The sequence below is a fragment of the Synechocystis sp. FACHB-383 genome (genome assembly GCF_014698605.1).
GTDB lineage: Bacteria > Cyanobacteriota > Cyanobacteriia > Cyanobacteriales > Microcystaceae > Synechocystis > Synechocystis salina.
Genome location: NZ_JACJTJ010000040.1, coordinates 1 through 115343 on the forward strand (window position 1 = coordinate 1; position 115343 = coordinate 115343).

General features: G+C 48.7%; 113 protein-coding genes, 1 tRNA gene and 3 pseudogenes (1 of these 117 running past the window's edge). 57 read left to right on the forward strand and 60 right to left on the reverse strand.

Annotation, left to right across the window (positions count from 1 at the left end; genetic code table 11):
• Positions 1-210: 210 nt before the first annotated feature.
• The 3 genes from H6G45_RS11015 to leuS all read right to left on the reverse strand — a co-directional run bounded on the left by H6G45_RS11015 (position 211) and on the right by leuS (position 5942).
• Positions 211-2943 (reverse strand): PD-(D/E)XK nuclease family protein, encoded by a 2733-nt coding sequence (locus H6G45_RS11015; protein ID WP_190598488.1) that lies wholly within the window; start codon positions 2941-2943, stop codon positions 211-213.
• A gap of 150 nt (positions 2944-3093) precedes the next feature.
• Positions 3094-3330: a hypothetical protein gene (locus H6G45_RS11020; protein ID WP_190598489.1), complete on the reverse strand. Its 237-nt coding sequence runs from the start codon at positions 3328-3330 to the stop codon at positions 3094-3096.
• 26 nt (positions 3331-3356) lie between these two features.
• On the reverse strand, positions 3357-5942 hold the full coding sequence (gene leuS, locus H6G45_RS11025; RefSeq protein ID WP_190598490.1) for a leucine--tRNA ligase: 2586 nt from the start codon (positions 5940-5942) through the stop codon (positions 3357-3359).
• Between the two features lie 124 nt (positions 5943-6066).
• Between leuS and gltS the strand changes: the two genes are divergently transcribed.
• Complete coding sequence (gene gltS / locus H6G45_RS11030; RefSeq protein WP_190598491.1) at positions 6067-7272, forward strand: sodium/glutamate symporter; 1206 nt, start codon at positions 6067-6069, stop codon at positions 7270-7272.
• Between the two features lie 275 nt (positions 7273-7547).
• On the opposite strand, the gene H6G45_RS11035 is transcribed toward gltS, so the two are convergent.
• Positions 7548-7871 (reverse strand): DUF3155 domain-containing protein, encoded by a 324-nt coding sequence (locus tag H6G45_RS11035; RefSeq protein ID WP_190598492.1) that lies wholly within the window; start codon positions 7869-7871, stop codon positions 7548-7550.
• 245 nt (positions 7872-8116) lie between these two features.
• On the opposite strand from H6G45_RS11035, the gene hik2 reads away from it, so the two are divergent.
• The gene (gene hik2, locus H6G45_RS11040) at positions 8117-9424 is read left to right on the forward strand and encodes a two-component system sensor histidine kinase Hik2 (protein WP_190598493.1); all 1308 of its coding nucleotides are present in this window, start codon (positions 8117-8119) and stop codon (positions 9422-9424) included.
• Positions 9425-9452: 28 nt separating this feature from the next.
• Here hik2 and H6G45_RS11045 read toward each other — a convergent pair whose 3' ends face one another.
• Complete coding sequence (locus H6G45_RS11045; RefSeq protein WP_190598494.1) at positions 9453-9908, reverse strand: DUF29 domain-containing protein; 456 nt, start codon at positions 9906-9908, stop codon at positions 9453-9455.
• 365 nt (positions 9909-10273) lie between these two features.
• Between H6G45_RS11045 and larE the strand changes: the two genes are divergently transcribed.
• Positions 10274-11098, forward strand: coding sequence for an ATP-dependent sacrificial sulfur transferase LarE (larE, locus tag H6G45_RS11050; RefSeq protein WP_190598495.1), 825 nt, complete (start codon positions 10274-10276; stop codon positions 11096-11098).
• Between the two features lie 40 nt (positions 11099-11138).
• On the opposite strand, the gene H6G45_RS11055 is transcribed toward larE, so the two are convergent.
• Both H6G45_RS11055 and fabZ read right to left on the reverse strand, forming a co-directional pair.
• The gene (locus tag H6G45_RS11055) at positions 11139-11927 is read right to left on the reverse strand and encodes a YdcF family protein (protein WP_242018139.1); all 789 of its coding nucleotides are present in this window, start codon (positions 11925-11927) and stop codon (positions 11139-11141) included.
• A gap of 39 nt (positions 11928-11966) precedes the next feature.
• Positions 11967-12467, reverse strand: a complete 501-nt coding sequence (gene fabZ / locus H6G45_RS11060) for a 3-hydroxyacyl-ACP dehydratase FabZ (protein ID WP_199309713.1) — start codon at positions 12465-12467, stop codon at positions 11967-11969.
• A gap of 263 nt (positions 12468-12730) precedes the next feature.
• Between fabZ and H6G45_RS11065 the strand changes: the two genes are divergently transcribed.
• The 12 genes from H6G45_RS11065 to H6G45_RS11120 all read left to right on the forward strand — a co-directional run bounded on the left by H6G45_RS11065 (position 12731) and on the right by H6G45_RS11120 (position 24938).
• The gene (locus H6G45_RS11065; RefSeq protein WP_190598496.1) at positions 12731-13456 is read left to right on the forward strand and encodes a 2-phosphosulfolactate phosphatase family protein; all 726 of its coding nucleotides are present in this window, start codon (positions 12731-12733) and stop codon (positions 13454-13456) included.
• A gap of 73 nt (positions 13457-13529) precedes the next feature.
• Positions 13530-14135, forward strand: coding sequence for a nitroreductase family protein (locus H6G45_RS11070; protein ID WP_190598497.1), 606 nt, complete (start codon positions 13530-13532; stop codon positions 14133-14135).
• A gap of 105 nt (positions 14136-14240) precedes the next feature.
• The gene (gene aspS / locus H6G45_RS11075; RefSeq protein ID WP_190598498.1) at positions 14241-16040 is read left to right on the forward strand and encodes an aspartate--tRNA ligase; all 1800 of its coding nucleotides are present in this window, start codon (positions 14241-14243) and stop codon (positions 16038-16040) included.
• A 25-nt stretch (positions 16041-16065) separates the two neighbouring features.
• A complete protein-coding gene (locus tag H6G45_RS11080; protein ID WP_190598499.1) occupies positions 16066-17544 on the forward strand; it encodes a hypothetical protein in 1479 nt (492 codons plus the stop codon).
• A 102-nt stretch (positions 17545-17646) separates the two neighbouring features.
• Positions 17647-18810, forward strand: coding sequence for a GuaB3 family IMP dehydrogenase-related protein (locus H6G45_RS11085; RefSeq protein ID WP_190598500.1), 1164 nt, complete (start codon positions 17647-17649; stop codon positions 18808-18810).
• A gap of 131 nt (positions 18811-18941) precedes the next feature.
• Positions 18942-19754 carry a carbohydrate ABC transporter permease gene (locus H6G45_RS11090; RefSeq protein ID WP_190598501.1) on the forward strand — a complete coding sequence of 271 codons (813 nt, stop codon included), beginning with the start codon at positions 18942-18944 and terminating at the stop codon, positions 19752-19754.
• A gap of 76 nt (positions 19755-19830) precedes the next feature.
• A complete protein-coding gene (locus H6G45_RS11095; RefSeq protein WP_190598502.1) occupies positions 19831-19998 on the forward strand; it encodes a hypothetical protein in 168 nt (55 codons plus the stop codon).
• Positions 19999-20228: 230 nt separating this feature from the next.
• On the forward strand, positions 20229-20768 hold the full coding sequence (locus H6G45_RS11100) for a type IV pilin-like G/H family protein (RefSeq protein ID WP_242018140.1): 540 nt from the start codon (positions 20229-20231) through the stop codon (positions 20766-20768).
• A 248-nt stretch (positions 20769-21016) separates the two neighbouring features.
• Positions 21017-21718, forward strand: coding sequence for a DUF2092 domain-containing protein (locus H6G45_RS11105; RefSeq protein WP_242018141.1), 702 nt, complete (start codon positions 21017-21019; stop codon positions 21716-21718).
• Between the two features lie 45 nt (positions 21719-21763).
• Entirely contained in the window at positions 21764-22477 is a 714-nt protein-coding gene (locus H6G45_RS11110; RefSeq protein WP_190598504.1) for an RNA-binding protein, read from the forward strand.
• A 415-nt stretch (positions 22478-22892) separates the two neighbouring features.
• Positions 22893-23291 carry an ion channel gene (locus H6G45_RS19285; RefSeq protein WP_199309714.1) on the forward strand — a complete coding sequence of 133 codons (399 nt, stop codon included), beginning with the start codon at positions 22893-22895 and terminating at the stop codon, positions 23289-23291.
• A 171-nt stretch (positions 23292-23462) separates the two neighbouring features.
• Positions 23463-24938, forward strand: coding sequence for a DUF1254 domain-containing protein (locus tag H6G45_RS11120; protein WP_190598505.1), 1476 nt, complete (start codon positions 23463-23465; stop codon positions 24936-24938).
• 40 nt (positions 24939-24978) lie between these two features.
• On the opposite strand, the gene H6G45_RS11125 is transcribed toward H6G45_RS11120, so the two are convergent.
• Complete coding sequence (locus H6G45_RS11125) at positions 24979-26220, reverse strand: trans-acting enoyl reductase family protein (RefSeq protein ID WP_190598506.1); 1242 nt, start codon at positions 26218-26220, stop codon at positions 24979-24981.
• Positions 26221-26393: 173 nt separating this feature from the next.
• Complete coding sequence (locus H6G45_RS11130; protein ID WP_190598507.1) at positions 26394-27041, reverse strand: SH3 domain-containing protein; 648 nt, start codon at positions 27039-27041, stop codon at positions 26394-26396.
• A 138-nt stretch (positions 27042-27179) separates the two neighbouring features.
• Between H6G45_RS11130 and H6G45_RS11135 the strand changes: the two genes are divergently transcribed.
• A complete protein-coding gene (locus tag H6G45_RS11135) occupies positions 27180-27974 on the forward strand; it encodes a DUF3153 domain-containing protein (protein ID WP_190598508.1) in 795 nt (264 codons plus the stop codon).
• A 35-nt stretch (positions 27975-28009) separates the two neighbouring features.
• On the opposite strand, the gene H6G45_RS11140 is transcribed toward H6G45_RS11135, so the two are convergent.
• The 5 genes from H6G45_RS11140 to H6G45_RS11160 form a co-directional block, all read right to left on the reverse strand.
• Complete coding sequence (locus tag H6G45_RS11140; protein WP_190598509.1) at positions 28010-29128, reverse strand: branched-chain amino acid ABC transporter permease; 1119 nt, start codon at positions 29126-29128, stop codon at positions 28010-28012.
• Positions 29129-29209: 81 nt separating this feature from the next.
• Complete coding sequence (frr, locus tag H6G45_RS11145) at positions 29210-29758, reverse strand: ribosome recycling factor (protein WP_190598510.1); 549 nt, start codon at positions 29756-29758, stop codon at positions 29210-29212.
• Complete coding sequence (pyrH, locus tag H6G45_RS11150; RefSeq protein WP_190598511.1) at positions 29745-30467, reverse strand: UMP kinase; 723 nt, start codon at positions 30465-30467, stop codon at positions 29745-29747. The genes frr and pyrH overlap by 14 nt, the downstream gene beginning before the upstream one ends.
• Positions 30468-30669: 202 nt before the next feature.
• Entirely contained in the window at positions 30670-30891 is a 222-nt protein-coding gene (locus H6G45_RS11155) for a type II toxin-antitoxin system HicB family antitoxin (protein WP_190598512.1), read from the reverse strand.
• A complete protein-coding gene (locus H6G45_RS11160) occupies positions 30892-31119 on the reverse strand; it encodes a type II toxin-antitoxin system HicA family toxin (RefSeq protein WP_190598513.1) in 228 nt (75 codons plus the stop codon).
• 375 nt (positions 31120-31494) lie between these two features.
• Here H6G45_RS11160 and clpB point away from each other — a divergent pair, with 375 nt between their 5' ends.
• Complete coding sequence (gene clpB / locus H6G45_RS11165) at positions 31495-34191, forward strand: ATP-dependent chaperone ClpB (protein ID WP_190598514.1); 2697 nt, start codon at positions 31495-31497, stop codon at positions 34189-34191.
• Positions 34192-34533: 342 nt separating this feature from the next.
• Here clpB and H6G45_RS11170 read toward each other — a convergent pair whose 3' ends face one another.
• From H6G45_RS11170 to H6G45_RS11185, 4 genes are all read right to left on the reverse strand, one after another.
• The gene (locus H6G45_RS11170) at positions 34534-34806 is read right to left on the reverse strand and encodes a hypothetical protein (RefSeq protein ID WP_199309715.1); all 273 of its coding nucleotides are present in this window, start codon (positions 34804-34806) and stop codon (positions 34534-34536) included.
• Complete coding sequence (locus H6G45_RS11175) at positions 34799-35035, reverse strand: hypothetical protein (protein WP_190598515.1); 237 nt, start codon at positions 35033-35035, stop codon at positions 34799-34801. The genes H6G45_RS11170 and H6G45_RS11175 overlap by 8 nt, the downstream gene beginning before the upstream one ends.
• Before the next feature lie 220 nt (positions 35036-35255).
• Positions 35256-38480 carry an efflux RND transporter permease subunit gene (locus H6G45_RS11180; RefSeq protein ID WP_190598516.1) on the reverse strand — a complete coding sequence of 1075 codons (3225 nt, stop codon included), beginning with the start codon at positions 38478-38480 and terminating at the stop codon, positions 35256-35258.
• A gap of 130 nt (positions 38481-38610) precedes the next feature.
• A complete protein-coding gene (locus H6G45_RS11185) occupies positions 38611-40014 on the reverse strand; it encodes an efflux RND transporter periplasmic adaptor subunit (protein ID WP_190598517.1) in 1404 nt (467 codons plus the stop codon).
• A 376-nt stretch (positions 40015-40390) separates the two neighbouring features.
• Between H6G45_RS11185 and H6G45_RS11190 the strand changes: the two genes are divergently transcribed.
• From H6G45_RS11190 to H6G45_RS11210, 5 genes are all read left to right on the forward strand, one after another.
• Positions 40391-41500 carry a type IV pilus twitching motility protein PilT gene (locus H6G45_RS11190; protein WP_190598518.1) on the forward strand — a complete coding sequence of 370 codons (1110 nt, stop codon included), beginning with the start codon at positions 40391-40393 and terminating at the stop codon, positions 41498-41500.
• Between the two features lie 123 nt (positions 41501-41623).
• Positions 41624-42838 carry a type II secretion system F family protein gene (locus H6G45_RS11195; RefSeq protein WP_190598519.1) on the forward strand — a complete coding sequence of 405 codons (1215 nt, stop codon included), beginning with the start codon at positions 41624-41626 and terminating at the stop codon, positions 42836-42838.
• Positions 42839-42854: 16 nt separating this feature from the next.
• Positions 42855-43025 carry a hypothetical protein gene (locus H6G45_RS11200; RefSeq protein ID WP_190598520.1) on the forward strand — a complete coding sequence of 57 codons (171 nt, stop codon included), beginning with the start codon at positions 42855-42857 and terminating at the stop codon, positions 43023-43025.
• Between the two features lie 221 nt (positions 43026-43246).
• Positions 43247-43924, forward strand: a complete 678-nt coding sequence (locus H6G45_RS11205; protein WP_190598521.1) for an ATP-dependent Clp protease proteolytic subunit — start codon at positions 43247-43249, stop codon at positions 43922-43924.
• 125 nt (positions 43925-44049) lie between these two features.
• Positions 44050-44658, forward strand: coding sequence for an ATP-dependent Clp protease proteolytic subunit (locus H6G45_RS11210; protein WP_190598522.1), 609 nt, complete (start codon positions 44050-44052; stop codon positions 44656-44658).
• 212 nt (positions 44659-44870) lie between these two features.
• Here H6G45_RS11210 and H6G45_RS11215 read toward each other — a convergent pair whose 3' ends face one another.
• From H6G45_RS11215 to H6G45_RS11230, 4 genes are all read right to left on the reverse strand, one after another.
• Positions 44871-46196 carry an aminopeptidase P N-terminal domain-containing protein gene (locus tag H6G45_RS11215; RefSeq protein ID WP_190598523.1) on the reverse strand — a complete coding sequence of 442 codons (1326 nt, stop codon included), beginning with the start codon at positions 46194-46196 and terminating at the stop codon, positions 44871-44873.
• Between the two features lie 144 nt (positions 46197-46340).
• Complete coding sequence (locus tag H6G45_RS11220) at positions 46341-47225, reverse strand: S-methyl-5'-thioadenosine phosphorylase (protein ID WP_190598524.1); 885 nt, start codon at positions 47223-47225, stop codon at positions 46341-46343.
• Positions 47226-47480: 255 nt separating this feature from the next.
• Positions 47481-47717 carry a DUF3134 domain-containing protein gene (locus H6G45_RS11225; RefSeq protein WP_190598525.1) on the reverse strand — a complete coding sequence of 79 codons (237 nt, stop codon included), beginning with the start codon at positions 47715-47717 and terminating at the stop codon, positions 47481-47483.
• A 66-nt stretch (positions 47718-47783) separates the two neighbouring features.
• Entirely contained in the window at positions 47784-47939 is a 156-nt protein-coding gene (locus H6G45_RS11230; RefSeq protein ID WP_228016907.1) for a ribbon-helix-helix protein, CopG family, read from the reverse strand.
• A 223-nt stretch (positions 47940-48162) separates the two neighbouring features.
• On the opposite strand from H6G45_RS11230, the gene H6G45_RS11235 reads away from it, so the two are divergent.
• Together H6G45_RS11235 and H6G45_RS11240 are read left to right on the forward strand one after the other, a co-directional pair.
• Positions 48163-48543 (forward strand): hypothetical protein, encoded by a 381-nt coding sequence (locus tag H6G45_RS11235; protein WP_228023949.1) that lies wholly within the window; start codon positions 48163-48165, stop codon positions 48541-48543.
• Between the two features lie 169 nt (positions 48544-48712).
• Positions 48713-49021, forward strand: coding sequence for a hypothetical protein (locus H6G45_RS11240; RefSeq protein ID WP_190598527.1), 309 nt, complete (start codon positions 48713-48715; stop codon positions 49019-49021).
• 219 nt (positions 49022-49240) lie between these two features.
• Here the strand turns inward: H6G45_RS11240 and H6G45_RS11245 are convergent, their stop codons facing one another.
• The 7 genes from H6G45_RS11245 to H6G45_RS11280 form a co-directional block, all read right to left on the reverse strand.
• Entirely contained in the window at positions 49241-50164 is a 924-nt protein-coding gene (locus H6G45_RS11245) for a hypothetical protein (RefSeq protein WP_190598528.1), read from the reverse strand.
• Between the two features lie 11 nt (positions 50165-50175).
• Positions 50176-50574 (reverse strand): hypothetical protein, encoded by a 399-nt coding sequence (locus tag H6G45_RS11250; RefSeq protein ID WP_228016911.1) that lies wholly within the window; start codon positions 50572-50574, stop codon positions 50176-50178.
• Between the two features lie 877 nt (positions 50575-51451).
• Complete coding sequence (locus H6G45_RS11260; RefSeq protein WP_242018142.1) at positions 51452-52027, reverse strand: prepilin-type N-terminal cleavage/methylation domain-containing protein; 576 nt, start codon at positions 52025-52027, stop codon at positions 51452-51454.
• A 117-nt stretch (positions 52028-52144) separates the two neighbouring features.
• Entirely contained in the window at positions 52145-53323 is a 1179-nt protein-coding gene (locus H6G45_RS11265; protein ID WP_190598532.1) for a DUF58 domain-containing protein, read from the reverse strand.
• A 28-nt stretch (positions 53324-53351) separates the two neighbouring features.
• Positions 53352-53561, reverse strand: coding sequence for a hypothetical protein (locus H6G45_RS11270; protein ID WP_190598533.1), 210 nt, complete (start codon positions 53559-53561; stop codon positions 53352-53354).
• Positions 53561-53998 (reverse strand): PIN domain-containing protein, encoded by a 438-nt coding sequence (locus tag H6G45_RS11275; protein ID WP_199309716.1) that lies wholly within the window; start codon positions 53996-53998, stop codon positions 53561-53563. Before H6G45_RS11275 ends, H6G45_RS11270 begins: the two co-directional genes overlap by 1 nt.
• 20 nt (positions 53999-54018) lie before the next feature.
• Positions 54019-54522 (reverse strand): DNA recombination-mediator protein A, encoded by a 504-nt coding sequence (locus tag H6G45_RS11280; protein WP_190598534.1) that lies wholly within the window; start codon positions 54520-54522, stop codon positions 54019-54021.
• Between the two features lie 111 nt (positions 54523-54633).
• Between H6G45_RS11280 and H6G45_RS11285 the strand changes: the two genes are divergently transcribed.
• Positions 54634-57321, forward strand: a complete 2688-nt coding sequence (locus H6G45_RS11285) for a chloride channel protein (RefSeq protein WP_190598535.1) — start codon at positions 54634-54636, stop codon at positions 57319-57321.
• On the opposite strand, the gene H6G45_RS11290 is transcribed toward H6G45_RS11285, so the two are convergent.
• Entirely contained in the window at positions 57322-57567 is a 246-nt protein-coding gene (locus H6G45_RS11290; protein ID WP_190598536.1) for a hypothetical protein, read from the reverse strand. It lies immediately after the preceding gene.
• Positions 57568-57922: 355 nt separating this feature from the next.
• Between H6G45_RS11290 and prfB the strand changes: the two genes are divergently transcribed.
• A protein-coding gene (prfB, locus tag H6G45_RS11295) for a peptide chain release factor 2 (RefSeq protein ID WP_190598537.1) occupies positions 57923-59042 on the forward strand; the annotation gives its coding sequence in 2 pieces (ribosomal slippage) (positions 57923-58000 and positions 58002-59042; 1119 coding nt in all).
• On the opposite strand, the gene cbiB is transcribed toward prfB, so the two are convergent.
• The 6 genes and pseudogenes from cbiB to H6G45_RS19855 all read right to left on the reverse strand — a co-directional run bounded on the left by cbiB (position 59013) and on the right by H6G45_RS19855 (position 64798).
• The gene (gene cbiB / locus H6G45_RS11300; protein ID WP_190598629.1) at positions 59013-60020 is read right to left on the reverse strand and encodes an adenosylcobinamide-phosphate synthase CbiB; all 1008 of its coding nucleotides are present in this window, start codon (positions 60018-60020) and stop codon (positions 59013-59015) included. The two genes, prfB and cbiB, sit on opposite strands and share 30 nt — an antisense overlap.
• Positions 60020-61222, reverse strand: a complete 1203-nt coding sequence (locus H6G45_RS11305) for a serine hydrolase domain-containing protein (RefSeq protein WP_190598538.1) — start codon at positions 61220-61222, stop codon at positions 60020-60022. Before H6G45_RS11305 ends, cbiB begins: the two co-directional genes overlap by 1 nt.
• A 25-nt stretch (positions 61223-61247) precedes the next feature.
• The gene (locus tag H6G45_RS11310; protein ID WP_190598539.1) at positions 61248-62444 is read right to left on the reverse strand and encodes a Coenzyme F420 hydrogenase/dehydrogenase, beta subunit C-terminal domain; all 1197 of its coding nucleotides are present in this window, start codon (positions 62442-62444) and stop codon (positions 61248-61250) included.
• 168 nt (positions 62445-62612) lie between these two features.
• Positions 62613-63434 carry a thiazole synthase gene (locus tag H6G45_RS19560; protein ID WP_347338263.1) on the reverse strand — a complete coding sequence of 274 codons (822 nt, stop codon included), beginning with the start codon at positions 63432-63434 and terminating at the stop codon, positions 62613-62615.
• Between the two features lie 126 nt (positions 63435-63560).
• A pseudogene (gene thiO / locus H6G45_RS19565) lies at positions 63561-64586 on the reverse strand (glycine oxidase ThiO); the annotation flags it as partial.
• A gap of 80 nt (positions 64587-64666) precedes the next feature.
• Complete coding sequence (locus tag H6G45_RS19855; RefSeq protein ID WP_277922720.1) at positions 64667-64798, reverse strand: hypothetical protein; 132 nt, start codon at positions 64796-64798, stop codon at positions 64667-64669.
• Between H6G45_RS19855 and ruvB the strand changes: the two genes are divergently transcribed.
• From ruvB to secA, 3 genes are all read left to right on the forward strand, one after another.
• Positions 64772-65848, forward strand: a complete 1077-nt coding sequence (gene ruvB / locus H6G45_RS11320; protein WP_190598541.1) for a Holliday junction branch migration DNA helicase RuvB — start codon at positions 64772-64774, stop codon at positions 65846-65848. The two genes, H6G45_RS19855 and ruvB, sit on opposite strands and share 27 nt — an antisense overlap.
• 36 nt (positions 65849-65884) lie before the next feature.
• Positions 65885-66283: a DUF4253 domain-containing protein gene (locus tag H6G45_RS11325; protein WP_190598542.1), complete on the forward strand. Its 399-nt coding sequence runs from the start codon at positions 65885-65887 to the stop codon at positions 66281-66283.
• 162 nt (positions 66284-66445) lie between these two features.
• Entirely contained in the window at positions 66446-69244 is a 2799-nt protein-coding gene (gene secA / locus H6G45_RS11330) for a preprotein translocase subunit SecA (protein WP_190598543.1), read from the forward strand.
• 93 nt (positions 69245-69337) lie between these two features.
• Here the strand turns inward: secA and H6G45_RS11335 are convergent, their stop codons facing one another.
• Positions 69338-69997 (reverse strand): MBL fold metallo-hydrolase, encoded by a 660-nt coding sequence (locus H6G45_RS11335; RefSeq protein WP_190598544.1) that lies wholly within the window; start codon positions 69995-69997, stop codon positions 69338-69340.
• 100 nt (positions 69998-70097) lie between these two features.
• Positions 70098-70319, reverse strand: coding sequence for a hypothetical protein (locus H6G45_RS11340; protein ID WP_190598545.1), 222 nt, complete (start codon positions 70317-70319; stop codon positions 70098-70100).
• A gap of 225 nt (positions 70320-70544) precedes the next feature.
• Here H6G45_RS11340 and H6G45_RS11345 point away from each other — a divergent pair, with 225 nt between their 5' ends.
• Positions 70545-71348: a PspA/IM30 family protein gene (locus tag H6G45_RS11345; RefSeq protein WP_190598546.1), complete on the forward strand. Its 804-nt coding sequence runs from the start codon at positions 70545-70547 to the stop codon at positions 71346-71348.
• Positions 71349-71746: 398 nt separating this feature from the next.
• Here H6G45_RS11345 and rpsN read toward each other — a convergent pair whose 3' ends face one another.
• From rpsN to H6G45_RS11360, 3 genes are all read right to left on the reverse strand, one after another.
• Positions 71747-72049, reverse strand: a complete 303-nt coding sequence (gene rpsN / locus H6G45_RS11350) for a 30S ribosomal protein S14 (protein WP_190598547.1) — start codon at positions 72047-72049, stop codon at positions 71747-71749.
• 98 nt (positions 72050-72147) lie between these two features.
• A tRNA-Arg gene (locus tag H6G45_RS11355) sits at positions 72148-72220 on the reverse strand.
• Between the two features lie 54 nt (positions 72221-72274).
• Entirely contained in the window at positions 72275-73366 is a 1092-nt protein-coding gene (locus H6G45_RS11360; protein ID WP_242018143.1) for a pentapeptide repeat-containing protein, read from the reverse strand.
• 228 nt (positions 73367-73594) lie between these two features.
• Between H6G45_RS11360 and H6G45_RS11365 the strand changes: the two genes are divergently transcribed.
• The 14 genes from H6G45_RS11365 to H6G45_RS11430 all read left to right on the forward strand — a co-directional run bounded on the left by H6G45_RS11365 (position 73595) and on the right by H6G45_RS11430 (position 86168).
• Entirely contained in the window at positions 73595-74605 is a 1011-nt protein-coding gene (locus H6G45_RS11365; protein ID WP_190598548.1) for a PstS family phosphate ABC transporter substrate-binding protein, read from the forward strand.
• A gap of 162 nt (positions 74606-74767) precedes the next feature.
• On the forward strand, positions 74768-75907 hold the full coding sequence (gene pstS / locus H6G45_RS11370) for a phosphate ABC transporter substrate-binding protein PstS (RefSeq protein ID WP_190598549.1): 1140 nt from the start codon (positions 74768-74770) through the stop codon (positions 75905-75907).
• Between the two features lie 89 nt (positions 75908-75996).
• A complete protein-coding gene (pstC, locus tag H6G45_RS11375) occupies positions 75997-76950 on the forward strand; it encodes a phosphate ABC transporter permease subunit PstC (RefSeq protein WP_190598550.1) in 954 nt (317 codons plus the stop codon).
• Positions 76951-77020: 70 nt separating this feature from the next.
• The gene (pstA, locus tag H6G45_RS11380) at positions 77021-77884 is read left to right on the forward strand and encodes a phosphate ABC transporter permease PstA (RefSeq protein ID WP_190598551.1); all 864 of its coding nucleotides are present in this window, start codon (positions 77021-77023) and stop codon (positions 77882-77884) included.
• Positions 77885-77909: 25 nt separating this feature from the next.
• Positions 77910-78719: a phosphate ABC transporter ATP-binding protein PstB gene (pstB, locus tag H6G45_RS11385; protein ID WP_190598552.1), complete on the forward strand. Its 810-nt coding sequence runs from the start codon at positions 77910-77912 to the stop codon at positions 78717-78719.
• 152 nt (positions 78720-78871) lie between these two features.
• Positions 78872-79672, forward strand: a complete 801-nt coding sequence (gene pstB / locus H6G45_RS11390; RefSeq protein ID WP_190598553.1) for a phosphate ABC transporter ATP-binding protein PstB — start codon at positions 78872-78874, stop codon at positions 79670-79672.
• A 93-nt stretch (positions 79673-79765) separates the two neighbouring features.
• Positions 79766-80254 (forward strand): thioredoxin family protein, encoded by a 489-nt coding sequence (locus H6G45_RS11395; protein WP_190598554.1) that lies wholly within the window; start codon positions 79766-79768, stop codon positions 80252-80254.
• 190 nt (positions 80255-80444) lie between these two features.
• Complete coding sequence (locus tag H6G45_RS11400) at positions 80445-81272, forward strand: cytochrome c biogenesis protein CcdA (RefSeq protein ID WP_190598555.1); 828 nt, start codon at positions 80445-80447, stop codon at positions 81270-81272.
• A gap of 1 nt (position 81273) precedes the next feature.
• Positions 81274-81831 (forward strand): sigma-70 family RNA polymerase sigma factor, encoded by a 558-nt coding sequence (locus H6G45_RS11405; RefSeq protein ID WP_190598556.1) that lies wholly within the window; start codon positions 81274-81276, stop codon positions 81829-81831.
• Between the two features lie 4 nt (positions 81832-81835).
• Positions 81836-82639 (forward strand): anti-sigma factor, encoded by an 804-nt coding sequence (locus tag H6G45_RS11410; protein ID WP_190598557.1) that lies wholly within the window; start codon positions 81836-81838, stop codon positions 82637-82639.
• A 343-nt stretch (positions 82640-82982) separates the two neighbouring features.
• Positions 82983-84368, forward strand: a complete 1386-nt coding sequence (locus H6G45_RS11415) for a cation:proton antiporter (protein WP_190598558.1) — start codon at positions 82983-82985, stop codon at positions 84366-84368.
• Between the two features lie 309 nt (positions 84369-84677).
• Entirely contained in the window at positions 84678-84860 is a 183-nt protein-coding gene (locus H6G45_RS11420; RefSeq protein ID WP_199309717.1) for a hypothetical protein, read from the forward strand.
• Positions 84844-85083, forward strand: coding sequence for a PIN domain-containing protein (locus H6G45_RS19570; RefSeq protein WP_242018144.1), 240 nt, complete (start codon positions 84844-84846; stop codon positions 85081-85083). The genes H6G45_RS11420 and H6G45_RS19570 overlap by 17 nt, the downstream gene beginning before the upstream one ends.
• A gap of 482 nt (positions 85084-85565) precedes the next feature.
• On the forward strand, positions 85566-86168 hold the full coding sequence (locus tag H6G45_RS11430; protein ID WP_190598559.1) for a low-complexity tail membrane protein: 603 nt from the start codon (positions 85566-85568) through the stop codon (positions 86166-86168).
• Between the two features lie 59 nt (positions 86169-86227).
• Here the strand turns inward: H6G45_RS11430 and H6G45_RS11435 are convergent, their stop codons facing one another.
• On the reverse strand, positions 86228-86371 hold the full coding sequence (locus H6G45_RS11435) for a hypothetical protein (protein WP_190598560.1): 144 nt from the start codon (positions 86369-86371) through the stop codon (positions 86228-86230).
• Between H6G45_RS11435 and pheS the strand changes: the two genes are divergently transcribed.
• A complete protein-coding gene (pheS, locus tag H6G45_RS11440) occupies positions 86370-87365 on the forward strand; it encodes a phenylalanine--tRNA ligase subunit alpha (RefSeq protein WP_190598561.1) in 996 nt (331 codons plus the stop codon). The two genes, H6G45_RS11435 and pheS, sit on opposite strands and share 2 nt — an antisense overlap.
• A 13-nt stretch (positions 87366-87378) precedes the next feature.
• Here pheS and H6G45_RS11445 read toward each other — a convergent pair whose 3' ends face one another.
• Positions 87379-87708 (reverse strand): hypothetical protein, encoded by a 330-nt coding sequence (locus tag H6G45_RS11445; RefSeq protein WP_190598562.1) that lies wholly within the window; start codon positions 87706-87708, stop codon positions 87379-87381.
• Positions 87709-87796: 88 nt separating this feature from the next.
• Between H6G45_RS11445 and H6G45_RS11450 the strand changes: the two genes are divergently transcribed.
• Entirely contained in the window at positions 87797-88501 is a 705-nt protein-coding gene (locus tag H6G45_RS11450; RefSeq protein WP_190598563.1) for a hypothetical protein, read from the forward strand.
• A 168-nt stretch (positions 88502-88669) separates the two neighbouring features.
• Positions 88670-89413, forward strand: coding sequence for a hypothetical protein (locus H6G45_RS11455; RefSeq protein ID WP_190598636.1), 744 nt, complete (start codon positions 88670-88672; stop codon positions 89411-89413).
• Between the two features lie 40 nt (positions 89414-89453).
• Here H6G45_RS11455 and H6G45_RS11460 read toward each other — a convergent pair.
• Positions 89454-90120 (reverse strand): annotated as a pseudogene (locus H6G45_RS11460) (4'-phosphopantetheinyl transferase superfamily protein); the annotation flags it as partial.
• A gap of 127 nt (positions 90121-90247) precedes the next feature.
• Between H6G45_RS11460 and H6G45_RS11465 the strand changes: the two are divergent.
• Entirely contained in the window at positions 90248-91549 is a 1302-nt protein-coding gene (locus H6G45_RS11465; protein WP_190598564.1) for a homoserine dehydrogenase, read from the forward strand.
• 164 nt (positions 91550-91713) lie between these two features.
• Positions 91714-92715 carry an NAD(P)-dependent oxidoreductase gene (locus tag H6G45_RS11470; protein WP_190598565.1) on the forward strand — a complete coding sequence of 334 codons (1002 nt, stop codon included), beginning with the start codon at positions 91714-91716 and terminating at the stop codon, positions 92713-92715.
• Here H6G45_RS11470 and H6G45_RS11475 read toward each other — a convergent pair.
• The 12 genes and pseudogenes from H6G45_RS11475 to purN all read right to left on the reverse strand — a co-directional run bounded on the left by H6G45_RS11475 (position 92712) and on the right by purN (position 104532).
• Positions 92712-93113: a phosphomannose isomerase type II C-terminal cupin domain gene (locus H6G45_RS11475; RefSeq protein ID WP_190598566.1), complete on the reverse strand. Its 402-nt coding sequence runs from the start codon at positions 93111-93113 to the stop codon at positions 92712-92714. The genes H6G45_RS11470 and H6G45_RS11475 overlap by 4 nt on opposite strands.
• Positions 93114-93300: 187 nt before the next feature.
• Positions 93301-94779, reverse strand: coding sequence for an AMP-binding protein (locus H6G45_RS11480; RefSeq protein ID WP_190598567.1), 1479 nt, complete (start codon positions 94777-94779; stop codon positions 93301-93303).
• A gap of 6 nt (positions 94780-94785) precedes the next feature.
• Positions 94786-95232 (reverse strand): gamma-glutamylcyclotransferase, encoded by a 447-nt coding sequence (locus H6G45_RS11485; RefSeq protein ID WP_190598568.1) that lies wholly within the window; start codon positions 95230-95232, stop codon positions 94786-94788.
• Positions 95219-95716, reverse strand: a pseudogene (locus H6G45_RS11490) (hypothetical protein). The gene H6G45_RS11485 and the pseudogene H6G45_RS11490 overlap by 14 nt, the downstream one beginning before the upstream one ends.
• A gap of 126 nt (positions 95717-95842) precedes the next feature.
• On the reverse strand, positions 95843-97444 hold the full coding sequence (murJ, locus tag H6G45_RS11495; RefSeq protein WP_190598569.1) for a murein biosynthesis integral membrane protein MurJ: 1602 nt from the start codon (positions 97442-97444) through the stop codon (positions 95843-95845).
• A 102-nt stretch (positions 97445-97546) separates the two neighbouring features.
• The gene (locus H6G45_RS11500) at positions 97547-98050 is read right to left on the reverse strand and encodes a PAS domain-containing protein (RefSeq protein WP_190598570.1); all 504 of its coding nucleotides are present in this window, start codon (positions 98048-98050) and stop codon (positions 97547-97549) included.
• A 100-nt stretch (positions 98051-98150) separates the two neighbouring features.
• Positions 98151-100166 carry a DICT sensory domain-containing protein gene (locus H6G45_RS11505; protein ID WP_190598571.1) on the reverse strand — a complete coding sequence of 672 codons (2016 nt, stop codon included), beginning with the start codon at positions 100164-100166 and terminating at the stop codon, positions 98151-98153.
• A 195-nt stretch (positions 100167-100361) separates the two neighbouring features.
• A complete protein-coding gene (locus H6G45_RS11510) occupies positions 100362-100766 on the reverse strand; it encodes a CAAD domain-containing protein (protein ID WP_199309718.1) in 405 nt (134 codons plus the stop codon).
• 102 nt (positions 100767-100868) lie between these two features.
• A complete protein-coding gene (locus H6G45_RS11515; RefSeq protein ID WP_242018145.1) occupies positions 100869-101540 on the reverse strand; it encodes a class I SAM-dependent methyltransferase in 672 nt (223 codons plus the stop codon).
• Between the two features lie 109 nt (positions 101541-101649).
• On the reverse strand, positions 101650-103149 hold the full coding sequence (locus tag H6G45_RS11520; RefSeq protein ID WP_190598573.1) for an AAA family ATPase: 1500 nt from the start codon (positions 103147-103149) through the stop codon (positions 101650-101652).
• A 10-nt stretch (positions 103150-103159) separates the two neighbouring features.
• On the reverse strand, positions 103160-103882 hold the full coding sequence (locus H6G45_RS11525) for a PD-(D/E)XK nuclease family protein (RefSeq protein ID WP_190598574.1): 723 nt from the start codon (positions 103880-103882) through the stop codon (positions 103160-103162).
• A complete protein-coding gene (gene purN, locus H6G45_RS11530; RefSeq protein WP_190598575.1) occupies positions 103879-104532 on the reverse strand; it encodes a phosphoribosylglycinamide formyltransferase in 654 nt (217 codons plus the stop codon). Before purN ends, H6G45_RS11525 begins: the two co-directional genes overlap by 4 nt.
• A gap of 116 nt (positions 104533-104648) precedes the next feature.
• Here purN and H6G45_RS11535 point away from each other — a divergent pair, with 116 nt between their 5' ends.
• Positions 104649-104768, forward strand: a complete 120-nt coding sequence (locus H6G45_RS11535; RefSeq protein WP_190598576.1) for a photosystem II reaction center X protein — start codon at positions 104649-104651, stop codon at positions 104766-104768.
• 163 nt (positions 104769-104931) lie between these two features.
• Here H6G45_RS11535 and H6G45_RS11540 read toward each other — a convergent pair whose 3' ends face one another.
• Positions 104932-105342: a hypothetical protein gene (locus H6G45_RS11540; RefSeq protein WP_190598577.1), complete on the reverse strand. Its 411-nt coding sequence runs from the start codon at positions 105340-105342 to the stop codon at positions 104932-104934.
• Between the two features lie 191 nt (positions 105343-105533).
• Between H6G45_RS11540 and uvrB the strand changes: the two genes are divergently transcribed.
• The 3 genes from uvrB (at position 105534) to H6G45_RS11555 (ending at position 108290) form a co-directional block, all read left to right on the forward strand.
• Complete coding sequence (gene uvrB, locus H6G45_RS11545) at positions 105534-107543, forward strand: excinuclease ABC subunit UvrB (protein ID WP_190598578.1); 2010 nt, start codon at positions 105534-105536, stop codon at positions 107541-107543.
• 149 nt (positions 107544-107692) lie between these two features.
• Complete coding sequence (locus H6G45_RS11550) at positions 107693-107905, forward strand: type II toxin-antitoxin system VapB family antitoxin (RefSeq protein WP_190598579.1); 213 nt, start codon at positions 107693-107695, stop codon at positions 107903-107905.
• On the forward strand, positions 107892-108290 hold the full coding sequence (locus H6G45_RS11555) for a PIN domain nuclease (RefSeq protein ID WP_190598580.1): 399 nt from the start codon (positions 107892-107894) through the stop codon (positions 108288-108290). Before H6G45_RS11550 ends, H6G45_RS11555 begins: the two co-directional genes overlap by 14 nt.
• A gap of 60 nt (positions 108291-108350) precedes the next feature.
• On the opposite strand, the gene folK is transcribed toward H6G45_RS11555, so the two are convergent.
• Entirely contained in the window at positions 108351-108938 is a 588-nt protein-coding gene (gene folK / locus H6G45_RS11560) for a 2-amino-4-hydroxy-6-hydroxymethyldihydropteridine diphosphokinase (RefSeq protein WP_190598581.1), read from the reverse strand.
• A gap of 235 nt (positions 108939-109173) precedes the next feature.
• On the opposite strand from folK, the gene H6G45_RS11565 reads away from it, so the two are divergent.
• The 4 genes from H6G45_RS11565 (at position 109174) to H6G45_RS11580 (ending at position 114126) form a co-directional block, all read left to right on the forward strand.
• Positions 109174-111465, forward strand: coding sequence for a mechanosensitive ion channel family protein (locus tag H6G45_RS11565; RefSeq protein WP_242018146.1), 2292 nt, complete (start codon positions 109174-109176; stop codon positions 111463-111465).
• Between the two features lie 47 nt (positions 111466-111512).
• Complete coding sequence (locus tag H6G45_RS11570) at positions 111513-112295, forward strand: ABC transporter ATP-binding protein (protein ID WP_190598583.1); 783 nt, start codon at positions 111513-111515, stop codon at positions 112293-112295.
• 129 nt (positions 112296-112424) lie between these two features.
• Positions 112425-113093: an HAS-barrel domain-containing protein gene (locus H6G45_RS11575; protein WP_190598584.1), complete on the forward strand. Its 669-nt coding sequence runs from the start codon at positions 112425-112427 to the stop codon at positions 113091-113093.
• A 43-nt stretch (positions 113094-113136) separates the two neighbouring features.
• Complete coding sequence (locus H6G45_RS11580; protein WP_190598585.1) at positions 113137-114126, forward strand: DMT family transporter; 990 nt, start codon at positions 113137-113139, stop codon at positions 114124-114126.
• Positions 114127-114211: 85 nt separating this feature from the next.
• Here H6G45_RS11580 and H6G45_RS11585 read toward each other — a convergent pair whose 3' ends face one another.
• On the reverse strand, positions 114212-114568 hold the full coding sequence (locus tag H6G45_RS11585; RefSeq protein ID WP_010871376.1) for an iron-sulfur cluster assembly accessory protein: 357 nt from the start codon (positions 114566-114568) through the stop codon (positions 114212-114214).
• Positions 114569-114993: 425 nt separating this feature from the next.
• Positions 114994-115343 carry the end of a MoxR family ATPase gene (locus H6G45_RS11590; protein ID WP_190598586.1) on the reverse strand. The gene runs 595 nt beyond the window's last position, so only the last 350 of its 945 coding nucleotides appear in the window; its start codon lies beyond the right edge, outside the window — the gene reads right to left on this strand; the stop codon is at positions 114994-114996.

A 115343-nucleotide genomic window follows, 5' to 3' on the forward strand; every position in this document is an offset into this window, starting at 1 on the left:
CCATCTTTTGAGAGAGTTGGCTACGCTTTTTAACAGGGTTAATGAGCTTGACAGATTAAAATATCTGGTAAATTTATGGGATACTTTTTATTATTCATCTGCCTAGAATGATGGAAGAGGGATATTAGCGGTGATGACGATCTGTTGGTACTCAATCCATTTCGTAATATTCTAATTGTAACGCCAAGAATATTTATTAGACCGCTTCACTTAAACCTCCTTCCTTTGTAGGCGATCGCCCTGACGGCAAACTAATTCATTTGTGCAATATCGGCAAGCCTCCCGGTCTCGATCTGGGGCAACGGGGTAAGTTCCTGTCTGAAAGTGTTGCTTGAACCCTTCAAGAATTTCCCGGAGTTCTGTTTCGGAAATAACCTGTCTGGGAGAAATATCTTTAGCTTTACTGAGGGAGTAATACAGCGTTTTGGCAACGTGTTCACCTGGATATAAGAATGCTCCCCCTACGACTTTGTAGAGCAGTAATTGCAAATCTATTTTGGCTTTGTCTTCTTGATCTTTGATGCCTTTAGGTAGTGTCCCCCCAGATTTGTAATCAATCAGAACAAGACCCTCCTCACGGCGATCAATTCGGTCAATATAGCCCTTTACTTTTAACGCTTCAATTTCACCAGCAAATTCTTGCTCTAGGGCTAATATTTCCACTGGTTCAGGTAAAAAGTCTGGCTGCAACATTGCCCGTTTGAGAATTTTGATTAATTCCTGACGTTGATGATCCCAAGCGCGAAAGTTCGTCACCTCTATTTTTTTCTCCTCGGCAATATATTTTTCTGCCTGCTGAAACCATTCCATAAGCTTGTCATCATCAATCAGGTTAATCGTCGAATCTTTTTGATAATCACTTAGGGCAATTTCAAGTACTTTGTGATAAAGCGATCCTTTTAAAGCGGAATCAAGCTCTGAGTCCGCCTCTTCAATTTCCCCTAACTTGAGCAATTTATTGGCAAACCATTTAAAGGGACATTGGCCCAATTGGGTTAATTGGGAGGCACTAAACCAATGATCTTCATAATTAAAGGGCATTCCCACCACGCCGTCATATTCATTCGGTGGCTCACTACTTTCCCGCTGTTGTTCAACTTGCCAAGCATGAATGGCTTTGGTTAAAACGTCATCTGTCCCAAGCGGATCTCCGTGAGATCGCCGGAGGTAAACCTGTCGAGCAATTTCGGGACTCGGGATAATTGGTAAGGACATTGGCTCAGGGATAAGACCCAAGCGTTGAAAGTAGGAAGACGGCTCAGATTGTTCGTAGGAACCATGACGGGGAAAGGTTTTGGCGTAGGAAAAAATGAAGGATTTTTTAGGGGTTTGGAGCAGGGTATAAAAATCAAACGTTTCGCTTTGAGCCGATTCCATTGCGCTGGCTAAATGAATACCCTGGCTTTGTAACTGCTGACGTTCATAAAAATCTAGGACTGCATCGTTAACAATCGGCTTGGGTAAATTGCCTTCCCGGCCATCAATGACAAAAACATAGTCGTACTGGGCCCCGACAATCGAACGGGGATTATGGAGTTCGATGCCTTCCCGTCCCGGCCCCGCAACGGTCTGCAGCAAATTCAAATGGGTTAACATTTCTTCCCGAAATTGGGCCCAGGTAATCGTCTCCGTTCCCAGTTCGGGCAATTCCTGTAACCCTTCAGTCCAATTTTTATAAGCCAGACTTTCCTTGGCCCAGCGCCTTGCCTGTTGCCGAACCTGAAACAGATCGAAGATGGCTTGAAAATGGGTTAACCACTCAGGGCGGGAAGCCTCCAAAGGCAACTGCATCGGGAAAATATCAATGTCATGTTCAGCTAGAATCAGCGATCGCCAAGTTTCAAAATCCGTGGGTTGAGATTGTTGGAATTGTGCCCACAGATTACTCCCCAAAGTGCGGCTTAACGGATGCTGAAAAAAGCGGGCGGTTAGCTCAAATGTCCATTGCTGATCCAAGACCTCTAACAGTAACTTGACCCAAGCCCCCACTCGGGTTTCCGCAATGGGAATGGTGTAGGGCAACCGCAAGGCAATGCCGTATTCCCAGGCAATATCCATCAGGCGATCGCCCCATTCTGTGTCATTGGCGGCCACAATCACCATGTCTCGGCTTAATACTCCTTGGTGTAGAAGCTGTTTAACTTGAGCTAAAACTCCCCGAGCTTCTGCCTCTTGGTTAGGATAAACCTGAGCTGATATTTGTGGTTTCTGGTCTGGCTCCGGGGAAATAGCAGACTCTCCGAGAAATACCTGGGAAAGAAATCTGCAAGGTGTGGATAGGTTTTCTTGATCAGTTAACTTTCTTTCTGCCCAACCATTTTGTTTCAGGTGTTGCCTAAACTTTTTCTGGGGCGCAAAAAAGTGTGATTCTCCATCCAGCAGATACAAAACACTATTTTCATCGGCGATCGCCTCGATAAACGCCAATTCATCGAGACGGAGATTAAAGTAACCATAGATCACTAAACGTCGCCGCTGAGATTGTTGTTTAATCGCCTCCCAGAAAAGTTGATTTTGATCAATCCAACCTTCACCACGTAAAAGTTTCTGATAAATCTGGGCAACGTTGAATACTTTCTGTGCTCGTTCAGACCAGTCAGATACTGGGCAAAAATCAGGTTGACTCCGCAGAATAGCTTCAATCGTTGGTTGCCAAGTTCTTGCCATTCCATCTAGATCCTGCAGCTCGAGGGTCTGTTGTAACGCTTCCCGTAAATAATGTTGGACAACTAGGCGCGAGGCGACCTTAGCTTGAACTTGTCTAATTTTGAGAATATCCCGGGCCAATTGCTGCAGGGAAAAGGCTGGAACTTCTAAAGTATCGGCAGCATTGCGGTTAGGAGTAACAATTTGCCAGCCGCTATCATCGGTCAAATCCTGACTCAATTCCCAAGCGGCATAAAGCAGTGATTCAACGCTGTAACTGACATAAAGAGTCGACATTGGTTACAAAGACGATCAGGGAAAATTATTTTGGTAAATATGGCTAATGAAAAATGTAACCCATATTCACATTGCCGATGTCTGCATCAACATCGAAAAAAGACCATCTCGACTAGTATTCAGACAGTCGCCGGGGGAATTATCCTCAGTTCAAGGCAATGGTCCAATGCGGGATAGGAGCGATCGCCTGTGCAGACGGAGACTGATCAACTCATCTATCCCCAAACCACCGATGATGAAGGCAGCAAACCAGGAGCCCATTCTATTGGCCGGTGTGGATAACACCAGGATGGCGATCGCCAGAGCTACGAAAAACAAGCCAAAAAAAGATCTGATTACCAACTCTTGCTTTGACCTAGTAACTTGCCGGCCAGTACTTTTTTTCATGGTGCAATTCCTCCCCAAAATCAGGTCTAGGTGATAACAAAATTGACCAATTTCCCCGGCACCACAATCACCTTTTTGATGGTTTTGCCGGCCAAATAACGTTGGGCTAAATCGGAATTACGGGCCAATTCCTCCAACTGGGTTTTGTCGGCTCCAGCGGGAACGGTGATGGTACCACGGGTTTTGCCTAGCACCTGGATCACCAAAGTAATTTCGTCCAACACTAGGGCGGTGGGGTCGGCCTGCAACCAGGACTGTTGGTGAATGGAGTCAGTACGGCCTAAACGATGCCACAATTCCTCGGTCAAATGGGGCGCAAAGGGAGCAAGGAGTAACAGCAGGGTTTCAATGCCCTCTTGATAAACGGGGGAAGGGGTTAAGTCCGTGGCCGCTATCAGGGCATTACTGAGTTTCATCATTTCAGAAATGGCGGTGTTGAACTGATAATCGTCGTTCAAATCCTCCGCCACTTCTTTGATGGCCCCATGGATAGCTCGCCGTAGATCTTTCTCCGCTTTAGTTAAAGGGTCATTGCTAGTCAATGTTTCTGGGCGATCGCCAATGTAGTCGGTCACTAAGCGCCAAACCCGATTGAGAAAACGGAATTGCCCTTCCACGTCCGCATCGTCCCATTCCAAATCCTTTTCTGGAGGGGCTTTAAAGAGGATAAACATCCTGGCCGTATCCGCTCCATACTTGGCCAGCACTTCCTGGGGATCAACACCATTAAATTTGGACTTGGACATCTTTTCGTAGAAAACTTGTAATGGTTCACCACTATCGGGATCTTTGGGATCCTTGGCATCAATTACCTGTCGCCCCGTTTGCAAATCCTTGGCCGGTACGTATTTGCCTGTGGTGGGATTTTTGTAGGTAATGCCCTGCACCATGCCCTGGGTTAATAATTTTTGGAACGGTTCTTTGACCGCAATTAATTGGCGATCGGCCAAAACTTTGGTGAAAAAGCGGGAGTAAAGCAAATGCAAAATGGCATGTTCAATGCCCCCCACATATTGGTCCACCGGCAACCAGTGGGCAACTTTTTCCCCATCAAAAGGCAACTCGGTATTTTGGGCATCGGCATAACGCAGGAAATACCAGGAAGAATCAATGAAGGTATCCATGGTGTCCGTTTCCCGCCGGGCTGGTTTCCCGCATTTTGGACACGGCACATTCAACCAATCCGTCAACTTCGCTAGGGGAGAAGGGCCCCGCCCAGAAAATTTCACATTATCCGGTAACTCCACCGGCAAATCTTGGCTTGGTACAGGCACCGCTCCACAGTCATCGCAGTGAATAATGGGAATGGGACAGCCCCAATACCGTTGTCGAGAAATCAACCAATCTCGCAGACGATATTGCACCTTGGCGCGGCCATAATCATGATCTTCTGCGAACTTAATAATGGCTTCTTTTGCTTTGGGGGAAGCCATGCCGGTGAAGTGGGCCGAGTTAACCATTACCCCTGTTTCCGTGTAGGCTGCCCCTAGTTCTACATCATTGTTATCAGCATCGTCGGGAACAATCACCACTTGGATGGGGAGATGGTTATCCTGGGCAAATTTAAAGTCCCGTTGGTCATGGGCTGGCACCCCCATCACTGCCCCGGTGCCGTATTCATATAAAACATAATCGGCAATGAGAATGGGAATTTCTTTACCGTTAAAGGGATTAATGGCTACTCCGCCGGTTCTAACGCCCCGTTTTGGTTTATCTTCCGCTGTCCGTTCAATTTCACTTTCCTTGGCCATCAAAGCTACAAAATCTGCCACTGTTTGCTTTTGAGCCGCTGTGGTCACTACTTCAGTTAAAGGGTGTTCTGGCGCTAAAACCACATAGGTGACGCCGTACACCGTATCGGGGCGGGTGGTAAAAACGGCAATTTTTTCATCACCGTCTTTGAGGGGAAATTCCAGATAGGCGCCCACCGATTTACCAATCCAATGGGATTGCATCAGTTTGACCCGTTCCGGCCAGCCATCAAGCTTATCTAAATCATTTAACAGGGCTTCAGCGTAATCGGTAATTTTTAAAAACCATTGCCGTAGTAATTTGCGCTCCACCATGGCTCCCGATCGCCAGGATCGCCCTTCCCCATCAACCTGTTCGTTGGCCAACACGGTTTGATCAATGGGGTCCCAATTGACGGTGGCTTCTTTTTGGTAAGCCAGACCAGCCTGGAAAAATTGCAGAAATAACCATTGGGTCCAACGGTAATAGTCCGGGGCACAGGTGGCCACTTCCCGTTCCCAATCGATGGAAAGCCCCAACTGTTGCAATTGGGCCCGCATCTGGGCAATATTTTTTTCCGTCCACTGCTTGGGGGGAATCCCCCGCTCAATGGCAGCATTTTCCGCCGGCAAACCAAAGGCATCCCAACCCATGGGGTGGAGCACCTGATAACCCTGCATCCTTTTCAGCCGGGCAATGACATCGGTGATGGTGTAATTACGCACATGGCCCATGTGGAGATTCCCGGAAGGATAGGGAAACATGGAGAGGGCATAAAATTTGGGCAAATCGGAGGCGACAGGGGTTTTGTCCAGTCCCCATTCAGCCCAGCTTTGTTGCCATTTTTGCTCGATTTCACCAGCGTTGTATGGGGATGCCACGACGACCAAGATCTCCTAAGCCCAGTTGATTACAGGCTTGTTAGTATACCATTCTGTCCTGGGCCTAGGTTTGGGCCTTTACCCTCCTAGACCAATGGCTTTGTAGAGGTTAAGATGCGCGATTATGGAAACCATTCAACTCAACGTACGCCAAACAATTATTGTCGCAATTTTAGTGCTTTACGTTGGCAAATATCTCACTAAAAAAATCAAATTTTTGCAGAGCTTTAACATCCCCGATGCCGTTTCCGGTGGGGTATTGGCTTCTCTCTTTTTCGGGCTAATTTATGGAATTTTTCGTACAGAAATAGCCTTTGATTTTCCCATTCGGGATGCTTTTTTAATTATTTTCTTTACCTGTATTGGTCTCTCTTCTAAACTCAAAACTTTGCTCCAGGGTGGAAAACCCCTGTTAATTCTGTTGGGGCTGGCGGTGGGCTTTTTAGTGGTGCAGAATTTAGTCGGGCTCGCCATGGCTTCGTTGTTGGGACAGGCGTTACCGGTGGGCTTACTCTCCGGCTCCATCTCCCTCAGTGGCGGCCATGGTACGGCGATCGCCTGGTCTCCCCTTTTTTACCAGAGCGGCATTACCAACGCACCGGAAATTGCCATAGCCTGCGCCACTTTTGGTTTGGTGTTTGGGGGCATTGTGGGAGGGCCCATCGCCAAATTTTTAATCATTCGTAACCAATTACAACCGGATGCCAACGGCGAAGATTTAACCATTAGCATCCGGCGGGACCAGGAGAATGTGCAAATTGACTACAACACCATGCTCCAGTCCATTTTGGTCATTGGTCTAACCATCGGCTTAGGCTTTGAAATCAACGTGGCGATCGCCGGTCTGGGACTGATGTTGCCGGCCTTTGTCTCCTGTTTGCTGGCAGGTATTATTCTCACCAATACCATTCCCCTCGTATTCAAACAATTTCCTTGGCCAGCGGAAACCCCTTCCCTAGCGTTAATTTCCGACGTTAGTTTGGGACTATTCCTGGCCATTTCCCTGATGAGCTTACAACTCTGGACTTTGGCTGGCATTGGTGGAGTGATTGCCATTATCCTCCTAGTCCAATTCATAGCCACAGTAATTTACACCGTTGTCGTTGTTTTCCCCCTCATGGGCCAGGACTACAACGCGGCGGTGATCTCCTCCGGCTATTCCGGTTTAACCCTGGGGGCTACCCCCACGGCGATCGCCAATATGACCGCAGTGACAGAAAAGTTCGGTGCTGCCCCCCAGGCCTTCATCGTTGTGCCCCTGGTGGGAGCTTTCTTCATTGACATTGCCAACGCCTTTGTCATCCAGCAATTTCTCAATTTCCTTGGCTAGGCCGAACTGTGGCGGCAAGGATGATCAGGATTATTAATGCCCAGCAACAGCCACCCCAACCCGGAGGCTAGAGTGGACTCAGTTGCCAAAACATGACAGGATCTGATCGAGACAGAGCTTTTCGGGTAAGAATGGAAATGAAAACTAACCACTCCTTCCTCCGAATTTAGGCAGAGTTTGTACCCAAAACCTACTTCGGATCTAACCTGCTAAGGAAAGTCAGCCCCAGTAAAACCGATTTAGTCTGTTTTTGCCATTGCTTAGAAACCGTTCAGTTAACGGCTCCCAGCACCCACAGGGGTTTTAGTGCTAGGGGTGGGAAGTTGATACTCCCGCAGACTGGGGAACAGAAAATGATTCTCTTCCACATACTGGGCCCCAAACAATCCCTTCTCGGCCCAAAAATATCGATCAGTGGTGTGCTCGTTTCGTTTTACAATGAGCAAGGCCGGGGGCTGAATTTCGTTAGCTTGGATGTAGCGACGAGCGGCCGTGACGGGCTTATCCTCGCCGCTTTCAATATTAAACTGAGGAACAAGCTCCAAAATCTTACGACCTTCTTGACGACGACGACTCTTCCGTTTGCGTTTGCGTGCCAACCCAGTTACCTCCTATTTCAGCGATATGCTGTAATGATAGTTACAAAAGCCGTGTCGATTATATCCGGTCTAATTCTAAATATCAAGCCTCTCCAGCCCTTGCGGTGCTAAGGGGATCGCTGATTCTAAACACCATTTAGGTAGGGTTTCACCCCCAAAACTGCCCCCCAGGGCCATAAATAGACCAATTTAAATCTTAATATTTCTTAACATTTCCTCCGGGGCCTGGCCCCACCATAAGCTCCATGGCTGGTTCCATTTCATCAATGTATTCCCCCAGTGCCGGGTTGATTGCCCTTTGTCAGTCGCAGGTTCGGCTTTTGCAACAGGGATTGCAGGTGGACTGGTGTGGCGTTTATCTAAACCAAGAAGAAACGGAGCAGGGGTTGGTACCGTTGGTGGTTTCCCATAGTCCAACAGTAGCTGAATCGCAAAGTTATGGGTTAATTAGTCTACCACAAGGGGAATCGTCTCCCCCGACAGACGATTTGTCTTTGCCGGCGGTTCCCGTGGGGGTGGGTCAGTTAAGTCGCCGCAGTCGCTTGGAGCCTCCCCCCTTCGATGCGGACAAACGCTTGGTTTTACCTCTGGTTTACGGGGAAGAAATGGTGGGACTGTTGGTAATTCACCGTAGCCAAGGCCAGTGGCATGGGGAGGAAATGGTGCAGTTGGAGGCGATCGCCAAATCTTTAGCGGTGGCCTGCCTATTGGATCAACAACAGGATTGGTACCGCCAGGCCTGGGAGGAGCAAAATCAACAATACCAGTGGGAGCGACAACATTGGGCTGACCTCTTGCACCAACTCCGCAATCCCCTCACTGCCCTAAAAACGTTTAGTAAGCTACTGCTCAAACGTTGGCAGGGGGACGACAAAAGTCAACAGGTGGTGGAAGGCATTGTGCGCCAGGGGGAACATCTCCAGGAGTTGTTACAAAGTTTTGAAGCGAGCCAACATCAAGGCCCTGAGACAGTGCCCCTTTTGCCAAGCGATCCAGCGGCCACAATCCAGGTTTTGCCTCCGGCGGATCATGACGAAACTATGCCCCTGGCCAGTTTTTCCCTAACGGAAGTTTTGCCCCCTATTTTGCTGGCCCACCAGGCGATCGCCGCCGAGAGAAATATTACTTTAACGGCCCAAATTGCTTTGATTGATGCCCTGGTGATTGCTAACCGTTTAGCTTTGCGGGAAGTGGTTAATAATCTTTTAGACAATGCCATTAAATACACTCCCAACGGTGGCCGGGTAGAAGTTAATCTTGCCTTAGAAAGCGGCCGATCTTCTGGCACGGATTGGGTCACATTGGCGATCGCCGACACGGGTTATGGCATTCCCCAGGAGGATCAAGAAAGGATTTTTGAGCGCAATTATCGGGGAACCCAAGCCCAGGGGCCCATTGGCGGCACAGGTTTAGGTTTGGCGATCGTGGCGGATCTAGTAGCCCAAATGGGGGGCAAAATTACTGTCACTAGCCCCAATGGTTTATCTGCCAACAGGAATCGCCCAGGCTCCACTTTCACTCTCTGGCTAACCCCTGGGGAAAAGCCAGGTTGACATCGAACCCAGTTTTCTTGCCCTCACCCTAGCCCCAGTCCTGACTGGTATCACAAAGGAAATTTTCTTGTAAAACCCTTGCTAATGGATAGGGACAGACTTCAGGAAAAACACGAATAGGCAGGTTGGTCTCCCGTAAAGCTAGATCCACCCCCGCTTCAAAGCCATCCTCCAATGCTTGGGGTAAACGGGACTTTAAGCTAGGGTTCTGGAGTAGATGGCGGCGAATGGCCCGGCGTTGCTCCCGAATAGTAAGAAACCAACTACGGGAACGCTGTTCCGGCTGTAATTCCCACTTCAATAAATGACCCAGTAAAACGGCCAAACGGCTGACTAATTCACGATATTGTTGCCTTCCTAAAGCTTCTATCTCCTCTTTGAGATGTTGCCAATCCAGTAATGACGGCTGTTGATTGTTCAAAGCTTGGGCTTGGCTCTGGGTCCAGGCATAAAAGTCCTGCTCGTACAAACCAGAATGTTCCATAACACATATCAATTCTGTGGTTTTCGGTCTAACACTTTGTCAATCCTACTTGTTCTCTCCAGTAACCCAAGCTCCACTTTCACTCCGTAGTTACCACCTGACAACTACTTCTATCATTTTTCTCAGGTGAGAATAATATTTTCTGATTTACAAACGGACTGGGCATGGCGCAGGGCCGTTTTAGTGATAGCTCCAAACAAGTGAATTTTGGGCGTTGCATCCTAGTTAAAAACTGTCTTTCCTGGCAATTTTTGACCGCATATCTCTACCCGTCACAGATTCGATTATTTTGTTACGGTGAGAAGTGGGTTAATAAAGCACCGTAAAATCAACTTCGACGACAATAATGGCGATCGCCAAGGCCCATGTTAGAAAGCAAACTCGAAAATCTGCGGCAATTCTTTCAGGAGTTAGACCGGGCTTTAATTGCCTATTCCGGTGGAGTGGATAGCACCCTAGTGGCGAAAGTAGCCTACGACGTATTGGGGCCCAATGCCGTGGCCATCACCGCCGTTTCCCCTTCCCTATTGCCAGAAGAATTGGAAGATGCCCAGGCCCAGGCCGAATGGATTGGCATTACCCACGAATTGGTGCAAACCAATGAAATGGCCAACCCCAACTACACGGCCAACCCCGAAAACCGTTGTTATTTTTGCAAAAGTGAACTCCACGACACCCTCAAACCCTTAGCTTTGGCCCGGGGTTATAGCTACGTTATTGATGGGGTAAATGGGGATGATCTACGGGATTATCGCCCCGGCATCCAAGCAGCTAAGGAACGGGGGGGGCGATCGCCATTGGCCGAATTGCAAATCAGTAAGTTAGAAGTGCGGCAACTTTCCCAATTATTGGGCTTGCCCTGGTGGGATAAACCAGCCCAGCCTTGCTTGAGTTCCCGTTTTCCCTACGGCGAAGAAATTACAGTGGAAAAACTACAGCGGGTCGGCCGGGCGGAAATTTATCTCCGTCGTCTCGGTTATCCCCAGGTCAGGGTACGCTCAGAGCAAAATTTGGCCCGCATTGAATTGCCCCCGGAACAGATCCAACAGTTTGTGCAAGCTGTGTACCTGGGAGAATTAGTGCAAACCTTTCAAAACTTAGGCTTTCTGTACGTCACCCTGGACTTGGAAGGCTACCAGAGCGGCAAACTCAATCGAGTTTTAACTAAAACTGATGGAATTCCAGCTTAGTTTTTGGGGGGAGAGCAAAAACCCAAAGCCCATGCTAAACTCAACCCTGCAGTTTATAAATGACCAACCCTAGGTATTCCTTCAGAGCCATGGTGGTCAGTTGCAAACTTTTGGCATCGGGCATAAAACCAAGGATAACGTTGGCAAGGTTGAAATTATTTCTGCCCAACGGTTGACTCAAAAAGTCAGTGGCGGCCGGGATGACATTGATACCCAACTTTTCAAACACTCTTTTGGCCCTGGGCATGTGGTAACCAGAGGTGACTAGTATAATGGTGTTTATGCCCATTTGCTGGAGAATTTCCTGGGTAAAAACCACATTTTGCCTGGTATTGAGGGATTTCTCTTCTTTAATAATGGCTTCCCTGGGTACCCCCAGCCGTTGCAGCAGTAGGGCCATATCCTCCGCTTCTGAGCTGGCCACTGTAGCCAGCCAAGGAATTCTGCCTCCGGTGGCAATAATGTAGGGTGCTTTGCCCTCTTGGTAAATTTGGGCGCCGTAAATAACCCGATCGCCAGCTTCGGCCACTTCCGGAAATTGGCGGGGATAGGTGGCTTGGTAAAGTCCTCCCCCCAAAACCACAATGACTGGAGCCTCGGGTAAATCCTCCGTCGGTAAATATCGGTACTCCAGGGTTCGTAGGAGGGCATCACTGACCCAGCTATTGGCGCTGACCAGCAAAATTGCCAATGCTATCAAGGCAAGCCATTGCATCCCCGACTGTTGTCGCCAACTCCAAAAACCGATCCCCAACAGTAGCAACGAAACCAACCCCAGGGGATAGAGGAATAGGGGCAAAAGTTTAGAGAGAAAAACGAACATAAACATTGAGGAGGAGGTTTAAATGCCCATTTTTGCCGGTTTTGCTCAATCAATCAGGGAAAAGAGCATTTCACCGCCACAGACCAGTTGTCCATCCACCCGGGCTTCCCCCTGCATTTTGGCAATGCGTTGCATTTTGAAGGATTGTAACTCCACCGTCATGATCAGTTGATCCCCCGGTACTACTGGTCGCCGGAACCGCACCCCGTCAATGCCAGCAAAGGCAAAAAATTTCCCCCGCATCCCCGGCAGTTGGGTTAAAATCACCCCCCCCACCTGGGCCATGGACTCCACAATCAATACCCCAGGCATAATTGGGCGATCGGGAATATGCCCCGGAAAAAACGGTTCGTTAATGGTGACATTTTTCAGACCGACGGCGGATTTACCTGGCTGAAAATCAATGATGCGGTCCACCAGGGCGAAGGGATAGCGGTGGGGCAATAGGTCACTAATTTCTTGGATGGTGAATTGGGTTTGGGCACTGGCTTCATTGCCATTGCTGTCGCTTAAATTGGGAGTCACCTCCGGAGTTGAAATTGCCATGGGAAAATTTTTGCTAAAAATCTAGGACAAACAGAAGTTGTTGGAAAGTTGGGGGAAATCTAGGGTCTGCCCAGCAAAGCCTGGTTAATCTCCAGCATTCTGGCCGGGTTTTGCCCTCGATCGCCACCGAACACCAGTTTAAAGCCCATTGGACTCTCCCCTGGGCCCCGACCCCAGAAAAATCGGCCAATTCTTCTGCGGGGTTGGCCTACTACCGATAAGATGGGAAGGTTGTTCATTCCCCAAACAGTCCGCTGAATCCTGTGGAAATTTTTGTTTATCACACGCCGGAATTAACACCAGATCAGCCATTGCCCGATTGTGCAGTGGTTATTGATGTCCTGCGGGCCACCACCACCATTGCCACGGCACTCAAAGTTGGAGCGGAGGCGGTACAGGTTTTCAGTTCCCTGAATGATTTGTTGGCCACCAGTGCGGCTTGGCCAGAGGAAAAACGCCTCAGGGCCGGGGAAAGGGGCGGGGCCATGGTAGAAGGCTATGACCTGGGTAATTCCCCCCTTGATTGTACGCCAGAACTGATGATGGGGAAAAGATTGTTTCTATCCACCACCAATGGCACCCGAGCTTTACAACGGGTGGAAAATTGCCCCCAACTCATCACAGCTTCTTTGGTTAATCGGGGTGCAGCGGCAGATTATCTGGTCAAAAACCAGCCCAAAACCGTGTGGCTGCTAGGTTCCGGTTGGGAAGGGGGTTACTCCCTAGAGGATACAGTTTGTGCCGGGGCGATCGCCGCCTACCTCACAGAAAAGGGGGTGGAATTCACCAAAGGCAACGATGAAGTAACGGCAGCTTTAAGTCTTTACCGCCAATGGCAGGACAATCTGTTGGGACTGTTTGAATTGGCTAGCCATGGCCAGCGGTTGCTGAAGCTCGATCGCCTGGATGATTTGCGCTACTGTGCCACGGAGGATTTAATTGATATTCTGCCCAAGCAGGTATCCCCAGGGGTATTGACCGCCGCTTAAATCGACAATTGTATTTATATTGAATTTAGTTTTTCCAATTATTTCCCCGCTAAAATTCCATTTCCCAACCACTATGGATACATTTGACGCTATTTACCAACGGCGATCGATTAAGCATTTTGACCCTGACCATCGACTGACCCCAGAAGAAGAAAGAAAATTGCTCGAAGCGGCCATCCAAGCCCCCACTAGTTATAACATCCAACATTGGCGGTTCCTGATTATCCGGGACCCCCAACTACGGCAAACCATTCGGGACAAGTATGGCAACCAAGCCCAAATGACCGATGCCTCCCTGCTAATTTTGGTGGTGGCGGATGTCAATGCCTGGGATAAGGATCCCGCCCGTTACTGGCGCAATGCTCCCCCAGAGGTGGCGGATTATTTAGTCGGGGCGATCAGCTCTTTCTATGGTGGTAAACCACAGTTGCAAAGGGATGAAGCCCAACGGTCCATCGGCATGGCTATGCAAAATTTGATGTTAGCGGCCAAGGCCATGGGCTATGATAGCTGTCCCATGATCGGTTTTGACCTGGAAAAGGTGGCCGAATTGGTCAAGTTACCCGCTGACTACGCCATTGGCCCCATGGTGGCGATCGGTAAGCGCACCGAAGATGCCCGTGCCAAAGGGGGACAACTGCCCCTGGAGGAAGTGGTCAAAGAAAATTCCTTTGCCTAGGCCGATTGCCCGGTAAATGATTAGGAATTTGAGCGGCATCTTCCCTGCACCCAGCTAATCCCTTGATTTTCCCGTTTAACGAAATTTTGCTTGATTAACACCTCTATGCGTACTCATTATTGCGGCGACCTACGGACAACCCATCTGGGGGAAACTGTTACCCTCTACGGTTGGGTCGATCGCCGTCGGGATCATGGTGGCGTAATTTTCCTGGACCTGCGCGATCGCCGGGGCATAGTGCAAATCGCTAGTAGCCCCGACCAAACCCCCGTTTCCTATCCGGTGGCGGAAGGATTACGTAATGAGTATGTGGTGCAAGTTACCGGTGTGGTTAGTAAACGCCCCCCGGAATCGTTAAATGAGAAAATTCCCACCGGGGAGATTGAGATCTATGCGGACAGCATCATCCTGCTCAACGCCGTCAATCAACAATTGCCCTTTGTGGTGTCCAGCCACGAAGCAGAACAGGTGCGGGAAGATGTACGGCTCAAATACCGCTACCTAGACTTGCGGCGGGCCAGGTTAAGCCAAAATCTCCAACTGCGCCATCAAGTGGTGAAAGCCATGCGCCGTTTCCTGGAAGACCAAGAGGACTTTCTGGAAATTGAGACTCCCATTCTCACCCGTTCCACCCCCGAAGGAGCGAGGGATTACCTAGTGCCCTCCCGGGTTAACCCTGGGGAATGGTACGCCCTGCCCCAGTCGCCCCAACTGTTCAAGCAACTGTTGATGGTGGCGGGTATGGACCGCTATTACCAAATTGCCCGCTGTTTTCGGGATGAAGATTTACGGGCCGATCGTCAGCCGGAATTTACCCAGTTGGACATGGAAATGAGCTTCATGGGGCAGGATGAAATTCTCGACCTCAACGAAGCTTTAATTTGCCATATTTTCAAAGTCGTTAAAAATATTGATCTGCCCAGGCCATTTCCCCGGCTGACCTACCAGGACTCCATGGCAAAATACGGTAACGATCGCCCGGATACCCGTTTTGGTCTAGAACTGGTGGATCTATCGGATTTACTGGGCAATTGTGGCTTTAAAGTTTTTGCCGCCGCCGTTAGTAGTGGGGGATCCGTCAAGGCCATCAGGGTGCCCGGTGGCAATGAAAGCATCTCCAATGTGCGGATTAAACCCGGCGGAGATTTATTCAAAGAGGCAACGGAAGCCGGAGCGAAAGGCATTGCCTACATTCGGGTGCGAGATAACGGCGACATTGATACCATTGGTGCCATTAAGGACAACCTGGATGAAGAACAGGTAAAAACCCTGCTGCAACGTACCCAAGCCGAAGCGGGGGATTTGTTACTGTTCGGTGCTGGCGATACGGCCACGGTAAATAAATCCCTATCCCGTCTCCGTTTAGTGCTGGGGGAACAGTTGGATTTAATTGATGCCGATGCTGTTAACTTGCTGTGGATCACCGACTTTCCCATGTTTGAGTGGAATGCCGACGAAAAACGCTTTGAAGCTCTGCACCATCCCTTTACTGCCCCCCACCCGGAAGACTTGGATGACTTAAAATGCGCCCGGGCCCAGGCCTACGATTTGGTCATGAACGGCGTGGAAATTGGCGGTGGCAGTTTGCGTATTTACCAACGGGAAGTGCAGGAAAAAGTTTTTGCCACCATTGGTTTATCACAGGAGGAAGCCCACGAAAAATTTGGCTTCCTACTGGATGCGTTCGAGTATGGCACCCCTCCCCACGGCGGTATTGCCTACGGTTTAGACCGGTTGGTGATGTTGTTGGCTAAGGAAGATTCCATTCGGGATGTGATCGCATTCCCCAAAACCCAACAGGCCAGTTGTCTGCTCACGGAAGCTCCAGCGGCGGTGGATAAAAAGCAACTTAAGGAGCTGGAGGTAGCTTCTACCTACATCCCTAAAGTTAAAGTGGAAGACTAGGTAGCCCTGCTTTTTATTGGCCTCCATGATGGAACGTTTTTCCCCTACTCCAGATTTATGGAAAAAATTGAGCCTCTTTGATCGTACCGTGGGGGCGATCGCCATCATTTTGATTAGTCTAATTGTGGTGGTGCTACTGCGGGGCAATCAAAGCCCCCTGTCGGTGACGCAATACAGTTGGCGTAACACCAATATCGGAGCCCAGACCCAGGCCCTGACCATGACGTTTAATCACCCCGTCGACCCAGGAAAAATTGAGGCGGGTTTGACCATTGATCCCCCCTTGGCGGGCAAAACCATTTGGCAGGGGCGGCGTTGGTTTTATTCCCTAACAGAAATTCCCCGTTACGGCACGAACTATCAGTTGAGCCTACCTTTACCTGCCATGGTAAGGGGTCGAGGGGAACAGGATTTCACCAGTGTCATCACCAGTCGAGCCAGGGCTTTGGTCTATATCGGTGTAGGCGGCGAAGAAAGGGGGAGGTTAATTCTCTACAACATTACCAACCCCCAACAACCGCAAAAAATTATCCTTACCCCCAGGGATCTCACCGTTCGTCAATTTCAAATTTATCCCCAAGGCGATCGCCTGGTTTTTACCGCCACCGATCCCACCCGCCGGAGTGGACAACAGAATATTTTCACTGTCACCACCGGCATCAATAACCTCAATACCCAAACCAAGATTCTACCGGGAAAGTTGGAACGGCTTTGGGAAAATCAGGATTACGATAATCAGCGCATTGCCCTGGCCACCAATGGCAGCACCTTAGTGATTGCTAGGCAGAATGTCCAAAATCCTGCCGATGCTGGTTTATGGGTAGCTCCCAAGGGAGACAGCCCCCGGCCCTTAGGCATTAAAGCTGACCAGTTCATTGTCGGCCCCAATGGAAATTTCCTGGCGGTCACCCAGGAAGGCGGAGTGGGATTGATTCCCCTCACCCCCAACGCCGGGGCGCCCCAATTTTTGGAGGCCATGGAGCAAGCTTTAGATTTTTCTCCCAATGGCAAGGAACTGCTGTTAACCCAACAAAACCCAGATTTTAGCCATTCCCTGGTAATTTACGATCTGCAAGACCGCACCCAAAGGGAAATTTTACGGGGTCCTTATCCCCTATTAAGCTGTCGTTTTGATCCCCGCTCCCAACCCAGGGCCTATTGTTTGCAGGCGGATTTTATTCAACGGGAAGGGGAGCCTGTGCAACCAGAACCCTATCTGGCAGTGATTAATTTAACCGATGGCCAAACCCGCCCTCTGTTGGCCTTGCCCAACTACCCTGAAGTTGACCTCGCCATTGCTCCCGATGGTCTGGGGTTAATGTTTGACCAAGTGGCCACCGGCCCTAGCATGGGTTCCCATGATCTGCTCACCAATTCCCAAAGATCCATTGTGGATGGACGGGTTTGGTTACTCCCCCTACCTGGAGATCTGGCCACCGAAACCGACGCGGATCCCGATCCCCAAGAATTGACCGCCGGTTTTGCTCCCCGTTGGATGCCATAGCCTCTGATCCCCAGTGGATTAGGGTTATTCGGGTGTGGGAACGCACAAAGGGTCAGATTATTTGGTACGCTAATTTAAACAGTTTGGGAATAGTAAGTAAGCGTGAACATTACGATTGGACGGGGAAAAACAGCCCGTCGAGCCTATGGTATCGACGAAATTGCACTGGTTCCCGGAGTGCGGACTTTAGACCCAGCTCTGGCCGATACCCGCTGGCAAGTGGGCGCCATTGAGCGGGAAATCCCCATTATTGCCAGCGCTATGGATGGGGTGGTGGACAGCCGCATGGCAGTACTACTCTCGGAACTGGGCGCTTTGGGGGTAGTGAATTTAGAGGGCATCCAAACCCGTTATGAAGACCCTAATCCGATTTTGGACCGCATCGCTTCGGTGGGCAAAACGGAATTTGTGGGGTTAATGCAGGAACTCTACGCCGAACCCATTAAGCCCGAGTTAATCACCAAGCGTATTCAAGAAATTCAAGCTGCTGGGGGCATTGCGGCGGTGAGTCTGACTCCGGTGGGGGCGGCCAAATATGCCAGTACAGTGGCCGAAGCGGGGGCTGATTTGTTATTTATTCAGGCTACGGTGGTGTCCACAGCCCATCTCTCCCCTGAGTCGGTGGAGAGTTTGGATCTGGTCAAGCTGTGCCAGGAAATGCCCATGCCGGTGGTGTTGGGGAACTGCGTCACCTACGAAGTCAGCTTGGAATTGATGCGGGCCGGGGCAGCGGCAGTGCTGGTGGGCATTGGCCCCGGAGCGGCCTGTACCTCCCGGGGAGTGCTGGGAGTGGGGGTTCCTCAACCAACGGCGATCGCCGATTGTGCTGGGGCCAGGGATGACTATTTCCAAGAAAGTGGCCGTTACGTTCCTGTTATTGCCGATGGCGGCATCATTACCGGTGGTGACATCTGTAAGTGCATTGCCTGCGGTGCTGATGCAGTGATGATCGGTTCCCCCATTGCCAGGGCAGCGGAAGCTCCCGGCCGTGGTTTCCATTGGGGGATGGCCACCCCCAGTCCCGTATTACCCCGGGGGACTCGTATTAATGTCGGTACCACTGGCACCATTCGGGAGATTTTGGTGGGGCCCGCCAAATTGGATGATGGCACCCATAATCTGCTGGGGGCATTGAAAACCAGCATGGGCACCCTGGGAGCCAAAGATATGAGAGAAATGCAACAGGTGGATGTGGTCATTGCCCCTTCCCTGCTCACAGAAGGTAAGGTTTACCAAAAAGCCCAACAGTTGGGCATGGGTAAGTAATACTTGCCATCGCAATTATTAATCCCCTCGGATCATTTCATTCTGGGGGGATTTTTATTTGGTCTGTTTGTTATCCTGGGCTGAACTTTGTTGACCAATCCCCAGTCACTATCCCCTAGTCTCCTAACGTCGTGAAACACTGGAAAACTTATCTAGTTTTAGTCTTATTGGCGATCGCCATGTTGTTGCCGTTACTGTGGTTGGTAGCTACGGCGTTGAAGGCCCCGACGGAGGATGTCTTTGGGGGTTTGGGGCAATTGTTACCCCGACAACCTAACCTGGGCAATTTTATTAAGGTTTGGCAAGACTATCCCTTTGGCCGTTACCTATTTAACAGCGTGGTGGTTTCAAGCATCACTGTGGCCCTTAATTTATTTTTTTGCGCCTTGGCCGCCTATCCCCTGGCCCGTTTGAACTTTGTCGGTCGGGACGTGACCCTAGCGGCGATCGTTGCTACGTTGATGATCCCTTTCCAGTTGATCATGATTCCCCTCTACATTCTGGCAGTGAATTTGGGACTCAGGAATAGTTACGTGGGCATTATCTTCCCCAGCCTGGCTTCTGCCTTTGGTATTTTTCTGCTCCGGCAGGCTTTCCAAGGGGTGCCTAAGGAATTGGAAGAGGCGGCTCGCATCGATGGCTGTCGAGAATTGGGCATTTGGTGGCACATCATGATTCCAGCCATCCGCCCCGCCCTGGTTACCTTGGCCATTTTTGTTTTCATCGGTTCTTGGAGCGATTTTCTTTGGCCCCTGATTGTGCTCGATCAACCAGAATATTACACATTGCCTTTGGGCGTTGCTCAGTTGTCTAGCGCTTTGGATTTTGACTGGCGGCTAATTGCAGCGGCTTCCGTGATTGCCATTGCTCCCATTATTGTGCTGTTTCTGTTTGTGCAACGTTACATTATCCCCTCCGAAGCCAGCAGTGGGGTCAAAGGGTAAAGCCATTTTTCTACCGCCCACCGCAACCAGTCCAGAGATAGGACAAGGGAAATGGGGAATTGTCCCGGCCGCCGTCATGGTCGTCACGACTAAAAAATTTGTTATCGGGACGATCTCCAACAATATTTGGTCTGTAGCGGGGGATGGAGACCGCCCCAATGTTAATCAATTACAACATGAAGAACGGTTAGTATTTGCTCAGCTTGCCCGTTATAACCGCCAAATGGGAGGCTTCGGGGGGTAATTAATCAATGGACTCAGCTTCAGTTACTCTTCCCTGAATAAATGAGGATTTAATCGATTATTGACTTCTTTTCTCGCATCTATTTTCGTACCTAGTAAATAAGGCGATCGCCTTTGTCTTGTCACTTCCATCTTGAGTGCTATTTAGGCAAAGTTAATTTCAGTAAACTTTTCTTTAATTTACCATAATCATTGCTATCCTAATTAATAATCATTGGAGATGTTTTAGTTATGGCTGTCAACAAAATTTCTATTTTAATGTTGGGAATAATATCCTCTGTTCTATTAGGTTTTTTGGGACAAAAAATTTCCCTAAGTGCTCCTGTTCAAGCCAAGGATGCTAAGCCCGATCAGGATCAAAATGCAGCATTACAGGCCGTTGCCAAAATGATGGAAGGCCAGCGTACCTACTACCAGAAAAATGGGCAATTTCGGGCAACAGTTGACAATATTCAACAAAATTTCGGGATTACTTTACCTCAGAGCTTCGATTATGCGGTGCGAACAACCTCGGAAGCTGCCTATAGTTACGTTATTCCTGCCCAATCTCCTTTCAAAGGCCAGTTGAAAGCCTATGTAGGGGCAGCATTTATCACACCGGATCAAAATCCTAAAATCACCACCATTATTTGTGAAAATAGCCAGCCAGGAACGATACGACCCGCCGATCCCCAACTCGTGCGAGGTACTGACTTGAATAATCCCACCAAGCTTGCTTTAATTTGTGGCGATTTTTCTGTGCAGGTTCCTGAATCTATGGTCAATGAATAGGGTGCAAGGCGTTATTCTCCAAACAATTAGGGATCTTTTGTTTGGCGATCGCCCCTTAAAAATTTATCAACAAAAATAATGTCCATTCCAGTTTTTAGCGAATAATTTTTATGCAAATACTTTCTCAAAAAATAGATTTTTGGCGATTTTTTATCTCTATTTGCTTGTTCAGTTTACCGTTAAATTATGGGCTGTCAGGTAAGGTTAGAGCCGAAAATTTACCTAATTCTAATCATCCCAATCCAGTTTTGATTTCGGCCAATCCCCAAACTAATCTGGAACCCAAGGCCATTGAAATTCTTAAGGCGATGAGCGATCGCCTAGCTGTGGCTAGGACCATGAAATTTACGGCGGTTACGACCTACGAAAACCCTAGTCGTTTGGGGCCAGCCTTGGCTTACCACACCCTTTCTAATGTCACCCTACAGCGACCTAATAAATTGCAAGTGCTTTCCCCTGGAGATGGCCCTGCTTCGGAATTTTATTACAACGGCAAAACCCTAGTGGCCTTTGCGCCGACGGAAGATTTAGTGGCGATCGCCGAAGCCCCCGGCACCATTGATGAAGCGTTGAAATTTGCCTATGAAACCGCCGCCATTTATTTTCCGTTTACGGATTTTCTGGTGGCCAATCCCTACGGTGATATTGCGGGAGATCTAAAAACCGCTTTTTATATTGGTCAATCCCAAGTCATTGATGGCACAACTACCGACATGGTGGCGATCGCCACGGACAACGTCTTTGCTCAAGTGTGGATTGGGGCAGAGGACAAATTACCCCGCATGATTCGGGCGGTCTATCGGAATGATCCATCCCGGTTACGCCATCAAGTGACCTTTACTAATTGGCAATTAGATATGCCGATCCCCACTGATACTTTTGGTTCCACCCGGGCCAATGCTGCCAAACCTATTCCCTTCAAACGTCCCGAACCCGAACCAATAGAGTAAAGGTCCATTGTTAAACCCTAATGTTCTACTTTTAAGGTGAATCCGATGAAAAATAAACTGACAAAAAGAACGGCAATTAGTTTTACAGGTCTCTTGTTAACTAGCCTTAGCCTAAATTTAAGTCCTGCCCAAGCATTTTTCCACGGCGGTGGTGGCTCATGGCACGCCAGTGGATTTCGGGGAACGGCTTCAGGAGGGAATGGTTCCTGGAGTGCTAGTGGCTATCGTGGCGGATCGGCCTCTGGGGGCGATGGCTCTTGGAGTGGCACGGGCTTTCGGGGGAGTACGGCATCCGGCGGTGACGGTTCCTGGAACGCTAATGGTTTTCGAGGTGGATCGGCATCGGGGGGCGACGGTTCTTGGCATGGAACTGGTGCCTATGGAGCAACGGCCTACGGGGGTTATAACCACTATTACGGCGGAGCCTATTACGGAGGCTATCATCCGCCAACGGTTGTCAACACTTATGCAACGGGTTGTTACAGTTGCGGTGGTTGGTATGCTGCTGGAGCTGCCGCTACAGGGGCCGTTATCGGAGCAACAGCCGCTAATGCGAATAATGGCAATGCCTATGCCGAAGGTTACGCCGCCGGGGCTGAAAATACGGCCTATGCGATGGGGGCCATTTATCCGACCTTACCTCCAGGGGCCGCAATACAGACCATTGGAAATGCCACTTATTATCTCTATAACGGGGTTTGGTTTAGTCCGGCCTATGGAGCCAATGGCGTTTATTACCGTGTAGTTCCTACGCCTTAATTACCTTTAGTTAAATAGCAACATATTCAATTCAAGGTGATCGTCTGCTTAATGAACAGTTGAGCGATGATCACTAACTCATTACTGCGGGCTCTCTCAATTGGCAAGTAATTGCTTAAATTTGCCAAGTAATACGGGAAAATTATGCTAAAAAAGTCGACAAATCCTTACATTATTTTAATTATTACAATAATTGGGATTGCGATTGCAATTGTCGGCAAAAATACATTCGAGTTGTTTTTTGTAAATGTGACTTTTTTGGCGACTATCTTATTAATTGCTCTGAGAAACTTTTATTTTCATGATCGTGTTTATTCATATACAAGAGCAAAGCTTGAATTCACCTTAATCTTAATTTCTTTTTTAGCTGACATAATATTCCACTTTCAGTTAATTTTTCGTTTTAGCGTTTTTTTTGGTTACTGCCACCGTCATTAAAATTTTAGTGTTTGGATATGAATGGATCTCAACAGTTAAGGTATTAGCCTATAGACAAAAAGTCACGGGTCATACCATTATGTTAGCAATCATCGCTTATCTTTTTATCGGAATTATCTGGTCATTTATTTATTTTATGATTTGGCAAATAGATCCCTATTCTTTCAAAATCAGTGACATCAGGGAATATCAATTAAAGCCGTGGAATTTGGCAATGTATTTCAGCTTAATTACTTTGACCACTGTAGGGTATGGTGGCATTATTCCAACGGGAAGATGGGTGATGTTACTGGCTAATCTTGAGGCTATGGCAGGGGCAATTTTTTTAACCGTAATTGTTGCCCGCTTAGTTTCCTTATATAGTAACTCTGGGTAATTAATTTTGGGGATAATCCAAAATCACCAATATTCAAAGAGGAACGGACTGAATATTTATTATTTTCATGGTTTCTTAGGTTATTATGATTTTAAATTACCCCGATAAACTTAATTATTTTATCGCTATCAATCACATCGATATTCGACCTCTCTATCTCTTCGAAAAATTATGAATCAGCTACAAAAATGCTTATTAAGCCTGCTGTCTTTTACCATCGCCTCAACCCTGATTCTCGGCTACAGCCATCAGGCTAATGTCGTCCTAGCCTCACCCCAAACCCAGACGAAAGGGGATATTAAGATGCCCAGCCTTGAGGAAACAAAGGCGATCGCCGAAGCCGGATTTATCTACGGTTTACCGATTGTCATGAATTATGGCGTCATGTACGAATACGCCGTGGACAAAAATTCTGGACAATTCAAAGCCCCCTTTAACCAAATTAAGAATGAAGCCAGGGTCTTTACCTATAAAGATACGGCGATCATCACTCCCAACAGCGATACCCCCTACTCTCTCGCTTGGCTAGATCTACGAGCAGAGCCGATCATCTTATCCGTCCCCACTTTTGACAAAGATCGCTACCACTCCATACAACTCGAAGACGGCAATACCTTCATCTTTGGCTATGTCAGTAATCGTGTCACGGGAAATGAAGCTGGGGACTACATGGTTGTCGGCCCCGACTGGAAAGGAGAAAAACCACCGGGTATCAAAAAGGTTTTTCGCTCCACCACCCAATTCGCGTTAGCAGCTTATCGCACTCAACTTTTTAACCCCGAAGATATGCCCAATGTGGTCAAAATCCAGTCTGCATATAAAGTACAGCCCCTTTCGGCCTACCTTAAACAATCACCTCCCCCATCAGCACCAGAGATTGATTTCCCAAAAATTGACAAGGAGTTATCTAAAACAAATTTCTTTGAATATCTCGATTTCTCCTTGCAGTTTGCTCCCCCTGGCCCCGAAGAAAAGGAAATCCGCGCCAAGTTAGCAAAAATCGGCGTCGGCCCCGATAAGACCTTTGAATTCAAAGATCTCTCCCCAGAACATCAAGCCCAAATCGTCCTCGGCATGAAAGCAGGGAAAGCCAAGATCGACCAGTACCTTAAAGATGGACAAAAGGTCATTAATGGCTGGGCAATGTTAGATGTTTTTGGTAACCGGGAGTTTTTTGATGGCGATTGGTTAAAACGAGCTGCTGGTGCCCAGGGCGGAATCTATGGCAATGAGGTGAAGGAAGCGACCTATCCCTTAACAAAGACCCTTGCCAATGGTGAAATTCTTGATGGCAGTAAGCACAAATACACGCTCACTTTTCCTGCGGGGCAGTATCCTCCCGTAAACGCCTTCTGGTCGGTCACAATGTACGATGGCAAGACTCAGTTGTTGATTAAGAATCCAATCAATCGTTACTTGATCAACTCTCCCATGTTGCCGAACCTGAAAAAGAATGCCGACGGTTCGCTGACTTTGTATATCCAGAAAGATTCGCCGGGATCAGACAAGGAAGCTAACTGGCTACCCGCCCCCGATGGCCCCATCTATTTAGTGATGCGCCTCTACTGGCCGAAGGAAAACCCGCCGTCTATTCTGCCCGTTGGTGAAGGGACGTGGAAACCTCCAGCGATTGAAGTGGTGAAATAGCAAATAATTTATGGCTGCAAAAAATCTGTTGACCAGCAGCCTATTTGAAGCCATTTTCTTCGGTAAAAGTCAATCCAGCATAGTCAACTAACCGCTGGATTAAATCCTGACCAAAGCTAGATGCCGGAGTCCAGAAACCGCCTTGGAGAGATGATTTGGGTTTATCTTTGGCCAAACATAGTGCAGCTTGGGCTAATATTTTTGCCGTAGAACCATAACCGGGGTCTTGATCGCCTGTAACTTTGACCATGAGGGAATGGCCAGAGGCGGTTTGTCCCCAAAAGCGTAAATCATAAAAGCCTTGCTGTTGCTCTGCTTCGGTGGGGCCTTCCCCTGGTTGAGGTAAAACTTGGGTTAATAACCACCGACTAGGGGCGATCGCCAAAGCAAGGGCCATGAGGTCCAGAGTCCATTTCATGCCCTGGGCCCCTAGCCAACCGGCTATACTTGGCCCTGTCAAGATCCCTTCGTCATACTGAAAGCTTTCACCATAGGCCCCGTTTTGTAAGGCATTGGAACGTAAGACAATGGGGGTGTTAATGCCGGCCATCACAAAGGGCGTAATCCATTCATCAAAGAAGGAATCATTTTGTATGGGGATGAGGGTAGGGGGATGGTCAGACCCGTTATTAGGTTTAAAACAAAGGACATAGGGATTACGGAGGGCCTGGCGGGTGGCAGGATCGGCGATCGCCTCTTGGATCAGGTTGATGCCACTGGCGATCGTGCCCCCAGAAATACCACCCTGGACTGTTTTTACCCTCATTTTGACCCGGATGCAGGGTTCCCCCCAACGCTGTTGACTTTGTCGTTGCAAGTAGTACACACCTAGGTCAGAAGGAATGGAATCGAAACCGCAACAATGGACAATGCGAGCCCCCGATTGCTGGGCGATCGCCTCATATTTCTGAATCATTTGTTGCACCCATTGGACTTCCCCTGTGAGATCGCAGTAATCTGTGCCAGTGGTGGCACAAACCCGGACTAGAGTTTCCCCATAAAGGGCATAGGGACCCACAGTAGAAACCACAACTTTAGTTTGAGAACACAGTGTAATTACAGCGGCTTCATCTTCAACATCAACCACAAAGGTGGTCAAATGGGCAGCTTGAGGACCAAGGGATTGCACCAAATGGTCGAGTTTGGCTTGGGAACGGCCGGCGATCGCCCAGTTTTCCCCTGTCGCAGTTTCCCAGTGGGATAGCAAATATCGACAAACAATCCCGCCGACAAATCCCGTCGCACCCAAGATTATGAGGTCATATTGCAATGGTTTTGTCATGGAATTTAATGACTGTTAACAGTTCAGAATTTTATTATCAATCACAAAATTATTTCTTGGCAAGTTGGTAAAATCATTGCATCTGAAGCAAGCACAATAGGATTAATTTAAGATAACTAACTGACCACTAGCAAAGCTTTTTATAAAAAAGCTATTCAATGCAAGCAAAGTAGTTATAAATTTAATCCTTGACACATTCTAAAATTGATATTTCCCTCCGGTTTTGTGGTGAGAGAACCCCAGCCATCTTGCCCCTTAAATTGTAAATTAATCCAGGTTCTCCCCTGGGCATCGGTAGACAAATACATCGGTGAACTCTCAATCATAATTTGAGAGCCATTTTTGAGTGTTCCCAGTAAGGTTGCTGTCAAGTTTGGACTGTTTCTGATCTTTATGCCGCCACCAATATTACTCTGAACTGTTAAGCAAGTGGGAAAGGGAAGATTACTCAGCACTGCTGTGCTGAAATGATAGGCAATAATTTCATCATTAATCGTGCACCGGTATTCCACATTGCCCGTGCCAATAGTTTCAACTAAATTATCCAAGCGATACCAAAAAATGGGCTCACTCTGGGCCGCTTGGGCTGCCTGTTCACAGGCGTGGGAATAATCTAAATATCCTCCCAATTCCATATTGGAAAAACCAGATGAAAAAGTTAAATCTTCTGCTGATTCAAGTTTTTGCCATGGGCCCCAACCCTGATTTTTAGGCTTAGCTAAGTTTTCGTTTGAGGGGACTTCGGTAACATTTTGCCCCAGCGCAGGCGAGTTTAATTCTTTAACTCCCACTGAAAATCCAGACCATATTGCTACTAACATCAGAGAATAACGAAAATGGAAACTTAGCAAGGGCTGGTGGGGCATGGTTTTCCGGGCTGACAGCTTGAATGGTACAAAAAACTAACTATGGGATGGTCTAGATTGATATACTGGCGGTCGGGTCTTAAATTTACCTTGATGTCATTTGCTCATGAGGCTTTCCGCATGATGTGCCCCCAGAAATGGTTTAAACGCTTATTACCCATGCTTTTGGGCCTTTGCTGTTTGCTGACCGGCTGTGTCGATTATGATGTGGGCATTCATTTTCCTGAGCAACATTACGGAGAAATTGTCCAACATATTACCCTGGGAGAACAGCTAACCACCCTGAGCCAAGCGGAAGCTGACCGGTGGCTGAAAAGTTTAGACCAGCGGGCCAAGGATTTAAACGGTCATACCGATCGCCCGTCGGAGGAAACCCTCGTGGTGACCATTCCCTTTGGTAGCGGCCAAGAGTTGGTGGAAAAGTTCAATCGCTTTTTTAATCCCCAACCCCCCAAAAGACGGCGATTGCCAGAGCCTGACCAGTTGGATTTACTGAATTTGAAAGCGGAACTGGCACTAGAGCAAAGCAATTGGCTATTGGTGGATCGCAATCATCTCAAGTTGACCGTTGACCTACGGGCCCTGGGGGTTTTATCCAACCAAGGCAACATTATCCTTAGTCCCGGCTCCCTAATTGACCTGAATTTTAATTTACAAACTCCCCTGACTCTCCAGAGTTCCAATGCTCCGGGGGAAGAATTGGGCACAGAATTACCTGGGCAATGGCAATTAAAACCTGGACAAATTAACGTTATTGAAACGAGCTTTTTTGTGCCTAGTTATTTGGCGATCGGCACCATTTTGATCGTTGTCCTTTGTCTAGGGGGTTTTTACTTCAAATATGGCCGCTGGCCCGGAGTGATTAATAATAAAGCTGAGGGGGCTTAAAGCCGAAATCCCAATAGCAAACTGCTAGGTAACCATTAGCGCCCTAGGGTTAACTCTTCTTTTTTCCCTAAAATGCCTTGGGGCCGCCATACCATTAACACCATTAAAATTAACCCGATAACCATGACCCGCAAAGCTCCAACCTGACTTTGATCCAGGAAAGCAATTTGGGGTAACAAAAACCTAGTGAGGGAGTCATAGGCCCAAAAAATGATAGTGCCCAACACTGTGCCCGCATTACTGCCTGCTCCCCCCAGCACCACAATGATCCAAGCATTAAAAGTTAGCAAAGTATCAAAATTACTGGGGTAAATACTGGTTAATTGCCAAGCAAATAAGGCCCCCGCTAAACCGGCGATCGCCCCGCCGGCCATAAAAGCTTGCAACTTATACCAAAAAACGTTTTTGCCCAGAGCCCGGGGAATTTCTTCGTCTTCCCGAATCGCTTTAAGAATACGACCCCAGGGAGAATGAACCCAAAATTCCAAACCAGCATAGGTAAGGGCCAGCAAAGTTAAAGCTAATAACATTAACCCAGCTTTACCAGAGTAGTTATACAAAGAAACTACCCCGGGAATATAGGCAGTTAAAATCAGCGCTGTGGTGATAATTCCCCAAACCAGCAAAGCCCAAGGCTTACGGGGCTGATAACTTTTGCCTTGAATTTTCTTGCCTTCTTTCCACTGTCTTAAGAGGCTTTTGATTAAAATACTTTCTGCATAAATAGCCAGAATTGTGAGCCAAATAACAAACATAATCCGGCTCAATAGGGTAGGGTTAAAATCCATCGGCCAGGGAAAACTCTGCACCCCAAAAGTTCCCTGGGTTAACCACTCTTCGTTGTTGGCTATTAAACGAATTAACTCGGAAACGCCGATGGTGACGATCGCCAGATAATCTTCCCTCAGCCGCAGGGTAGATGTACCAATAAGCAAACCCAGCGCCATGGCCAATCCCATCCCCACCAACACGGCCAGGGGAATGGGCCAACCTCTTAAACTCAGCAAAGTGGTGGCATAGGCCCCTAGGGTCATAAAAGCCACATGGCCAAAATTAATTAGCCCAGCAAAGCCCCATTGTAAATTCAAACCCAGGGCGAAAATGCCATAGGTGGCAGCGGAAGTGATCAAAAAAATCAGATAGCCAAAGTTCATAGAATTCAAGGGAGCAATGATGTCCGGCTAATGTGCCTAGGGTTGATTTTGACCACCGTTGGGAGCTAGTTCCGAGAGGGTTTACACCGTGGTGATGTCCTTTTCCTTCGCAGCCAACAATTCATCAATGCGCTTAGTGGATTGATCGGTTAATTTTTGGATTTCTTCTTGCAAATCCCTGGCTTCATCTTCGGAAATTTCCGAATTTTTTTCCTGTTTTCTCACCTCATCCACCGCGTCTCTGCGGATGTTACGGATGGCCACCTTGCCTTCTTCGGCCAATTTGCCCGCCACTTTCACCAATTCCTTACGCCGCTCCGCCGTTAGGGGGGGAATATTCAAACGAATTACTTTACCGTCGTTGTTGGGGGTTAGCCCCAAATCAGACAGGGAAATGGCCTTTTCAATGGTGCCAATGCTGCCCATGTCGAAGGGTTGAATGACAATGGTGCTAGCGTCGGGGGTGCCAATGGTGGCCAAGGATTTTAAAGGGGTTTCAGCGCCGTAATATTCCACGGTGATCCGGTCTAGCAAAGAGGCATTGGCCCGGCCGGTGCGGATGGTATTGAAGGATCTCTGGGTCGCTTCAACACTTTTTTGCATGTGGTCTTTGAGTTCAGCTAACTTCACAATTTTCTCCAACTAACGTACCGACTGCTTCGCCCTTGATGGCCCGTACAATGTTACCGGAAACCCCCAGGTCGAAGATCATAATGGGAATATTATTATCTTTGCATAAGGCGATCGCCGTGCTGTCCATGACTTTGAGATCTTCGGCCAACACATGGCTATAGGTCAAAGTGGTAAAACGGCGGGCTTTGGGATTAGTTTTGGGGTCAGAGTCGTACACCCCATCCACCTTGGTGGCCTTGAAAACTACTTCCGCATCAATTTCCGCGGCCCGGAGAGCGGCGGTGGTGTCGGTGGTAAAGAAAGGATTACCGGAACCAGCCCCAAAAATTACTACCCTACCCTTTTCCAAATGACGGATGGCCCGACGACGAATGTAGGGTTCTGCCACTTCCTGCATGGCGATCGCCGTTAGCACCCTGGTGGGAATGCCCATTTGTTCGAGGGCGTCCTGGAGAGTCATGGCGTTCATCACCGTGGCAATCATCCCGATGTAGTCAGCAGTGGCTCGGTCCATACCGGCGGCGGAGGCCTTCACTCCCCGGAAAATGTTGCCTCCCCCTACCACAATGGCCAACTGCACCCCAGCCTGGAGAACATCTTTGATTTCCTGGGCGATCGTCCCCACCACAGCGGGATCAATGCCATAGCCCAGGTCTCCCATGAGGGCTTCACCGCTCAATTTCAACAAAACTCGCTGGTAACTCATGCCGCCATCACCATTGATACATTGATATAAAGACTAAAGAAGAGGGGTTAAACGCAAAATTCCCCCCATACCATAGCACCCAAGGGGAACCTGCAACGACTTTTAAACACCCCCAACCTGCCACCAGCGGTTAGCAGCCCGTTTTATGACCCACTAATAGCCCTTAATTCAACGGTGATCTCTGCCAAAACAAACAGGTACTTCACGCAGCACTTAATGCCTTGATTTTGGCAATTTCTGCTTCCAAACTAGGCAGTTTTTGATTATGGGCTTGGGCAGTTTCTAGCCAAAGATCTTGAACTATCATTAATTCCTGTAGGGTTTCTTCCAGGGTTTCTCCTTGGGCCAGACAACCAGATAAGGCAGGAACTTCAGCAACAAAACCACCTTCTATACAGGGATAAATAACAATTGGATAATTCATTTATTTTTCCTCGATAATTTCAAGAATGCGGCGGATATAAATAGATTTGACTTTTTTGTTGTGCACAGGTATGACCAAAATAATATCATTTCTTTTGAAAATATGATGACTACCTGTGATTCTCTCAAGGGAAAAACCGTCTAACTCCAATAACTTACGGACGTCACCAAATCTAATGTTATTAGGGCTGCTTTTCAACAGGGCAATTAGTTTTTCTCTTTTTGGCACGGCTACAAAGTTTATCGGTTATGTTCTCGAAAAAATTGATGGGGTCTCAGCTACTTTTCAGAATTAAGCCTTGTGTGCAGAAAAACATTTTTATTAATAACATTTCTGCGTAATCAGTCTAATTATTTAAGGATTTAAAGTCGCCTTTAAAATACCTGCAACCTCTATTGAAATAACTATAAAGGGACGATTGTTAGACAGCTAAATAAAAATTTCAAGGAAAAGAGTTGACCGAATGATAACTGGTAATAGGTTTGAAAAACCATGTCCCCGATAATCCTAATCAAAAATGAAAAGCTTGACAACTAGGAAAATGACTCAAGCCCCCCTTACAATAGATGAGCAGTTTTGCCCATATCCTTAAAGCCAATCTGAATGCAACCTACTGATCCAACCAAATTTACTGAGCAAGCCTGGGACGCCATTGTTAAATCCCAAGAAGTGGCCCGCCGTTATAAGAACACAAATTTGGAAGTGGAACACATTCTGCTGGCGCTCTTGGAGCAGGATAAGGGTTTAGCTGCTCGGATTTTCCAGCGGGCAGGGGTGGATAGGGAAGGTCTCCGGCAACAGTTGGAAGTTTTCACCAATCGACAGCCAAAACAAGCCTATGTAGAACAACTTTACCTAGGACGTAGTTTGGATGTGATGTTGGATCGGGCTGATACCGCCCGCAGTAGCTGGGAAGATAAATTTATTTCCGTTGAACATTTATTGGTGGGTTTTGCTGAGGATGACCGGGTGGGGCGCAAAACCCTACGCACGTTTAACCTTGATCCCCAGGATTTGGAATTGGCCATCAAAGCCATTCGGGGTTCCCAAAAGGTGACGGAACCCAACCAAGAGGAACGCTACGAAGCGTTGGATAAATATGGACGAGATCTGACCGAGCAGGCCCGCCAAGGTAAATTAGACCCTGTAATTGGTAGAGATGAGGAAATTCGTCGGGTTATTCAGGTACTGTCCCGACGTTCTAAAAATAACCCCGTTCTGATTGGTGAACCTGGGGTGGGCAAAACGGCGATCGCCGAAGGCTTGGCCCAACGGATTATCAATGGCGACGTGCCGGAATCGTTAAAAAATCGTCAACTGATTTCCCTGGACATGGGCAGTTTAATTGCCGGGGCCAAATACCGGGGGGAATTCGAAGAAAGACTGCGGTCAGTGATGAAGGAAGTGACCAACTCCGATGGGCAAATTATTTTATTCATCGATGAGGTTCATACCGTGGTAGGGGCAGGTGGTCGGGAAGGTTCTGGGTCCATGGATGCGGGGAATTTGCTTAAACCCATGTTAGCCCGGGGGGAACTACGGTGCATTGGGGCCACAACGTTGGACGAATACCGCAAAAATATCGAGAAAGATCCTGCTCTGGAACGACGTTTCCAACAGGTTTATGTTAAACAACCCAGCGTGGACGATACCATTTCCATCCTGCGGGGCTTGAAGGAGAAATATGAAGTGCACCATGGGGTCAAAATCACCGACTCGGCCCTAGTGGCGGCAGCTACCCTTTCCCATCGCTATATCCAAGACCGCTTTTTGCCTGACAAGGCGATCGATTTGGTGGATGAAGCGGCCGCCCGCTTAAAAATGGAAATTACCTCTAAACCAGTGGAATTGGAGGATATTGACCGCCGGCTCATGCAATTACAAATGGAAAAGGTTTCCCTAGAAGGGGAAGAAAAACGTCCTGGTTTAGGAACTGACAAATCTTCCAAAGAAAGACTGGAAAAAATCCAACAAGAAATTACTGAATTAGAAGGTCAGCAACAGGAATTATCGGGGCAATGGCTGTCGGAAAAACAAATGCTAGAGGAAATTAACATCCTCAAGGAAAAGGAACAGGAACTACGGCTACAGGTAGAAAAAGCTGAGCGGGCCACGGATTGGGAGAAGGCAGCCAAAATTAAATACGGAGAATTGGAAGTCCTCCAACATGACATCGAAGAAAAGGAAAGTAAGTTGCTGGAAATTCAAGGATCCGGCAATACCCTGTTGCGGGAACAGGTGACAGAAGCAGACATTGCCGAAATTGTCGCTGGTTGGACGGGCATCCCCATGAATCGTCTGATGGAAACGGAACGGCAAAAATTATTGCAATTAGAAGGTCATTTACATCAACGGGTAATTGGGCAAACGGAAGCAGTAGCAGCGGTTTCTGCGGCCATTCGACGGGCTAGGGCCGGCATGAAGGACCCCAGTCGTCCCATTGGTTCTTTTCTCTTTATGGGCCCCACTGGGGTAGGGAAAACAGAATTGGCCAGGGCCTTGGCTGGCTTTTTATTCGACAGTGAAGAAGCCATGGTGCGGATTGATATGTCCGAATATATGGAAAAACATGCTGTTTCCCGTCTCATTGGGGCTCCCCCAGGCTATGTGGGCTACGAGGAAGGGGGACAGTTATCGGAAGCAGTGCGCCGACGGCCCTATTCCGTGGTGCTTTTAGATGAAGTGGAGAAGGCCCATTTAGACGTATTTAACATTCTTTTGCAGGTGTTAGACGATGGCCGCATCACCGATTCCCAAGGACGGGTGGTGGATTTTCGCAACACCATCATTGTCATGACCAGTAATATTGGCAGTGACCATATTCTCAGCCTTTCCGCCGACGATGCTGATTACGACAAAATGCAGAAACAGGTGCTCCAATCCCTACGGAAACATTTCCGTCCAGAATTCCTCAACCGCATCGATGACCTAATCATTTTCCATACCCTGAAACGGGAGCAATTGCGGCGCATTGTGGTCCTGCAAATTAAACGCATTGAAAGGCTATTGGACGAGCAGAAAATTACCCTTTTCCTCTCTGATGCAGCCCTTGATCATATTGTTAATGTCGGCTACGACCCTACCTATGGAGCTAGGCCACTAAAGCGAGCCATTCAAAGGCAGTTGGAAAATCCCATTGCTACCAAGATTTTGGAAAATGTGTTTGTGGCTGGGGATAAAATTTTAATTGATTGTGTGGATAATCAATTGATTTTTGATAAAGAAAGGGAGCCGGAAGCAGTTTCCCAAGAACCAGAGGAAATTGTCCCGGTAGCGGAAGTCGAGGTTCTTTCTCCGTAATCCCACTTCTTTATATCGTCTACTCTATCGCTCTTCTATTAGTGTAGTCAGGAAGTTTTCAATATCTAAATTTACTTGTCCAATGATAGCTCAAAGGGTTCCTTCTAAGTGTTTAAACGGCGATCGCCAAACCAAAAGGTTAAGGTATTGCCCATAGGATCATAATAAATGTTTATTTCCAACATAGAGTTGTGATTTCATAACAATTTTATCAGCCCAGCTTGTTCAAAATGATGATCACTTGTGAGTGCTTCGTTAATTTTATTTTGTTTCATGATGGATGATGAAGCTAGAACAATCCACTAAACTCCAATTCTTATCTTCACGTTGAGTTAATAATTCCTAGGCGTAAGAATCAATTATTTGATCGACATGAATAATTTGAATAAAGGGTGATTTTTTAAGACTCTGAATAAAGGCGATTACTTTAGCTTTGGGAATACGGAGAGGACTAGAGAGTAGTGCAACTAGTTCACAAATAATATAGTTTGTGGTGATAATTTTATATTTCTGGGAACGATTCTCATGATATATTTCAACGGCAAGATTATGATAGGGCTGACTAATATCAATCAGATTTGCCCAACTTGATGTATCTACAAATAGTTTAGTCATGATGATTTTCTTGTAATTCCTGGCTTAAATAATAATCGTGATTTTCTCCCCAATCAGGAATATTACTTTGAAAAGCTCCAATGAATTCATCCACAGGATCATCAATAATTTCTAAGTCTTTTGCTAATAATTCTGTGGCAATTTCCTCAGGTGATCGCCCTGTTTGAACTGCTAAATTTTGTAAAGTTTGATAAAGTGCAGAAGAAAGTTTTAGGGTAATAGTGTTCATTATGTTAATAGTCTCTTTGATACACAGAAATAATGAAATTCTTGCCTGCACTTTCAAGAAATTGGTAAATAGGAATTTGTTGAACTTGCATAAAAAATTCGGTCAATTTTCGACTTACTAGAAGACAATACTTAGGACTACCAAGTCTGACTACCAGAATAAAACAAGTTTCAGGCAAAAGTATCTTTCGTACATGGGATTGTGTGAGGCTGAGGGATTATTAAATTTTGGTAGGGATATCTTCCTCGGTTAAGCGGGACTCCAAATCTGTTTTGACTTTTTCTAAATCTACCCCTTCCCATTGGTGTAGCAACACGTATAAACAAGGAATTAGAAATAGGGTTAATAGAGTAGCTAGGGAGAGACCAGAAAAGACCACAATGCCCAAGGGTTGCAGTAATTCCGAGCCTTGTCCAATGCCGAGAGCTAGGGGAAACATTCCCAACACGGTGGTGATGGTGGTCATTAAAATGGGGCGTAATCGTTGGGGAGCTGCCCGCAAGATAGCGGCTTCCCGGCTGATGCCCTCCTGGACCCAGATTTGATTGGCTAATTCCACCATAATGATGGCGTTGTTGACCACAATACCCACTAGGAGAACTGTGCCCACAATTACCGTGGCCCCGATCGCCGTTTGGGTAATAAATAGGCCCAAAATACCTCCAGCTAAGGCTAAGGGGAGAGTGAACATAATCACCAGGGGATCGAGGAGAGAATTGTATTGCACCGCCATGACCACAAAGACGAGGAAAGCCGCCAAGCCCCCCAAAACCACCAGGGAAGACTGTAATTGTTCATTGCTAGCGGCCGCCGTACTGGGGAGTCGGGAAACCCCAGGGGGCAACTCCAGGGCAGATAAAACTTGATCCACCTGTTCCAAGGCTTCACTGAGGCGGGCCCCTTCCACTAAGGTTCCAGCAATTAAAAATACCGGCCGTTGGTTAATGCGCTGAATTTCCCCCGGTGCTCGGCCTTGGTCAATGCGGGCCACATCTCCCAAACGAATTGGGCGATCGCCATCGATAAAGAGGGGAATTTGGGCCAGGTCTCCGGGGCCAGAGAGGAGGTCATTGTCCAATTTCACCCGCACGTCCACCAGGCGATTTTCCCGCTGTAACTGGGTGGGCACCGCCCCATCTAAGGCAGTTTGGATAGTTTGTCCGATGGCTTGGGTGGTCAAACCTAGCTCCGTTGCCCTGGCCCAATCCGGCAGAATTTGTACTTCCGGTTGTCGGGGATCCGCATCGGGACGAAAACGGGCCAATGTCACTTTTTCCCCCAATTCCGTCAACACTGCCCGCCCCGCCTGGTCTAACCCGTCGGCGTCATTGCCCTGCAGAATTACATCCACATCTACATTACGCAAGGGCGAATTACTCAAAATTAAGCCCCGCAACTGCCCCGGCGCTACCCGCAGGCGAATATCCACCAAGTTCAATGCTTCTAGTTCCGCCGTAACCCGCTCCGTAAAAGCTTCCACATCAGTATTGGGTTTGAGGGTAATGGTGCTGGAACTACGGAGGGCATTGGCATTGACATTGCTACCAAAGAGAAAGCCCCCCACGGTGGTAAAGGCATATTCCGTTTCCGGTTGGTTAATCAGAATGTCATCCACGATCGCCATCAGACGTTTGTTGTCTTCCAAAGGAGTACCGGGGGGAAACTGGGCAAACATGTTGGCTTGGCCAGTGTTGATGCGGGGCAAAATTTCCTGGGGAATTTGTTGGATCATCCAAATACTGCTGCCCCCAAAAACGATGAAAATGCAGGCTACAGCCACCAGTCGATGGCGGATCAAAGTGGAGAGGAAACGGGCGTAGGCCGCTGTGGCCCCTGCAAAACGTCGATTAAATTCCCGAAAGAAAAACCAATTACCTAAACCACTCCGTTGTCGAATAGCCAGTAAACGGGAAGCGGCCATGGGCACCAAGGTCACCGCCACCAGGATGGAAGCCGCCACCGCAAAACTAATGGTCAAAATTAATTCGTTAAAAATCAGGGCAATGAAGCCACCAATCATTAAAAAGGGCAACACCGCCACCAGGTTAGTGCTAGTGGAAGCCACCAAGGCCGACTCCACCGTTTGACTACTGGCGATCGCCTGATGGCGCATTTCTCCTTTAGTCAGTGGCACGGCATTAACTTTGCCCGGGGTCATGCCCGCCCCTTCGGCAATGGTTTCCAGCATCACAATGGAGTTATCCACCACAATGCCCACCCCTAGGGCCAAGCCCCCTAAACTAAAAACGTTGAGGGATAGGCCAAAGGCCTTCATGACAATAATGGCCGCCATGGTGGCCAAGGGAATGGCCAAGACAATAATTAGCGTTTGTCGCAAAGAGCCCAGGAACAACAAAACGGCGATCGCCGCCAGAGTAGTGCCAATGAGCCCGGACACGACAACATTGTTAACCGAGTTACGGATAAAGACGGAATCATCCAGGGTGGTGGTCAGTTCTGCCTGCTGGGGAATAATGCCTTCCGTGCGCAACTCATCTAAGCGTTTTTTGACTCCATCCACCACTTCAATGGTGTTAGCCTCCGGTTGTTTCTGCACACTCACTTTCACTGCGGGGCTACCATTGAGGGTCACAAAAATTCGTTCTTCTTCTGTGCCATCAATGACATTAGCCACATCCCTTAGATAGACTTTTTGAGCGGGTTGTCCCTCCGGACCGGGCACCGTGCCCACCACCAAATCCTCAATTTCCTGGGCTGAAGCAAACCTTCCCACTGTACGGGTGAGGGGTTCCGACTCCGCACCAACAATTCTGCCCCCGGAAATATCCACATTACGACTTTGCAAAGCATCCAAAACCTGGGTTAAGCTTGCCCCCGAGCGCTGTAGCCGTTGTAAATCGATATTTACCCGCACTTCCTCTTGGGCCGCCCCCGACACATTCACCGATGCCACCCCCGGCACTACCCCTAGTTCCCGGGCTAACTCTTCCTCTGCAAATACCCGCAATGATGGCCCCGACAATTCCGGGGAAGTCATCGCAAACTCGTACACAGGTAATTGGGAAGGGTCGAACTTAAATAACCGGGGCGTTTCTAAATTATCCGGTAGTTGATTGCGGGCTCGGTTAAAAGTTGCCGTGGCATCATTCAATGCCTGGTCAATATTTCCCCCTGGCTCAAAAAATAAATCGAGACTGATCTGCCCTTCTCTGGTCTGGGAATAAACCTGAACGACTCCTTCCGTGGCCGATAGGGCCGCTTCCAATGGTCGGGTAATTTCATCCACCGCCACTTCCGGAGAAACCCCTGGGGCATCTAGTCGCACCCCAATGCGGGGATAGGTGATGGAAGGTAACAGATCCACCGGTAGGGAAAAAACGGCAAACACCCCTAACACAATGATGGCTAGGGTGAGCATCAGGGTAGCAATGTGCCGACGGATGGCCAGGCCACTCAGGCTAAAAGCAGAATTGGGGGAGGACATGGGCTTGGGAAAGATGGGGAGTGGGGGTAGAAACAGTCGCTGGCGCTAGGGAAAGATTAGGCAGTTAAGCTAGGAAAGTAATATAAATGGGGCGAAATAAAACAACCATTGACCAACCCCTAGCAACTGGTTATTTCTCTGATAGCACGCTGAGACGAATGGGACTGTCTGGTTGTAAAGGTCTGCTACTACGGACAACAAACCGTTCCTGGGGAGCTAGTCCTGCCACAACTTCCACTTTGCCGTTGGCAATTTCTCCGAGGGTGACCGATCGCCTTTCCAATACTTCCTTTTCGCCTTCCTTAATCACCACAAAGATGGCATCTTCATCGACAATGGCGGATTCCGGCACCACTACATTGGTGGCATTACTAGCACCAAAGTTGACCCGAGCTAACAGTCCGGCCCCAATTTTTTCACCGGGATTATCCATGGTTACTTCCACTGGCACTAAGCGGGAGCTAACATCGGCCTGGGGGGAAATACGGGTTACCACCCCAGTAAAACTCTCGCCAGGAAAGGCATCTAGTTTGACATTGACCTGTTGTCGCAACGCAATTTGGGCTAATTGTAATTCCGATACCTGCACGTTAATTTCTAGCTGACGAAAATCCCCCAGTTGTAAAATTTCCGTCCCGGGTTGCACTAAATTGCCCGATTCACTCGATCGCCGCAATACCCTACCGGGAAATGGTGCCCTGACAGTGGCATACTGCTGCCTTGTTTCTGCCTGGTCAATGGAAGCCCGTTGGGCATTCATTTGGGCCGTGGCCGCCCCCACCCTCTGTTGTTCAATTTCCACCTGGGCGATCGCCGAGTTGAGGATTTGGGAAGCGGTTTTAGCCGCAGTTTTGGCCTGACTCAGTTGTTGACTGGCACTGGACTGTTCGTTGCGTAAAATTTCCTTGGCTTGGCTGGCTCTGGTTTCTGCCTGTTCAGCCTGTTGGGCACCGCCGGCCCCCTCTTCAGCCAACAAACGGAAGCGAGCGGCATCGGCCTGGGTTTGGTCCACTTCTAGCCGAGCCTGTTCAATGCGGGCATTGAGGGAAGTTTCTAACCTGGTAATGTCCGCCTGGGCCTGTTGCAGTTGGAGACGGGCCTGCTCCACCCGAATTTTTGCATCCCCCACTTGGCTTTGGGCGGTCAACACTTCCGAGCGTTGGGCCATTTTCTCTGCTTTGGCTTGGTCCACCGCTCCCAGCAGTAAATCATCTTCAATTTCCGCTAACACTTCCTCCCCTTTTACTCGATCGCCCACATCCACCAATAACTTTTGCAAGCGTCCTTCAATTTGGGACTTGATGGAAACCTCCCGCACCGGGGCAGTGGTGCCCGTATATTCCAACTCTCCCCCCAGGGCACCCGGTTTAGCCAGGGCCACATCCACGGCGATCGCCTGGTTTGACTCAGTGTTCTCCGTTTGGGCTTTGACATTTTGCTCCCAGAGATTACCGCAGCCCATAAGGGAAAAACTCAACAGACCCAGCAGGGAAAGTTGCCGCCTTAGACACTGATGGGGGGAGTACTTATTCATAGAAACGGTGGGAGGAAAAATTAGTACTGAATCGCTGATCTAGACTAGGGAAGACCGGGGGAGCCAGCGAAAAAATCGGTTTAACAAGGCCCATGGCCTCAGGACAAACCAGTAATGTTGCTTTACCTTAACAAAGTAACAAACAACTTTACAAAACCCGCCCTGGGGGTGGCCGATTCTGACTCCATTTGTGCCAGTTAACTTTCCTTGGGTTTCTTCTGGGTAAACGTCAAGTTGACATCCTGGCCAAAGAAATTGGGCAATTGTGACCATTTGTGGCGATCGCCAGACAAATAGAGGAAAGTGGCATTAAACTTTTGTTAGCCCCTGTGCTTGCTTTGGCTGTGGGTTAAGAACTTATAGGAGCATTAAAGTCATGGCATTGGAATACATGATCGAAGACCTGATGGAGCAGTTGGTGGAAATGGGCGGCTCCGATATGCATATTCAAGCGGGGGCACCGGTTTATTTTCGAGTCAGTGGCAAATTAGAACCCATTAACGAGGAAGTTTTAACTCCCCAAGAAAGCCAAAAGCTAATCTTTAGCATGCTTAATAATTCTCAACGGAAAGAACTAGAACAAAATTGGGAATTGGACTGTTCCTATGGGGTGAAGGGGCTAGCTCGTTTCCGGATTAATGTGTACAAAGAACGGGGTTGTTATGCTGCTTGTCTACGGGCCCTTTCCTCCAAAATCCCCAACTTTGAACAATTGGGACTCCCCAACATTGTGCGGGAAATGGCGGAACGTCCCAGGGGATTAATTCTGGTCACAGGACAAACCGGGTCTGGTAAAACCACAACCCTAGCGGCAATTTTAGATTTAATCAACCGCACCAGAGCCGAACATATTCTCACCATCGAAGACCCGATTGAGTATGTGTTTCCCAATGTCCGGAGTTTATTTCACCAACGGCAACGGGGCGAAGACACCAAAAGTTTTAGCAATGCTCTGCGGGCGGCCCTACGGGAGGACCCAGACATCGTACTGGTGGGTGAACTACGGGATTTAGAAACCATCGCCCTCGCCATCACTGCGGCGGAAACTGGGCACTTAGTGTTTGGTACTTTGCACACCAACTCTGCGGCTAGTACTATCGACCGGATGCTGGATGTGTTTCCCGCTAATCAGCAGGCCCAAATCCGTGCCATGCTCTCCAACTCCTTATTGGCGGTGTTTGCCCAAAATTTGGTTAAGAAAAAAGCTCCCAAACCTGGGGAATTTGGCCGGGCCCTAGTGCAGGAAATTATGGTCATTACCCCGGCGATCGCCAACTTGATTCGGGAAGGAAAAGCGGCCCAGATTTATTCCGCCATTCAAACCGGGGCTAAGTTGGGCATGCAGACCATGGAGCAAGGCCTGGCCACATTGGTGGTGTCGGGGGTAATTTCCCTAGAAGAAGGTTTGGCTAAGAGTGGCAAGCCCGACGAACTGCAGCGATTGATCGGTGGCATGTCCCCCCAGACCGCCGCCAAACGTCGTTAAATACCCTATTGACCACTCCTTAGCAGTTTTTTTGTGGTTTACCATTGATTATCTGAATCAATCCCCTCACCCCCGACTGTTCCTCAACCAAGCTAGTAAATCCAGTGACGGAGACAATTAACCATGGCTACGTTTGTCGCTCAAGTTAAAGATCGTAAGGGTAAAACCACCAAAGCCAAGGTGGAAGCCATGAGCCCGGAACAGGCTCGTACCATCCTCCGCCAACAATACGCGGCGATCGGTACTATTAAGCCAGCCGGCGGGGAAATTAACCTTGAGTTTCTCGAGAATTTACTCAACAACGTTGGCGTTAAGGACAAAGCGGTTTTCTCCCGTCAATTTTCCGTCATGATCAATGCCGGCGTGGCGATCGTTCGTTGTTTGGGGGTGCTGTCGGAACAATGCCCCAACCCCAAATTAAAACGGGCTTTAACGGGTATTAGTGGCGACGTGCAACAGGGTACCAACCTTTCCGAAGCCATGGCCAAGTATCCCGACTGTTTTGACGATCTCTACGTCAGCATGGTGGAAGCAGGGGAAACTGGGGGGGTTTTGGATGAAGTGCTCAATCGGCTCTCCAAACTGCTGGAAGACATGGCCCGTCTGCAAAACCAGATTAAGTCCGCCATGGCTTACCCAGTGGCGGTGGGTTTCCTGGCGGTAGTGGCTTTTCTGGGTATGACCATCTTTCTCATCCCTGTCTTTGCGGGAATTTTTGATGACTTGGGAGGAGAACTGCCTGCTTTAACCAAATTTATGGTTGGCCTAAGTAACTTTTTAAGAAGTCCCATGGCCATTATTCCCGTAATTGTCATTGTGGTTGCTGTTTTTCTGTTCAAAAAATATTACGGAACCTATGCTGGTCGGCGACAGGTGGATGCGGTGATGTTGAAACTACCCTTGTTTGGCCCCTTGAATGAAAAAACCGCCGTAGCTAGGTTTTGCCGCGTTTTTGGTACTCTCACTCGTTCGGGGGTTCCCATTATTCAATCTCTGGAAATTGTTTGTAACACTGTGCCCAATAAAGTAATTTCCGATGCGATCGCCGGGGCCATTAGTGAAATTCAACAGGGGGGGATGATGAGTTTGGCTCTGCAGCAAAGTAAAGTCTTTCCCTCTTTGGCTATTCAAATGATTAGTATCGGGGAAGAAACGGGGGAACTGGATGCCATGATGATGAAAGTGGCAGACTTTTATGAGGATGAGGTAGAACAAACAGTTAAAGCCCTGACCAGTATCATCGAACCAGCCATGATGGTTTTGATTGCCGGTATGGTCGGTACCATTTTGCTTTCCATGTATCTACCCATGTTTGCCATCTTTGATCAGTTGGGCTAGTTAAATTTCCACCGCTGTGGTTACAAAGAGAGCAGGGCGTAACTCAAAAAATAGCGCTCTGCTTTCTGGTGATTGCTGGTCACAACTCACGTTCGGTCAAGACATAAAATGCCTGGCGATCGCCAGCATTACCCTGGACATCGACGGTTTTTCCTGGCCGTTATTGCCAACGTTGATGACGGCTTAGGAACTAGGAGTTTGCGGAAATTTATTACCTGGGAAGGCGTAGGACCTAGCCACCAAAAACAGGAGAGGGGCGAAGTAATCACGCTCTGAGGGGCCGCTTTGCCCTAGGTAAACTTGCAGAGAAGGTTAAACTTAAAGGAAAATGATCATAACCAATATCCACGGGCAAATAAGGCATTCCTCTGGTTTCGCCTTTTTATCCATCGACACCTACCTGACAGCATGGAAATAACTGCGGTTCAATCCTCCTACTATGGCGACATGGCTTTCAAAACGCCGCCGCCGGATCTTGAATCCCTTTTGCTTAAAGAGCGCATCGTTTACTTGGGGATGCCGCTTTTCTCCTCCGACGAGGTGAAGCAACAGGTCGGCATTGATGTGACCCAGTTGATTATTGCCCAACTGCTGTATCTCCAATTCGACGATCCCGATAAACCAATCTATTTTTATATCAACTCCACCGGTACTTCCTGGTACACCGGCGATGCAGTGGGTTTTGAAACCGAAGCCTTCGCCATTTGTGACACCCTCAACTACATCAAGCCTCCGGTGCATACCATTTGTATTGGCCAAGCCATGGGCACCGCCGCCATGATCCTTTCTGCTGGTACTAAGGGTTATCGGGCCAGTTTGCCCCACGCCACCATTGTTCTTAACCAAAACCGCACCGGGGCCCAGGGCCAGGCTACGGATATCCAAATTCGCGCCAAGGAAGTAATTTCCAACAAACAGACAATGCTGGAGATTCTTTCCTTTAACACTGGCCAGACCCAGGAAAGGTTAGCTAAAGACATGGACCGGACTTTTTATCTCACCCCAGCCAAAGCTAAGGAGTATGGACTGATTGACCGGGTGCTAGAAAGCCCAGCGGAATTGCCCAAACCAATGGCAGTGATTTAGGCCATTTAAATCTTGCCTAAAGACTCGACCCCTACTGAGCAAATCGGGGCCACAGTCCCCCATCAGCTAAGTCCCGACTTTTGTTGATTATTCAAATCTATTCCCAAATTTAAGCGAAAAAACCCATGCCTATCGGTGTTCCCAGTGTTCCGTTTCGTCTTCCCGGCAGTCAGTATGAACGGTGGATTGATATTTATACTAGGCTGAGCCAAGAGCGGATTATTTTCCTTGGCCAAGAGGTAAATGACTCGATCGCCAATCGAATTGTGGCCTTTTTGCTATATCTAGATTCTGATGATCCGAGTAAGCCGATTTATCTGTATATCAACTCTCCCGGTGGTTCTGTCACTGCGGGCATGGCCATTTACGACACCATGCAATATATCAAATCGGAAGTGATTACCATCTGTGTGGGTCTGGCCGCATCCATGGGAGCCTTTTTGTTAGCCTCTGGGGCACCAGGAAAACGATTAGCCCTACCCCATGCCCGGATTATGATCCACCAGCCCATGGGCGGTACCGGTCGCCGCCAAGCAACGGATATTGACATTGAAGCGCGGGAAATTCTCCGTATCCGTCAACAATTGAACGAAATTATGGCTAAACGTACCGGCCAAACCGTGGAAAAGATTGCCAAGGATACTGACAGGGATTATTTTCTCTCAGCGGCGGAAGCCCGGGACTATGGCTTGATCGATAAAGTGATTGAAAACTCCAGCATGGGCAATAACTAATAGCCCAATCATTGTTCCTTGGCCAAACCGTTAGCAAGGTGCCAAGCTAAACCCCTCCATCTCCCCACTGCAGTTAAGGCAAGCCTGGGGAGATTTTTCTTGTGGCTCTGAGCATTGATAACAGAAGGGCAGTTTAGTCAGACCCCTGGGTCAGTGGGCGAAATTCCCTCTATGCTTGGGTTTTGACTGGAGTTAGGGAGTCTAACCAATAATCAGTGTTCCAAGTCGGCGATCGCCTTGGGTACAGCGCTGGTCAACACATCTGGGCCCTGGGCGGTGACCAATACGTCATCCTCAATGCGGATGCCAATACCGCGCCATTGCTCCGGCACTTCCGGTTGTCCTTCCACGGGTTTTATGTCCGGGGCAATGTAAATACCTGGTTCCACGGTAAGCACTTGTCCTGGCTCCAACACTGTCCAGGTTTCCTTATCCTGTTTGTAGTTGCCCGCATCATGCACATCAAGACCCAACCAATGGCCTGTGCGGTGCATGTAGAAGGGTTTATATTTTTCTTCTTTGATAATTTCTTCCTTGTCCCCCACCAGCAGACCCAAATCCATTAGGCCATCCACAATCACTGACACCGCTGCATCATGGTATTGGTGGTAGGGATTGCCTGCTTGCACTGTGGCGATCGCCGCTTCCTGGGCATTTAAAACAATTTCATACAGAGTGCGTTGCTCCGGGCTAAATTTGCCGTTGACCGGAAAAGTACGGGTGATGTCACCGTTATAGTAGCCGTAGGAACAGCCGGCATCGATGAGCAGTAAATCCCCATCCGTCAAAGGGCAATCATTGTTGATGTAGTGCAAAATGCAGGCATTTTTACCCGCCGCCACAATGGAGGGATAGGCTGGACCCAAACCCCCTTCCCGCCGAAAAATAATTTCTAATTCCGCCTGGACTTGATATTCGTAGTGGCCAGGTCTGGCAAATTCCATAGCCCGCTGATGGGCGATTGCCGACAGGTCACAGGCCCGCCGCAACAGAGCTAATTCGCTTTCGCTTTTCACTTGCCGCAGGGGATGCACTAACCCATGGGAGTTAACCAAGGCCTGGGGACCATAGCCCCGCCGAGGATAGGCAGCCAATTGACGTTGCCAATGGTGGAGAATAGTTTTGTTTAACGCTTCATCTCGACCAAGATGGTAATGAATTTTGTCCGCATTTTCCAGATATTTTGGTAAATGCTCATCCAGTTCCCCAATGGGATAGGCAATATCTGCCTCAAAAGTTGATTGGGCCCCCTCCACACCGTAGCGAATGCCAGTCCAGGTTTCCTTAGCCGGATCCTTGGGCTGCACAAACAAAATAAATTGATGTTCTTCGTGGTGGGGCGCGAAAACGGCGATCGCCTCCGGTTCGTTGAAACCCGTTAGGTAGTAAAAATCACTATCCTGACGGAACACATATTCCACATCGTTGTGCATCACCGCCTGGGGGGCACTGGCAAAAATGGCCGTTCCCTGGCCTAGCTTGGCCATCAGGCGATCGCGACGTTGACGATATTCAGCGGAACTAACAACCGGGTGCATGGGCAAAAGTCGAACGGGCTAAAAGGTAATATCCCCATTGTACTGGTTAGGGAAAAAGCACGGCGGTGGCAGGTTTGCTCCTAAGATGCATGATCCTCAGGCTGTGGGGAGAATTTGCCCAATTTTGAAACTTCCGCCATGTTTCTACCGGGAAGGGGAATAATATTTGTCCAAAAGCAAAGATAACTTTTCGTAGGTGGCGGCGGGAAACTTATCCGGGGGGGTTAGCACCGCATACTGTAGGGCGCTGTGGGCAATGGAATCAAAGGGATTGACAGCCAATTGTTGAACCGTTTCCAGAATTACCCGTTGGGCATTGACCGCATTTTTTTGTAGGTTACCAATAACCATCTCCACCGTCACATGGTCATGGTCTGGATGCCAACAGTCATAGTCGGTTACCAAGGCCAAAGTGGCGTAGGCAATTTCCGCTTCCCTGGCCAACTTGGCCTCTGGCAGATTAGTCATACCGATGACAGTCCCCCCCCAACTGCGATATAAATTCGATTCCGCAATGGTGGAAAAGGCTGGGCCCTCCATACACACGTAGGTTCCCCGGTTATGGAGCGTTACCCCCTCCAGTTCCAAACTGGCGATCGCCGTGGAGAGACACTGGGCTAACTGGGGGCAAATGGGATTACCAAAACCAATGTGGGCGACAATTCCCTCGCCGAAAAAAGTGGAGATCCGCTGGCGAGTGCGGTCAATGAACTGATCCGGAACAACCATATCCAAAGGTTTTGCTTCTGCCTGCAAAGAACCCACCGCCGACGCAGAAATTAAATATTTAACCCCCAACTGTTTCATGCCATGGATATTGGCTCGAAAAGGGATTTCGCTAGGTAAAAGGTGATGCCCCCGGCCATGGCGGGCCAAAAAAGCCACTGGTGTCCCGGCCAATTCCCCTACAATAAAACTGCCTGAAGGCGCCCCAAACGGCGTATCAAGGGTTACCTCCTCAACATTTTTGAGGGCGTCCATTTGATACAACCCACTGCCGCCGATGATGCCAATTTGTGCATTTACCATGGTGGAATTCTTTCCTCATGAGATTGGTTCGACAATTAAACTGTCCAAAGCGAGGGAAAGGTTACATCCTCCTCTTCACAAAAATATGCCCCAATCCCTGGGGTGAGATAAGGACTCCCCAATAACATCCTTCCCACTCACTCCTAGGTAGCCCCTGGGAATCCCCCCCCTAAATATCCAAGAAGAAGATTCTCCCATGGCGATCGGAGTTTGTGAAAACTAGCTGGACAGCCAAATTAACTTAGTTTTTCAGGCTTAATCTTCATCCATATCATCACTGCTGTCATCACTATAGAGATTGTCATCTCCATCCATCAACTCAGCAATGTCCACATCTTCATCACTCATATTGCTGGTGGTACCCTCTTCAATTTCCCGATAAATCAAACGATTATTACTTTCTAGCCAGTCAATCAGGGACTGCTCACGGGTAACGGGTAAAACCGCCGCTGGCTCATAACGGGCTTCTCGACGGAGGGAAGGATTGTACATAGTGCTTAATGCCAACTATTAAATTATCTATTTTGAGCGACCCACCATTGTAGCAAAAATAGGATCCTAGTCAGGAACGGCTGGTAAATTTTGGATGAGCTGACGCAACACCTCGGTTTTTGTCCGCCCCTCCGCCGTACAGTAGCGCTCTAAATGAATCAAATCTTTTTCTGGTAAGCGAATCGTCAGCACTTTATCGGATTTCGGTTTTGTTCTAATCATTGCCCGCACAGAGTCCTTCTCTTTTCCCAGCATAGCAACTTTCAGTGGACTGACATGGCAATTTATAGGGCTTTGACGATTTCATTTGTAATAACAAAATAGTTATAAAGTTACGACAATATATTTAAAGTTAAATTACTTTGAGTTGACAAAAGCACGACGGGGAGTTATAATGGACTTATAGCAAGGCAAGTACTTGCTGTCGTTAGATGGAGGGTTATCAATGGATAGCCAAAATACAGCACTGGAAAAAGAAACCACTGCTAAAAATAACCGCGGTCAACATATCAGCGATGGAAGCGAGCTAATTCCCTCTGAAGTTGCCGCTAAGGGATTGACAGAGAGGGAAAAGCCTCTGACTCCAGAGTCAGAAATGAAAGAAAACAAGGGCAAAGCGAATGCGCCCTCTTCCCCCAACGTTGAGCCTGCTTACCGGGTCACCGATTCGGGTTTGATTAACGCTTACCCGGTTTCTCCCCCCGTATCAGAAATTGATCCAGGCTCTAGAAAACAGTTTAGACGCAAGTTAATTGGTTTCGGATTGGCCGCCAACCTGGCTTTAGCCCTAATTGTGGTCGCCCTATCCATCACTGGTAGATTCTAGTCCTGACCCAGGACTAGGCTGATTCAGTCAAATAAGCATTCTAAAAAACAACACTAACTGGCCCCACTGGTGTGATGCCGGGAGATGTTCTACATTTTCTTTCCGATCGCCAGCCGGTACAGCTTTCGTAGAAAACCTACAGTAAACAAAATCAGAGAGGATAACATTTATGTCCAACCCCACCACCATGACTGCCCAAGAAAAAGAAGCCTATAAAGAGAAGGTAAGAGCAAAAATTGACAAGCTCAATGCCCAGATTGATCAGATGTCTGCCGAAGCTAGAGAAAAAGCCGCAGATGCCAATGTTAACTATCAAAAAGCCCTCAAAGATCTTCAGGCCCAACGGGACGCTTTAATGGGGAAATGGCACGATCTTCAACAATCTGGTGAAGCAGCTTGGGAAGAATTACAAGCAGGCTTAGAAAAAAGTTGGAACGAATTGTCCAACACATTTGAGCAGGTTAAGAAACAGTTCTAGTCTTGACATTGCCATCGCCTATTACTGGGGAAGCGGGAATTACCTCTTGCTTCCCCTGTTTTTTATTTCTATTTCTGATATTTGCAAATGCAGCAGGCGATCGCTCTTCAGTCAAAAGCCAAAATATAAGTAAACAACAACAGAGTTAAATTTGAAAATTTTATTTTTTAACTACTTCAATCTCATTCCTAATAATGATTATAGTGATTAACTCAATCCCTAGAACGATGCAGTAATGGTGCAAGCCAGTGAACCACCGGTACCAGTATAAGTATTGCCTGTCTTCACCCATACACCAGGACTAAAAACGAATGCGCTGCTAGAGTTCGCCACCACGCTCATGCCACTAGAGAAGTTAATTGCTGGTCTGCCATCAACTGCCACTGTAACGCCCGTGCATGTTCCACTTCCGTTTAAAGTTGCAACTCCAGAAGCCGCCCGAGTAAAGGCAGTAGCAACAACTCGATAATTACCTGAGCTTGCTGAATTTCTGCCGGCACCAAGACCATCACTTGCTAACTTATCAGAACGACTAGTTAGCCTTAGCTCAACAAGGTTTGGGTTGCTATTATTGACACAGAGAAAAAACCCTGCACTTGGACTGGCGGGAAACTTAGTAGTTCCAGAAGCACACGTTTCGTTTCTCGCGGTTGCATTGGTGGTGATGGAATCTACAAGAATTGATTTTGTCCTGTTTGCAGGAGTGAGGTCTAGCTGTCCACTGGCATTCAATGGGGGACCACAACGGTAAATCGAACTAGGCCCCAACCATGGACTACCGGGAGGAGTTTTGGTATAGTAGACCACATTTAATTGGGAAGAAGCAATCGCTAAACCTATCACAAATTGCTCTCCGCTTGCCATTGCACAACTAACTGTACTAGTTGGTATATCGGCAGAATTTGTTGAAATAAAAGTCGCTTGCCTAATTTCGTCGGTAATAAAATCCGCGGCCCTAGTGGTATTGAAAACCAAGTCTCCAGAAACCTGGGAAGTGATATTGTCCTTGGTCATAATGACAATGGCAAACCCGACACCACTAACTACAAAAAAAGTCATAACTGAAGCAATCAAGAGCTCCAGTAAGGTGAAACCTTTTGATTTTTGTTCAATGCGGATTAACAAATACAACCAAATTTTCATAGCGAGTTCTCCTAAACATCTCTCTGGCAATGGGAAGACCCAATGGTGGGAGGTGCCTCCGAGTAATTACCAGTACGCATCATGCCAATCATATTTGACATTACTAAGCAATAGCGAATCCCCGTCACATTTTTTGACTCTATTACCATCGTACCTAAATTAGTCGAATTGCCCTTATAGGAAAAGCGAATATTAGGACCGGGGAAGTTATGATGGAATGCTACATTTTCCAGTGGCACTTCTCGATAGGGCAAACAGCCGCTGTACCTTGGATCATTATCAAGAAGGATCTTAGGGGGACTACTGCTGGGCGATAATTGCACTCGACATTCCTTGCCCATTTTAATGGCATTACGCTGGGCTTGCTGTAAAGTTTGCTTGAGGGTGTCAATCCCATTTCTAGTGTCCATTCTGGCCTTCATTCTCATAAATGACGGTATTGCCAAACTCGCTAAAATTCCCACTATCACTGCTACTGTTCCCACTTCAATCAAAGTCCAACCAAGTGATTTTTTTCGATGTCGATCAAACAGCTTGAAAAATAGGTAAAAAATAGTGCGACTGACCATAGGCTAACATCTCCGACGAGATCATTAGCTTTTAGTATATTTATTATCTCAAATAAAAACAGCGGTCCGGGAGATATCTCAGCAATTCTTCACGAAGCCAGAATTCTAATCTTCATGGGGCAGGGGTACAAGTCATTCCTTGATAATAACCGGAGCGCATAATGCCTATCCCGGAAGCTATCACAAGACAACGAGGTTCCAAGCTCGTTATTTCATGGGATAGAACTATAGTTTGGTCGGTTGACGCACTGGGATTGCCTTTGTAGGAGAATGTAACACTTGTGGTGCCAGAGGGAGATGACATTGTGATGCTCTGATTGGTTGGTATGCTAACCGGATTGGGAATGCAACCATTATTTGAACTTGCGCTGTTTTGCCTGATTGTTCTATTGGTAGTGTTAACATCCACCACACAACTGGAGCCTTTTTTAATTGCATTTCTTTGGGCTTCCTGAAATGCCCCCTGTACCTGGGCCATAGCCCCCCGGAGCTGATTTCTGGCCTGCATCTTGCCAAAGCTTGGCAAAGCCAAGGATGCTAAAATACTGACGATGACAGCAACCACTGCCACTTCTATCAGTGTCCATCCTTGGTGAGATGCCCTGGCGGGAGAGCTACAAAGGATTTTTGAAGGAAGCCTAGCACCATAACTTCTTGTCATCATGAACCATCCTCAACATAGATTATTTTTAAATCCGTTACCATCAATTTGCCTCGCCTACGGACCACAGGTAAGAGCGGCGGCCGGAAGAACTTCGGTGTAAAGACTGGCAAGAACATTTTTGTCGGCATCTGTAATTTCAGTGTTCCTAACGGTGTAGGTGATCTGAAGGACGTTGTTGGCTCCGGTGGTATTTCGACTTAAACTTGCGTTGCGACCCAGTATTTGTCTAGTGTTTGTTGTAGTCGCTGGGTTTGTAGAATTTGCCAGCCCAGAATTTGCAGCACTGGCCGTATTAAACTTCGCACCGACTGTACTATCAGAACAGCCATTGTTGGCGGCAGGGTTAAAATTTGCAGCTAACGCTCTCACCCGCTCTAAATCTTCCCTAATCCAATAGCCTGCCTCAGCCTGTCTTTCTGCTTTAACCCGCATTACTGTTGCCATCACCATGGCATTTAGAGTTCCCGTCAGAAACAAAAAGGAGATCATCAAGGCAATCAGCACTTCAAACATGGTGAAGCCCCGATCGCCATCACTGTCACTTTTGTGATGGGCAGATGGAGACTGACGAATCAAATTCCACAGCAAGGCACTGCGGGGTCGAAATGAGGGTGAAATAGCGTTGAACATAGCTGAACCTAACGAGAAATAAAACCCTGGGGGGGGCATATCGTGGCCGATAGGATTACTCTAACACCATTCCTTATGGAGTGACCCAGCACACATTCAGCATAAACACGTATTATTTTAAGCCTTAGCTAAAGATCCTTGGGAAAAATTCGGAGGTCGCTGTAATTGTTGAGACAAATCTTTACCATGCTCAACCATCAAGCCAGCACAAAGGGCAGAGCGGGGGGCGAATAATGATAATTCATCCGGGGAAGCAAAATAAAGCCAACGGCTATGACTGGCTAAAGCTGTCATACTTTCTGCCCTACTAGTAAGCAATAACAGAGGAATCTTTTGGGGTAGTTCATGCTGGACTGCTTCGTTCATTTGCACCGCTGCCAGGGCTTCTAATACCGATCGCCCACCTGAGATTAAGCCAGCCCCCGCTGTCCAGAGTCGTACATTCAACTGGGCTCGCACAGCGTAGAAGTAGAGGGAAGCCGCTGCAATGACGGCCTGCTCAAAAATTTCTGCTTGCCATAAAGCACCACTATCAAGACAAATGACCAACTCCTGCCCCCCCGTCACTACTTCTAATTCCCGCACCATAAATTGGTCAAATCGGGCACTACTGCGCCAATGGATCAGTCTGGTGGGATCACCAAAACGGTAGGCCCGCAAAGTTTTAGTCATTCCCTCCGTCGCAGCTTGGTAATGGCGATCGCTATATATCCGGTCTTGATCCTCCGCCCCAATGGCATCCACCAAAGGACATTGCTGAAGCTTGAGCACCTGGGGATACACAATAGCCTTGGCAGGAACAGACTGACTACGGCGACACCAAAATAAACCTAAAGGAGTGCCGGTGCGTAACTGTAAATCTTGCCAGTGGTACACCCCCCGTTTTTGAGTAGGCTGGAAATAGCTCCATTGGTAAAAATCCTTGGGGGGCACAAGTTCGATCGCCTTACCTTGAGGCCGTCCTAGTTCCGAGGGCAATAGATCCCACACCTGGAGTAAACTTTTGGGTTGCTTGTGGTTATTGTGGAGCCGGAGGGTAATGGTCAAATCCTCCCCCGCACTCACTGGCTGGATCGGAAAACGCTCTAATTCCAACTGCCGGATCGATCGCCTGGGGAGAATGGCAGCAATGATCAACAGAGCAAAACTAATGCCACTGATGACATAAAGCCAACCAGCCATGGAGTTAGTGGCGGCACCAAATAGGCAGATGGCCAGCACCAAAAGTAACCAGCCAGCATAGGAAGGGGTCACCCAACGCCTTTCCAACCAATCAGCAAAATTCAATGATTTCATATATTTTTATCAATGATTTCATATATTTTTATTTGTCAAGATCCAGATTTTCCATCTCCGACAAAAACTGTTCCATAGTTAAATCTTCAAACAAGTCCCTCCGCTCCTCCGTATAGTTTCCGTATCCCATCGAAAACTGATTCAAAAAACGGATCGTATTGGAGATACCAACCTCTTTAAAGAGAATTTCTATGGCTTGTTGGGTGATTTCGCTGAGATTTTTCGTTTCAGTAATCATTAAGAGAACTCCGCAATTAATTCTAAAGGAGAAACAACTTTGGTTGGTCTGGTATCCAAACTTTTGGCTCGTTTCAAAAATCTATCGTCACAGGTGCAAAAGTATTTTGACTCTGCTTTAATTGAGAAGGCTAAATGTAGTGCATCCAAAGTTTTGATCCCCATACCCTCAAGCTCCTGTGCGTACTGTGCAATGTCGGCGCTCCCTGGCACAAACACATCTGTCTTCAACAAAATTTCTGCAATATAAGCCTTTCTAATTGGTGATCTGATTTTATTTGCTTCAAACACCAAAGCTGGCGAAGAAACCAATTTAACTTGCCCTGATTCCCAAAGTACGAGGACATTCAAAATTGCTTCAGCTTCAACTGCTACCCTGATATGTGTTCTGGCATCTAGAGGACGCTGTAAAGTACACATATCGAGGTAAATTAGCATTAAAATTCACCGATCAAATTCTAATCAAAATAGAACAGAGTGACCAGTTTTCTTTGTTCCTCCGCTTCCGCACAGGTCTGCAACAGGGTGTGACTCTCGTGGAAAGCAAAGCAAATCAACTGCTGGCAACGGCTGACAATTTCTCGGTTACAAATGGTACTCGCTTCCCCCAGGGAAAGGCTATCATTTTCGGTATTTTCCACCAGATGAATCACTTGCCCCAACTGATTACGGGACTCCCTCGGCTGGCGGTCTAAACTTTGGGGCAAAATTACCGTGAGCAAATTAGGATCGGCCCGCATGGCTCCCTTAATAACAGCGGAGTTGGTGCCCGTAGCACCGGATGTGACCAGGTGATTGCCGCCCAAAACCAAGGCATAGCTCATCATTTCGATCAAGTGTTGGTGGGTTATCGGCACATGGCGAGATCCCAACAGGGCAATGCGTTTAGAACCAGTTTGCTGAATAGCGGCCAGTTCCTGCGCTAAGGTATCTAGGGTAGGGATATTAACAACTTGGCTCAAAGACGCTCTCTTCAAAGGCTGTGGTGACCGCTGTTATTGTAACAAACTGATTGCCGGATGGCGACGCGATCCCCAAATTTGCCCTAAAACTGTTTTAGCAATTCTCTCCCCATGGCTTGGTTTCCCCTTTGGCAACGGTGGCTTCAATGGTTACGGTCCCGACACTATGGCCGCACTGCCATCGATAGCCGTTATGCGATCGCCGAAGCCTGTGTGATTGGATTTGTCTCTGCTCTGGCGGCCTTGGTGATCAAAAGTGGAGTTAATTGGCTGGGGTCTACCCGTTTAAGCTTAGCCGATACCTACGGGGCCATTTGGGTGTTGCCCTGCTTTGGTTTGGTATTTGGTAGTTTAGCGGGGATATTGATCGAACAATTTTCCCGGCCGGCGGGGGGCGGCGGCATTCCCCAGGTCAAGGCGGCTCTGGCCCGCTATCCCATTCCCCTGAACTGGCAAGTGGCCGTGGTGAAACTGGTGGGTACGGTGCTGGTGTTGGGGGGAGGCATGACCTTAGGACGGAGAGCCCCCACGGTGCATATTGGTGCGGCCTTGGCGGCCCAATTGAGTCGTTGGTTTCCCACTTCCCCGGAACATCGTCGGCAAATGATTGCGGCCGGGGCGGCGGCAGGACTAGCCGCGGGTTTCACCACTCCCATTGCGGGGGTTTTGTTTGTGGTGGAAGAGTTGATGCGGGATGTGTCCAGCTTGACCCTGGAAACGGCGATCGTGGCTTCCTTTGTGGGGGCTGTCACCTCTTTGGTGTTTCAATCCAGTGATCTTAATCTGGCCCACAGCTTGGGTAATAGTCCAAAGGTGGATTTCACCATGGCGGAAATTCCCTTCTATCTATTGTTGGGGATTTTGGCGGGAATTTTGGGGGTGTTGCTCAACCGCAGTATTCTCTCCTTACAAAGCTGGCAAAGAAAACAAAACCTATCCCTAGCTATTCGCATTGGGGTAGTGGGGTTAATTTCTGGAGTGGCGATCGCCCTCTTGCCAAGCTTTTTTAGGGACAATGCGGGACTGAGGGAATTTGTCACCTCTGGGGAACTGAGTTGGCATCAGGTGATTTTGACCCTAGTGGCCCATTTTATTTTGACCATTTTGGCCTACAGCACCGATGCGCCGGGGGGACTGTTTGCGCCGGCCCTGGTAATGGGTTCTGCCTTGGGCTATCTAGTGGGGGAATTTGGTAATCATTGGCAAGACCAGATCACTCAAACCACCTTTGCGTTGGCGGGGATGGGGGCGTTTTTTACCAGTGTGGTGCGGGTGCCGGTGACGGCGATCATCATTGTGTTTGAATTAACCGGCAACTTTAATGTGGTGTTGCCCCTCATGGTGGCCTGTGCCACCTCCTATCTAGTGGCGGAAAGTCTATTTCCCCGTTCTCTTTATGACCATTTACTGGAAACCAAGGGGATCTTTTTAGCGGAGGAAAAGCCAGACCACGACTTTTTGGCCGATATCCGGGCCCATCAGGTAATGAAAACCGATGTGGAAAGCTTAGAGCAGAGTTTAACCTTAGCCCAGGTGCTGCCAATTATGTCCAATTCCCATCACCGGGGTTTTCCTGTGGTGCAGGGGGGAAAATTGGTGGGGGTATTTACCCAAACGGATTTGGCCAATGCGGCCCAGGAGTCGGTGCACATTGCCCTAAAGCAAATCATGACCCCCAATCCGATCACCGTGGACCCGGAAGCGCCCCTCAGTGATGTGCTTTATTTACTCAACCGCTATCAACTTTCCCGCTTGCCGGTGGTGGAAGGGGATAACAAATTGGTGGGTATTATCACCCGCACAGACATTATTCGCGAAGAGGTGAGTCAGCTGGGCGGGCAAATTATCCATCCTCCCCATCCTGCCTACAGCGTTTACCAAACCCGATCGCCATTGGTGGGGGAAGGGCGTATTTTGTTACCGATCCGAGACCCCAACAGCGCCTTGGTGTTATTCCAAATTGCGGCGGCGATCGCCAAAAAGCAAAACTACGAAATTGACTGTTTGCAGGTAGTGAAGGTATCCAAGGCCCAATCCCCTTCTGTACAACGGGTGCAATGGCAGAGGCAACGGCAACTGATGCAAAAATTGGAGCGCATTGCCCGGCACCAAGGGGTGTTGCTCCACACGGAAATCAAACTAGCCTTCAGCGTTACCGACACCATCCTTGACACCATCAGAACCCGCCACAGTGACTTACTCATTCTGGAGTGGCAAGGGGAAATGCCCATTGGGGGACAAATTTTCGGTGCCATCACCGATCGCCTCATTGACCAGGCTCCCTGCTCTTTGTTGATGGTCAAACAGGGCACCAATGTCCATGCCTATCCCCGTTACCTCTCTCCCATGGCCCACTGGTTAATGCCGGTGGCGGGGGGTCCCAACATTGAGCAGATGCTGAGCCTATTGCCGGCGCTGTTTTCCCTCTACCCAGAAGAAAATAATCCCCAACTGTTAATCTCTAAGGTCTATCTGCCTCACCAGTCCCAGCGCTACGATCCCTTTTATGACCTGAAAACTTTGGCGGAACGGTGGGCGGAACAGTTACAACGCCCGATTATTCCCATTCCAGTTTGCTCCACTTCCATCGCCGATGCCCTCAGTGACCTGGCGGAAATGCGCCAATGTGCGGCGATCGTGCTGGGAGCTAGTCGGGAAGGGCTGCTGAAAAATGTCATCCACGGCAATCTACCGACTCAAATTGCCACCCAAACCAACACCACCGTGTTTATCTTTCGGGGGCCAGTGGATACTCCTCCGGCGATCGCCCCTCCCCTGGCAGACCAGTTGGCTGAGTAATTAACAATAAAAATTACTGCGGTCTAAAACGACTTCCCCATGGTCTGGAACCCAGGCAACCCAAGTGGTAGCAGAATTCTGACAAAGCAACTTCGCTTCATCAAAAGCATAATCCCCAGGAGTCTCCAGCAGTTTTACCCAGGTGTCTCGGTTATACGTAATATGACAAAAAGCATGCCAACCCACAGCCATATCATTGACCGGCATTGAAGCCGTTGCATTAAACAGGTTCGTTTGTGGCGACATAAGTCCTCTCCGTTTTACTAACCAGCAAAATCCGTCTAGAAAACCTTCCCTGCCCAATCCTTCCTAGGGATTTTCCGGTGGGCTGCTATCTAACTCCTCCATCCAGTTCCCAAAAAGACGGGAAACTTTAGGGACAGACTTTAGACCCCACCAACCGCATTCCAAGGTTAGTTAGGAGCGAAAGGAATATTTTCTGTATCTATATTTACAAAATCATAGGGATAATAATTTGATTAGCCAAGCAAAATTAACAAATCTTGACACAGATGATAAGCTTTGTTGATGAATCGCCCCCGGTGCAGGGCAAACCCAATGGCCATATACTTGGGTTGGCGCCAAAGAACATTTTTTGCCAATGATCACTGAATTAACAGACCTCAAAAGAAACCTAGAGTTAATCTCCTCCCGCCTGGGGCAAACCCAGGACTATCTTTGACCTGCCGGGTTTGAAAGCAAAAGTTCACGATTTGGAGCAGTGTGCCGCCCAGCCAGATTTTTGGGACGATACTGACCAAGCCCAACAGGTTCTCCAGACCTTGAACGACACTAAATCCCAGTTGCACCAATGGCATACATGGCAACAGCAATGGCAGGATAGCCAAGCCATTGTGGAGCTTTTGGAACTAGAGGACGATGGGGCTCTGTTAACGGAAGCAGAAACCACCCTGGAGCAACTGCAAAAAGAATTAGACCGCTGGGAACTGCAACAATTGTTATCTGGACCCTACGACGCTAAAGGAGCCACGTTAACTATCAATGCTGGAGCTGGAGGCACCGATGCCCAAGACTGGGCGGAAATGTTACTGCGGATGTACACCCGTTGGAGTGAAAAACAGGGTTACAAAGTCCATTTAGCAGAAATTTCCGAAGGGGATGAGGCGGGCTTGAAATCCGTCACGTTAGAAATTGAAGGACGCTACGCCTATGGTTACCTAAAATCCGAAAAGGGTACCCATCGACTGGTACGAATTTCTCCTTTTAACGCTAACGGTAAACGTCAAACTAGTTTTGCTGGGGTGGAAGTGATGCCATTGCTAGGGGAAGAGGCGATTAATTTGGATATTCCCGATAAAGACCTAGATATTTCCACCTCTAGGGCTGGGGGTAAGGGAGGGCAAAATGTGAACAAAGTAGAAACTGCTGTGCGGATTGTTCACCTACCCACGGGCTTAGCTGTGCGCTGTACCCAGGAACGTTCCCAGTTGCAAAACAAAGAAAAAGCCCTGGCCATCCTCAAAGCCAAGCTATTGATTGTGCTGGAAGAGCAACGCGCCCAGGCGATCGCCGAAATTCGGGGAGATATGGTGGAAGCGGCCTGGGGCACCCAAATTCGTAACTATGTTTTTCACCCTTACCAGTTGGTCAAGGATTTACGCACCAACCTAGAAACCACCGATGTGAGTGGCGTGATGGACGGGGAATTGTCCGATTTTATTGAGGCTTACCTAAGGCATAGCACCCGCTTGGATAGCTAAAATTATCATCAATCCCAATAGCAACTGCCAGAGGAAAACCGTGCGAGAATACCATAAACCTTGGCTGATTTTGCCTATGGTTAAAGGCTGAACTGCATCCCCTAATAAAGGTTTGCTTTTCAACACCCCTTGGTAATAGTTATCGCCCCCCAGTTGCACTCCTAAAATGGCCGCATAAATGGCTTCGCTCCAACCGGAATTGGGACTGGGATCAAGGGGGCCGTCTCGACGGGCCATGGCCAAGATCTGCCTCGGTTTTTTCGACAGTAATGCCAGCATTAATACGGTGAGGCGACAGGGTAACCAAGTTAAGTAATCTTCTAGCCGCGCACTAAACCAACCTAAATCCGTATAAGGTTCCCGTTTATAGCCCACCATGGAATCCAAAGTACTGGCTGCTTTATAGGCGATCGCCAAAGGCCAGGGGCCAATAAAAGGCATGGCTAGTCCTAGTAGGGCATAAAAAAGGGGCGCTGTGACCCCATCCACCGTATTTTCTGCCACACTTTCCACGGTGGCCCGTAAAATCTCCGTCTCCGATAAATTATCTGTATCCCTGCCCACGAATAGGGCTAATTTCTGTTGAGCAGTGGACAAATCCCCCATTTTTAAAGGTTCGATCACTGACCGAGCAGCCTGGGCTAAACTATGACCGGCAAAACAACTAGCAACACCCACTATTTGTATAAATATTGCTAAAACAGGGGAAATTTTTTCAGCTAAGTGAACGATTAACCAGGCTAGAAAGCCACTGCCAATAATTATTTTTAATCCTAAAAAAATCCCCCATAAACGCCTAGCAGTTTTGCCTGTAACTTTTTTGATAATTAACTGACTAGCAAAATTAATTGCCCAGCCAATCAATTGCACTGGATGCAGCCAAGACTTAGGATCTCCCAGGAGAAAATCTAACCAGGCAGATCCTCCTAGAATAACCAAAGCATTGAGGGGAAAAAGATTTAGCTCTTCCACCATCATTATTGACTTTTGCAAACTAAATTTGGCTGGTCATCTAAGAGAGCTTGATAAACACCGACCAAAAGGGGTTTAACATTATTATTGTGATCATCGACGGCGCTATTAAATAAAGCAGAAACGATTACTTCATTACAAGGAAAATAGAGATAAAAAGAGCGATGGCCAAGGGTTTCCCCCTGGTAAAACCAATACTGACCCCAATCTTCGTGGTAACCCTGGACAACTCCTAAACCAAATCCCGTGGGTTCTGCCGCTGTTGTGCCCATAATCGGTTCACCGCTGGCAAGGGAAACTAATTGGGTTAACTTTTCTTTTTGCTGTGGGGTAAGTAATTGATCTTCGATAAATACAGCCCTGACCCAATCGATAATATCCTGTGTATTGGCCACCAGACCCCCGGCGGCTCCAGCCCAGGAAAGATTGCTACTATCGAATGGTCTGCCTGTTAACTCAGGGTTAGTGTAGGGGTTAAAATTATTACCTTCCACCATGCGGGCTAAAATTCCTGGGGGATAGCTGGGAATGGGATAAAAAGTATTATCTAGCTCCAACGATTGCAAAAGTTTTTCATCAATTAGATCGGCATAACTTTGACCATAAACCTTTTCTAAAATGAGGCCACCCAAAGTATAAGCGGTGTTAGTGTAGGCGTAACCAGTATTTAAGGGAGGAGAGGGTAAATTAGCCCGAGGATATACCAAATCTACTAATTCCTCATCTTGCCAAATGCGCTCTGGACTCTGCACAAAACCATAGTTAAGAGTCGGGCTATCACTGTAGTTGGGTAACCCAGAAGTCATATTCAATAACTGGGTAATTGTTACGCCACTCCAGCGGTCATATTCTGGTAGATAGGTAGCAAAATTGTTGGACAAGGAAACTTTTCCTTCCGCTTCTGCTTGGAGGAGGAGAACAGCGGTAAAAGATTTGGTTATACTGCCAATTTGGAAAAGACTGTTGGCATCAATGGCGGGGCTGTTGGGACTATGGCTTTTATTGCCCACCACGTAGGTTTTAGTTTCTCCATCCCCTACCTTAGTAGACAACTGAATAGCACTGAAAAATTCATCCTGTTTATAGGTTTGATAATGTTCATCCAGGATATTTTGTACCTTTTCATCTAAGGCTTCTGCCCAGGCATTACCGGCGGGTAAACCCAAAAAAAATGCTAACGCACCGACCACAAATACGGATTTTTTCATAGTCTTTCTTGAATTTTATTGGGGTTTATTGCTGGGGAAGTTCATACTGCTCAACAATTTTTTGGGCGAAGGGGGGCACATGGTCGGCCAACTTTTCCGGATGATTCCGTTTAACGTAAAGATAGTTGCGGGTGAAGTGGGAATCAATGGAAAAGCGAGCATACTCTAACCCGGTGGGGCCAATTTTATCAATTACCAAACCCATTATTTTGGCCACCCACATGGGCAATGTTACCGCCTTATCATAGGCCGTAATGCCCTGTTGCACTGCCTGATGGCGATCGCCGCTGGAGTCCACCTGGCCGACGTTTAACTGGTCCTGCACTAGGTCTAGCATTTCCTGCCCCGTTTCATTGCGCACCACCAACCATTGCCAACCAAAGGGAGCGCCCATATAGCCGACCACAAGATCCGCTAAGCCGTTAACGTAATCAAAACAACTCATGCAGGAAGGGGCAAACACCTCCTTTAATTGATTAGTTTTTAAGCCAAAGAAGGGCACCAATTCCGTCGAACCATCCTCATGCTTGAAATGCACCCGAAAATCCTGCATAAACTCGTAATACACCACCGTATCGGGGGATTTGCTGGTGGTTTCCAAGAATTTCTGTAGCCCCGCCCGGGAAACATTATCCACACAGGGGGTGCCCAACACATAGAGCTTTTCTAAGCCCAGTTGTTTTTCCACTGCCCGTAGAGCTTGGATTTGGCAACCCACCCCGATCACTAATAAACGCTTTAAACCAGACTTTTCCACTTCCTCCAACACCGATAAATTGGGGGAAAGGGTAGGTTTATTCACCTTTGCCGCTAGCACTTCTGCCGGAGTCCTCGCAATCACCACCTGGGGCTGAAAGCGATCCTCTGGGGTATTTTGCACACAGACCACCCCTTCCACCAGGCCTTTGTTCAACATCTCACAGCCAATGGTGCTAACAATGCCAGTCCATTGGGCTCCGGGAATGGGCTCTTGTTTACGGGCCGTGAGCATTTTTTCATGCACCCCGAAGTAAACCTCGTCTTCTTTGCTTAAATCCCGATGGCGGCCGTGGGTCTGCTCCTCCAGGTGGTCAAATTGTTGATTAATGAAAGCACAAGCTTCTTTGACGTAGTGGATATAGTAGGTGTCGCAAAGACCGCAATCACTACAGAGTTCCTTGGCGGGACGGGGACTACCGGGTTTGAGACCTTTGGCTTTCTGGTGGGGGGCAGGAACGGTCATGGAAAAGTTGGAAATTTGCAAAAAGTTTTAGCATTGTCACTGTTTTCCACGGTAGCGCAAAACTTGGGGCCCACCCATTGGCAATGGGAATAGTTGGCCATAGTTCTCACAGGAGTTTTTTTAGGCCGAAAGGAACTTAAGAGTTTAGGACTTTATCGGCAAAATCTTCTAACTCACCAGTCCAGTTAGGGGAGAACTGGCATTGGCTTGATTTTTGATCGGCATTCGGCCCGACAAATAGGCTAGTCTTCCCGCCTGGGTAGCCATGCCCATGGCCTGGGCCATTGCCACTGGATTGACCGCCATGGCGATCGCACTGTTGATCAACACCGCATCGGCTCCCATTTCCATGGCCTGGGCCGCTTCACTGGGGGTGCCAATGCCCGCATCTACCACCACGGGAACTTTGGCGTTTTCAATGATGATGGCAATGTTGGCGGCGTTACGGATACCCTGTCCGGAACCAATGGGGGAACCGAGGGGCATCACAGTGGCACAGCCCACTTCCTCCAGACGTTTAGCTAACAGGGGATCAGCGTTAATGTAAGGCAACACAGCAAAACCTTCTTTAACCAACTGTTCCGCCGCTTCTAGGGTACCAATGGGGTCTGGTAAGAGGTATTGAGTGTCGGGAATAACTTCCAGTTTAATGAAATTATTATCTTCTTGCCCCAACAGTTTGGCCATTTCTCGCCCCAACCGGGCGACCCGAATGGCTTCCTCCGCAGTCTGACAACCGGCGGTGTTGGGCAACATCCAGATAGTGGACCAGTCAATGGCTTCCGCTAGCCCTTCGTGACCTGGGGCATTGGTTTGTACACGGCGCACCGCCACTGTCACAATTTGGCAACCACTGCTGGCGACACTGTCCTGCATAGTGGTCAAAGAAGGATATTTGCCAGTGCCGGTCATGAGACGGGAGTGGAATTTACGGCCGGCAATTTCTAAAAGGTCTTCACTGTCCGCCAAATTTTCGGCAGCATGGGGCAAAGAATGGTTGGCAACGGAGGGAAACACAGCAGTCATAGGGCGGCAGGGCAGTACGGGGGGATTGAAGGGGGAAAAACGTTGAGGGCTAAAAGCTTTGATGAGGGGGGGAAAGTTCCGGTCGAGGATTAAATCGCTGATCAGGGTGGCGGTGATGGGAGCTAGCAAAATACCATTGCGGTAATGCCCGATCGCCAAAACGAGATTATCACAGGGGCCATAGCCCAAGAAAGGTAGTTCATCGGGGGTGCCGGGGCGAAATCCCCACCAAAAATCCTCAATGGCCCAATCGGCCAGGGCCGGGAAAAGTCTGATAGCCCGACTTAATAGGGTCTGAATACCCTGGGGTGTATTATGGGGCTCCCAGTCCACCCGTTCAGAGGTGGCCCCCACAATTAAACGTCCGTCCCGCCGGGGCACCAGGTAGGTTTGGGGACCAAAAAGCACCCGTTGCAGAGGATAGGGTTGATGGTTTCCCGCTGGCATTCGCAGGGCCATCATTTGACCTTTAACAGGAAAGACCGGCAGGGGTAGCAATTCCTTGGCCCAGGAGCCATTGGCCAACACATAGGTATCTGCCTGAAAAGACCCCTGATCTGTCAATAATTCTGTTACTTGGCCATGGCGCTGGGCGATCGCCTGGACGGTGACCCCTTCCTGGATGCGGACCCCGAGGGATTGGGCGGCTTGCCGCAGGGCGCTGATCAGTTTGCGATTATCTACTTGACCGTCATCGGGATGCCACCAACCACCAACTACATCTTCCCCCAGTCCCGGTTGATAGTGGCGGATGGTTTCCCCGTCTAACCAGGGACTACTGCTGATACTGGGAGCATCGCCGTGGGGCACTTCAAATACGGGGGAGAGAATGCCACAGGGGTTATAGCCCGTTTCCATCCCCGTTAATTGTGCCAACTTTTCCACCCATTCTCCATAACGCCAACGGGAAGCTAAACACAATTCCAGCATGGGGCCTGGGGCAATTTGTTCTGCGTGGGGGGCCAACATCCCCGCCGCCGCGTGGCTAGCCGCCTGGGCAAAGTCTCGACTCAGCACCGTGACCTGTAACTGTCTCTGTTTTAATTTCAGTTCAACGGCGATCGCCAAACCGATGATGCCACCGCCAATAATGAGAACGTCACTGGTTGTTTGCATAACCTTAAAAAATCAACCCCTGAATGCTTGAACGCCATGGGCAAATCGGTGGGGGAAGTACCTAATTTCAGGTTAGCGGATTATCGAAAGCTGGGGGCTTTTTTCCCCTTGGCCTTGGCAACCCGACGGCGATCGCCAATGTAGGATAGGGGAGTACTGACCAGAGCTGAGCATTCCCCTGCGCCATGGCCATCAAACGTTCCGGCAACCAAAATTCTTCCCCCAACGTTAAATCCGATCTGCTTTCTCCGGAAGTGACGGCCCAGGAACGAAATGCTAACCCTAATTTTGAGCCCCCAGAGGCATCCCTACGGCCCCAAACCCTGAACGATTACATCGGTCAACGGGATCTTAAGGAAGTGTTACGCATTGCTATTCAAGCGGCCCAAGGTCGGCAAGAGGCGGTCGACCATCTACTGCTATACGGCCCACCGGGGTTGGGCAAAACCACCCTAGCTCTGATTTTGGCGGAGGAAATGCAGGTAAGGTGCAAAATTACTGCGGCTCCAGCCCTGGAACGACCCCGGGACATCACAGGGATATTATTGGCATTGCAACCGGGAGATATTTTATTTATCGACGAAATTCACCGTTTAAACCGCTTAACGGAGGAATTACTCTACCCCGCCATGGAAGATTTTCGTTTAGACATCACCATGGGCAAAGGGCAAAGTGCCAAAGTCCGTAGTTTAAATTTGGCCCGGTTTACCCTGGTGGGGGCCACCACCAAAGTTGGTTCTTTAACTTCGCCGTTGCGAGATCGGTTTGGCTTGATTCAAAGATTGAGATTTTACGAGCTAGATGAGTTGCAACAAATTATTCTCCGCACCGCCGGTTTGTTAGCTGTACCCATTTCTCCGGCCGGGGCCCAGGCGATCGCCCTGCGGGCCAGGGGAACTCCCCGCATCGCCAATCGCTTACTGAAAAGGGTGCGGGATTATGCCCAGGTAAAGCAACAACCGGAAATCACCCCCACCTTAGCTTCAGAGGCGCTAGATTTGTACCAAGTGGATAAACGGGGTTTGGATTGGACTGACCGCCTGGTTTTGCAAACTTTAATTGAACAATTCCAGGGCGGCCCTACCGGCCTAGAGGCGATCGCTGCTGCCACGGGGGAAGATGCCAAAACCATTGAGGAAGTCTATGAACCTTATCTGCTCCAAATTGGTTACCTGGCCCGCACTAGCCGAGGCCGCATTGCCACCGCCGCTGCCTACGAACACCTAGGGTTAACGCCCCCTAATCCCCTGCTGCCGTGGTAAAAAAGTTTAGTCGCAATCAAAAAAATCGTTTATTTTATGTTTGATCCAACGGCAATTATTGAGCAACAAACCAACGGTATCAACTACGACATCACCACAGAAGACTTGATCGCTAAGCTGCAACAATGGGATGGGCAATATGGCATTGAAATTACTGAAGTTGCTTTTGACAGTTTGATTGTCCACTTTAAGAAATTACCGGCGGATTTGGCGGCGCTGGCCAGGGAAATCTATGAATTTTGCCCCGATGTTATTGACCAGGGATTTGGCTGTATTGACGATGCTTTCCCGATGATGATGTCTGCAGGCCAGGAGCTTCCCCCGGAAACCCGAGTACTATTGGCGGGGGTGGACTGGAATGATCCAGATTTTGCCTTGACCATATTGCAAAATTCCCTGCGCCAAGACCAGGCAGTTTTCCTCTGGTGGGATTAGAGTTAATGCCCCATTTTCTCCTTTCTGATAACACCGATACAGAATGTTACAATGGGTTCTCGAACCACCGTCTCCGTTATTGATCAGCATTGACAAAACGGCGATCGCCCGGCCTCCAAAATTCTCCCCTCGACTTCCCCTCGGTTACCTACCCCAAGTCCCATGTTAAAAGCCCTCTTCGGTGATCCTAATACTCGTAAACTGAAAAAATTTCAGCCCTACGTGGCGGAGGTCAACCTCTATGAAGAGGACATTGAAAACCTGTCCGACGACGAGTTGAAGCATAAGACTGTCGAGTTCCGGGAGGCGTTGGACAAAGCCCGCAGCGATGCGGAAACAGAAGAAATTTTAGATGAAATTTTGCCGGAGGCCTTTGCTGTTGTTAGGGAAGCGGGGAAACGGGTACTGGGCATGCGTCACTTTGACGTGCAACTGTTGGGGGGGATCATTCTCCACAAAGGGCAAATTGCGGAAATGAAAACCGGGGAAGGGAAAACCCTGGTGGCCACCTTGCCTTCCTATTTGAATGGTTTAACGGGGAAAGGGGTCCATGTGGTGACGGTGAACGACTACCTAGCCCGGCGGGACGCGGAATGGATGGGACAAATCCATCGCTTTTTGGGCTTAACGGTGGGTTTGGTGCAATCCGGTATGAACCCGGAGGAAAGGAAAAAGAATTACGGTTGTGACATTACCTACACCACCAACAGTGAATTGGGGTTTGATTACCTGCGGGACAATATGTCCACGTCCATGATTGAAGTGGTACAGCGCCCCTTTAACTTTTGCATTATTGACGAAGTCGACTCGATTTTAATTGATGAAGCCCGTACTCCCTTAATTATTTCTGGCCAAGTGGAACGGCCGACGGAGAAGTATCTGCAGGCCTCGGAAATTGCCGCTCAGTTACTTCCGGAAGAACATTACGAAGTGGACGAAAAACAACGTAATGTCTTGATGAATGACGAAGGTTTTGAAAAGGCAGAACAGCTATTAAAAACAAACGACCTATTTGATAAAAACGATCCCTGGGCCCACTATATTTTCAACGCTATCAAAGCAAAGGAATTATTCCTTAAGGATGTGAACTACATTGTCCGTAACGGGGAAGTGGTGATTGTGGATGAGTTCACCGGCCGGATTATGGTGGGTCGCCGTTGGAGTGATGGCCTACACCAGGCGATCGAAGCGAAGGAACGGGTGGAAATCCAAAAGGAAAGCCAGACGTTGGCTACCATTACTTACCAAAACTTCTTTCTGCTTTACCCTAAACTTTCTGGCATGACGGGGACAGCTAAAACGGAAGAAACGGAATTGGAAAAGGTTTATAACCTCCAGGTGACCATTACCCCCACAAATCGCCCTTCTAGTCGTCAGGATTGGTCTGATGTGGTCTATAAAAACGAGGAGGCAAAATGGAAAGCGGTGGCCCTGGAGTGCGAAGAATTACATGAACAGGGTCGCCCCATCCTGGTGGGGACTACCAGTGTGGAAAAGTCGGAGGTTATTTCCCGGCTGTTACAGGCCAGCGGCATTCACCACAACCTGCTCAATGCTCGCCCAGAGAATGTGGAACGGGAATCGGAAATTGTCGCCCAAGCAGGAAGAAAGGGGGCGGTGACCATTGCCACCAACATGGCTGGTCGAGGTACAGATATTATTCTGGGGGGTAATGCGGATTACATGGCTCGCCTGAAAGTGCGGGAATATTTGATGCCTAAAATTGTCCGCCCCGAAGATGATGAGTTGGGGGCTGGAGTAACAGGTTGGGTGAGCGGTCGAGAAAAACCCCAGGGCTTTGGTAACCAAAATGGCAAGAAAAAAGCCAAAACCTGGCAGGTTTCTCCAGATATTTATCCCACTACTATTAGCCAAGAAACAGAAGATCTGCTCAAAAAAGCGGTGAAGTTTGCGGTGGACCAGTACGGTCTGCAAAGTCTAACAGAACTGGAAGCAGAAGACAAATTGGCGATCGCCTCGGAGAAGGGGCCCACCGATGATCTGGTCATTCTCAAACTGCGGGAAGTTTACAACCAAATTCGCCGGGAGTATGAGGTACTGACTTCGGCGGAACATAAAGAGGTGGTTGAGCTGGGGGGATTACACGTTATTGGTACAGAGCGCCACGAATCCCGTCGAGTAGATAACCAACTGCGGGGCCGGGCTGGTCGCCAAGGGGACCCCGGATCCACTCGCTTTTTCCTGAGCTTGGAAGATAACCTCTTGCGCATTTTTGGCGGCGATCGAGTGGCGGGGCTGATGAACATGTTCCGGGTGGAAGAGGATATGCCCATTGAATCGAAAATGCTCACCGGTTCTCTGGAGGGGGCCCAGAAAAAGGTGGAAACCTATTACTACGACATCCGTAAGCAGGTGTTTGAGTATGACGAAGTGATGAATAACCAGAGGAAGGCCATCTATGCAGAGCGGCGACGGGTATTGGAGGGACTAGACCTGAAGGAACAGGTATTGGTCTATGCCGAAAAAACCATGGATGAAATCGTCGATGCCTACGTTAATCCGGAATTACCACCGGAGGAATGGGACGTGGAAAATATGCTCGATAAGGCTAAGCAATTTGTCTATCTGCTCGAGGACTTAACGGTGGAAGACTTGGGAGATATGACCGTGTGGGAAATGAAAACCTTTTTCCATGAAGAAGTCCGCAAAGCCTATGATCTCAAGGAGAACCAGGTGGACAAAGTGCGTCCCGGTTTAATGCGGGAAGCGGAGCGATATTTCATCCTGCAACAGATTGATAATCTTTGGCGGGAACACCTCCAGTCCATGGAGGCCCTGCGAGAGTCCATTGGTTTGAGGGGTTATGGACAAAAGGATCCCCTAATTGAATATAAACAGGAGGGTTATGAAATGTTCCTGGAAATGATGATTGATATCCGCCGTAACGTGGTTTATTCTCTCTTCCAGTTCCAACCCCAGCAACAACCCCAAGCCGTTTAACCCCAATGCTTGCTCAGTTTTTTCGGGGAGAGGGGAACTAGACAAACGCTATTTCCCCGATTTGATTGGGTACGTAGATAGTTATCGGCTCCGTCAGACCTTTGCCTGAAATTCGCTGAGCATTGATTCCAGTGCGTTGCTTGGGTTTAAGCACCAGTCTTCCCCCCGCAAATAGCCCACATTACCCCCTGGGCAAACCGCTCTCAGGGGTAGACCGTTTTCATCCAGATGGCGATAAATTTTTTCCACGCTGGCTTGCTGGCGGGGCCAATGGAACGTTTTTGTCTGCCGTAGTGCTCTCAAGTGCCCCTCTCCATTCGGCAGTAAATGACGGCCAGTGAATAGAATGCCGCCGTTTTCTCCCCAGTAATAGCAACTCGTACCGGGGGAATAGCCGGGAGTCCAGATGGCTGTGAGAGATGGGGCGATCGCCAATTTTTCCCGAAATCGACAAACTTTTACCCCTGGCAGTAGGTAAGCTTCCTGTTCCTGCACCACCACCTGACAGCCCAACTTCTCCTGAATTGTTTTGACTTTGGGACCATGGCCATCCCGATGGGTAAGGCATAGCCAGCGTACCGGGCCCTGTTGTTCCAACCACTCTTCAATGTCTTGATGCCAAGCCGGACAATCGATCAACACATTACCTTCCCCCGTGGTTAATAAATAGGCAGTGCCCCCTAGGGTGTCCCGGTTGGGAGCAAAACGGTACAGATTGGGCAGAATTTGACGGGGTAATTTGGCGATCGCCATGGAAAAATAGGTTACGTGTAGGGAATAATGACGGAAGAATTTAGGGGCTAGAGCAAAATCTTGCCAACAGATTAGGGGTACTGTTTAAGTTCAAGCCCAACTACTTTAATTGCTCAAGTTGTTTTTCCCTCATTTCACTGGGCTTTTTGATTTTTGGTTTAGGGGCCGCCCCTAATAATTTTTGATTAATTTGTTCCCTGGTGTTTTTGCTGTAGCTAGCCCAAGGATCGGGCAAGAACATATCACCGATGCTAATAAACGCCAGACCAGCAATCACCGCCGGAATGGCAAGAGAGCGCAAAATTTTGAATAGACTCGCCATAACGCTATGCCTCCACCATCAAACATTGATTGGACTATCTGTGTCTCCATTGTAGGGTAGGGCACCAGGGCGAAAGCTACAAAACCGACTCCAAGGCTGTCTAGTGTCTGCGGGCTTGGTTTAAACTGGATCAACATAGGGCCAACTCCTTAGTCCCCCTTATGCGGACTTCTGTACAGACCCCCATTCGTTAACCCCCAGCGATTTTGAGAGGATAAGTAAGACATGGGATTATTTGACCGTCTAGGCCGCGTCGTCCGGGCTAACCTCAACGACCTCGTCAGTAAAGCTGAAGATCCAGAAAAAGTGCTGGAACAGGCCGTAATTGATATGCAAGAAGACCTGGTGCAACTCCGCCAGGCCGTTGCTCGCACGATCGCCGAGGAAAAACGAACCGAGCAACGTCTTAATCAGGACACCCAGGAAGCAAAAAAATGGGAAGACCGGGCAAAATTAGCCCTGACTAATGGGGAAGAGAATCTGGCCAGGGAAGCTCTGGCCCGCAAGAAAAGTCTGACGGATACGGCGGCGGCATACCAAACCCAGCTGGCTCAACAAAAGACCATGTCGGAAAATTTGCGGCGCAATTTGGCGGCCCTAGAAGCAAAAATTTCCGAAGCAAAAACCAAGAAAAATATGCTACAAGCCAGGGCTAAGGCGGCCAAGGCCAATGCTGAACTACAGCAAACCCTGGGAGGTATAGGTACCAGCAGTGCCACCGGTGCCTTTGAACGAATGGAAAACAAGGTATTGGATATGGAAGCCACCTCCCAAGCCGCGGGAGAGTTGGCCGGCTTCGGCATCGAAAATCAATTTGCCCAGTTAGAAGCTAGCAGTGGGGTAGAAGATGAGTTGGCGGCCCTGAAAGCTTCCATGTCAGGTGGTGCATTACCTGGAACTTCCGCCGCTACGCCCCAACTTGAAGCATCCCCGGTTGATTCTTCTGTGCCGGCCAATAATGCAGGCCAAGATGATGCGGTGATTGACCAGGAATTGGACGATCTACGGCGTCGATTAAACGATCTGTAGGTCAGGCATTGGGCCCATTCCCACCTCCGTGTCATTACAGTTTGAGCAAAGGAAAACTTAACTGGGCGAAAACCTCATTGGTAAATCGTCCAGTTTCTTCCATTTCAATCCCCAGCAAAATAGTGGTCGATTGACGCCCAAAGGCGATCGCCTTTGAGATGCTTCCCTACAATTCCTAGGGAGATTAACTGAAATTGATTAGGCTTTACTGGTCAATACAAGTTGGCGACAAAAGCAAAAAATCCCCACAAAGTTGACATTGGGGGGAATTGCAAGATTGATAATCAAAATTTAAAGCAGCAACTCTAGTTACTGCGGTTAGACAGGCCAGAGCTAATCCCCATAAGTTATAAAAATGCGGATTAGCTCAAACAATTCTGCTGGCCATATTCAGAAAACTACCAGCTAGATTTGGTCACACCGGGGAGAAGGCCTTGGTGGGCCCATTCCCGCAGCACATTGCGGCAGAGGCCAAAATCCCGGTAGTAAGAACGGGGACGACCTGTGACTTTACAACGGTTGCGACGACGATTGGGGGCGCTATTGCGGGGTAAATCCTGCAATTTTTGGTGGACAGCTAATTTGTCTTCTAGGGTTTCAGCTTGACGGAATTCTTCTTTGAGCGCTTCCCGTTTAGCAGCATACTTTGCTACCAAGCGGCTACGACGCTTATCCCGCTCGATCATGGATTTTTTTGCCATCGGGGTTTAACTTTATTTCTTTAGTCTAAAATTGAGCAGTCCCCATTGTATCACACAGCTTGGGGACAAAAAGAGCGAAAAAGGTTGATGAAATTAGACGAACACGGAGGGATTCGAACCCCCGACCCTCAGGACCGGAACCTGATGCTCTATCCACTGAGCTACGTGTCCACAATAAATAACTTGCTGATCTCCTCCCCTTAGGGAAATAAACCAGACCAGCTATCAGCGTAACATTTCCTGCACCGATTCGGAAGCTAACTGGGCCCCATTTTCCAACAACCAGGCTTGTTGACTGGCGGTGAGCCCTGGATTGTCGCCAAAATGCAAGTTTTCTACCCTTGCCCCGCTGAAATTGACGTTTTGGAGAGTAGCTCCCCGTAAATCCGCTCTCCTTAGGTCTGTGCCGATTAAATTTGCCACGGCTAAACTACTCTTGCGGAAGTCCCCCTGATGAAGGTTTGCTCCTTCCAGGTAGGCTCCACTCAGGTCTGCCCCTCGAAAGTTAGTGCGGCGGAGATCGGCATTGCTCAGGTCGCTATCTGTAAGAATGGCTCCCCGGAAATTGCTGTCCATCAGTAGACTGTTACTAAGGTCAATGCCGTTGAGGTTAGCCCCCACGAATTTGCCGCCGGCCAAGTCCCGTTGCGGGTCCAAACCGACCAATTTTGCCAGAGCAAGGCAGTCCAAATGGGAAGAATCAATTACTGATTGCAGGCGATCGCCAAGGTTACTGGTGTTTGCTTCGGTTAGGGTTTGATTATTTTCGATATCGTACAGAGGTTGCCAGGTAATTTGAGGATCAGCATCAGCTGACTTGGCCAAGAGCCATTGACCCCAACAAAGGGCCGGACCTAGGTAAGTTTCCGCCAAAAATTTCGCCAATAGGCGATCGGCAATGGCCAACTGATTCGGACTCAAATCCGGTGGCCAAAGACCTTGGGTTTCGGCGATCGCCACTTGCTGAGCATTCGCTTTGACTGCCGCTTGCAGTCGGCCCCATGGTTCAGTTAGGGCAATTTCAGTATTGACGGTTTGGGGAGCAACACTCTCCGAGGTAAAAATTATCTCCTCAGAATTGAAGAAGTTTTGCCCATGGTCGATGGTTGCACCTTCGGTCTGGACCGTTAAACCGACGCCCCGCAGCCAAAAACGTAGTTTCCCTCCCAACAGTGATAACCATTGGCCATTGGGTTGGGGAGTTAAAGTCAAAGCCAGATGTCCCTTCTCCCCCTGGGGATGCCAATGGAAATCCGCCCCTAAGGCCATCGCCGTAGCATGGGGGTTGGAAATTTCGCGGGGGGAAAAGGTCGCCATAGTCACAGAAATCAGCTTTTTTCTCAAGTCTAGGTTAATCGGGGCAAAAAGTCCCCTGGACGGACGCTAGGGCAAACACTGAACGGCTTAATCTTTAACCAAACCTTTACTAAGGCTTAACCTGCAACCACACTAGGCAACCTTAATATAAAAAAATGTTGATGGATGCCCTAACGCCACCGTCAACGGCTAATCAAAATCGACCACCCTGGGGGCGGAGAAGTAAGAATGCTTGATTTACGTCGATTGAGCCGGGGCATTGTCCCTGTGGCTTTGCTCTTGCTGGGAATTTCTGCCTGTACACCATCCCAGACGAGCCAACCGATCGCCATTGATGGTTCTAGTACGGTTTATCCCATTACTGAGGCGATCGCCAAAGAGTACTCTGCAGGGCAGAATGCAGTGGCAATAACAGTGGAATTTTCCGGTACGGGGGGCGGTTTTAGGTCTTTTTGCGAAGGGAAAACAGACATCACTAACGCTTCTCGTCCCATTAATAGGGAAGAGATGAAATTATGTAATGACAATCAAGTGAGGTATGTGGAATTGCCCATTGCTTTCGATGCCATCACCGTAGTTAGTAATCCGAAAAATGATTGGCTCAAAAGTTTGACCGTCGAAGAACTGAAGCGCATTTGGGAACCCGCCGCCGAGAAGACTCTGACCCGCTGGAACCAGGTCCGGCCTGAATTTCCTGACCAGCCCATTAATCTTTATTCCCCTGGTGAGGATTCTGGTACCTTTGACTACTTCACCGAGGCGATCGTCGGTCAAGCTGGAACTAGTCGTCTTGATAGCTTAAAAAGTGAAGACGATGAAATTTTGGTGCAGGGCGTTGTCCAAGACCTTTATTCCCTAGGCTACTTTGGTTTTGCCTACTACGAAGCCCACACCAATGAGTTGAAGGCGATCGCAGTGGATGCGGGCAAAGGCCCGATTCTGCCCTCCCGGGAAACGGTGGAAAAATCTGAGTATCAGCCCCTATCCCGTCCCCTATTTATTTACGTCAACGCGACCAAAGCCCAGGAAAATCCTGCCCTGCGAGAATTTGTGGATTTTTATCTGGCCAATGCCCCTGCCACCGCTACCAAGGTTGGTTACATTCCCTTGCCGGAGGAAGCCTATAACCTAGGCAAAATTAGCTTCAACAAAGGAGAAGTAGGCACAGTCTTTGATGGCAAAAGTGTAATGGATCTCACAATTGGGGAGTTGTTGAAGAAACAAGCCTCCTTTGAGTGATAAGCAAGTGACGGGACTATCAGGGGGCAAGTATGAGGAATTCCAAACAAAAAATCCGAATTCTATAGACCTTAACCTTGCCTTTACCATGGTCTGGCTTAATGACTGTATCATGAGCAACTGTTTAGCCAGATTATACAAATCCGCGTCGAGAACACATCAATGACTACTTTCAAGCAAATTAAAAAGTTGTCCAAGCATTTAGTGCCCACAGCTTCTGTCCTGGCACTGACTGTTGGTCTGGCGGCCTGTGGTGGCGGTGGTGGTGGTGACACAGCCCAAACCAGTGGTGGCGAGTCTACTGCCGCCGATGCTTTTGCCAATAAAGTTTCCTTGACCGGTGCCGGTGCTAGTTTTCCCGCTCCCCTCTACCAAGGTTGGTTTGTGGCCCTGAACCAGGCCGTCCCCAATCTGGAGGTCAACTATCAATCCGTGGGTAGTGGCGCCGGGGTAGAGCAGTTTATGACTAAAACCGTGGATTTTGGTGCCAGTGACGTGGCCATGGATGATGAAGAAATCGCCAAGATCAATGGTGAAGTGATTATGTTACCCATGACCGCCGGTAGTATTGTGATGGCTTACAATCTACCTGGAGTTGAAGGGCTGAAGTTATCCCAAGAAAACCTCGCGGCCATTATGTTAGGCAATATCACCACCTGGAATGACCCCAAACTGGTGGCCGATAACCCCGATGTAACCTTGCCCGATCGCCCGATTACGGTGGTGCATCGTTCCGATGGTAGCGGTACAACGGCGGTTTTCACCATGAACTTGGCCGCCATGAGCCCCGAATTTAAAGAGACCATCGGCGAAGGTAAAACCGTAGAGTGGCCCACCAGTAAAGGTAAGTTCATTGGTGGTAAAGGCAATGAAGGGGTGACCGCTGCCATTCAGCAAAATGAAGGAGCCATTGGCTACATTGAGTATGGCTATGCCAGCAACAATAACCTGACCATGGCTAGCTTGCAGAACAAGGATGGACAGTTTGTGGTGCCCACCGATGCGAATGCTTCGGCGACCTTAGCGGCGGTGGAATTACCAGAAAACCTGCGGGAATTTATCACTAACCCCGCTGGGGCTGAGTCCTATCCCATTGTGACCTACAGTTGGATGTTGCTTTATCCCCAGTACGCTGATGCGGAAAAGGCCAAGGGCATAGAGGCAATGGTGGAGTTTGGCTTGAATGAAGGTCAAACCATGGCCCCTGCTTTGGGCTATGTACCCCTGCCCCAAAATGTACGGGAAAAAGTGGCCGCCGCCGCCGATAAAATTTCCCCGGATTACACCATTACCCTCAAGTAATTTGATCTCAAATGCTGGGTGGGGAGGCGATCGCCATTGTTAATGCTGATCTTCCTTCCCATTTGCCTTTCCCATTTCCCCATTTTTCCATGACCACCGCGCCCTATTCCCGGACCAAGCCCCTGGCTTCCCGCTCCAATCTTGAGAAGAATTTGGAGAAGGCATTTAAGTATCTCACTTTAGCCTTTGCCGTTAGCATTGGTCTCATTTTGGTGGCGATCGCCTTACTAATTTTTTCCCAATCGTTGCCAGCGGTTAAAACTTTCGGCCTCGGCTTTGTCACCAATAACACTTGGAACCCGGTCACCAGCCAGTATGGAATCCTTGCCATTATGGTGGGTACTTTGGTCAACTCCAGCTTGGCTTTACTGCTGGCCATTCCCCTCGGCATAGGGACAGCACTGTTTTTAAGTGAGGATTTTATTCCCGCAAAGATCCGCACTGTTCTGACATTTATGGTGGAGTTGCTAGCGGCCATTCCCAGTGTGGTCTATGGGTTATGGGGCATTTTCGTCATTATCCCCCTGATTAAGCCGGTGGGAATGTGGTTGAACGAATATTTTGGTTGGATTCCTTTATTTAGCACCAAGCCCGCTGGTCCCGGTATGTTACCCGCTAGTATTGTGCTGGCCATTATGATTTTGCCTATTATTACGGCGATCGCCAGGGATTCTTTGGCTTCATTGCCACCGGAATTGCGACAGGCTTCCCTGGGACTGGGGGCCACCCGTTGGGAAACTATTTTTCGGGTGCTAATCCCGGCGGCGTTCTCCGGCATTGTGGGGGGTATCATGTTGGCCCTAGGGCGGGCCATGGGGGAGACCATGGCGGTGACCATGATCATTGGTAACTCCAATCGCCTCAGTTGGTCGTTGTTGAACCCGGCGAATACCATTGCTTCCTTGTTGGCCAACCAGTTTGCCGAGGCTTCAGGCATGCAGGTTTCTGCGTTGATGTATGCGGGTTTTGTACTTATTGTTCTGACTTTCATTGTCAATGTTTTGGCCGAACTGATTGTTAACAAGGTTAAGGCCAAGTATTAGTTTTACCTGAAATTATTTTTGCTTAGTATTCCGTTTTGATTATTCCCTTCGGCCCTGGCCGCCCAAATCCATGACCGCCGTTAATCTCAAAAAGAAAAAGTCTGACCTGAGAACCCTCTTTGGTAACTCCATGACCGCCATATCGGGGGCTTGTCTATTGGCCACCGTTATTCCCCTGTTCGCGGTGTTGATTTTTGTCGCTATCCAGGGTTTCCGTAGCATCAACTTAAACCTCTTTGTGAAACTGCCGCCGGCCCCTGGTTTAAGCGGTGGCGGGGTGGGCAATGCCATCATCGGGACCTTCATAGTGGTGGCGATCGCCACGGTAATTTCCGTGCCCATTGGGGTGTTGAGTGCTGTCTACCTTTCGGAATTCAGTGGTGATAACCAAATTGCCAGGGCGGTGCGTTTTGCCACTAACCTGTTGAGCGGTATTCCCTCCATTATTGCGGGGGTATTTGCCTACGGTGCTCTGGTAGCTTCCGGTTTATTTGGTTTTTCCGCTATTGCCGGGGGAGTAGCCCTAGCGGTGTTGATGTTACCCACCATTATCCGTACCACGGACGAGGCGTTGCAAATTGTGCCCCAGGAAATTCGTTGGGCGGCCCTAGGGGTGGGAGCCTACCGCTATCAAACGGTTTTGTTTGTGGTTTTGCCTGCGGCCCTCTCCTCCATCATTACCGGGGTAACGTTGGCGATCGCCAGGGCGGCCGGAGAAACAGCGCCGTTAATTTTCACTGCCCTATATTCAAATTTCTGGCCCCGGGGACTGAAAGAACCCATCGCTACCCTCGCTGTATTGGTTTATAACTTTGCCTCAGTGCCCTACAAATCTCAGCAGGAGCTGGCCTGGGCGGCTTCATTATTACTGGTATTTTTGGTGCTGATTACCAACATCACAGCGCGGTTCTTTACTCGGAAGAAGGCTTATTAGACACTGATTAAATTAGGAATCCACCATGAATGAATCCCCGGCACAACCAGTAACTGAAATTATCCCCGTCTTTACTGCCCAGAATCTCGACATTTATTACGGTAGCCACCGGGCGGTGCGGAATGTTTCTATGACCATTCCCAAAAATAAAATTACTGCTTTCATTGGCCCCTCTGGATGCGGTAAAAGTACCATTCTGCGTTGCTTTAATCGTCTCAATGACCTGATTGAAAGTTTCCGTTTAGAGGGCAAGGTTTGCTACCACAACCAAGACCTCTATGCCCCTGACATTGACGTCACGGCGGTGCGCAAGAACATTGGCATGGTGTTCCAAAAGCCCAACCCTTTTCCCAAAACTATTTTTGACAACGTGGTTTATGGCGCTAGGGTGAATGGCTACAAAGGCAATTTAGAACAATTGGCCGAAGACTCCCTCCGGCGGGCGGCCCTCTGGGATGAGGTGAAGGATAAATTAAAAGCTAGTGGCTTTTCCCTTTCCGGTGGACAACAACAGCGACTCTGCATTGCCCGGGCGATCGCCATGCAACCGGAAGTGCTGCTAATGGATGAACCCTGTTCTGCCCTCGACCCCATTTCCACCCTAAAAGTGGAAGAGTTGATGAATGAGCTGAAGCAGAACTACACCATCATCATCGTTACCCACAACATGCAACAGGCCACCAGGGTGGCGGACTATACTGCTTTTTACAATGCTGAAGCCACGGAAAAAGGTAACAAAGTGGGCTACCTAGTGGAATTTGACCAAACGGGGAAAGTATTTGGCGATCCCCAAGAGCAGGAGACCAAGGATTATGTTAGTGGTCGCTTTGGTTAAATTGTTTGCTCCCCTTTATTGGTAGATTTTACCTCCATCGCAAGTTGGGCGCTTCACTCAGTCAAACTTTAAAAGCTTGGGGCTCTAGAACTGCCCAAACCTCTCCATTATTAGCAACCAATTATTTTTAAATCTTAAAGAGGACATTAGTTATGGTAGTTTCCAATGGCGTGGCCACCAAGGGGGTGCTAGAAGCCCAAGGTGTTAACGTTTACTATGGCTCCCACCTGGCAGTCAAAAACTGTAATATTGCCATTCCCGAAAGGCGAGTAGTGGCCTTCATTGGCCCCTCCGGTTGCGGCAAGAGCACCATGCTCCGTTGTTTCAACCGCATGAATGACCTAGTGGCGATCGCCAGGGTGGAGGGGCACATTACTTACCATGGTGCGGATATTTATGCCCCCACAGTGGACCCGGTGGGTTTGCGTTGTTCCATTGGCATGGTGTTCCAAAAGGCCAATCCTTTTCCCAAATCCATTTACGAAAACATTGCTTGGGGAGCAAGGCTCAACAATTTTCAAGGGGACATGGACGAACTGGTGGAAACTTCCCTGCGACGGGCGGCCCTCTGGGACGAGGTGAAGGATAAATTAAAGGCCAGTGGCTTTTCCCTTTCTGGTGGGCAACAACAACGCCTCTGCATTGCCCGGGCGATCGCCGTTCAGCCGGAAGTAATTTTAATGGATGAACCCTGTTCTGCCCTCGACCCCATTTCCACACTGAAAATAGAAGGCTTAATGCACGAGCTAAAAGAGCAATTCACCATTGTGATTGTGACCCACAATATGCAACAGGCTTCCCGAGTTTCGGACTATACTGCCTTTTTCAATGTGGAATCAGTGGACAGGGGTGCTAAGGTCGGCAGCCTAGTGGAGTATGGCCCCACGGAAGAAATTTTTCAAAATCCGATGCAGGAGTCCACACGGGATTATGTCAGTGGTCGTTTCGGTTAATTAAATCTAGTTGGTGAAATTCTGAAATTAAATTAAATCCAAAAGCCGGGTCAGACGTGTATAGAAAGTGAACCTTACATTGAGGAACTTTCTGTGCAAACTGCCCCATCCTTTTTAACTTCTACTTTGGCGATCGCCTTCCTTGGTGGTGCCCTTGGTATGGCTTCGGTGAGCCTTTCCTCTCCCCAGGTCAGCGTTGCCCAAATGATGCAGACCCAGGCCCCCAAACCCCTAGCTCCTTCCCTCCAAGGCAAACCAGTGGTGGTGGATATCTATGCCACTTGGTGCCCCGGTTGTCAGACCATTGCCCCTACCCTTAGCCAATTGAAGAAGCAGTACCAGGGAAAAGTGAATTTTGTGGTACTGGATGTCTCGGACAAAAACACGACAAAAATGGCCGAAACCAAAGCCAAGCAGTTGGGGCTCACGACTTTCTTTGATGCCAATAAGACCCAAACCGCCACCGTCGCCATCATCGATCCCGCCACCGGCATGGTTATTCAACAATTTCGTAAAAATGCCAATGCCTCGGACTACACCAAGGTAATTGATGGGGCAATCTCCAGAATGGCAAAAAAATAGTCGATGCCGAGGGCGTTAATCTTTAAATGCCCTCCTTTCTTTTGGTGTAACTTTACCCGTTTTCCGACCTAGGATCACTTAAGCTCTAGCAACTTTAGGAGCTTCGCAAAAATATTTCCTCTCCACCGGGGGCGAAGTTGGTTTGGCCGGCCTCTGCTTTGCTCCTTGATAACCAAATTCTGGAATCGCCATGTTAAACCGTGCCCGTCGTTACTTTTCCCCCACGGCCCCCTGGACGTTTTGTCTGATTTTATTTCTTGGGGCCCTGTCCTTAGTTGTGCTCATCCATCAATGGGGGCCCCTGACAGCAGGGTTGGATCATTTCATTGCCGCCGTTGAAAATCATTACCAGCAATGGTTTGACCAGCAAAATACTAGTAATCCCCTGATATTGTTACCCCTGGCTTTTTTCGGGGGACTGCTAGCTAGTTTTTCCCCCTGTATTTTGGCTTTGTTGCCAGTGAATCTGAGCTATATTGGCACTCTCCAAGTCACTTCCCGCCGCCAAGCCCTGGTCAAAGCTAGTTTATTTGTCTTGGGTACGGTGATTGTGCTCAGCTTATTTGGCTTAGTTTCCGCCTTTGCCAGCGCCGTTATTGTGGATTTCAAGGGTTACGTCCATTTGGCGATCGGGACCATTATTCTGGCCATGGGATTAAGTTTTGCTGGGCTAATCCACTTACCCTTACCCCGGACCCAAATTAGTTTGCCCGTGGCCGGGCCCCTAGGGGTGGGCATGACCTTTGCTTTGGTGAGTTCTCCCTGTGCCAGTCCGGTATTATTTGCCGTGTTGGCCGCTGCTTCTGCCACCGGTTCCCAGAGCCTAAGTGTGGTGACCATGGTTTTCTATGCTCTGGGTTACACCGCCGTTATTTTCCTAGCTAGCTTGTTCACTGGTCTGATCAAACAGAGCCGGACTTTATTAAAACACTCCTACTGGGTTACGGGACTTGGTAGTGCATTCCTGATGTTGGCGGGGGGATATTATCTGCTCACGGGACTGGGTTGGTTTTTCTAATATGCAAGTTGTGGTGCAGGATGACGGAGAAATTATGGCGGCGGCGCAACGGGGAGATTCCTTGGCCCTCGGAATTCTCTATAACCGCTACGGTGCAGTGGTTTATCGTTTAGCTCTGCGGATACTGCAACGCTCCCAGGATGCGGAGGATTTAACCCAGGAAATTTTCCTTGGCTTAGAAACCACTACTCCCTATAACCCCCAACGAGGAAATCTACTCAATTTTTTGCTGACCCTCACCCGTTCCCGGGCCCTGAACCGAATTCGCCAAGGTCAGAGTCGGGGGCGGCTTTTAAAAGCTTGTCAACACAACCATTTAACGAATGTTCCCAATTTACCCATGGAAAACGCTGCTTTGTCTGAGATGTCCCAACGGGTAGCGTCCGCTTTGGAGACCTTGCCCCCTAACCAACGGCAGGTGTTGGAGCTGGCTTACTATGAAGGGCTGAGTCAGTCAGAAATTACCCAAAAATTGGCCATTCCCCTCGGTACGGTTAAAAGTCGTTCTCGTCAGGGGTTATTAAAGCTGAAAAATTTATTACAGGATCTTGTGGAGTGAACCGATGGAATCCCTAAACCCGATCGCCGTGCAGGAATTATTGGCGGGCTATGTGCTAGAAGATTTAACCCCAGCGGAGCAGGCCCAGGTGGAAGAAATGTTAAGTCAAAATCCGGCTTTAGTACAAGAAGTTGAGCAACTGCGGGCCACCCTCAACCTTTTGCCCTTGGGACTATCTTCCGCCGACGTCCCCCCTCCCCTATTACTTTCCCCATCTCCGGTTAATCAGTTTTCTCCATCAGTAATTAAATCCACCCCCAAGTTTCCCTGGGGAAAAATTGCTTTGGGCGGTTTACTAGCCACGGCGATCGCCGGTTTAAGCTGGCAAAATTATCGACTACATCAACAGCTAGCCACCATTGAGCAAACCAATCAGACATTGCAACAGGTGCTTGATTCCCAGGGGGACCAACAACAAACCCAACAATTATCGACCTATCGCCAGGTTGTCAACTTTCTCCAGGAACCGAACCAAAACTTTTTGACCCTGCGGGCCACCCAGGCCACATCCCAGGCCACAGGCAGTTTAATTGTGGGGGCGGAGAGTGCTTCTGCCCTACTAGTGCTGAAGGATGTCCCCCCGACTACGGATGGCAAATTTTATCAACTTTGGGCTGTGATCGATGGCAAAAAAGTACCATGTCGTTCCTTTCTACCCAATGCCCAAGGGGAAGTTTTGCTAGAGATTCCTTTTGAAAAATGGTTTTCCGCCTCGGAAGTGATGGTCACCGAGGAAAAAAAAGGCTCTCTCCGTCAACCCCGGGGGGAAATGGTGATCCAGGGCCAGCAAATGCCTTTCCAATCTTGAAGTGAGGGCATTTGGCAAAACTAAAATCGCTTGCCTCGCAGCCTTTTATCAGCCTCTTTATTTCTAGACTTAAACAAATTTAAGGATAGGATTATCGTGCTAAGTCAGTCTACTAAAATCCGTACTCAAACAAGGGGGGTATTTAACTGCGACACCTCAATTTTTCAGATGAATTTCAAAAGCAAGAATTATAGTTAATGGTAACTTCTATTGACCTTTGCCCCTGGTCTGGAGTGAAAATATCTATCTTAATGAATGGTTTGGATTATATTTTCAGAGTCCTACGCCACTAAAAATTGGGGAGCTTTTGCCTTATCCTGCTTAGAGATGACATCCAATGTAAATGTTTATGAACCCATTGCTCCCTCCCCTGTGGCCAATGATTGCCACCGCCGTAGAAACAGAAACGGAAATAGCTCCATTGGTATTGGCCGGGGTGCTCCTCAGCCTGGTGGTAGTCTATTTTGCTAGCAAGTTGGGCGGGGAAGTTTGTCTCCGACTCAATCTGCCGCCAGTGCTAGGAGAATTGGTGGGGGGCGTGTTAGTGGGGGTTTCTGCCCTGAAACTATTGTTATTTCCTGAAGGAGGCCTGGCCCCCGAAGATTCCCTGGTTATTCAACTGTTGATGGGGTCGGCAGATTTATCCCCAGAAGCGGCCGCATCGGTCTTCAGTGCCCAGAGTGAGGTAATCTCGGTCATTTCTGAGTTGGGGGTCATTATTCTCCTATTCGAAATTGGTTTGGAGTCTAACCTCAAGGAACTGATTCGGGTGGGGCCCCAGGCGGCGATCGTGGCAGTGGTGGGGGTAGTAACTCCCTTCAGTTTAGGCACCATTGGCCTGATGACCATTTTTGGGGTGGCGGCCATTCCAGCAATTTTTGCCGGGGCAGCCCTAACGGCCACTAGTATTGGTATCACTGCAAAGGTATTAGCGGAGATTAACCGCCTCAGTTCCAATGAAGGCCAGATCATTATTGGGGCAGCAGTGTTGGACGATATCCTCGGCATTATTGTGCTGGCGGTGGTGGGTAGCTTGGTAAAAACTGGGGAAATCCAAATCAGCAATATCATCTACTTAATCCTTAGTGCCACCGGTTTTGTGGTGGGTTCGATTTTAATTGGTCGCCTGCTCAGTCCCTTCTATGTCAGCCTAGTCAACCGCATGAAAACCAGGGGTCAGTTGCTTCTGGTATCCATTTGTGTGGCATTTGTGCTTTCCTACATTGCCCAAATTGTCCAGTTAGAGGCGATTTTGGGTTCCTTCGCGGCGGGGTTAATCCTGGCTGAAACGGAAAAGCGGGAAGATTTGGAAGAACAAATTTTGCCCCTGGCGGACTTTTTCGTGCCAGTATTTTTTGTCTGTGTGGGGGCTAAGACAGATGTCAGTGTGCTCAACCCCGCTGTGCCTGCTAACCGAGAGGGTTTGATTATTGCCGCCTTTTTAATTGTGGTGGCGATCGTGGGTAAGGTGGTTACTGGCTTTACTCTGTTTGGTAAGTCAGAATTGAACAAATTGGCGATCGGGGTGGGTATGATTCCCCGGGGAGAAGTTGGTCTAGTTTTTGCTGGGGTAGGGGCCGCCAGTGGAGCTTTGGATCCGGCCACCGATGCCGCCATTATTGTGATGGTCATTGTTACTACGTTTGTGGCTCCCCCTTGGCTACGGGCTGTATTTGAAGGGGCTAAAAAGGAGGAAGCTCAGGAAAAGCCGGTTCCCACTCCAGAGTAATTAATAATTAATCGCAACCCAGATTTATCCTAGATTTATTTTTATCCCCGAGGCTTCTCTGGTAAGCTTTTCGGGGATTCCAAGTTTGGGGAGGAACCCTTGCTAGAATCATGGTTGACAAGCATGATTAAACTAATTTTCAATATTGCTGAGATCAAGTTTTAATTAGACTCATCAGAGCAAAACTGAATAGTCTTGAGTAATGCCTTGGCATTACTGGTAGATTACAGGGAAATGTTTTGAGTATCCTATAAGAGTAAGTTTATGGAGACCCTAATTACAGAAGAAGTTATCAAATAATTAAGGGCTATGCCTCAGCATTTGCAATGGCAGGTAGTGAAATTTGTTCAAAGACTGAAAGAAACACAAATTCAAGGAACACCAGGACAACAATTGTTACATTTTGCTAGTTCTATTAACGCCGAAGATATTCAGTTAATGTGTCAAGTTATTAAACAAGATTGTGGACAGATTGATGTCGATCAATGGTAAGTTTTTGCTGGATATAAATATCATTATTGCTCTTTTTGCGGATGAAATAATGGTGAAGAAAAAGCTTGTTACAGCCAATGAAATTTTTATTCCAAGTATTGTCATTGGTGAATTGTGTTACGGTGCCAGAACATCCGGAAGAATCCAAGCCAATTTGGAAAGAGTGAGTGAATTAGTTGCCAATGGCACAGTATTATCCTGTGACGCTGAAACAGCCTGGTAATATGAAAAAGTTAAGCATAAGTTAAAGCTCAAAGGTCGTTCATTAACGGAGAATGATATTTGGACTGCCGCCCTTGGACTACAACACAATATGATTTTAATAACAAGGGATGCTCACTTTCAGGCGATAGAAAATTTAGAAGTAGTGGCGTGGTGAAAACATGCCGAAATACAATTTCAATTCGACTCATCAAAATAAAACTGAGTGGCCTTGAAGTTAAACTTAACGGTTGGTGTACTTATTAAACTCGTCAGTCTTGACAATCTTAAAAAAATAAACTGGCTTCTGGGCGATGCTAAGAGCCAGTAGACCTGGAAAAACTAAAGGATAGTTAGAGCAATCACTGTGACCACATTCTTCCAATCAGTATTTCCAAGAACTTTAGAAAAATGACCTGGTCCTAAAGCTCGAAGCCAGGGCAGTTTGGTATTATTGAACACAGTGCAGTACGACTACCAGACTACCAGTTAGGCATTAAAATCATGGGCGCATCTTTTCGGACAGAACCATTTCTCTGGATTCATTTGGCGGGGATTGTGGTGGTGCCTTTGGCCCTCCTGACCATGATGCTGGGTTTAGCGCTGGGGACGCCCTTTTCTGTTTATGGTGTGGAACTGATTTTCTTGATTGCGGTGGGCTGGTTGCCGGTAATGGTGATGCAATGGTTTAAGCCCTTTGAGATTTTCAGTTTGCTGATCATTGCCCTGCGCCCCGATAGTTTGAGGGAAGACCAACTGCGGATTTTAAGTTTGTTTAAACGGGGCCAACAACGGTGGATTACTTTGCTGGGGGGACTGATTGGCCTTGGTTTATTGTGGTTGGTTTATTACTATGCCCCGATCGCTTATCCTTGGGTAACGGATTTGCCCCAAATTCGTTTGGCGGGCCTTGGGCTGGGGGCGATCGCCTATTTGATGGCCAATTTATTTTTGCAGGTGCCCCTGAGTGTGCTAGGGGTATTATCCACAAGCCAGGCTAATTTTGCTGAGGCCACTCCTCTGGAAGCGAATGAGATCAAACAACAGTTCACCATTCCCGGCATTAAGTTACGGCAAATTCCTTTGGTGCCCAGAATTGAGTCCTGATGGGCGAGAATTTCCGTTCTCCGTTGGGTTAGAATCGGTAGCGGGCAATTTTCCTGGGATTAGGCCACGTTGGTCTTGACCATGGCCAAGGGAAAAACCATAGTCCCCTGTTGATTAACCTGACCAGCGGTAATCAGTATTTGATCCATCTCTATTAACAAGGCCTTTGCGAGGGCAAAATTACGAGACCCATATTTTTCCATGACTATTTCTTTGGAAGCCGATTTAAAATCCCTACAACAAGCTGCCCAGGCGGCGATTAACGGTTGTGACGACCTGGATGGGTTGGACAAATTGCGGGTGCAATACTTGGGGAAAAAAGGGGAATTGTCCCTCATTCTGAAAGGTATGGGCAAACTTTCTGCGGAGGAAAGGCCAATCCTTGGGGCGATCGCCAATGAAGTGAAGGAAGCTTTGCAACAGGATTTGGAATGCCGCAAAACTAACCTCCAAAATGCGGCGATCGAGGCTCAGCTAGCAGCGGAAACTTTGGATGTGACCATGGCGGGCAGTTACCGTCCCCAGGGCCGTCGCCATCCCCTCAATAGCACCGTTGACCGCGTGTTGGATATTTTTGTTGGCTTGGGCTATACCGTCGCCACGGGGCCCCAGGTGGAAACGGATTATTACAATTTTGAAGCGTTAAATATTCCTGCTGACCATCCCGCCCGGGATATGCAAGATACCTTCTTTCTGAAAGATGGCCGTCTGCTCCGCACCCACACTTCCCCGGTGCAAATTCGTTATATGGAAAAGCATGATCCCCCCATCCGCATTGTCGCTCCCGGCCGGGTTTATCGACGGGATACGGTGGACGCTACCCACTCTGCTGTGTTCCATCAAGTGGAACTGCTGGCGATCGATAAAGGTTTAGCTTTTACCCATTTGAAAGGCACCATTCAAGCGTTTATCAAACAAATGTTTGGGGAAGCGTTGCCGATCCGTTTTCGGGCAAGTTACTTTCCTTTCACCGAACCCTCGGCGGAAGTGGATGTGCAATGGCAGGGTAAATGGCTAGAGGTGATGGGCTGTGGCATGGTGGACCCCAACGTTATGAAGGCAGTGGGCTATGACCCAGAGGTTTACACTGGCTTTGCGGCAGGCTTTGGGGTGGAGAGGTTTGCCATGGTGCTACACCAAATTGACGATATTCGCCGGCTTTATAACAGCGACCTCCGCTTTCTGCGCCAGTTTTAAGGTTGATCGACTTTTAACGCTGGGGAACGTTGAGGGATGGGGACGTTGATCCCGGCTCAAGTTCCACGCAGGAATTGGTATCTTTAAGTACCATTCTCAGTAGTAGGGCCTGGATTACCAACAGGCCACAGGCGGCCCCTATGAGTAAATACCAGTACTGCCAAGCCAGTTTCCTTAAGGTTTGGGCCACTGCGTCAGCAATGATTCTTTCCAGATGATCGCTGGTCAATTCTTTATGGACAATTTTTTCTAGCTGGCCATAGAACTTATCGGTGGTCTGACGCACTGTTTCGTTGACTTGATTACTAATGGCCGTTTCTACTTTGTGGAGGGGATTTTCCATGGCTTTAGAGTACTAGAGAATTATTTTGTAATGTGGTCTGATTTCAAAAAAAGAATATAATCAAAAAACTTACAAATTGGGATAAGTCATGCTGAACAAGCTCTCTCACCGTATTTTGTGCAACAGTTTATTATTGAGCACAATAAACTTTGGCCTAGCAGATCCAGCCTTATCAAATGAATATATTGAATCGGATAAATATCCTGAAGGTGAATGGACAACAATTATTAGCAATGACTATGAAGTCATAAAAATAAAAAATGGCAGTATTACCGGAAATAGTAACTCAAAATCCGGTAGTTTCGCTACTTTTTCTACCGAAAATAACCAAACGCAAGTACTTGAATCAACGGGGCGCTTAAATCTTGAATGTGATGGGAAACCATACAATTCTTGGAATACAAAAAGCATTAATTTCACCTATTATCAAGATTACCAAGCCTCCCCCACTAGTCAAAATAGCTATAACATCTACTATATTCTAATGCATAAGCTATACCCTATCAAGCATTATATTTGTGATGATATTAATCCTAATTATTTAAAAGTTGGTATGGCAATGAAGGATGTGAGAAAGCTATTAAACAGCGATGGATTTGAAATCTTTAACAGAGATGCTGAAGATGATGGGAACTTTACTACAGGGCCTATCTGTGATGACGATAAAAAATGTGAGTTACACGGAAATAACGCAGTGACACGTATTTATTTTCAAAATAGACAAACTGGTGCAACCATCGTTACTGGCAGTGTTAATTACGAACTCTATACTGCGAGTTTTTCTGAATTTTAAAAATATAATGACTACAAACTAAATAGATTTATTCGCTTACTAAAGTTCCAGCAATGATGGGGAAATTTGAAGTAGTTTTTTGCCAAATCTGGGAGGCTTTTCAAACACATTCTTGAATCCTAGGCTAAAATGACTAGACTATGAGAAACCTAATTCAGAATTAAAATTATGACTCAACTAGCTTTCAAAAAATATTTATCGTACTCTGCCTTGATTGCCTCAGTGAGCGTTGCTTGCGTAAGCACTACTTTAAGCCAGCCAGCTCTCGCTCAAGTTTCGATTGCGGGAGACTGGAGTAGTTCTTGGGGAACTGTAAGATTGTCTCAAAATGGCACAAGTGTTTCTGGCTATTATGCTAAACCGGACCAACTGTTAGAAGGCTCTATCTCAGGCAATGTCTTGTCTGGATACTGGACGAAAAATATGTCAGCTCGTCGTTGCACAACCTCCCGTAACGGAAGCTTTTATTGGGGACGTGTTCGTTTAGTTTTTAATGATTCCACATTTGCGGGGGACTGGGGGCATTGTGGTGATGAACCTACAAAAAAATGGACGGGAAGTCGTTCGAGTCAAAGCACTGCAAGTACGCCATCTGTGCCGCCGGTGGCTTCTGTGACTTCTATTGGCGGGAACTGGACTAGTTCTTGGGGAAATATAAGCCTGAATCAAAATGGGGCAAACGTCACCGGGTACTATGCCAAACCCGACCAACAGTTGGAAGGCACTATGTCGGGCAATATCTTGTCTGGATACTGGACGAAAAGTAGTTCGGGCCGTCGTTGCACAACCTCCCGTAACGGAAGCTTTTATTGGGGGCGTGTTAATTTGGTTTTTAATGGTCCCACATTTTCCGGGCTCTGGGGATATTGTGGTGATGAACCAACAAGAAATTGGTCAGGCAATCAAGTCTAAGCAGTTGAGGGAATGAGTCAAATTGTCGAATTCCCAATGAAACCTGCCGGATTTCGCCAGGCGATCGCCATCCAATAATTATCGTTGCTCCCTTGATCGGCTAACAAAGCTTGACTAGATAATCGCCAATGGTTTGTATCTCCGCTATCCGGCAAGTACTGATATTTAGCTAAATTTTTGTCTGGTATAACTTGATTCAAGCCACCGCTAATACCCTGCCCTGTAGCTTTTAAAAAGGCCTCCTTCGCTGTCCAAAGTTGATAAAACAACTTAGTTCTTTCCTCGTTATCTAAACTCTCCAATTGGCGAACTTCCTGGGGAGCAAAAAAACGCCTTGCTAATTTTAAACAATGGGGTTTAGGGAGCATAATTTGCAAATCAACTCCAACTTCTCCCTCTGCACTGACACCAATCAAGCCATAATTCCCGCTGTGGGCGACGTTAAACCATGGCGATCGCCGTTCCCTGTCCACTAACTCCGGCTTACCCTGGTGCCCATAGGTGAACTGTAATTGCTGGGGCAGACAATTAAGGTGACGGGCTAGGAGTATGCGTAACGCCAGGCGCATGGTCAAAAATCGCTGCTTATCCCGGGGCTGTTGATAGCGTTCGCTGCGGGCTATTTCTTCAGGACTTAATAAGGCTTGATAACCAGAAGGTAGGAGGCGATCGGTGGGACAAAGCCAAATCTGGGGTAGGTTCAACACAGGTCAGTTTAAACAGTGTTTGGAACAATCAAAGAGTCTCGCTATTCTTCTCCATCCCCAAGTCCAGATAGAATGGGGAGCCGATCGCCAGTAACCTAAAGAAAGGAAAGGCAACGGGAGGAAAATTGTGACAGTTAAAATTGGTTTACTTGGTTTAGGCACCGTCGGCACCGGCACAGTGGAAATTTTGCAGGAGCCCCAGGGCCGTAGTCCCCTGCTCAAAGCGATTGAGATTAAAGCAGTGGGGGTGCGTTCCCTCGATAAGCCCCGTCAGGTAAATTTGCCGCCGGAGGTGTTGACCACCGACCTAGAGACCATTGTCACCGATCCCGACATTGCCATTGTGGTGGAATTGATGGGGGGACTGGAACCCGCTAGATCCCTCATTCTCCAGGCGATCGCCCATAAAAAACACATTGTCACCGCCAACAAAGCGGTCATTGCCCGTTACGGCCCAGAAATTTATGAAGCGGCCAATCACCACGGTGTTTACGTTCTGCTAGAAGCGGCGGTGGGGGGCGGCATTCCCATTATTAAACCCCTCAAGCAATCCCTGGGGGGCAATCGCATCGAAAGTATTGTCGGCATCCTCAATGGCACCACCAACTATATCCTTTCCCGCATGACCAGTGAGGGAGCAGATTTCGACGAGGTGTTAACAGCGGCCCAACAATTAGGCTATGCCGAAGCGGATCCCAGTGCCGACGTAGATGGGTTGGATGCGGCGGACAAAATTGCCATCCTTGCGTCCCTCGGTTTTGGTGGCCGGGTCAAACGGGAAGATGTGGCCTGTGAAGGCATTAGATCCGTGAGTGCGGTGGACATTGCCTACGCCGATCGGCTGGGCTTTGTAATTAAACTTTTGGCGATCGCCGACGGTAATGCAGGGGAAAACTCGGAAGCTTTGCAACTGCGGGTTCATCCCACTTTAATCGCCAAGGCCCATCCCCTGGCCAGTGTTAATGGAGTTTATAACGGTGTCCTAGTAACAGGAGATCCCCTGGGACAAGTAATGTTCTACGGCCGGGGAGCGGGAGCCGGGCCCACCGCCAGCGCCGTCGTATCCGATGTCATCAATATTGTCGGTATCATCACCAGCAGTGACGAAAATCCGGCCCTCGATCCCCTGCTTAGTTGCACCCACCAACATTACTGCCAGGTGTCTTCCATTGAAGACCTAGTCACCCGTTTTTATTGCCGCTTCCTTTGTGCCGACGTACCGGGGGTGATTGGCCACCTTGGTATGGGCTTTGGTAACCATGGGGTTAGCTTGGAATCCCTAGTGCAAATTGGGTTTACCGATGGCTGTGCAGAAATTGTGGTCGTCACCCACGATGTGCGGGAAGGGGACTATCGGGCTGCTCTGGAGGAAATCAGCCAACTGGAAGCAGTGAAGGAAATTCCCAGTGTGATCCGGGTGCTTTCCTAGAAGTTTTTTCAAACGTATCCCTACCCAAAATTTGGGGGAAATTTAGTCAAAAATTCTCCAGTATGGCTGGATTTTTAGTGGGTCGATTTAGCGGGCAAAGTCAAATTTTGTCAACATCAACAGGCTCTTAAGCTGAGCAAAATTAATTTATTTCCGGGGAGTGTATGGTTATGGCTGGTTTAAAACGAATTTTTATTACTGGGATCAGTGGTTGCATTGGGCACTATTTAGCGGATGAATTAATCCAGGGCACAGACCATGAACTGTTCCTGTTGGTGAGAAATCCAGATAAGTTGCAGTTTGACCCCAGGCTGAGGAGCAATATCCATTTAATCCCCGGTGACATGGGCAATATTGAAGCCCACAAAGATCTCTTACAAACTATTGACTGCGCCATTCTCATTGCCACCAGTTGGGGCGATCGCCAGGAGACCTACAACATCAACGTGGTCAAAACCCTGACTTTGATCAATTTGCTCAACCCAGAACGATGCGAGCAGATAATTTATTTTTCCACCGCCAGTATTTTGGACCGCCAAGGGCAACCATTACCAGAAGCCGGAAGTTTGGGTACTGATTATATCCGCACCAAATATCTCTGCCATCAAGCTTTAGAACCACACCCTATTCCTCCGGTGGAAGTCGCTCCCATCAGCGAAGCCATGGCCAATAAAATCACAGTGGTTTATCCCACCCTGGTCTTTGGCGGTGAACCGGGTAAACCCCATTCCCACCTTTCTGGAGGATTGGGGGAAATTTTACGCTGGTTACCTCTAATTCGCTGGTTCCGGGCCGATGGTAGTTTCCACTTTATCCACGGTAGAGACATCGCTCGGGTGGTGGCCTATTACGTTGACCATGCCCCTGGAGCCAGAATTGATGTGGTGTTAGGTAATGACCCGCTCACTGCCACGGAGGGCATCCGTCAAGTTTGCCAATATCACCACCAAAAAATTTACTTCCAAATTCCCCTTTCCCTCACCCTGGCTAATATTTTTATCAAGCTATTTCGCATTCAAATGGCGGACTGGGACCGTTTTTGCTTAGATTATCGCCACTTTACCTATCCCGATCCGGTGGCCCCGGCCCAACTGGGTTTACCGGCCCATTGCCGAACCATCGCTGAATTGATGGCCGTTAGTTCCAAACCCACTGCTCGCCATTAGCCCCGGGCATAATCATCCTGAAAACGGATAATATCGTCTTCCCCTAGGTATTCCCCGTTTTGCACCTCAATCAGGACTAATTTAATTACCCCAGGGTTTTCCAGGCGATGGGCAGTGCATTGGGGCACATAGGTGGACTGATTTGGTTCCAATAGTTCTTCCTTGTCTCCACAGACGATGCGAGCGGTGCCGGATACCACAATCCAATGTTCACTGCGGTGATGGTGCATTTGCAGGCTGAGACGATGCCCCGGATTCACCTCAATGCGTTTGATTTTGTAGCCGTTGCCCTCCTCCAGGGTGGTAAAAGAGCCCCAGGGCCTAGTTTCCGTGGGCAAGTGACCGGGGGGAGTAGCAGTTGGGGACAGGGATGGGGTGGATAGGGAAGTGACAACCATTAATCTTTTTCCTCAACAACAATTAACCGCATCGACAATTTTTTCTAACCCAGGCTAACACAACGGCTTGACTAGGGTTTAGGTTCCCATACGGACAGCAGAAATCAACGTCAAAAATTTGTTGACCCCGACTTACTTGAATCCTCGACAACGTCAGTAAATAACTCATACCCACGGATTATTGCCGTTACCCCTTATCTTTGACCCCTAGTTGCTCCGTGGCCCAGGTTTGCCAAAATTGGTAGTTTAATTTGCCCAAAGGCGATCGCCGTAGAGTCGGAACGGGAAGCCAATGCTTAGGACATTTCGGCCCACTTAACTGGGCTTTCACCCGCTGGCTCAGGTTGGCCAACTCATTCCCCTGACTCGGTTTGGGAACATAGACTGCCACCAACATTTCTCCCCAATGGCGATCGCCAACTCCGACGATGACCACATCTTGGACTAAATTCTGGTCGAGCAAAAAGGCTTCGATTTCCTCTGGGTCAATGTTTTCTCCACCGCTGATCAGACGCCGACCCCGACGACCGGTGACATGTAGGTAGCCATGGTGCCAATAACCCAAATCCCCGGTGGTGAAAATTTCTTCTTTCTGGCCTGTCCCTTGGGGTACATAACCCTGGAATAAAGCATCAGATTGGATATTGATTATGCCTACGGTGCCGGGGGAAACCGCTTCCCCATCGGATTTGGTGATGGTGAGGCGTACATGGGGCAACAACTTCCCTACCCCCGTTTGGCCAGCCAGAAACTCTGCTGGGGTGAGGGTGGCAATTTGGGCGGCAGTTTCCGTCATGCCATAGGTGGGGGCGAGGTTAAGTCCAGCCGCTTTTGCTTTGGCCAACAGTGCAGGCCAGGCCGGGGCTCCCCCTAAAAAAATTAGCCAGAAGTTTTTTAACCAAGGATCATGGCGATCCAGTAAATATGCCAACTGGGTGGGCACTAAGGAAGTGACGTAGTCGGGGGGTAAAGGAGGGGGAAATTCTTTTACCAAGCCATAATCTATGGGGCTAAAGTTCCCCGCTGTTAGGGCCGATCGCCACCATTGCATAAAGCCGCCCACATGGTAGAGGGGAAGCAAACAAAAACTGTTAATTTGCCCATGGCGGGGTAATAAGGGGTCAAGACACTGCCTTAAACCGCCCACTGCCACGGTCAAGTTCTGGGGGCTATGGAGAGCAAAACGGATTGTGCCGGAAGAGCCGCCAGTGGGAAAACCAATTAATAGTTCTGACTTTTTCGAAGCTGGTTGATTTTCTGGAGTGATGGTCTGGCGGTGAACGGAATTTACTGCCGAATTACTGTTGGTGAGCTTTAACCATTGTTGTTGCCATATTGATGATCCCCAGAGGCGATCGGGGTGCAAAAATTGGGTTACTTGTTGCCATTCCCTTTGTTGCCATTGGTGATTGGCAATGAATAATGTCCCCCGGCCAACTCGCAAAAAAGCCACCACCGCAGCCCAAACTTTAGCTGACTCCGTTTCTGCTAATAAAACCTGGGGATCGGATAATTCTCCTAGGCTTTGTTGATATTCTTGCACCCATTCATGCCAACGGGGAGGTAGTTCTTGTTCTAAAGTCGCCAAACCCCTCTGGAGGGAACCCTCTAGGGCCGAGGCAATGGTCTGGGGATAGCTTGGCAAAGAGTGGGTCTTAATCTCCATGGGAGCTTAGGCGATAGATTTCTGCTGGCTAGACCAACGGCCATTGGGAAGATAAATTCCTCCATACTGCTCAATTTTTTCAGGATCCATGCGGTAGAGCCACGCTTCCGTCATCACCTGATCCTGGGGGTCAAATACCTTAGCCCAGCAACGGTCATACACGTTCTCTTGGGGCGATCGCCCTGGTTGATAATCTTCCAAACTATCCAGATGCTCCAGGGAAAAGCCGGGCGCAAAGGTGAGGCAATAGCCCCAAACCCTATCTTCCCCGATCGCCAGGGCCGGATAGCCAAAATTTGGCAGATGGTAGATCCGTCCCCGCACATAGCCCAGGACAGGGGGCTCAACTTGGTGGTGGCAATAGGCTTGGTGATTACACTCTTCTGGCATCAGGGTTCCATAGACAAAAACCTTAATTTTCGTATTCCCGGAGGATGAATTAGTATTCGCCATACTCTTGCAGAAAGCTGAGAAAATCCGTCAGGGCTGATCTGGTATCTGGGTTAGGGGTAAGTTGATACCGTATTTGCGAAATGAAGAATCGATTTTGGATTCTAGCTCGGCCAGCCGCTCGTTGTCTTTCTTGATCTGCTCGGTTTCTTTCCTGATGCGCTCGGTCTCTTTCTCGATCTGCTCGCTGTCTTTCCTGATCTGCTTTTTCTCGTTCCTCGTTCGCAAGATCATCTCGTCTAGTTTCGCGTTCTGTTGCTCGATCCGCTTGATATCGGCTTCGATTTCCAGCGTTCCACTCAAGGCCGAGATTAACCACCAAAGACGCTGTGCCCAAAGTGAACGCCCAGAAACTCCATGGTCAGATGGTGAGGGGGATGGGTTGGAAGGGGGTGGTGTCGATGTTGCCATAAAACCTCAATAATGCCGCTACAGCATACAAAAATGTGGTTAGGGAGCGGGGTAATAGGGCCAAGAAGGTTGCCATGGCATCATTCTAGCTAATTCAAGCAGATAGTACTGACAGAGAGGTTGATAGTAACAATATTGATATGTGCTGGAACAGCTAAAAAACCTAACTCTTTCATTGCCCTTGGGAAAATTTCTTTGCTGCCTAAACCCGTTTGAATTTTTTCCACAGGCGATCGCCTAGTAAATCGGCCTCTGGGACTTTGGCAAAGGCCACCCCCACAGTAAACACCACCAGGATAATGCTGGACATGGTCAGCACTTCCAGGATATTCTCCACCAAGCTATCCACCCCCCAAAGTTTCTGCCACAGCACACTCCCCTGCCAACCCGCCACACTGGCGATCGCCGTAACACCAACCAGTTTGCCCAGGTCAATGAGCCAGCTCCACAGATTCAGACCAGCTAGACGACGGTTCAGCATCAAAATAAAGATAGCCATGGAAAAAAGATTTACCCCCACCGTTGCCATGACAATGCCCACTGTGCCAAAGGGTTTATAGAAGAGGAAATCCAATAAACCATTCAGGAAAATGTTAAATAGACTCACCTTGAAAGGACTGTTCCCGTCCCCCAGGGCATAAAATACCCGTACCAACACATCCCGACCAAGGTAGAAAAACATGCCTAAACCGTAGGCTGCTAACACCGGAGCAACCTCTGCCGCCGCCTCTGCGTCAAAGGCCCCCCGCTCATAAATGACCTGAACAATGGGAATGGCTAGCCCCACTAAAATGGCTGTGAGGGGAAACATGGTCAGGGCGCTTAACATGATTCCCTGGCGGATGCGGAGCCTTAATTCTGACCAATCCTGGGGATCAGCTAAGCGGGAAAATACTGGCAGAAAGGGCACCAAAATCATATTGGAAATAATGCCCAGGGGAGTGAGGGCAACAAAATTGCCATAGCGCATGGCCGCCGCCGCATTGGGAATAAAGGAAGCAAAAAACAGGTTGGTGGCAAAGTTGATATACAACATCCCCGAAGACAGGGTGGCGGGAATCATGACCTGCAAAACTTCCCTTACCCCCGGCAGGGCAAAATTAAACCTCAGCCGCAATTTCCCCATGCCTGCTTTGGCCTGGGGCACAATCTGGGCTAACCATTGCAACACAGCTCCAGCGGTGGTCCCCCCTGCTAGCAAGAGGGAACCCAACAACCAATAAGGTTCGGTGTTTAATTGCTCCCCCAATTGCCAGACTGCGACCCCTAAGCCCACAATGACGGTAATACTAGAAAGCAAAGGACTAATGCTGGGCAATAAGTACTGATCCGCCGCATTCAGGGTACCGAAGCCAATGCCAATTAACCCCGAAAGTAGGGCCATGGGGGCCATAATCTGCAACTGTTGCACCGCCATGCGTCTGGTTTCTGGCTCTAATCCCGGTGCCAGCAGGTCGATAAATATTCCCGCCCCCAGCACCAAAATAATTGTTACCCCAAGCAATATTCCACTAACCAGGGTGGTAACGGTTTCCACTAAGGGAGCCGCCTCTTCCCGGTCCCGTTTCGCTAGCACACTCACCAAGGCACTGTGGAACGGCCCATTAATGCCCCCGAGAAGGATAAAGAGAAAGCCGGGGATCACGTAGGCATAGGCGTAGGCCGTCACCACCGTCCCCACCCCAAAGGCGGCGGCGATGATCTGCTCACGCAATAAACCAAAAATTTTACTGATCAAGGTGGCGATCGCCACAATGCCAGCGATATTAGCCAAGGAACGGGACGATTTACCAGACGGAGACACAGGCTAGATTCCAATAGATCAAGGGGCCATTATGGGGGAAGAGCGGTGGCACGGCCTAATGTTTCCCCAATCAAAGGGGGAGAGCCATGGCTCCATGAACTCCTAGGCTTCCGACTGTATTGGGTTCAACTGGGCCTCCAACATCGCTAATTTGCGCTTTAGGGTGGCATTTTCTTGCACCAGCCCCTGGTTGCGCCGCAGTAAATCCTGTTGCAAAGCAATCTGCTGTTCATTTCTCCGTTGGCGATCGCGCAGATCCCGTAACACGGCCATGGCGTACTGCAATGTACCCTGATGATCGAAAATGGGTGTCCCTGTGACTTCCAAGGGAATGATTTGTCCCCCCTGATGAATTTCCATGTCGTCCACCTGGTAGGTTTCCCCTTGGAGGGCTTTGAGTAACGGTTGTTCGGTGAGGGGATAAAGTTGATTGGTGCCGGTTTGATAGGCTTGGTAAATATCGTTTAATTGGTCGATCGCCGCTTCTGGCCAGAGGCCTTTTCCTAGGAGATTAATGGCGGCGAGGTTGGCATAAACTGGTCTACCCTTGGCATTGACTACGAAAATACCGAGGGGAAAAGCATCGAAAAAAGTTTTAAACTCCATGTTGGGACTGAGACCGGCACTATCGTTGGCAGATAGCGAATAGGCAGTGCGGTTATTTTTTAAATTGAATTAATTGAGTTAGGTGATTTAAGAAAAAATCTTATTTTCTTTTACCCCGGGAAGATGCCCTAGGGGCCACGGCTTTTCGCTTTTTGGCCACAATTTCCTCCACGGTGGGGCCAGGGTTCTCTGGCAAGACAATGGGGACGGTGAAATGGAACTGGGTGCCATGGTTTTTACCATCGGAAGCGGCCCAAATTTCCCCCCCCCAACCGCTGACAATTTGTCGACAGATGGCTAGGCCAATGCCGGTGCCCCCCCGACTGCGGCGTAAAGCTCCTTCTTCTTGATAAAAACGATCAAATACGGTTTCCAGGCGGTTGGGCTCAATGCCCCGCCCTGTATCGGTGATGGTAACTTCCAATTGGGACGGATTCGGGCGATCAACGGCGATGGAAATCTTACCATTGCTGGGGGTAAATTTGATGGCGTTATCCAAAAGTTTGGTCAACAATTCCACTAACCATTCCCCGTCTGCCTCCACCATGGGGGTTTCTCCGTTCACCTGATTAATAATGGCGGGCACCTCTTGGCCACGATTGTGGGCCCGGATATGGCTCAAGGAAAGTTCCACGCATTCCTCCAGGGAAATCGGCTCTGCGTTCCATTCCACCCGGCCACTTTCTAGCTGGGACAATGTGAGGAAATCCTGCACCAGTTTACGCATCCTCTCCGCATCTTCCAGGGCGGTGTTTAACATCACCTGCCGTAACTCCTGGGGCATATCCGGTTCCGTGGCCAGGCTTTCTAAACACACTTGGATGGTGGAAAGGGGAGTCCGCAGTTCGTGCCCTGTAATGGCCACCAGGTTAGAACGGGTGCGGTCTAGGGCTGCCAATTGCTCATTCAATTCCTGGAGGTTGGCATAGGATTCCGCTTGGATCAGTGCTACTCCGATCTGGGTGGCCACCCCTTCCACTAGGGTGAGGGCATCGTTCTCCCATTCTGTGGGGGCTGGGCCGCAGTGGTGGAATTCCATCATGCCCAGCAGTCTTTCCCGATAAAAAATCGGCACTAACATCCAAGAAAGGATGGCACAGCTTTTCACCAGGGTTTTCACTTCTCCTGTGGAGGGTCCCGCTTCCCCTAACCTTGGATCTCGGTCAATGTTGTCAATGGCGATCGCCTCCTTGAGGGCCACCACCTGCTGAAACAGGGGATTATCCTTGAGGGGCCAGGGATAACCCTTGATGGAGCCAACACCGCTACTGAGGAATTCATGGCTAATGGTCGCCACCGCATCATCAGCGCTACAGCGGTAAATTACACAGCGACAAATGCCCAGGCCTTGCCCCAGTTTTTCCACTGCCACTTGCATAATTTCCTCTGGATCGAGGGAACGTCGCACCGCCGTTGTGATCGAGTTAAGCAGTCTTTCCCGCTCTTCTTTGTCCTGTAAATTGCGATTGGCTTTAATTAGTTTGTACTGTCCGGCCTGGAGATAGGTAATTAGCCGTTGCACAAAGGGATCGGGGTTATCATCAATGCCCCGGGGGGGGACAGTGCAGGAAGGTTGGAGCCAGGTTTGGGTAGCTTCCTCAATTTTGGCTTGTAACTCTGGACGGTAGGCCAAAATCCGTTTTAACAACAGTTCGGCCGCCACCCGGCTCACCTGGCGATCAAAGGTCCAAATCCCCTCAAAACGGCGGTTACTGTCCCATTTGTCCTGGGTGGGCCGTTCTCGACAAATTAAGCAACTGGCATAACGATCGCCAATGACCACTAAATGCCATTCCTGGGCGAGGCTATCCTCCGGCGTAAAGGCAATGGTTTCATAAATGCCGGAGCTGTGCTTAAACTCTGTCTCCGGGGCGGAGAGTACATAAACCTGGTTGCTCTTATCGGCAATACGGCGATAGCGATGGGCTTCTTGACGATAAAACCTTTCCCGCTGAAAAGCCGCAATAATCAGGGGATTGCCCGCTGTACTTTCCGCTAATACCTGATCTTCCATGGCGTGGGACAGGGCCGTAAGGGAAGACTTGAAATAGGTTTGGGCCCGCAGACTCGGTAAGGACTGCAATAGCTCTGTGAGGACAGACGGGGAGTTGCTCATCGCTCCTGAAAAAAGGGGAGGAAGAATGGCGGGAAACTAACTCCTAGAATACCAGCCACCGAGGCAATGAGGCGTAAACTGTCCCACCCCGGTGGGTCAGGATGGGTTGGTTTTGACCCAGGGCAGAAAAAATCCCCCGAACATTAAACCCGGAGGACAGGGGCAGGAAAAAGAAGCTGGGGTGGTCTGGAGACACTAACCGCCAAAAATTTGCTCCTTTAATGCACCAAACTCGGAAGCCAACTCTTGGCGTTTTTCGGCTTTCCAAAGGTAACGCCAGATAAACCAAGCGGTGTAGCCCATGCCGATCAACTGTAAAGTTGGTGCCAATAAAGGAATATCATTAATGGCATCGAGCACAGCAATCAAGATTTTGACGCTGATAATGCCCAACAGGATTATGCCCAGGGAAATGAGGGGTTGTTTGTTGTCCTCGAAAAACTCCCCGGTCATTTCAGGAATTTTACCCAGCACTTCCCAGACCGGTTGTAGCCATTCCTGCCAAGCCTGGTCGGTGATTGGGGAATTTTTGGGATTGGGAGTAGTGATTGGTCCTACGTCGGTTTTAACCCCAGCAGTTGCTGTCTTTTGTTCTTCCATCTTCAACCAGTCCTTTATTATTCGGATTGAATGTTTACGGCCCACAGCCCCCCATATTGGGACACTGTTTAGCTTCTGCCCATATTATCGGAAAATTGCTTTTTACACCCCGTCTTGGGCCAGGGCTTTTCCACTTTGACCAATGGGAAAGGCAAAGCAGTGGTGGAAACCCCTAGGCTCAGTAAAGAGGACCTGGTGCGGCATAAATCCTACTTTTTGACTAATTTCCGCCATGGTAGCCACCAATTCAGGAAAATCGCACTCCTTTATATGGCCGGCGATCGCCTGGATTTGATCAGGGGCAAGGGCGAGCCATTGGCTTTGGGCCCGGTCTAAATAGGCTTGGAGATATTGCTGTCGGTCTTGGTGGGGCTGACGGAAAACGTCATAGATAAGCAGATATCCCCCGGGGCGTAGTAGGGAAAAACAATGGGCAAAAAATTGTTCTTTTTCCTTTAACAGCAGATGGTGCAATGAAAAACCGGCGTGGATGAGGTCAAAGCTAGCTGGGGGGGTTGGGTTTGCTTGGTTTAAATAGGTCAAAAAATTCGCCTCCCTGAGATCCACGCGGGGAAAAGTAGCCAAATTTTGCTGGGCGATCGCCAGGGTATTGGGGGATAAATCCACCCCCGTGTAGGAATTAATTTCACTACCCCTCAAAGTTTTGGCGATCGCCTGGGCATCTCCACAGCCAAGGTCTAACAAATCAAACGGGCGATCGAGCTGTTGCTTAATCAAGGCCCCCACCGCCTGGTGAATTTGTCGATGGGCCATGTAATTGTGCTCAATCAACTGCTGATAAGTTTGCCATTGCTGAAAAATTGTTTGGTTTGTTCAGTGGGTCTGGGGGAGTTGGCCATGGGGAAGAAAACGAGGTAAACGGTCAGCTAATGGCGGGAAAACCGCTGTCCCTGGAGGCTAAACGAGCTTTACCGGCGGCGGCCCACTCCTGCAAAAATTGGATTTGTTCCTTGGCGGTGCGAGCTAGGGGGACCACCTGGCTAGCGGCAGAAAGAATGTCATCGGTGGAGAATTCCCGATTCTGGCTAAAGCCGATGTGCATAGCTTCCACCAAAATTTGCTCAATTTCTGCGCCGGAAAAATCTGGAGTTTCGTAGGCCAGGCGGGGAATGTCGTAATCGCTCATTTTATGGGGGCGCAGACGGTGCAGATGGACGGCGAAAATGGCCTCCCTTTCCGTTTTATTGGGCAGTCCCACAAAGAAAATTTCGTCAAAGCGGCCCTTCCGCAACAGTTCCGGCGGCAGACTCTGGACATTATTAGCGGTGGCCACCACAAAGACCGGGGAAGTTTTTTCCGCTAGCCAGGTGATAAACGCCCCAAACACCCTGCTGGTGGTGCCTCCATCCCCCCTACTGTCCATGCCCCCAAAGGCTTTATCAATTTCGTCAATCCAAAACACACAGGGGGCCAAAGCTTCAGCAAGGTTGATCATCTGCCGGGTGCGGGCTTCCGATTCCCCCACCAAGCCGCCAAACAATCGCCCCACATCCAACCTCAACAGGGGTAGATGCCAATGGTGGGCGATCGCCTTAGCGGTAAGGGATTTGCCGGTGCCTTGGATGCCGGCCAACAGTAAACCCCGGGGATAGGGCAAACCGTAACGCCGGGCCTGCTCACTGAAGGCTCCCCCCCGCCGGAGCAACCAATCCTTGAGATTATCCAGGCCCCCAATGTCGCTGATGCGTTCACTAGCAGGATAAAAATCAAGGATTTGGGTTTGGCGGATGGATTGACGTTTTTCCTCCAACATCAATTCCACATCGTCCGCTCCTAACTGGCCATGGTCGGCGAGGCAACGGGCCAACACCCGCCGGATTCTTTCCATGGATAAACCCTGGGCTGCTCGGCTCCACTCATCCCGTAAGGCTGGCTCTAGGGTCTGGCCCAAACCACTGAGTAATCGTTCGATTTCTCCTTGAATTTCGAGGCCGTTGGGCAGGGGAAAGTCCACCACCGTAATAATTTCCGCCAACTCGTTGGGGATATAGATCTGGGGCGCAACAATGACCAGATTTTTGGCTTCAGCTTTGAGACGACGGGCTAGATTCCTTAATTTGCGGGAAATGGAAACGTCGTCTAGAAAACGATTAAAGTCCCGTAGAACAAAAATACCATTGCTACTGCTGGGTAATTTTTCGATAAATTCTAAGGCTTGGAGGGGATTGCGGCGCCCCACATTGGCCCCATTGGGATTGCCCTGGTAGCCCTCCACAAAGTCCCAATAGTAAACCGAGCGATTGCCCAACTTCTCCGCACTGGTGGCGATCGCCATTTCCAGTCGTTCTTCTTCCTGGGTGGGAATGTAGAGCAGAGGGTAACAGGCCCGCAGTAACAATTCAAATTCTTCACTAAAAGTCATGGGCAAATAACTAGTCTGGTGGAAAAAACTGTTCGTGATAAGGACAACGGTTGCAATTATGGCGGTGGGGCAGGGGGCTACGGTGTCGGTGCCAAGCGGCTAATCCTTGGCGAAATTGCTGGAGCAAATCGGTCAACTCCCGTTCAGTGGCGCGGTGCTGAGCTTCGTTGTAGGCGATGGTATAGTGCTGGATTTTGTCCGGGGATTGCACAAACCAATAGGTCATGGATAATTGTTCGGGGGGATAGGCGCTCGTTGCCGCTAATACGTACAGGTAAAGCTTAGTCTGCCAATGGTGGTGCAGTTTTTCCGGTTTGGCAGGTTGGGGATAGGTTTTCCAATCAAAAATCTGCCCCTGCTCTGGGGTGAGCACCAACAAGTCATAGACCACCGTCAATAAAACATCGTCCCTGGCTAAGGTGCGTTGATGCTCCGCTTGCCTTTGGCTGGGGGGTAGGTGGAGCGCTGGCACTGTGGCAATTAAATTTTTCAGGGAACCTAATAGATTCACTTCCTGGGGGTCGAGGTTGGGGGTCGCTAAAGTTTCCAGGGGTAAACCCAAAGTCCATTGTTGAACCAGTTGGTGGAAATTTTGTCCCCATTCCGTTTTGGCTTGGCGCTGGGGTTCCAGTAAACTGCCCAACTGTTCCCAATAGCGCCGTTGAAATTGGGGCGGGCAAATACTCAACAGTTGCAGGTGACCTTGGCTGAGGGAAAAATAGGGAGCAGTCATGGGCTTGGCTGGGCGGCAAGGGCGATCGCCAGGGGAAAAAGACGATGTTCTTGGACTTGAATACGTTGATGGAGAGTCTCCCCCGTATCATGGGGCAAAATCGGCACCACGGCTTGGGCCACAATGGGACCACTGTCCACCGTTGCTTCGGCGTAATGCACTGTGCAACCACTCACTTTTACCCCCGCTGCCAAGGCCTGTTCCACAGCCCGCACGCCCCGAAAACTGGGCAATAAACTAGGGTGAATATTCAACACCCGCCGACTAAAAGCATCCAATAATACTGGGGTGACAATCCGCATCCAACCGGCCATGATGACCCATTCCACCCCTGCTTGGCGAAAATGCTCCACAATGTCTTGATCCAATGCTTCTCGACTGGCGTAGTCCCGATGGTTGAGTAATCGGTGGGGCACTCCATGGTCCATGGCCCGTTGTTTGACGCCAGCATCGGGGTTGTTATAAATCACCAGCTTCACTTCCCCATTTAAATTCCCCTCCTTAATGGCCCTGGCGATCGCCGCAAAATTACTGCCACTGCCGGAGGCCATCACCCCCAGGGATAAACAGCGGGGTTGGGGAATATCTTCTAAAGCAATGGGGGGGGAAATGAAACTCAAGTTATCCGACAGATCTGACATAGCCGACATAGGTTAAAAATCAGGGGCTTGGGCCCCGGAGCAATCCTGCCCTCAACGGGCTAACTTTGACATCCGATGGCGATAGAATGGGGAGCGATGTCTTTATAAAATGAGGTTAACGCGATATGACCCCTTCTTTAGCAAACTTTCTCTGGAGCCTGGTGTTGGGTGCTGCCATTGTACTGATCCCCGCCACCATTGGGTTAATTTTCATCAGCCAAAAAGACAAAATCAGCCGCTCCTAGGTTCTTCCCGGGAGAAATTAGATAGTGAAAACCTCCAGTCGGCCATAGTTTCCGAAGCTGGAGGCTCATTTTTAGTAGATTTATGTTGGTCCGTTGTACCCGTGGCGATCGCCTAGGTTTAAGCTCAGGGCAAGGGAACAAAGCAAAAATTCCCACCGGAAAATTAATCTAGGTAACCCATCAGGGTGTTGGGATCATCAATCTCGTTGGAAGCTACCGGGCGATTGCCAGCGGTGATTTCGCTGATGTGGAGATGGCTCAGGGCAATGGGACGGTTACCGGAAACGGTCATGGTACTGCTCACTTCCATGGTGCTGGCCCCCACAGGTCTGGTGGCTCCCATGGAGCCGTAGGTACTTACCACATGGATCTTGCTGGCTTCAATGGGGCGATTAGTGGGCATGCCCTTGGGGGTAGGCAGTAGGTCAAGACCACCGATATGTTTGGGTTTAACCAGGGCGGACTCATCCTTGCTGGAACCGGCTCTGGGACGACGACCCCGATTGGTGGTGCTGGCTTTGCTGGTGGTTTCTTCGCTGGGGGTGGTGTTGGGCCCCTGCTGTTCCTCAGTCATGCTGTTTATCTCCTTAATATAAATATTCGATTAATCGATCAACAATAAACCAGTGTGCGAGACAGACAGGCCACCCACCGTGTTTTGTTAGCATTACTCTGCTTGTTTTCAAAGATACACCGCTGAATGGCCAGCCAAGATAGATATCTTTAATCGGCCCCATTATCCCAGACTATAGCCCCTTTGCCGCTATGACTTCTGACCTGTTTTCCCTCCACGCACCCTTTCGTCCCACCGGGGATCAACCCACGGCGATCGCCAGTTTGCTTGATTCTTTGCAGGAACAACACAAGTTCCAGACCCTGCTGGGGGCAACGGGCACAGGGAAGACCTTCACCATGGCCTCGGTGATTGCGGAATTGGGCAGACCGACACTAGTACTGGCCCACAATAAAACTTTGGCAGCCCAGCTATGTAACGAGCTACGGCAATTTTTTCCCGAAAATGCGGTGGAATACTTTATTAGTTACTACGACTATTACCAGCCGGAAGCCTACATTCCCGTCACGGATACCTACATTGAAAAAACCGCCTCCATCAACGATGAAATTGATATGTTGCGCCACTCGGCCACCCGCTCCCTGTTTGAACGGCGGGACGTCATTGTGGTGGCCTCCATCAGTTGTATTTACGGTTTAGGTATTCCTAGTCAATATCTGAAGGCGGCCGTTCCCCTCCAAGTAGGCGCAGAATATGACCCCCGTTTAGTGATTCGGGACTTAGTCAATGTGCAATATAGCCGCAACGATATGGAGCTACAGCGGGGACGATTTCGCCTCAAAGGAGATGTGTTGGAAATTGTGCCAGCCTATGAAGACCGGGTGATTCGCATTGAATTTTTTGGTGATGAAGTGGAAGCCCTACGGTTAATTGATCCCGTCAGCGGCGAAATTTTGCAAAGTTTAGACCGAATTAGTATTTATCCCGCCCGTCACTTTGTGACCCCAGAAGAAACACTAGAAAAAGCCTGTCAGCAAATCCAAACGGAAATGGAGCAACAGGTAGCTTTTCTAGAAAAAAATAATCTTTTAGTGGAAGCGCAACGGCTTAGTCAACGCACTCGCTATGACCTGGAAATGTTGCGGGAAGTGGGCTATTGCAACGGAGTAGAAAACTATTCCCGTTATTTAGCCGATCGCCAGGCGGGGGAACCACCGGAATGCTTAGTGGACTATTTTCCCGAAGATTGGCTGTTAGTAATTGATGAATCCCATGTGACCATTCCCCAACTGCGGGGTATGTATAACGGGGATCAAGCCCGAAAAAAAGTCTTAATCGACCATGGTTTTCGCCTGCCCAGTGCGGCGGATAATCGCCCCTTAAAAGCAGAGGAATTTTGGCAAAAAGTTAAACAATGTGTGTTTGTCTCTGCTACCCCAGGAGTTTGGGAAATAGAACAATCAGAAGCCAGGGTAATTGAGCAGGTAATTCGTCCCACTGGGGTTCTCGATCCGGAAATTTTTGTCCGTCCCACCACCGGACAAGTGGATGATTTATATGGCGAAATTCAAACCAGGGTATCTCTGAAGGAACGGGTATTAATCACCACCTTAACTAAACGGATGGCAGAGGATTTAACGGAATATTTTTCCGAGCGGGGCATCAAAGTCCAATATCTCCATTCCGAGATTCAATCTATCCAACGGATTGAAATTTTACAAGGTTTGCGGGACGGAGAATTTGATGTGTTAATTGGGGTAAATTTGCTGCGGGAAGGGTTAGATTTGCCGGAAGTTTCCCTGGTAGCCATCATGGATGCGGACAAGGAAGGCTTTTTGCGGGCAGAACGATCTTTGATTCAAACCATTGGCCGGGCGGCCCGTCACATTCGCGGGCAAGCGATTTTATACGCCGATAATTTCACCGATAGTATGCAAAAGGCGATCTCCGAAACGGAAAGGAGGAGAAAAATTCAGCAAGAATATAATGAAAAGCATGGCATTACCCCCCAACCCATTAATAAGCGGGCCAACAATGCCATTTTGCAATTCCTGGATATTTCCCGCCGTTTAAATAGCCAACAGTTGGAAGAGGTGTATGAACAGGCCCAGGATTTACCCCTAGAAAAAATCCCCGATTTAATTCAACAATTGGAAGAAAAAATGCAGGAAGCAGCTAAAAAACAGGAGTTTGAAGTGGCCGCCACCTACCGAGACCGCATCCAACATTTACGAGATCGCCTTTTGGGTCACAAAAGTTAAATTGTCACCGCTCAACTCTTGATGGCATCAATGCTTTGGACACAGCGATCCCCAAAATTTTTTTCCCTTTTAGCAATGATTGGTCTATAAGCATTCGGCTATAATTTACTGCCAATTCCCTTGAAATAAACGAGTTGCACGATTACCTTATGCAAATCACTATTAACCTCGACGACTCCCTCCTTAACAAGGCTTTTCAACTCACTCATCTTTCGACTAAGGAAGAACTGCTTAATCTTGCCCTAGAAGAATTTGTGCGATCACGCCGTAAGAAAAACCTGTTTGACCTTGCAGGGCAAATTCAGTTTGCTGAGGATTTCGACCACAAAGATCTGCGGGACACTCGCTATGCTGCTGATTGATACTTCTGTTTGGATCAGCGTCTTTCGGGACCGTACAGGTCAAGTCCGCCAAAAACTCGAAACATTAATTGACGATCGTGATGTTTTTCTAGCACGTTTCACTCAGCTTGAGATGCTGCAGGGGAGTTTGAATGAAAAAGAGTGGATGCTGCTTTCCACCTATCTTGAAACTCAGGACTATGTGGAACTGACAAATGGTTCCTGGCAAAAAGCAGCGCGGATTTTCTATGATTTGCGTCGTCAGGGGCTAACGGTCCGCAGTCCAATTGATTGCTGTATCGCTCAAGTTGCATTGGAGAATAATTTACTGTTGGTTCACAATGATCGTGATTTTGAGACGATTGCCCAGGTGCGTTTACTCCAACACTTCCCGTTTCAGCTTTGAACTTTTTGTCAGGCGATCAGTTTCTGCCAAAATCTCCTATTTTCGTAACTATATTTGGTTTTATTTATGAAGCGCCATAACGCTTGGAGTCAAAATTTGATCTGATTCCATTCTCCCTCCTAATTCTGGCCCTGGAGCAACGGGCCAAACCGTGGTGCAATCCACCTGCCCAACTAATTGGGTGATGGTTTTTCCTGACCGGGGATCAACCCAGTCCGGCGCAATTTCTGCTAGGGGCACTAGCACAAACGGTCTAAACTGCATTTGAGGATGGGGAATGGTCAGCTTGGCCTGATCCAGTTGGCGATCGCCGTAGAAAATTAAATCCAAATCCAGAGTGCGGGGCCCCCATTTTTCCAAACGAATGCGGCCAAATTTTTGTTCAATGGTCAGCAAAATTTGCAACAACTCCGGGGGAGATAGACTGACCTGTAAGGTCACACAGCCATTGATATAATCCGGTTGCGGCGGTCCAAAGGCTTGGCTGCGGTACCAACTAGAACAGCGCTCCACTTCAATGCCCGCCACTGAAGCCAATTCGGCGATCGCTCCTTGGAGATTATCCAGCACTGGGCCGATGTTACCCCCCAAACCCACCACTGCCCCATGGCGTGGTTGCGGAAAATCTGTAGGGGAAGCGAGAGCCATATAGATAGGGACAGATAAGCTATTCCATCCTACCAAAAACTTTTAACCCCAAGCCCTCAGACCCCATTGACAATTCGATGGATTTGCCTGGTTTGTCGCAGAGTTTGAACGGATTGTTACTTCCATCGTCAACTTGGGAAACAACAATGGTCTACATCAACCATTCTTAAAACGTACTCACTGCTAAGATGGCGGTGAATTATTGCAAAAACTTTACAAAACTCCGACCATGCCTATGGGTTACCGACTTGCCACTGTCAAGCGTCTGATTCTGATTTGTCTCCTGGCCTTCACCCTAACGGTGATCATTCCCCCTGCTACAGCGCAAATAGTTTTTTCTGCGGGGGGAACCGATAGCAGTCAGAGTGCCTCCACTACTCCCTGGTGGGATACCAATAAAGCAAGACGTTGTGGCCGGCTCTGGTGCAGTGATGTGTTTTTGCGGGGCAGTTCCCAAGTCACCTTCACCGTGGGGTTAATTCCTAACCCAGAGGAAAGTTCCCAAGCAGCTGCCCAGGCGATCGAAAATCGGGCTAAGCAAGTGGAATCAATTTTTAATTCCATTTATTCTCGGTTAACTGGCTTGAATACAGTGGAAATTCCTGAGAAGAACGTGCAATTTCTTCGTTCCAAGGTTTTTGATCTGAGGCAATCTCGCTTTGGTTATCACTCTAGCCCTGGTAATTGGGGGGAAACGGCCCCGCCCCCTCCTAGCCCCCCAGGCTCCACCAATGCCACACCCGAAACTAAGGAAGACAACCAAGAAAACAGTTCAGTTGAGCGGAGAACCCCTACCACTTCTTTCCGTAACGCTCCCCAGAGTGCTATCCGAATTATTTCTTCCCCAGCGCCTAATTTAGCCAGTGTGGACGCCGACGAAATCCATCCCCTCACCCCCAACGTGGAAGTGGGCATTCAGAACAATGAGACAGTAATTTTTGTACCGAGTCAGCCAGCCCTGGGCCTAGCGCAGCAAACCATTGTTACGGTCAACCAAGCTGACGAAATTATTAATGGTAAGCCCATCAATTTATTGGCCCATGAATGGCGCGACAAAATACAAAGTAGTTTTGATAAGGCTTTATGGGGCCACGAACTGGATCGTCAACATCCTTGGGACCGTTATTACATCAGTGGTGCCTTTATGGTGGTGGCCTTGGCGATCGTCGCCGTTATGGGTTTAATTCGGTCTTTTTTCTACCGTCGAGACCGCTATCTACGCCAAGAGTTAAAAATTTTAGCCCAGTCCATCACTAAAGACATTGAAGTAGAAAGTGCTGAATCATTGCGCTTAGCTAGCCAAGAAGCGTCAGATTCCCCAGAAGCCAACCCCGATCGCCAAGGGGAAGAGGAGGAGAATGGCCATAGGGTGCCATCTAAGGAGGACAGTTTTCCTGGGTATATGCCCCTCGCCAACCAATTTAAACATCGGGTTAACCATGCTTGGCAAAACATCGGCGATTTAGCCAGCTTAAATTTACGGCGGCAAACCCTACTCAAACAACGTCGTAACTTTGCCCTATTAATGTGTTGGACTTTATTATGGCTGCAGATTTCCTGCATTTTTATTGTGGGAGCATTTATCGTTTATGTTTTTCCCTCTACCCGACCCTTTACCTTGTTGTTTATTGGCCAAGCCATGTATTTTCCCCTGCTTTGGATCGGGGTGACTTTAATCGATAAAGTGTGCGGTATTTTTGTTGACGGCTTTCTCAATAATTGGGCTAAAGAACAGCAATCCTATAACGAACAATCTAACCGTTACACCCTCAGGGTCATGACCTATTCCCCAGCGATCAAGGGAGGAATTTCGGCACTGCTGACTATTTTCGGCATCCTGGGCACCATTGCGCTATTTGGCATTAACCCTTTGGTGTTAGCTAGTTTTGGCGGCGTTGCCTTTGTGCTAGCTTTTCTGGGGCGCAACGTGGTGGAAGATATGCTCAATGGCACCCTCATTCTTTGGACAGACCGCTATGCCATCGGTGACGTGGTGCAAATTGGCGATGTTTTTGGTCTGGTGGAGAATATGAATATTTACATCACCCAGTTGCGGGGCCCCGAGGGCCGTTTGAGCACCATTCCCAACGGTAAAATTTCCGTAGTCCAAAATTTGACTAAGGATTGGTCCAGGGCGGAATTTATTGTGGAAATTGACCAGTCCAGTAATGTGGATAAAGCCCTTAATTTAATTCGGGTTGTTTCTGAACAAATGCGGGAAGATCCACTCTGGCAAGAGAAAATTTTGGAACCGGCGGCCATTTTGGGGGTGGATGACATTGCTTCTAAGGGGATTCGGCTCCAGGTGTGGATTAAAACCCAAGCAGGACAACATTGGCCCGTGGGCAGGGAATTTCGCCTCAGAATGAAAAAGGCTTTTGAGTTGGCTGGTATTGCTCTGGGGGCTCCCCAGCAGAGGATTGTGTATCATCATCAGGGTCAAAAAAGTAATAACAGCAACGGTAAAACCGATGGCTCCACTAAGGCGATCGCCTTGGGGCCGAATTTTCCCCAGGAATATAATTAGCCCTTAGACTGGCCGACATAGGCCACTGTCCTTCCTCCCCAAAGCCAATGAGTGACACCGTCCAACCCATTATCGAATTGCGTGGTGTGAGCCAGAGCTTTGGCCCTAAAGTTATCCTCGACGATGTGGACCTAAAAATTTATCCAGGGGAAGCGGTGGGGGTAATTGGACCATCGGGGACGGGCAAATCAACTATTTTGCGCATTGTGGCCGGCTTGCTCACCCCCGACAGTGGCGAGGTCGTTGTCCATGGCCACCGCCGTCAACGTTCCATTGAAGAAGGGGAAAAAGCTTTAGGGGTGGGTTTAGTGTTTCAGCAGTCGGCCCTGTTTGACTCCCTCACTGTGGCGGAAAATGTTGGTTTCACCCTCTACCGAGATTCAGACCTGCGCCCGAGAGAAATTAGGGCCATTGTGGAAGAGAATTTGGAGTTGGTGGGCCTGCCAGGTATTGGCGATCGATTTCCGGCAGAGTTGTCCGGCGGCATGCGTAAACGGGTCAGTTTGGCCCGGGCGATCGTCATTAATCCTGAACAACATCAGCAATATAAAAACATTTTGCTTTACGATGAACCCACCGCGGGGCTAGACCCAGTGGCATCCACCAGAATCGAGAGTCTAATTCGCCATCTCCTCAGCCAGGATCATGTTTGTTGTTGTTATCTAATTGTTACCCACCAATTCAGCACCATTGAACACACCACAGACCGGATTATCTTTCTTTACGATGGCAAAATTCAGTGGGATGGTTCTACAGCGGACGCCTACCAATCTGATCATCCTTTATTGAAGCAATTTTTCTCCGGTAGCATCGACGGTCCGATTAGTTGATTATTGTTTTAATTAAGTTGTGATTTGAGCTTAATGTAGTTAAATTCAAATCAGTTTTGAGGGAGGTTTGATGAATTTTAAATTAATACCCTAAAAGTCCATTGATTTGCCCTTGATTTTATCAGTTTTATGCCATCGCCATCAGTCCAATTTAGCCTTGATGAACGCCATCCCCACCATATTGCTGAGGTAATTGAAACCAGCACCACCGGTTTTTTAGCCCAATGTTTGGAACCGGAGGAATTAACCTTTCCTATCATGCCCGCCTTTGGTAGCTGGGTGAAAGCCACAGATGAAGATTCGGGCAATACCATTTTTGCGGTGGTTAGTTACGCCACCACCATGCCCATCGACTCCATTCATCGAGCCAGGGCCCTTGGTCTTTCCTTGGGGGAACTGCGGGAACAACAGCCCCAAATTTTTGCCATGTTGACCACAGAATTTCAAGCGGCGATCGTGGGTTTTCAGAGTCAAGAGACCGGCCCTAATGGCCGTGGCCCCCGTCCCGGTAGGATATTTCACTATTTACCGCCCCGCCCGCCCCAAATTCACCAGGCAGTGTTCCAGTGCGATCGCCAAGAAGTGATACAGTTTACCGATTCTCCAGATTTTCTACGTATTCTTTTGCAAATTACCGATGCCCCCGTTGATGCCCTGATTGCGGCTGCTCTGAGGGAAATTTATCTACTCCGCCAAGGCGATCGGGCCTGGCTAGTAAGCGTTGGCCGTCACCTCAGTTTGCTCCTCAAAGATGACTACGATCGCCTGCGCCATATCCTTGGTCAAGTCCATTTTTAAGGACGGCGGTGGTTCCATTGCAGAGTAGCGGCATCAAACAATTATGCGAATTTTATCTAATGTCAATCTGACGGGACTATTAATAGTCCTCCTTGCCGCCATTTTCTTTTGTTTTCATAACGTCATTGTCCGAATTTTATATTCCCAGCAAAATATTTTAGGTATTTGGCAAGTGGGTGGTTTTGTCACTCCGACCCTGAGCCATTCTTTTCTCCTTCTATTGCTGAGAATGCTTTGGGTAGTACCGCTCATGGCCCTGATTTCCCAACGTCTCTATGGCAATACCTGGCGGGAAATTAATCAACTGAAACAGGCTTCCCATCGCTCAATAATTTGGGAGGCCCTGGGCTGTGGATTTTTAATGTTTCTCTACCTAGTTTTGCTCTACATTTCCATCAGCTACATTCCCACCGGCATCGCCATCACCCTATTTTTTACTTACCCGATCTTTACAGCGTTATTGGCGTGGCGACTATTCAACGATGTGCCCAGTTTATTGCGCTGGCTAGTGATTGGTTTAACGTTAATAGGCACATTTTTAACCATTCCCTATGGCTACGGTGGGGAGCAACAAACATTGGCCATAGGCATCGGCACTGGCATTGCTTCCGGCATTGTCTATGCTGGCTATACGGTATTTGCCCAAAGGAGCTTTCAACGACTCCATCCAGTCCCCTTTACCTGGATCAGTTTTGCCACCACCCTGATTCTTTCCATACTGTGCTTAATCATTTGGCATCCCAACGAAGGTAATTTACCCTGGTTAGCCATTGCCATTGGCTCCCTGTTGTCGGCTTTATTCACCTTAGCGGGCCATGTTCTGAATAACTGGGGCATCCATTTAATCGGTGCCAGTCGAGCGGCCATTATTGGGGCAACTAATCCGGCTTTAACGGTGGTGCTGGCGGGATTGGCTATTCAAGAAAGCCTCACCAATATCCAAATTCTAGGGGTGTGTCTCGTTACTTTCAGCATTGCTTTACTTAATTACGAAAAAATTAGTCCTAGTACGGAGAAAAATGCCTTAAAATAGCCACAAAAAAGAGCAGGAGACGCTACTCCCGCCCTGATTTTTCCTAGTGTTATTTCTGTTGAATGGCCCAAACTAGAATCAAAGTTTAAACCCCAAAGGATTTACCACAACCACAGGTTTGATTGGCGTTAGGATTGGTAAACTGGAAGCCTCCACCGATGAGAGCATTGCTGTAGTCCAGCATCAAGCCATAGAGATATAGCAAACTTTTCCGGTCGCAGATAATCTGAAAACCTTCATAGTCAAACACTTCATCATGTTCCGTTGCCCGGTTTGGTTCTTCAAAATCCATCATGTAGGACATGCCAGAACAACCCCCTTGGCGTACCCCCACCCGTAAACAAAGATCTTTGCCCTGTTGTTCTTTCAGGGCCAGGAGGTGTTTGAGGGCCGCATCGGAAAGTTGAATGCCTTTGGCTTGGGTGGCGGTGGCTTGGCTCATGATAATGCGTTACTCCTATGGAAAATTTAGGGGAAAATTAAAAGAAATTGAAAATCTAAAGTTACAAGATGCCGTCGGAAAAATTTGCAGTGCCCGTAGGAATTCCCAACGCTAAAGCTTTGGTAATATCGGTTACTTTGGCTTAGTTTATCGAGTCGGAACTGCTTTTCAGCCATTGCCGAGTCAGGAGAATTCCATTGGCTATGCCTGGGGCACAGTGGCTAACCTAGATTGGCAGCGGGACAAAGAAAATTTAGTCTTGCTAATTTTGGCAAAAATACACAAACAGTTTCCTTTCCATCTTAGCGAGAACGGGGGAGGCTGTCTGTGGTAATTCCCCTATGGCAACAATTGAGTTCCGCCCAGGGCCTTTCTTCAACCTTACACCAATGGCCATGGGGATTCTGAATCTCGGTCCTTCCGGTTCAACGGGGCACTGCGGTTTGTTCCACAATGGCGGTGATCACATCATCAATGCCAATGCCATCAAGCTGGGCTTCCGGTCGTAGGATTAAACGGTGACGTAATAGGGGTGGGGCAACGGTTTTGAGATTATCCGGTAATAAGTATTCCTGCCCATTTAGCCAAGCATCGGCCTTGGCGGCTTGCAACCAACGGAGGGAGGCCCTAGGGGAAGCTCCAATCAAAACATCGGGGTGATAGCGGGTTTTTTCCACCAGGGCCAAGAGGTAATCCAAAAGTTTTTCATCCACTGTAATATCCTCCACCAATCGCCGGCTGGCCAAAATTTCTTCTACGGTAGCAATGGTGGTTA

What these genes read in the sequence shown, in the direction of transcription:
- H6G45_RS11015 (WP_190598488.1), bottom strand. Translation starts at nt 2,943, where the DNA reads ATGTCGACTCTTTATGTCAGTTACAGCGTTGAATCACTGCTTTATGCC.
- H6G45_RS11020 (WP_190598489.1), bottom strand. Translation starts at nt 3,330, where the DNA reads ATGAAAAAAAGTACTGGCCGGCAAGTTACTAGGTCAAAGCAAGAGTTG.
- gltS (WP_190598491.1), top strand. Translation starts at nt 6,067, where the DNA reads ATGGAAACCATTCAACTCAACGTACGCCAAACAATTATTGTCGCAATT.
- hik2 (WP_190598493.1), top strand. Translation starts at nt 8,117, where the DNA reads ATGGCTGGTTCCATTTCATCAATGTATTCCCCCAGTGCCGGGTTGATT.
- H6G45_RS11045 (WP_190598494.1), bottom strand. Translation starts at nt 9,908, where the DNA reads ATGGAACATTCTGGTTTGTACGAGCAGGACTTTTATGCCTGGACCCAG.
- larE (WP_190598495.1), top strand. Translation starts at nt 10,274, where the DNA reads ATGTTAGAAAGCAAACTCGAAAATCTGCGGCAATTCTTTCAGGAGTTA.
- H6G45_RS11055 (WP_242018139.1), bottom strand. Translation starts at nt 11,927, where the DNA reads ATGTTTATGTTCGTTTTTCTCTCTAAACTTTTGCCCCTATTCCTCTAT.
- fabZ (WP_199309713.1), bottom strand. Translation starts at nt 12,467, where the DNA reads ATGGCAATTTCAACTCCGGAGGTGACTCCCAATTTAAGCGACAGCAAT.
- H6G45_RS11070 (WP_190598497.1), top strand. Translation starts at nt 13,530, where the DNA reads ATGGATACATTTGACGCTATTTACCAACGGCGATCGATTAAGCATTTT.
- aspS (WP_190598498.1), top strand. Translation starts at nt 14,241, where the DNA reads ATGCGTACTCATTATTGCGGCGACCTACGGACAACCCATCTGGGGGAA.
- H6G45_RS11080 (WP_190598499.1), top strand. Translation starts at nt 16,066, where the DNA reads ATGATGGAACGTTTTTCCCCTACTCCAGATTTATGGAAAAAATTGAGC.
- H6G45_RS11095 (WP_190598502.1), top strand. Translation starts at nt 19,831, where the DNA reads ATGGTCGTCACGACTAAAAAATTTGTTATCGGGACGATCTCCAACAAT.
- H6G45_RS11100 (WP_242018140.1), top strand. Translation starts at nt 20,229, where the DNA reads ATGGCTGTCAACAAAATTTCTATTTTAATGTTGGGAATAATATCCTCT.
- H6G45_RS11110 (WP_190598504.1), top strand. Translation starts at nt 21,764, where the DNA reads ATGAAAAATAAACTGACAAAAAGAACGGCAATTAGTTTTACAGGTCTC.
- H6G45_RS11120 (WP_190598505.1), top strand. Translation starts at nt 23,463, where the DNA reads ATGAATCAGCTACAAAAATGCTTATTAAGCCTGCTGTCTTTTACCATC.
- H6G45_RS11125 (WP_190598506.1), bottom strand. Translation starts at nt 26,220, where the DNA reads ATGACAAAACCATTGCAATATGACCTCATAATCTTGGGTGCGACGGGA.
- H6G45_RS11130 (WP_190598507.1), bottom strand. Translation starts at nt 27,041, where the DNA reads ATGTTAGTAGCAATATGGTCTGGATTTTCAGTGGGAGTTAAAGAATTA.
- H6G45_RS11135 (WP_190598508.1), top strand. Translation starts at nt 27,180, where the DNA reads ATGTCATTTGCTCATGAGGCTTTCCGCATGATGTGCCCCCAGAAATGG.
- H6G45_RS11140 (WP_190598509.1), bottom strand. Translation starts at nt 29,128, where the DNA reads ATGAACTTTGGCTATCTGATTTTTTTGATCACTTCCGCTGCCACCTAT.
- pyrH (WP_190598511.1), bottom strand. Translation starts at nt 30,467, where the DNA reads ATGAGTTACCAGCGAGTTTTGTTGAAATTGAGCGGTGAAGCCCTCATG.
- H6G45_RS11155 (WP_190598512.1), bottom strand. Translation starts at nt 30,891, where the DNA reads ATGAATTATCCAATTGTTATTTATCCCTGTATAGAAGGTGGTTTTGTT.
- clpB (WP_190598514.1), top strand. Translation starts at nt 31,495, where the DNA reads ATGCAACCTACTGATCCAACCAAATTTACTGAGCAAGCCTGGGACGCC.
- H6G45_RS11170 (WP_199309715.1), bottom strand. Translation starts at nt 34,806, where the DNA reads ATGACTAAACTATTTGTAGATACATCAAGTTGGGCAAATCTGATTGAT.
- H6G45_RS11175 (WP_190598515.1), bottom strand. Translation starts at nt 35,035, where the DNA reads ATGAACACTATTACCCTAAAACTTTCTTCTGCACTTTATCAAACTTTA.
- H6G45_RS11180 (WP_190598516.1), bottom strand. Translation starts at nt 38,480, where the DNA reads ATGTCCTCCCCCAATTCTGCTTTTAGCCTGAGTGGCCTGGCCATCCGT.
- H6G45_RS11185 (WP_190598517.1), bottom strand. Translation starts at nt 40,014, where the DNA reads ATGAATAAGTACTCCCCCCATCAGTGTCTAAGGCGGCAACTTTCCCTG.
- H6G45_RS11190 (WP_190598518.1), top strand. Translation starts at nt 40,391, where the DNA reads ATGGCATTGGAATACATGATCGAAGACCTGATGGAGCAGTTGGTGGAA.
- H6G45_RS11195 (WP_190598519.1), top strand. Translation starts at nt 41,624, where the DNA reads ATGGCTACGTTTGTCGCTCAAGTTAAAGATCGTAAGGGTAAAACCACC.
- H6G45_RS11205 (WP_190598521.1), top strand. Translation starts at nt 43,247, where the DNA reads ATGGAAATAACTGCGGTTCAATCCTCCTACTATGGCGACATGGCTTTC.
- H6G45_RS11210 (WP_190598522.1), top strand. Translation starts at nt 44,050, where the DNA reads ATGCCTATCGGTGTTCCCAGTGTTCCGTTTCGTCTTCCCGGCAGTCAG.
- H6G45_RS11215 (WP_190598523.1), bottom strand. Translation starts at nt 46,196, where the DNA reads ATGCACCCGGTTGTTAGTTCCGCTGAATATCGTCAACGTCGCGATCGC.
- H6G45_RS11220 (WP_190598524.1), bottom strand. Translation starts at nt 47,225, where the DNA reads ATGGTAAATGCACAAATTGGCATCATCGGCGGCAGTGGGTTGTATCAA.
- H6G45_RS11225 (WP_190598525.1), bottom strand. Translation starts at nt 47,717, where the DNA reads ATGTACAATCCTTCCCTCCGTCGAGAAGCCCGTTATGAGCCAGCGGCG.
- H6G45_RS11230 (WP_228016907.1), bottom strand. Translation starts at nt 47,939, where the DNA reads ATGATTAGAACAAAACCGAAATCCGATAAAGTGCTGACGATTCGCTTA.
- H6G45_RS11235 (WP_228023949.1), top strand. Translation starts at nt 48,163, where the DNA reads ATGGATAGCCAAAATACAGCACTGGAAAAAGAAACCACTGCTAAAAAT.
- H6G45_RS11240 (WP_190598527.1), top strand. Translation starts at nt 48,713, where the DNA reads ATGTCCAACCCCACCACCATGACTGCCCAAGAAAAAGAAGCCTATAAA.
- H6G45_RS11245 (WP_190598528.1), bottom strand. Translation starts at nt 50,164, where the DNA reads ATGAAAATTTGGTTGTATTTGTTAATCCGCATTGAACAAAAATCAAAA.
- H6G45_RS11250 (WP_228016911.1), bottom strand. Translation starts at nt 50,574, where the DNA reads ATGGACACTAGAAATGGGATTGACACCCTCAAGCAAACTTTACAGCAA.
- H6G45_RS11260 (WP_242018142.1), bottom strand. Translation starts at nt 52,027, where the DNA reads ATGTTCAACGCTATTTCACCCTCATTTCGACCCCGCAGTGCCTTGCTG.
- H6G45_RS11265 (WP_190598532.1), bottom strand. Translation starts at nt 53,323, where the DNA reads ATGAAATCATTGAATTTTGCTGATTGGTTGGAAAGGCGTTGGGTGACC.
- H6G45_RS11270 (WP_190598533.1), bottom strand. Translation starts at nt 53,561, where the DNA reads ATGATTACTGAAACGAAAAATCTCAGCGAAATCACCCAACAAGCCATA.
- H6G45_RS11275 (WP_199309716.1), bottom strand. Translation starts at nt 53,998, where the DNA reads ATGCTAATTTACCTCGATATGTGTACTTTACAGCGTCCTCTAGATGCC.
- H6G45_RS11285 (WP_190598535.1), top strand. Translation starts at nt 54,634, where the DNA reads ATGGCTTGGTTTCCCCTTTGGCAACGGTGGCTTCAATGGTTACGGTCC.
- H6G45_RS11290 (WP_190598536.1), bottom strand. Translation starts at nt 57,567, where the DNA reads ATGTCGCCACAAACGAACCTGTTTAATGCAACGGCTTCAATGCCGGTC.
- cbiB (WP_190598629.1), bottom strand. Translation starts at nt 60,020, where the DNA reads ATGATGGTGGAAGAGCTAAATCTTTTTCCCCTCAATGCTTTGGTTATT.
- H6G45_RS11305 (WP_190598538.1), bottom strand. Translation starts at nt 61,222, where the DNA reads ATGAAAAAATCCGTATTTGTGGTCGGTGCGTTAGCATTTTTTTTGGGT.
- H6G45_RS11310 (WP_190598539.1), bottom strand. Translation starts at nt 62,444, where the DNA reads ATGACCGTTCCTGCCCCCCACCAGAAAGCCAAAGGTCTCAAACCCGGT.
- ruvB (WP_190598541.1), top strand. Translation starts at nt 64,772, where the DNA reads ATGGCCATCAAACGTTCCGGCAACCAAAATTCTTCCCCCAACGTTAAA.
- H6G45_RS11325 (WP_190598542.1), top strand. Translation starts at nt 65,885, where the DNA reads ATGTTTGATCCAACGGCAATTATTGAGCAACAAACCAACGGTATCAAC.
- secA (WP_190598543.1), top strand. Translation starts at nt 66,446, where the DNA reads ATGTTAAAAGCCCTCTTCGGTGATCCTAATACTCGTAAACTGAAAAAA.
- H6G45_RS11335 (WP_190598544.1), bottom strand. Translation starts at nt 69,997, where the DNA reads ATGGCGATCGCCAAATTACCCCGTCAAATTCTGCCCAATCTGTACCGT.
- H6G45_RS11340 (WP_190598545.1), bottom strand. Translation starts at nt 70,319, where the DNA reads ATGGCGAGTCTATTCAAAATTTTGCGCTCTCTTGCCATTCCGGCGGTG.
- H6G45_RS11345 (WP_190598546.1), top strand. Translation starts at nt 70,545, where the DNA reads ATGGGATTATTTGACCGTCTAGGCCGCGTCGTCCGGGCTAACCTCAAC.
- rpsN (WP_190598547.1), bottom strand. Translation starts at nt 72,049, where the DNA reads ATGGCAAAAAAATCCATGATCGAGCGGGATAAGCGTCGTAGCCGCTTG.
- H6G45_RS11360 (WP_242018143.1), bottom strand. Translation starts at nt 73,366, where the DNA reads ATGGCGACCTTTTCCCCCCGCGAAATTTCCAACCCCCATGCTACGGCG.
- H6G45_RS11365 (WP_190598548.1), top strand. Translation starts at nt 73,595, where the DNA reads ATGCTTGATTTACGTCGATTGAGCCGGGGCATTGTCCCTGTGGCTTTG.
- pstS (WP_190598549.1), top strand. Translation starts at nt 74,768, where the DNA reads ATGACTACTTTCAAGCAAATTAAAAAGTTGTCCAAGCATTTAGTGCCC.
- pstC (WP_190598550.1), top strand. Translation starts at nt 75,997, where the DNA reads ATGACCACCGCGCCCTATTCCCGGACCAAGCCCCTGGCTTCCCGCTCC.
- pstA (WP_190598551.1), top strand. Translation starts at nt 77,021, where the DNA reads ATGACCGCCGTTAATCTCAAAAAGAAAAAGTCTGACCTGAGAACCCTC.
- pstB (WP_190598552.1), top strand. Translation starts at nt 77,910, where the DNA reads ATGAATGAATCCCCGGCACAACCAGTAACTGAAATTATCCCCGTCTTT.
- pstB (WP_190598553.1), top strand. Translation starts at nt 78,872, where the DNA reads ATGGTAGTTTCCAATGGCGTGGCCACCAAGGGGGTGCTAGAAGCCCAA.
- H6G45_RS11400 (WP_190598555.1), top strand. Translation starts at nt 80,445, where the DNA reads ATGTTAAACCGTGCCCGTCGTTACTTTTCCCCCACGGCCCCCTGGACG.
- H6G45_RS11405 (WP_190598556.1), top strand. Translation starts at nt 81,274, where the DNA reads ATGCAAGTTGTGGTGCAGGATGACGGAGAAATTATGGCGGCGGCGCAA.
- H6G45_RS11410 (WP_190598557.1), top strand. Translation starts at nt 81,836, where the DNA reads ATGGAATCCCTAAACCCGATCGCCGTGCAGGAATTATTGGCGGGCTAT.
- H6G45_RS11415 (WP_190598558.1), top strand. Translation starts at nt 82,983, where the DNA reads ATGTTTATGAACCCATTGCTCCCTCCCCTGTGGCCAATGATTGCCACC.
- H6G45_RS11420 (WP_199309717.1), top strand. Translation starts at nt 84,678, where the DNA reads ATGCCTCAGCATTTGCAATGGCAGGTAGTGAAATTTGTTCAAAGACTG.
- H6G45_RS19570 (WP_242018144.1), top strand. Translation starts at nt 84,844, where the DNA reads ATGTCGATCAATGGTAAGTTTTTGCTGGATATAAATATCATTATTGCT.
- H6G45_RS11430 (WP_190598559.1), top strand. Translation starts at nt 85,566, where the DNA reads ATGGGCGCATCTTTTCGGACAGAACCATTTCTCTGGATTCATTTGGCG.
- pheS (WP_190598561.1), top strand. Translation starts at nt 86,370, where the DNA reads ATGACTATTTCTTTGGAAGCCGATTTAAAATCCCTACAACAAGCTGCC.
- H6G45_RS11435 (WP_190598560.1), bottom strand. Translation starts at nt 86,371, where the DNA reads ATGGAAAAATATGGGTCTCGTAATTTTGCCCTCGCAAAGGCCTTGTTA.
- H6G45_RS11445 (WP_190598562.1), bottom strand. Translation starts at nt 87,708, where the DNA reads ATGGAAAATCCCCTCCACAAAGTAGAAACGGCCATTAGTAATCAAGTC.
- H6G45_RS11450 (WP_190598563.1), top strand. Translation starts at nt 87,797, where the DNA reads ATGCTGAACAAGCTCTCTCACCGTATTTTGTGCAACAGTTTATTATTG.
- H6G45_RS11455 (WP_190598636.1), top strand. Translation starts at nt 88,670, where the DNA reads ATGACTCAACTAGCTTTCAAAAAATATTTATCGTACTCTGCCTTGATT.
- H6G45_RS11470 (WP_190598565.1), top strand. Translation starts at nt 91,714, where the DNA reads ATGGTTATGGCTGGTTTAAAACGAATTTTTATTACTGGGATCAGTGGT.
- H6G45_RS11475 (WP_190598566.1), bottom strand. Translation starts at nt 93,113, where the DNA reads ATGGTTGTCACTTCCCTATCCACCCCATCCCTGTCCCCAACTGCTACT.
- H6G45_RS11480 (WP_190598567.1), bottom strand. Translation starts at nt 94,779, where the DNA reads ATGGAGATTAAGACCCACTCTTTGCCAAGCTATCCCCAGACCATTGCC.
- H6G45_RS11485 (WP_190598568.1), bottom strand. Translation starts at nt 95,232, where the DNA reads ATGGCGAATACTAATTCATCCTCCGGGAATACGAAAATTAAGGTTTTT.
- H6G45_RS11500 (WP_190598570.1), bottom strand. Translation starts at nt 98,050, where the DNA reads ATGGAGTTTAAAACTTTTTTCGATGCTTTTCCCCTCGGTATTTTCGTA.
- H6G45_RS11505 (WP_190598571.1), bottom strand. Translation starts at nt 100,166, where the DNA reads ATGAGCAACTCCCCGTCTGTCCTCACAGAGCTATTGCAGTCCTTACCG.
- H6G45_RS11510 (WP_199309718.1), bottom strand. Translation starts at nt 100,766, where the DNA reads ATGGAAGAACAAAAGACAGCAACTGCTGGGGTTAAAACCGACGTAGGA.
- H6G45_RS11515 (WP_242018145.1), bottom strand. Translation starts at nt 101,540, where the DNA reads ATGGCCCATCGACAAATTCACCAGGCGGTGGGGGCCTTGATTAAGCAA.
- H6G45_RS11520 (WP_190598573.1), bottom strand. Translation starts at nt 103,149, where the DNA reads ATGACTTTTAGTGAAGAATTTGAATTGTTACTGCGGGCCTGTTACCCT.
- H6G45_RS11525 (WP_190598574.1), bottom strand. Translation starts at nt 103,882, where the DNA reads ATGACTGCTCCCTATTTTTCCCTCAGCCAAGGTCACCTGCAACTGTTG.
- purN (WP_190598575.1), bottom strand. Translation starts at nt 104,532, where the DNA reads ATGTCGGCTATGTCAGATCTGTCGGATAACTTGAGTTTCATTTCCCCC.
- H6G45_RS11535 (WP_190598576.1), top strand. Translation starts at nt 104,649, where the DNA reads ATGACCCCTTCTTTAGCAAACTTTCTCTGGAGCCTGGTGTTGGGTGCT.
- H6G45_RS11540 (WP_190598577.1), bottom strand. Translation starts at nt 105,342, where the DNA reads ATGACTGAGGAACAGCAGGGGCCCAACACCACCCCCAGCGAAGAAACC.
- uvrB (WP_190598578.1), top strand. Translation starts at nt 105,534, where the DNA reads ATGACTTCTGACCTGTTTTCCCTCCACGCACCCTTTCGTCCCACCGGG.
- H6G45_RS11550 (WP_190598579.1), top strand. Translation starts at nt 107,693, where the DNA reads ATGCAAATCACTATTAACCTCGACGACTCCCTCCTTAACAAGGCTTTT.
- H6G45_RS11555 (WP_190598580.1), top strand. Translation starts at nt 107,892, where the DNA reads ATGCTGCTGATTGATACTTCTGTTTGGATCAGCGTCTTTCGGGACCGT.
- folK (WP_190598581.1), bottom strand. Translation starts at nt 108,938, where the DNA reads ATGGCTCTCGCTTCCCCTACAGATTTTCCGCAACCACGCCATGGGGCA.
- H6G45_RS11565 (WP_242018146.1), top strand. Translation starts at nt 109,174, where the DNA reads ATGGGTTACCGACTTGCCACTGTCAAGCGTCTGATTCTGATTTGTCTC.
- H6G45_RS11570 (WP_190598583.1), top strand. Translation starts at nt 111,513, where the DNA reads ATGAGTGACACCGTCCAACCCATTATCGAATTGCGTGGTGTGAGCCAG.
- H6G45_RS11575 (WP_190598584.1), top strand. Translation starts at nt 112,425, where the DNA reads ATGCCATCGCCATCAGTCCAATTTAGCCTTGATGAACGCCATCCCCAC.
- H6G45_RS11580 (WP_190598585.1), top strand. Translation starts at nt 113,137, where the DNA reads ATGCGAATTTTATCTAATGTCAATCTGACGGGACTATTAATAGTCCTC.
- H6G45_RS11585 (WP_010871376.1), bottom strand. Translation starts at nt 114,568, where the DNA reads ATGAGCCAAGCCACCGCCACCCAAGCCAAAGGCATTCAACTTTCCGAT.